Annotated in this window: 87 protein-coding genes (2 of these 87 running past the window's edge); 23 read left to right on the forward strand and 64 right to left on the reverse strand. The window is 36.9% G+C overall.

Annotated elements, in window-relative coordinates; genetic code table 11:
• The 3 genes in view from panB to APB85_RS11510 are tightly spaced (at most 50 nt apart) and all read left to right on the forward strand, a layout consistent with a single transcriptional unit that may run on beyond the window.
• On the forward strand, positions 1–768 hold the 3' portion of the coding sequence (gene panB / locus APB85_RS11500) for a 3-methyl-2-oxobutanoate hydroxymethyltransferase (RefSeq protein ID WP_057481578.1). It extends 51 nt beyond the left edge of the window; the window shows 768 of its 819 coding nt (coding positions 52–819); the start codon falls outside the window, past its left edge; its stop codon occupies positions 766–768.
• A 50-nt stretch (positions 769–818) separates the two neighbouring features.
• Positions 819–1,517, forward strand: a complete 699-nt coding sequence (locus tag APB85_RS11505; RefSeq protein ID WP_057481577.1) for an RluA family pseudouridine synthase — start codon at positions 819–821, stop codon at positions 1,515–1,517.
• Positions 1,518–1,535: 18 nt separating this feature from the next.
• Entirely contained in the window at positions 1,536–2,255 is a 720-nt protein-coding gene (locus APB85_RS11510; protein WP_083482193.1) for an energy transducer TonB, read from the forward strand.
• A 3-nt stretch (positions 2,256–2,258) separates the two neighbouring features.
• On the opposite strand, the gene APB85_RS11515 is transcribed toward APB85_RS11510, so the two are convergent.
• Entirely contained in the window at positions 2,259–3,803 is a 1,545-nt protein-coding gene (locus tag APB85_RS11515) for a hypothetical protein (protein WP_057481575.1), read from the reverse strand.
• 147 nt (positions 3,804–3,950) lie between these two features.
• Here APB85_RS11515 and APB85_RS11520 point away from each other — a divergent pair, with 147 nt between their 5' ends.
• The 4 genes from APB85_RS11520 to leuB all read left to right on the forward strand — a co-directional run bounded on the left by APB85_RS11520 (position 3,951) and on the right by leuB (position 8,496).
• A complete protein-coding gene (locus APB85_RS11520) occupies positions 3,951–5,123 on the forward strand; it encodes a 2-isopropylmalate synthase (RefSeq protein ID WP_057481574.1) in 1,173 nt (390 codons plus the stop codon).
• Positions 5,124–5,206: 83 nt separating this feature from the next.
• Complete coding sequence (gene leuC / locus APB85_RS11525; protein WP_057481573.1) at positions 5,207–6,589, forward strand: 3-isopropylmalate dehydratase large subunit; 1,383 nt, start codon at positions 5,207–5,209, stop codon at positions 6,587–6,589.
• Entirely contained in the window at positions 6,590–7,204 is a 615-nt protein-coding gene (leuD, locus tag APB85_RS11530; RefSeq protein ID WP_057481572.1) for a 3-isopropylmalate dehydratase small subunit, read from the forward strand.
• 176 nt (positions 7,205–7,380) lie between these two features.
• The gene (gene leuB / locus APB85_RS11535; protein ID WP_057481571.1) at positions 7,381–8,496 is read left to right on the forward strand and encodes a 3-isopropylmalate dehydrogenase; all 1,116 of its coding nucleotides are present in this window, start codon (positions 7,381–7,383) and stop codon (positions 8,494–8,496) included.
• A gap of 176 nt (positions 8,497–8,672) precedes the next feature.
• On the opposite strand, the gene argH is transcribed toward leuB, so the two are convergent.
• The 34 genes from argH to APB85_RS11705 all read right to left on the reverse strand — a co-directional run bounded on the left by argH (position 8,673) and on the right by APB85_RS11705 (position 50,214).
• Positions 8,673–9,950: an argininosuccinate lyase gene (argH, locus tag APB85_RS11540; protein WP_057481570.1), complete on the reverse strand. Its 1,278-nt coding sequence runs from the start codon at positions 9,948–9,950 to the stop codon at positions 8,673–8,675.
• Between the two features lie 156 nt (positions 9,951–10,106).
• Complete coding sequence (locus tag APB85_RS11545) at positions 10,107–11,177, reverse strand: M20 family metallo-hydrolase (protein ID WP_057481569.1); 1,071 nt, start codon at positions 11,175–11,177, stop codon at positions 10,107–10,109.
• Positions 11,177–11,956, reverse strand: coding sequence for an acetylglutamate kinase (gene argB, locus APB85_RS11550; protein ID WP_057481568.1), 780 nt, complete (start codon positions 11,954–11,956; stop codon positions 11,177–11,179). Before argB ends, APB85_RS11545 begins: the two co-directional genes overlap by 1 nt.
• A 46-nt stretch (positions 11,957–12,002) precedes the next feature.
• Positions 12,003–12,977: an N-acetylornithine carbamoyltransferase gene (locus APB85_RS11555; RefSeq protein WP_057481567.1), complete on the reverse strand. Its 975-nt coding sequence runs from the start codon at positions 12,975–12,977 to the stop codon at positions 12,003–12,005.
• Positions 12,978–13,067: 90 nt separating this feature from the next.
• Positions 13,068–14,195, reverse strand: a complete 1,128-nt coding sequence (locus APB85_RS11560) for an aspartate aminotransferase family protein (protein WP_057481566.1) — start codon at positions 14,193–14,195, stop codon at positions 13,068–13,070.
• A 2-nt stretch (positions 14,196–14,197) separates the two neighbouring features.
• Positions 14,198–14,992, reverse strand: a complete 795-nt coding sequence (proC, locus tag APB85_RS11565) for a pyrroline-5-carboxylate reductase (protein WP_057481565.1) — start codon at positions 14,990–14,992, stop codon at positions 14,198–14,200.
• Between the two features lie 167 nt (positions 14,993–15,159).
• Positions 15,160–16,122, reverse strand: a complete 963-nt coding sequence (gene argC, locus APB85_RS11570) for an N-acetyl-gamma-glutamyl-phosphate reductase (RefSeq protein ID WP_057481564.1) — start codon at positions 16,120–16,122, stop codon at positions 15,160–15,162.
• Positions 16,119–17,306: an argininosuccinate synthase gene (locus tag APB85_RS11575; protein ID WP_057481563.1), complete on the reverse strand. Its 1,188-nt coding sequence runs from the start codon at positions 17,304–17,306 to the stop codon at positions 16,119–16,121. Before APB85_RS11575 ends, argC begins: the two co-directional genes overlap by 4 nt.
• A gap of 136 nt (positions 17,307–17,442) precedes the next feature.
• Complete coding sequence (locus tag APB85_RS11580; protein ID WP_057481562.1) at positions 17,443–18,078, reverse strand: GNAT family N-acetyltransferase; 636 nt, start codon at positions 18,076–18,078, stop codon at positions 17,443–17,445.
• 339 nt (positions 18,079–18,417) lie between these two features.
• Positions 18,418–19,692 carry a threonine ammonia-lyase IlvA gene (gene ilvA / locus APB85_RS11585; RefSeq protein ID WP_057481561.1) on the reverse strand — a complete coding sequence of 425 codons (1,275 nt, stop codon included), beginning with the start codon at positions 19,690–19,692 and terminating at the stop codon, positions 18,418–18,420.
• A 1-nt stretch (position 19,693) separates the two neighbouring features.
• Positions 19,694–21,169, reverse strand: a complete 1,476-nt coding sequence (gene ilvC / locus APB85_RS11590; RefSeq protein ID WP_057481560.1) for a ketol-acid reductoisomerase — start codon at positions 21,167–21,169, stop codon at positions 19,694–19,696.
• Between the two features lie 9 nt (positions 21,170–21,178).
• A complete protein-coding gene (ilvN, locus tag APB85_RS11595) occupies positions 21,179–21,709 on the reverse strand; it encodes an acetolactate synthase small subunit (RefSeq protein WP_057481559.1) in 531 nt (176 codons plus the stop codon).
• A complete protein-coding gene (gene ilvB / locus APB85_RS11600) occupies positions 21,709–23,442 on the reverse strand; it encodes a biosynthetic-type acetolactate synthase large subunit (RefSeq protein WP_057481558.1) in 1,734 nt (577 codons plus the stop codon). Before ilvB ends, ilvN begins: the two co-directional genes overlap by 1 nt.
• A gap of 11 nt (positions 23,443–23,453) precedes the next feature.
• A complete protein-coding gene (gene ilvD / locus APB85_RS11605; RefSeq protein ID WP_057481557.1) occupies positions 23,454–25,127 on the reverse strand; it encodes a dihydroxy-acid dehydratase in 1,674 nt (557 codons plus the stop codon).
• A 381-nt stretch (positions 25,128–25,508) separates the two neighbouring features.
• On the reverse strand, positions 25,509–27,032 hold the full coding sequence (locus APB85_RS11610) for a bifunctional GNAT family N-acetyltransferase/carbon-nitrogen hydrolase family protein (RefSeq protein WP_057481556.1): 1,524 nt from the start codon (positions 27,030–27,032) through the stop codon (positions 25,509–25,511).
• A 544-nt stretch (positions 27,033–27,576) separates the two neighbouring features.
• Positions 27,577–28,209 (reverse strand): response regulator transcription factor, encoded by a 633-nt coding sequence (locus tag APB85_RS11615; protein WP_057481555.1) that lies wholly within the window; start codon positions 28,207–28,209, stop codon positions 27,577–27,579.
• Positions 28,202–28,990 carry a sensor histidine kinase gene (locus tag APB85_RS11620; RefSeq protein WP_057481554.1) on the reverse strand — a complete coding sequence of 263 codons (789 nt, stop codon included), beginning with the start codon at positions 28,988–28,990 and terminating at the stop codon, positions 28,202–28,204. Before APB85_RS11620 ends, APB85_RS11615 begins: the two co-directional genes overlap by 8 nt.
• Positions 28,980–29,696 carry a hypothetical protein gene (locus APB85_RS11625; protein WP_057481553.1) on the reverse strand — a complete coding sequence of 239 codons (717 nt, stop codon included), beginning with the start codon at positions 29,694–29,696 and terminating at the stop codon, positions 28,980–28,982. Before APB85_RS11625 ends, APB85_RS11620 begins: the two co-directional genes overlap by 11 nt.
• The gene (locus APB85_RS11630) at positions 29,696–30,082 is read right to left on the reverse strand and encodes a hypothetical protein (RefSeq protein WP_057481552.1); all 387 of its coding nucleotides are present in this window, start codon (positions 30,080–30,082) and stop codon (positions 29,696–29,698) included. Before APB85_RS11630 ends, APB85_RS11625 begins: the two co-directional genes overlap by 1 nt.
• Positions 30,083–30,940: 858 nt before the next feature.
• Complete coding sequence (locus APB85_RS11635; protein ID WP_057481550.1) at positions 30,941–31,825, reverse strand: 5-oxoprolinase subunit C family protein; 885 nt, start codon at positions 31,823–31,825, stop codon at positions 30,941–30,943.
• A complete protein-coding gene (gene pxpB, locus APB85_RS11640) occupies positions 31,815–32,546 on the reverse strand; it encodes a 5-oxoprolinase subunit PxpB (protein ID WP_057481549.1) in 732 nt (243 codons plus the stop codon). Before pxpB ends, APB85_RS11635 begins: the two co-directional genes overlap by 11 nt.
• Entirely contained in the window at positions 32,543–33,283 is a 741-nt protein-coding gene (pxpA, locus tag APB85_RS11645) for a 5-oxoprolinase subunit PxpA (RefSeq protein WP_057481548.1), read from the reverse strand. The genes pxpB and pxpA overlap by 4 nt, the downstream gene beginning before the upstream one ends.
• Positions 33,284–33,619: 336 nt before the next feature.
• Positions 33,620–34,840 carry an Nramp family divalent metal transporter gene (locus tag APB85_RS11650; protein ID WP_057481547.1) on the reverse strand — a complete coding sequence of 407 codons (1,221 nt, stop codon included), beginning with the start codon at positions 34,838–34,840 and terminating at the stop codon, positions 33,620–33,622.
• The gene (locus tag APB85_RS11655; RefSeq protein WP_083482192.1) at positions 34,840–35,994 is read right to left on the reverse strand and encodes a DUF2891 domain-containing protein; all 1,155 of its coding nucleotides are present in this window, start codon (positions 35,992–35,994) and stop codon (positions 34,840–34,842) included. Before APB85_RS11655 ends, APB85_RS11650 begins: the two co-directional genes overlap by 1 nt.
• A gap of 250 nt (positions 35,995–36,244) precedes the next feature.
• Entirely contained in the window at positions 36,245–37,783 is a 1,539-nt protein-coding gene (locus APB85_RS11660; protein ID WP_057481546.1) for a YifB family Mg chelatase-like AAA ATPase, read from the reverse strand.
• A 48-nt stretch (positions 37,784–37,831) separates the two neighbouring features.
• Positions 37,832–38,692, reverse strand: a complete 861-nt coding sequence (locus APB85_RS11665; protein ID WP_057481545.1) for an N-acetylglucosamine kinase — start codon at positions 38,690–38,692, stop codon at positions 37,832–37,834.
• A gap of 96 nt (positions 38,693–38,788) precedes the next feature.
• Positions 38,789–39,787 carry a type I glyceraldehyde-3-phosphate dehydrogenase gene (gap, locus tag APB85_RS11670; RefSeq protein ID WP_057481544.1) on the reverse strand — a complete coding sequence of 333 codons (999 nt, stop codon included), beginning with the start codon at positions 39,785–39,787 and terminating at the stop codon, positions 38,789–38,791.
• 19 nt (positions 39,788–39,806) lie between these two features.
• The gene (gene pfkA / locus APB85_RS11675; protein WP_057481543.1) at positions 39,807–40,793 is read right to left on the reverse strand and encodes a 6-phosphofructokinase; all 987 of its coding nucleotides are present in this window, start codon (positions 40,791–40,793) and stop codon (positions 39,807–39,809) included.
• Positions 40,794–40,917: 124 nt separating this feature from the next.
• Positions 40,918–42,357: an alpha-amylase family glycosyl hydrolase gene (locus APB85_RS11680; RefSeq protein WP_057481542.1), complete on the reverse strand. Its 1,440-nt coding sequence runs from the start codon at positions 42,355–42,357 to the stop codon at positions 40,918–40,920.
• Between the two features lie 132 nt (positions 42,358–42,489).
• Entirely contained in the window at positions 42,490–44,346 is a 1,857-nt protein-coding gene (locus APB85_RS11685; protein WP_057481541.1) for a glycoside hydrolase family 13 protein, read from the reverse strand.
• 60 nt (positions 44,347–44,406) lie between these two features.
• On the reverse strand, positions 44,407–46,713 hold the full coding sequence (locus APB85_RS11690) for a glycoside hydrolase family 65 protein (protein ID WP_057481540.1): 2,307 nt from the start codon (positions 46,711–46,713) through the stop codon (positions 44,407–44,409).
• A gap of 78 nt (positions 46,714–46,791) precedes the next feature.
• Positions 46,792–47,451: a beta-phosphoglucomutase gene (gene pgmB, locus APB85_RS11695; RefSeq protein WP_057481539.1), complete on the reverse strand. Its 660-nt coding sequence runs from the start codon at positions 47,449–47,451 to the stop codon at positions 46,792–46,794.
• A 167-nt stretch (positions 47,452–47,618) separates the two neighbouring features.
• On the reverse strand, positions 47,619–48,965 hold the full coding sequence (locus APB85_RS11700; RefSeq protein ID WP_057481849.1) for an MFS transporter: 1,347 nt from the start codon (positions 48,963–48,965) through the stop codon (positions 47,619–47,621).
• Between the two features lie 226 nt (positions 48,966–49,191).
• Positions 49,192–50,214: a LacI family DNA-binding transcriptional regulator gene (locus tag APB85_RS11705; protein WP_057481538.1), complete on the reverse strand. Its 1,023-nt coding sequence runs from the start codon at positions 50,212–50,214 to the stop codon at positions 49,192–49,194.
• A gap of 225 nt (positions 50,215–50,439) precedes the next feature.
• Here APB85_RS11705 and APB85_RS11710 point away from each other — a divergent pair, with 225 nt between their 5' ends.
• The 5 genes from APB85_RS11710 to APB85_RS11730 all read left to right on the forward strand — a co-directional run bounded on the left by APB85_RS11710 (position 50,440) and on the right by APB85_RS11730 (position 60,744).
• Positions 50,440–53,358 (forward strand): SusC/RagA family TonB-linked outer membrane protein, encoded by a 2,919-nt coding sequence (locus APB85_RS11710; RefSeq protein ID WP_057481537.1) that lies wholly within the window; start codon positions 50,440–50,442, stop codon positions 53,356–53,358.
• Between the two features lie 24 nt (positions 53,359–53,382).
• Positions 53,383–54,969, forward strand: a complete 1,587-nt coding sequence (locus APB85_RS11715; protein WP_057481536.1) for a RagB/SusD family nutrient uptake outer membrane protein — start codon at positions 53,383–53,385, stop codon at positions 54,967–54,969.
• A gap of 17 nt (positions 54,970–54,986) precedes the next feature.
• A complete protein-coding gene (locus tag APB85_RS11720) occupies positions 54,987–56,126 on the forward strand; it encodes a SusF/SusE family outer membrane protein (protein WP_057481535.1) in 1,140 nt (379 codons plus the stop codon).
• Between the two features lie 162 nt (positions 56,127–56,288).
• Positions 56,289–57,746 carry an alpha-amylase gene (locus APB85_RS11725; protein ID WP_057481534.1) on the forward strand — a complete coding sequence of 486 codons (1,458 nt, stop codon included), beginning with the start codon at positions 56,289–56,291 and terminating at the stop codon, positions 57,744–57,746.
• Positions 57,747–58,188: 442 nt separating this feature from the next.
• Positions 58,189–60,744 (forward strand): adenosylcobalamin-dependent ribonucleoside-diphosphate reductase, encoded by a 2,556-nt coding sequence (locus tag APB85_RS11730; protein WP_057481848.1) that lies wholly within the window; start codon positions 58,189–58,191, stop codon positions 60,742–60,744.
• Between the two features lie 207 nt (positions 60,745–60,951).
• Here the strand turns inward: APB85_RS11730 and APB85_RS11735 are convergent, their stop codons facing one another.
• The 10 genes from APB85_RS11735 to pabB all read right to left on the reverse strand — a co-directional run bounded on the left by APB85_RS11735 (position 60,952) and on the right by pabB (position 76,595).
• Positions 60,952–63,522 carry a glycoside hydrolase family 5 protein gene (locus APB85_RS11735; protein WP_057481533.1) on the reverse strand — a complete coding sequence of 857 codons (2,571 nt, stop codon included), beginning with the start codon at positions 63,520–63,522 and terminating at the stop codon, positions 60,952–60,954.
• A 9-nt stretch (positions 63,523–63,531) separates the two neighbouring features.
• Positions 63,532–64,428, reverse strand: coding sequence for a hydroxypyruvate isomerase family protein (locus APB85_RS11740; RefSeq protein ID WP_057481532.1), 897 nt, complete (start codon positions 64,426–64,428; stop codon positions 63,532–63,534).
• A gap of 213 nt (positions 64,429–64,641) precedes the next feature.
• On the reverse strand, positions 64,642–65,346 hold the full coding sequence (locus APB85_RS11745) for an NUDIX hydrolase (RefSeq protein WP_057481531.1): 705 nt from the start codon (positions 65,344–65,346) through the stop codon (positions 64,642–64,644).
• A gap of 34 nt (positions 65,347–65,380) precedes the next feature.
• Complete coding sequence (locus tag APB85_RS11750; protein WP_057481530.1) at positions 65,381–66,970, reverse strand: solute:sodium symporter family transporter; 1,590 nt, start codon at positions 66,968–66,970, stop codon at positions 65,381–65,383.
• 71 nt (positions 66,971–67,041) lie between these two features.
• Positions 67,042–68,040 carry an aldose epimerase family protein gene (locus APB85_RS11755; RefSeq protein WP_057481529.1) on the reverse strand — a complete coding sequence of 333 codons (999 nt, stop codon included), beginning with the start codon at positions 68,038–68,040 and terminating at the stop codon, positions 67,042–67,044.
• 11 nt (positions 68,041–68,051) lie between these two features.
• A complete protein-coding gene (locus APB85_RS11760; RefSeq protein ID WP_057481528.1) occupies positions 68,052–69,875 on the reverse strand; it encodes a DUF885 domain-containing protein in 1,824 nt (607 codons plus the stop codon).
• Between the two features lie 3 nt (positions 69,876–69,878).
• A complete protein-coding gene (locus APB85_RS11765) occupies positions 69,879–71,726 on the reverse strand; it encodes a CocE/NonD family hydrolase (RefSeq protein WP_057481527.1) in 1,848 nt (615 codons plus the stop codon).
• Between the two features lie 106 nt (positions 71,727–71,832).
• The gene (locus tag APB85_RS11770; RefSeq protein ID WP_057481526.1) at positions 71,833–73,848 is read right to left on the reverse strand and encodes a protein-disulfide reductase DsbD family protein; all 2,016 of its coding nucleotides are present in this window, start codon (positions 73,846–73,848) and stop codon (positions 71,833–71,835) included.
• Positions 73,845–75,155: a tRNA lysidine(34) synthetase TilS gene (gene tilS / locus APB85_RS11775; protein WP_057481525.1), complete on the reverse strand. Its 1,311-nt coding sequence runs from the start codon at positions 75,153–75,155 to the stop codon at positions 73,845–73,847. Before tilS ends, APB85_RS11770 begins: the two co-directional genes overlap by 4 nt.
• A gap of 99 nt (positions 75,156–75,254) precedes the next feature.
• Positions 75,255–76,595, reverse strand: coding sequence for an aminodeoxychorismate synthase component I (pabB, locus tag APB85_RS11780; protein WP_057481524.1), 1,341 nt, complete (start codon positions 76,593–76,595; stop codon positions 75,255–75,257).
• Between the two features lie 213 nt (positions 76,596–76,808).
• Between pabB and APB85_RS11785 the strand changes: the two genes are divergently transcribed.
• On the forward strand, positions 76,809–77,765 hold the full coding sequence (locus APB85_RS11785; protein ID WP_057481523.1) for a sterol desaturase family protein: 957 nt from the start codon (positions 76,809–76,811) through the stop codon (positions 77,763–77,765).
• Here the strand turns inward: APB85_RS11785 and APB85_RS11790 are convergent.
• Positions 77,762–78,310: an NADPH-dependent FMN reductase gene (locus APB85_RS11790; protein ID WP_057481522.1), complete on the reverse strand. Its 549-nt coding sequence runs from the start codon at positions 78,308–78,310 to the stop codon at positions 77,762–77,764. The genes APB85_RS11785 and APB85_RS11790 overlap by 4 nt on opposite strands.
• Before the next feature lie 85 nt (positions 78,311–78,395).
• Complete coding sequence (locus tag APB85_RS11795) at positions 78,396–78,602, reverse strand: PLD nuclease N-terminal domain-containing protein (protein WP_057481521.1); 207 nt, start codon at positions 78,600–78,602, stop codon at positions 78,396–78,398.
• Positions 78,603–78,830: 228 nt separating this feature from the next.
• Between APB85_RS11795 and APB85_RS11800 the strand changes: the two genes are divergently transcribed.
• The 4 genes from APB85_RS11800 (at position 78,831) to APB85_RS11815 (ending at position 83,649) form a co-directional block, all read left to right on the forward strand.
• Positions 78,831–80,180, forward strand: coding sequence for a DEAD/DEAH box helicase (locus APB85_RS11800; RefSeq protein WP_057481520.1), 1,350 nt, complete (start codon positions 78,831–78,833; stop codon positions 80,178–80,180).
• A gap of 8 nt (positions 80,181–80,188) precedes the next feature.
• Positions 80,189–81,061 (forward strand): aldose 1-epimerase family protein, encoded by an 873-nt coding sequence (locus tag APB85_RS11805; RefSeq protein WP_057481519.1) that lies wholly within the window; start codon positions 80,189–80,191, stop codon positions 81,059–81,061.
• A 377-nt stretch (positions 81,062–81,438) separates the two neighbouring features.
• Complete coding sequence (locus APB85_RS11810; RefSeq protein WP_057481518.1) at positions 81,439–81,963, forward strand: DUF4494 domain-containing protein; 525 nt, start codon at positions 81,439–81,441, stop codon at positions 81,961–81,963.
• Between the two features lie 291 nt (positions 81,964–82,254).
• Positions 82,255–83,649 carry a glycosyltransferase gene (locus APB85_RS11815; RefSeq protein WP_057481517.1) on the forward strand — a complete coding sequence of 465 codons (1,395 nt, stop codon included), beginning with the start codon at positions 82,255–82,257 and terminating at the stop codon, positions 83,647–83,649.
• A 140-nt stretch (positions 83,650–83,789) separates the two neighbouring features.
• Here APB85_RS11815 and APB85_RS11820 read toward each other — a convergent pair whose 3' ends face one another.
• The gene (locus APB85_RS11820) at positions 83,790–83,969 is read right to left on the reverse strand and encodes a Lacal_2735 family protein (protein WP_057481847.1); all 180 of its coding nucleotides are present in this window, start codon (positions 83,967–83,969) and stop codon (positions 83,790–83,792) included.
• A 338-nt stretch (positions 83,970–84,307) separates the two neighbouring features.
• Here APB85_RS11820 and APB85_RS11825 point away from each other — a divergent pair, with 338 nt between their 5' ends.
• Positions 84,308–88,804, forward strand: coding sequence for an excinuclease ABC subunit UvrA (locus APB85_RS11825; RefSeq protein WP_057481516.1), 4,497 nt, complete (start codon positions 84,308–84,310; stop codon positions 88,802–88,804).
• Positions 88,805–88,826: 22 nt separating this feature from the next.
• On the opposite strand, the gene APB85_RS17350 is transcribed toward APB85_RS11825, so the two are convergent.
• From APB85_RS17350 to APB85_RS11845, 6 genes are all read right to left on the reverse strand, one after another.
• Complete coding sequence (locus tag APB85_RS17350; protein WP_160319243.1) at positions 88,827–88,982, reverse strand: hypothetical protein; 156 nt, start codon at positions 88,980–88,982, stop codon at positions 88,827–88,829.
• Positions 88,983–89,221: 239 nt separating this feature from the next.
• Entirely contained in the window at positions 89,222–89,377 is a 156-nt protein-coding gene (locus APB85_RS17355; RefSeq protein ID WP_160319242.1) for a hypothetical protein, read from the reverse strand.
• 28 nt (positions 89,378–89,405) lie between these two features.
• A complete protein-coding gene (locus tag APB85_RS11830; RefSeq protein WP_057481515.1) occupies positions 89,406–89,816 on the reverse strand; it encodes a hypothetical protein in 411 nt (136 codons plus the stop codon).
• Between the two features lie 17 nt (positions 89,817–89,833).
• Positions 89,834–90,934 carry a redoxin domain-containing protein gene (locus APB85_RS11835; protein ID WP_057481514.1) on the reverse strand — a complete coding sequence of 367 codons (1,101 nt, stop codon included), beginning with the start codon at positions 90,932–90,934 and terminating at the stop codon, positions 89,834–89,836.
• 210 nt (positions 90,935–91,144) lie between these two features.
• Positions 91,145–92,812, reverse strand: coding sequence for a MutS-related protein (locus tag APB85_RS11840; RefSeq protein ID WP_057481513.1), 1,668 nt, complete (start codon positions 92,810–92,812; stop codon positions 91,145–91,147).
• A 111-nt stretch (positions 92,813–92,923) separates the two neighbouring features.
• Positions 92,924–93,376: a DUF4440 domain-containing protein gene (locus tag APB85_RS11845; protein ID WP_057481512.1), complete on the reverse strand. Its 453-nt coding sequence runs from the start codon at positions 93,374–93,376 to the stop codon at positions 92,924–92,926.
• Positions 93,377–93,540: 164 nt separating this feature from the next.
• Between APB85_RS11845 and APB85_RS11850 the strand changes: the two genes are divergently transcribed.
• From APB85_RS11850 to APB85_RS11865, 3 genes are all read left to right on the forward strand, one after another.
• Positions 93,541–93,933 carry a hypothetical protein gene (locus APB85_RS11850; protein ID WP_057481511.1) on the forward strand — a complete coding sequence of 131 codons (393 nt, stop codon included), beginning with the start codon at positions 93,541–93,543 and terminating at the stop codon, positions 93,931–93,933.
• A complete protein-coding gene (locus tag APB85_RS11855; protein ID WP_057481510.1) occupies positions 93,930–94,127 on the forward strand; it encodes a helix-turn-helix transcriptional regulator in 198 nt (65 codons plus the stop codon). Before APB85_RS11850 ends, APB85_RS11855 begins: the two co-directional genes overlap by 4 nt.
• A gap of 1,068 nt (positions 94,128–95,195) precedes the next feature.
• On the forward strand, positions 95,196–98,477 hold the full coding sequence (locus APB85_RS11865) for a hypothetical protein (protein WP_057481508.1): 3,282 nt from the start codon (positions 95,196–95,198) through the stop codon (positions 98,475–98,477).
• A 136-nt stretch (positions 98,478–98,613) separates the two neighbouring features.
• Here APB85_RS11865 and APB85_RS11870 read toward each other — a convergent pair whose 3' ends face one another.
• From APB85_RS11870 to APB85_RS11885, 4 genes are all read right to left on the reverse strand, one after another.
• Complete coding sequence (locus APB85_RS11870) at positions 98,614–99,825, reverse strand: McrC family protein (protein WP_057481507.1); 1,212 nt, start codon at positions 99,823–99,825, stop codon at positions 98,614–98,616.
• Positions 99,809–102,532 carry an McrB family protein gene (locus APB85_RS11875; protein WP_057481506.1) on the reverse strand — a complete coding sequence of 908 codons (2,724 nt, stop codon included), beginning with the start codon at positions 102,530–102,532 and terminating at the stop codon, positions 99,809–99,811. The genes APB85_RS11870 and APB85_RS11875 overlap by 17 nt, the downstream gene beginning before the upstream one ends.
• A 138-nt stretch (positions 102,533–102,670) precedes the next feature.
• A complete protein-coding gene (locus APB85_RS11880; protein WP_146035380.1) occupies positions 102,671–103,543 on the reverse strand; it encodes a hypothetical protein in 873 nt (290 codons plus the stop codon).
• Between the two features lie 149 nt (positions 103,544–103,692).
• A complete protein-coding gene (locus APB85_RS11885) occupies positions 103,693–105,327 on the reverse strand; it encodes an AAA family ATPase (protein ID WP_057481504.1) in 1,635 nt (544 codons plus the stop codon).
• A gap of 179 nt (positions 105,328–105,506) precedes the next feature.
• Here APB85_RS11885 and APB85_RS11890 point away from each other — a divergent pair.
• Positions 105,507–106,639, forward strand: a protein-coding gene (locus tag APB85_RS11890; RefSeq protein ID WP_103294459.1) for an IS3 family transposase whose coding sequence is annotated in 2 segments (ribosomal slippage) — positions 105,507–105,768 and positions 105,768–106,639 — 1,134 coding nt in all. Because the reading frame shifts where the segments join, the coding sequence is not laid out codon by codon here.
• 165 nt (positions 106,640–106,804) lie between these two features.
• On the opposite strand, the gene APB85_RS11895 is transcribed toward APB85_RS11890, so the two are convergent.
• The 5 genes from APB85_RS11895 to APB85_RS11915 are packed head-to-tail and all read right to left on the reverse strand — an operon-like array spanning position 106,805 to position 114,315.
• Positions 106,805–107,440, reverse strand: coding sequence for a GIY-YIG nuclease family protein (locus tag APB85_RS11895; protein ID WP_057481502.1), 636 nt, complete (start codon positions 107,438–107,440; stop codon positions 106,805–106,807).
• Between the two features lie 3 nt (positions 107,441–107,443).
• On the reverse strand, positions 107,444–108,991 hold the full coding sequence (locus tag APB85_RS11900) for a restriction endonuclease subunit S (protein WP_057481501.1): 1,548 nt from the start codon (positions 108,989–108,991) through the stop codon (positions 107,444–107,446).
• The gene (locus tag APB85_RS11905; RefSeq protein ID WP_057481500.1) at positions 108,991–110,451 is read right to left on the reverse strand and encodes a class I SAM-dependent DNA methyltransferase; all 1,461 of its coding nucleotides are present in this window, start codon (positions 110,449–110,451) and stop codon (positions 108,991–108,993) included. The genes APB85_RS11900 and APB85_RS11905 overlap by 1 nt, the downstream gene beginning before the upstream one ends.
• A 20-nt stretch (positions 110,452–110,471) precedes the next feature.
• The gene (gene hsdR / locus APB85_RS11910; protein WP_057481499.1) at positions 110,472–113,693 is read right to left on the reverse strand and encodes a type I restriction-modification system endonuclease; all 3,222 of its coding nucleotides are present in this window, start codon (positions 113,691–113,693) and stop codon (positions 110,472–110,474) included.
• 4 nt (positions 113,694–113,697) lie between these two features.
• Positions 113,698–114,315, reverse strand: a complete 618-nt coding sequence (locus APB85_RS11915) for a hypothetical protein (protein WP_057481498.1) — start codon at positions 114,313–114,315, stop codon at positions 113,698–113,700.
• A gap of 187 nt (positions 114,316–114,502) precedes the next feature.
• On the opposite strand from APB85_RS11915, the gene APB85_RS11920 reads away from it, so the two are divergent.
• The gene (locus APB85_RS11920) at positions 114,503–115,123 is read left to right on the forward strand and encodes an SOS response-associated peptidase (RefSeq protein ID WP_057481497.1); all 621 of its coding nucleotides are present in this window, start codon (positions 114,503–114,505) and stop codon (positions 115,121–115,123) included.
• 12 nt (positions 115,124–115,135) lie between these two features.
• Here the strand turns inward: APB85_RS11920 and APB85_RS11925 are convergent, their stop codons facing one another.
• A protein-coding gene (locus tag APB85_RS11925; RefSeq protein ID WP_037320628.1) for a hypothetical protein crosses the window boundary here: on the reverse strand, positions 115,136–115,343 show its final stretch. 281 nt of this gene lie beyond the right edge of the window; the window shows 208 of its 489 coding nt (coding positions 282–489); its start codon lies off the right edge, out of view; the stop codon is at positions 115,136–115,138.

Consider the following 115,343-nt stretch of genomic DNA (forward strand, 5'->3'; position numbering starts at 1 on the left):
GATATGAAGAAAAATGGTGAGAAGATTGCGATGCTGACTTCTTACGACTATTCAATGGCAAAAATTGTTGATGGCGCCGGGATAGACGTAATTCTTGTGGGAGATTCTGCCAGTAATGTGATGGCGGGACACGAAACCACCCTTCCTATTACTTTAGACCAAATGATCTATCACGCAACCAGCGTGGTAAGAGCTATAAATCGTTCGCTTGTTGTAGTAGATCTTCCTTTTGGGAGTTACCAAAGTGATCCTAAAGAAGCTTTGAGATCGGCTATTAGGATTATGAAAGAAAGCGGCGGACACGCTGTAAAACTTGAAGGTGGAAAAGAGATTAAAGAATCCCTGAAACGTATTCTTAACGCCGGAATTCCGGTGATGGGACATTTAGGTTTAACTCCCCAGTCAATTTATAAGTTTGGCACCTATACCGTTAGAGCAAAAGAAGAAGCTGAAGCTGAAAAGTTGAAATCTGATGCGCTGTTGTTAGAACGTCTTGGTTGTTTTGCTATAGTTTTAGAAAAAGTGCCAGCCAAACTGGCAAAAGAAGTGGCCGAAAGTGTAAATATCCCTGTTATAGGAATAGGCGCCGGTAATGGTGTAGATGGTCAGGTTTTGGTTGTTCATGATATGCTGGGAATGACCCACGAATTTAACCCGAGATTCTTAAGAAGATACGCCGATCTGCATACCGAAATGACTAAAGCTTTTGAAGGTTATAGGGACGATGTAAAAAGCAAAAAGTTCCCATCTGATGACGAACAATATTAGTTCAGTAAGCAGTAAAAAATTGCAGTTTACAAGCAAATAAAATATCCAGTTTGGAAAAAACAATTTCAGATAAAAATAACCTACAGGTACTTTTTGAAGATAATCACATCATCGTGGTAAGTAAGCGACCCGGTGATATTGTGCAGGGAGACAAAACCGGAGACAAACCGCTTAGCGAAGTCGTAAAATCTTATTTAAAAGAAAAATATAATAAACCCGGAAATGTTTATTTGGGGGTAGTTCATCGTCTCGATAGACCAACCAGCGGAATTGTACTTTTTGCAAAAACCTCCAAAGCTCTTCCCAGACTCAACAAACTTTTTCAGGAAAAAAAAGCGCAAAAAACCTACTGGGCTATTGTAAAGAATGCGCCACCAAAAAAGTCGGATACTTTAATTCATTTTTTAAAGAGAAATCCGAAACAAAACAAATCTTACGCACATATTAAAGAAGTTCCTGAAAGTAAAAAAGCTATTCTAGAATATCGACTTTTAAAAAAACTGGATAACTATTTTCTATTGGAAGTAGATTTGCATACCGGGCGGCATCATCAAATTAGGAGTCAACTTTCAGCAATTGGCAGCCCGATTAAAGGCGATCTAAAATACGGATTTGACCGAAGTAACAAAGATGCCAGTATTCACCTACACGCAAGGGAACTTAAATTTATTCATCCTGTAAAAAAAGAAGAAATTCACATTATTGCGCCTCCTCCAGATGAAGTACTTTGGAATAACTGCATAGACTAAAAATTACCTAAATCACCTATGAATAACTTTTACCTAAGCTTAATTTTTACCGCAATTTCATTTTCCTCATTTGCCCAGGACACCATTTATATGGATAGTAAGTACCAGGAATTGGATACGAAAGAAGGTGCTAAATATTTTAAAATTATCACTCCTACTCCAGATAAAGACTATGAATTTTTAAGAACCACGTATTTTACGGATGGCACAAAAAAAGCTGAGCAATCTTATGACCTTAAAGATGAAAAGAAAGTTTATGAAGGGTTACATAAACATTTTTATGAATCTGGAGAGTTATTCCATTCGGTAGAATTTAAGAAAGGAAAAATGCACGGTGAATTAGTCGCATACTGGAAAAATGGAATCAAAAGGAGACACGATTATTTTAAGCGAAACAAGCTAAAAAAAGGGAAGGTTTGGAATGAGTCTGGAGAAGAAATTGAATACTTTCATTTTCAGATTCCCCCGGAATTTCCTGGAGGGCAAAAGGCTTTAAAAAAGTATCTAGTAGAAAATATTAAAATACCTACTTATCATGATTCCATGCAGAGGGTAGTAGTAAGGTTTACTATCGATACTGATGGAAACACAACTAATATAAAAATAGAAGAGAAAGCCCCGGCAGAATATATGGTAGAAGCATACCGGGTTGTAGATGAAATGCCAAAATGGAAACCAGGGAAGCGATTTGGAGAGGAGGTAAATGTAAGTTATGGTCTTCCTCTTGTGTTTCAATAATCACTATCTACTCACCAAAGCCGCTTTTTCAGCGATCACATCAGCCACAGGGCGGTTTTGTATTTTACTTTCTAGCCAGGAAATTATATCAAGATATAGAAAGGCCCTACGTTCATAAGGATGATCTTCAAATTCCTTTAGTTTACTATGCAGTTTTTTGAATTCATCTTTTATTTCAAGCGGCGATACTTCTGGTAAATTTCTAAGAAAACGAATCATTTCTTTTTGCACCTCGTGCAAATCGTTCATTTTAATCAAAAACTTATAGGTAGATTTTACCAGGCGATCCAAATGATAATCCAGGCCTGCTTCATAATGCGCCACCAAACTTAAAATTCGGGCAAAACACATTAAGTCTTCCCGCATTTCCAGGGATTTATTATTAATGATCTTATTGAGATATTCAATACACTTTTTATTATTTCCGTCCCCAAAATAAAGACTGGCAATTTTATAGTAAAAAACCATAATGTGATGTTCGTCAATACGGTCTTTATATTTTTTTATTCGCTTCTGAATTTTTTCTACCAGTTCATCTCCATTTGCAAAATTCCCCTGCATAAAACGTAAATTCAATTTATTGGAATATAAATAAAGAAAAGCAAGGGCTTTTATATTGTCATCATCTGGAATTTTAGACTCCTTCAGCATACCTTCAAGGTTCTTCAGCGTCTTTTCAAATAAATTGGTATGATTTAGATAAAATAAAGACTCTAGTAAATAGTGATTACCTTTTAAATACGAAACAGGGTGAATAGACACCAAATGCTTATGCTCGTTAAAAAGGTCTATCCATTTCATAGAATAGCGATAGCATGCCAAAAAATCCTGTGTGATAAAACTAAACCAAAGATGAGCCTTGTAAAGCCATAGTTTTTCCCTAAAACCTATGTCTTTGATCTTATATTCCGGCAGGCTCTGGTAAAAATAATTCCTGATACTATCTGCTTCCTCCTGTGTCCTGGCGTAACCCATTTTTAAGAAGATAGCGTATAATTGTAAAGATAAGTTTGAAAGCTTGCTGGATATTAAATTGAGCTCGCTCAAATCTTCTGTTTGCTGAATAAGACTTTCGGCCCTGTTTTCTATACTTCGGGTAATATATTGCGACTCTATTATCTTTTCCAGCTCCAGGATCTCGTAGGCCAGGTTTTTCTCTTCGTATTCCAGCGCCTGTCCTTTTATTTTATCGAGTAATTTCAGACTCTGTTTGTAAAGCCCTTTTCTATAAAGAATATAAGCAAAGTCAAATTGCTCCCTAATTTGCACCGGAATGCTCTGATGTGCAGGATTCAACCTTAAACTTATAAGAATTTGTTTATATAAATGCGCCTTGACATTCGATAACTGCTGCTTACTGATTTTGGTTTTCTGAAGAATCTCCTTCTCATTATACTTCTTCAGCTTAGTCATTACCCTAAATAGATTTAGAAATTTACTATCGGTATTCACGCCAATTCTTCCTACGTACAACGAAAACTGTCGCTTTTCTGAAGGCGAAAGCGACTTAATTAAAGAAAATAAGTTATCGGTTAAATCATTAGTCATTGTAACACAATCGTTTATAAAACACTGATTTACAGTGATATTACATTTTTATTTTTAGTTTAATTATCGTAATGACCTAATCCGCGAAGGTCTGGAGTGTATAGATAAGCAATACTTTAGTTAAAGATAAAGTAAAATAAATCTCTTATGAGCACAGAAAAGGTAGAAATTTTTGACACGACGTTACGAGACGGAGAGCAGGTTCCAGGTTGTAAATTAAACACAGCCCAAAAACTAAAAATAGCTGCTCGCCTTGATGAGCTGGGAGTAGATGTTATTGAAGCAGGTTTTCCTGTTTCCAGTCCCGGCGATTTTCAATCGGTTTACGAAATCTCTAAATTGGCTAAGAACGCCGCCGTTTGTGGACTCACCCGTGCTGTAAAAAAAGATATCGAAGTTGCTGCTGAAGCCCTAAAATATGCCAAAAAGCCTCGTATTCATACTGGGATTGGCACTTCAGATTCTCATATTAAATATAAATTCAATTCCACAAGAGAAGAAATTATTGTGCGTGGTGTTGCCGCGGTAAAGCACGCCAAAAATTTTGTAGATGATGTTGAATTTTATGCCGAAGATGCCGGTAGAACAGATAACGAATTTTTAGCTCGTGTCTGTACCGAGATGATTAAGGCAGGTGCCACGGTATTAAATATTCCTGACACTACAGGATATTGCCTTCCTGAAGAATATGGAAGAAAAATAAAGTACTTAAAAGATAATGTAAAAGATATTGACAAGGTTAGAATTTCCTGTCACTGCCATAACGATTTAGGTCTTGCTACGGCAAATGCCATTGCGGGAGTGATGAATGGTGCCCGCCAGATAGAATGTACCATTAATGGTATTGGCGAGCGTGCAGGAAACACCGCTTTAGAAGAAGTCGTTATGATCTTGAGACAACACCCTAATTTGAATTTAAATACTTTAATAGATCCTAAATTTCTTTTTGATACCAGTTGTATGGTTTCCAAAGAAATGGGAATGTTCGTGCAGCCAAATAAAGCCATTGTAGGCGCTAACGCCTTTGCACATAGCTCAGGAATTCACCAGGATGGAGTGATCAAAAATCGTGAAACATACGAAATTATTGATCCTGCAGAAGTTGGAGTTACCGAATCGGCTATTGTTTTAACTGCAAGAAGCGGAAGAGCAGCTTTAGCACATAAAGCCAAAAAAATGGGCTATAATTTAACGAAACTTCAATTAGATGAAGTCTATGCAGAATTTTTGAATTATGCCGATGCGCGAAGATGTGTTGAGGACCATGATATCCACGAAATTATGCAAATTTCCGAAAGAAGAATAAGAGCAATCGCCTAAGATGCGGAACGCAAAAATGGCAGCACAGGAAAGAATTATAAACCTGTGATGAATTCCCTGCTTGGGATAGAATTTATAAACAAATGAAGAAAACTTTATTCGATAAAATTTGGGACGCTCACGTGGTAGAATCTATACCAGATGGGCCCGATATTTTATATATCGATAAACACCTAATACACGAAGTCACGAGTCCGCAAGCTTTTAATGAGCTAAAGGAACGTGACATTTCGGTGTTTCGACCAGACCAGATTGTTGCTACGGCCGATCATAATACACCCACTGAAAATCAACATTTACCGGTTAAAGATTTATTGTCCAGAAAGCAACTTAAAGAGTTAACCCAAAATTGCGAAGAAAATAATATTACGCTTTATGGTCTTGGCCATCCTTACAACGGGATTGTTCACGTAATGGCTCCCGAACTTGGGATTACTCAACCAGGAATGACAATGGTTTGCGGTGACAGCCACACCTCTACTCACGGCGCTTTTGGCACTATTGCTTTTGGAATTGGCACCAGCCAGGTTTCCCAGGTTTTCGCCAGCCAATGTGTTTTGGTCCAAAAACCAAAGAAATTGCGGGTAAACGTAAATGGAAAACTTAAAAAAGGGGTTTTACCAAAAGACGTGATTCTTTATATCATAAGCAAACTGGGAACTAATTCTGGTACAGGATACTTCTGCGAGTATGCAGGAAATGTGTTTGAAGAAATGTCTATGGAAGGCCGTATGACGGTTTGTAATATGAGTATTGAAATGGGCGCCCGAGGTGGTTTAATCGCTCCCGATCAAACTACTTTTGAATATGTAAAAGGCAAAGAATTCGCACCAAAAGGTGAAGAATTTGAATCAGCAAAAGCTTACTGGGAAACTCTAAAAACCGATGAAGACGCTGAGTTCGATCAGGAATATTCATTTGATGCCGAAGATATTGAACCGATGATCACCTACGGAACAAATCCGGGGATGGGAATTAAAATTACCGGTGCAATCCCGATGGAAGGTGGAAAAAGCGACGCCAAAGCTTTGGCCTATATGGGCTTTAAACCCGGAGAATCTTTACTGGAAAAACCTATAAATTGGATTTTCATCGGAAGTTGTACCAACTCAAGAATCGAAGATTTTAGACAGGCAGCAGCTTATATAAAAGGTAAACAAAAAGCGAAAAATGTAAATGCCTTAATTGTACCGGGTTCACGCCAGGTGGCCGCACAAATTGAAGCAGAAGGCCTTCGCGAAGTATTCGAAAATGCCGGTTTTACATTACGACAACCCGGTTGTTCTGCTTGCTTAGCAATGAATGACGATAAGATTCCCGCCGGTGAATATTGCGTTTCTACCAGTAACAGAAATTTTGAAGGAAGACAGGGACAGGGTTCCAGAACCATATTAGCAAGTCCGTTAACGGCAGCTGCAACCGCAGTTTCAGGAAAATTAACCGACTTTACAAAACACTTAAATTAAATGGAAAAGTTTATCACATTAACCGATACAGCGGTTCCTTTAGAAATAGAAAACGTAGATACCGACCAGATAATTCCTGCAAGGTTTCTAAAAGCAACAGATAAAGCGGGATTTGGAGAAAATCTGTTTCGGGATTGGCGTTTTGATAACAACGACGAGCCAAATCCTGAATTTGTTTTAAACAAGCCTGAATTTAAAGGATCTATTTTAGTAGCAGGAGATAATTTTGGTTGCGGCTCCAGCCGGGAGCACGCGGCCTGGGCAATTAAAGCATACGGATTCAAAGTAGTTGTTTCCAGTTATTTTGCTGATATCTTCAAAGGAAATGCTCTTAATAACGGATTGCTTCCGGTTCAGGTAAGTCCTAAGTTTTTAGACCAGCTTTTTGTTGAAATCACCAAAGATCCTTCCGTAGAAATTAATGTAGATCTGGAAGCACAGAAAATTAGTATTCCGAAGGGAAATATTTCAGAAAGCTTTGAGATAGATCCGTATAAAAAAACCTGTATGCTCAATGGTTTTGACGATATAGACTTTCTGGTAAGCAAACTGGATGCAATAAAAGAATATGAACAGAAAAGATCACAAAAACTAGAAGGGACCACAGCCTTGTAGATTTGAATATGAGTAGATATCTGGAATAAACGTCATCCTGAACTTGTTTTAAGAACTAAGTTGATTAAACACGTTGGAAGCTTAAACAATCCCGAAGTTTCGGGACAGCTTGACGAGAGTTATAAGTCTAAGACGGTTTCGGATTAAAAAATAACCACACATAAAGAAGAAGAAAAATGAAATTAAAAATAGCAGTCTTGCCCGGAGACGGGATAGGTCCTGAAATCACACAGCAATCAGTTAAAGTTTTGAAAGCTGTAGCAGATCGTTTTGATCACCACTTTCAATTTGAAGACGCCTTGGTAGGTGCGGCAGCAATAGATTTGCTGAACAATCCGTTACCTGAAGCTACGCTGGAATTGTGCAAGAAATCTGATGCTGTGTTATTTGGGGCTATAGGACACCCAAAGTATGACAATAATCCCGATGCAAAAGTTAGACCTGAACAGGGACTCCTACAGCTAAGAAAAGGCCTGGGACTTTTTGCCAATATTAGACCCGTAAAAGCCTATGATAAACTTATAGAACAATCGCCATTAAAAGCCGATCGTATTACCGGTGCAGATATGGTGATTTACCGGGAACTTACCGGCGGAATTTATTTTGGCGATAAATTTACGGCTGAAGATGGTCAAAGCGCTACCGATGTTTGCACCTATTCTGTGGAAGAGATTTCCAGGATGGCACACCTGGCTTTTAAAGCTGCACAACAAAGATCTAAAAAATTAACGCTGGTAGATAAAGCCAATGTTCTGGAAACTTCCAGGTTATGGCGAAAAACAGTAACCAAAATTGGCGAAGAATATCCAGATGTGGCGCTAGACTTCCTTTTTGTTGACAACGCGGCCATGCAAATGATTCTTAACCCAACTCAATTTGATGTAATTCTTACCGAAAATATGTTTGGCGATATTCTTTCAGATGAAGCCAGTGTAATTGGTGGCAGCATCGGGTTATTAGCATCGGCATCTGTAGGAAAAGAAAACGCAATGTTTGAACCTATTCACGGTTCCTATCCGCAGGCAACCGGTAAAGGCATCGCAAACCCTGTAGCTTCCATTTTATCGGCTGCAATGCTTTTAGAGCATTTCGGTTTGGTAGAAGAAGCCGAGGCAGTAAAAAAGGCGGTGGAACTTAGTATTAAACTAAATGTTTGCACCATAGACATTAACAAAGATAACCATTATACCACCGAAAAAGTGGGTGATTTCCTTGAGGGACTTATCAGTGAAGTTGATAATATTAGTATCAACAATGAGAACCTGAACCTTGGGCAAATGACTATTATTTAAGATTATTTTTTCTTCATTTATGTTTTGAACCCTTCGCATTTCGTGTGGTTTTGCGGGGGGTTTTTTAGTGATACCCACTTTGCAGGAGCTTGAAAAGCTTCCGCAAAGTGTTGGTAGAACTATCCCGACTTCAGCCGGGATCCTATTATTCTATACTCAGATAAAAATTCAAAAACCTAAACCTCATCCTTTTTTCTCTTAATTTCTTCCAAAGCAAGATTATCCTTACTTCCTAAATGCGAATGCTTTTTACCTTCTGCAGCTTCATAAGTTCCTTCCTGCACCTGGCCACCGATTATTTGATAAGCCTCTCTAAAAGATTTTCCCTGCATCACCAAATCATTGATACTATCTACCGTAAAAAGATATTTATATTTTTCATCCTGTAAATTGATATCCTTCACCTTAATTAAAGCGATGGAGTGAATAAAAACATCCAAGATCTCTTTAATATTTTCTACCGCATAAATGCTGTTTTCTTTGATCAGTTGGTAGTCTCTATGATAACCGCTCGGTAAATTATTGGTAATTAAAATCATCTCGTTAGCGATGCTCTGTAACTTGTTGCATTTACCACGAATCAATTCAAAAACATCAGGATTTTTCTTGTGTGGCATAATGCTGGAGCCTGTGGTAAGTTCATCGGGAAAAGTGATAAAGTCAAAATTCTGACTCATATATAAACAAATATCCATAGCAAAACGAGCTAAAGTATTTGCTACTGATGAAATATTAGAAGTCACTGTTCGCTCACACTTTCCACGACCCAGTTGTGCGGCTACCACATTATATTTTAAAGTAGAAAACCCTAACTCTTTGGTGGTGAATTCCCGATCTATAGGAAAAGAAGAGCCATAACCTGCCGCAGATCCCAACGGATTTTGATCTACAACTTTCAAACCGGCTTCCAGTAAATAAAGATCATCGATAAGTAATTCTGCATAGGCTGAAAACCATAAACCAAAACTTGAAGGCATCGCTACCTGCAAATGTGTATACCCGGGAAGAAGTTTCTCCTGATGTTTATCTGCGAGGCCCACAAGAACATCTATCAATTGCTTTGTTTTACTAGAAATCTCTCTCAAATTTTCTTTGAAATATAATTGCATCGCCACCAAAACCTGGTCATTCCTGGATCGAGCAGTATGGATTTTTTTTCCTGTATCTCCCAGGACTTTGGTTAATTCAAATTCAATTTTTGAATGTACATCTTCAAATTGCTCTTCTATCTCAAAAGTTCCTTTTTCAAGCTGCTGCTGAAGTTTAGCTAATTCTACTTCTATACTTTTCACTTCTTCTGAAGTCAGAATATCAACTTTCCCTAACATTCTAGCGTGAGCTTTTGAAGCTTTTAGATCGTATTCCGCGATATGCATATCTAACTCCCGGTCGTTTCCAACCGTAAAATTTTCGATCTTTTTATCTATAGCTAATCCTTTATCCCAGAGTTTCATAGTTTTTATTTTAAGCTAAAAATTAATTATAAACGTCATTCTGAATTTATTTCAGAATCTAAGTTGTTATATACCCAGAACACATTAGAAGCTGAAACAATCCCGAAGTTTCGGGACAACTTGACGCAAATTTTTCTACCAGTCTACTTATAGTCTTTATACTTTTAAAGTTTTTTCCAGCAATTTAATATACTTCTCAATCCCTTCTTCCACTTCTTTTACATAAATAAATTCATCTGCGGAATGAGATCTTGTGGAATCTCCCGGACCTAATTTTAAAGAAGGACAGCTTAACATTGCCTGGTCTGAAAGTGTAGGCGAACCATAAGTTTCCATTCCTAAAGAAATTCCAGCCTTTACTAACTCGTGATTCCTGGGAATTGAAGAAGAATTCAACCGAAGGGAACGTGCAGTTATTTCATCTACAGGAGCTTTTTTCTTTAAAATTTGCTCAATTTCAGCGTTGGAATACGCATCATTCACCCGAACATCTATCACCAGATCTACGTGGCCCGGCACTACATTATGCTGGCTGCCGGCATTGATCTGGGTTACCGTAAGTTTTACTTTCCCCAGAGTTTCAGATTCCTTCGGAAAATCAAATTCCTGAAACCATTTTAAAGCATTAGCAGTCTTGTATATCGAGTTATTATCATTGGGATGAGCGGCGTGTGAAGGAGTTCCCTTTACTTTAGCATCAAAAACTACCAGACCTTTTTCGGCAATTGCCAGTTGCATTAAAGTCGGTTCACCAACTATAGCAACATCAACTTTTGGCATTTTAGGTAACATACAGGCTATTCCATTTTTCCCGTTAATTTCCTCCTCAGCAGTTCCTGCAAAAATCAGATTATATTCCAGGTTTTTCGCTTCATAAAACCATGTGAAAGTTGCAAGTAAAGAAACAAGACAACCACCGGCATCGTTACTACCTAATCCGTATAATTTTCCATCTTCAATTTCAGCTTCAAATGGATTCCGGGTGTATGCTGAATTTGGTTTTACCGTATCGTGATGTGAATTAAGCAGCAAGCTTGGTTTAGCCGGATCAAAATATTTATTGGTAGCCCAAACATTGTTCAAATGCCGATAAAAGGTCATCTCTTTAGTTCGGAACCAATCTTCCAGCAACCCGGCCGTTTTATCTTCTTCCTTTGAGAATGATCGAATCTCAACAAGATTCTTTAGTAAATCCAGGGCCTCCTTTTGTAATTCTTCGAGCTTCATTAATCCGTGATTTTAGTATAAACAGATTCTTTATTTAATAACCTGAAATCCCCCAGAAATATATTTTTCACACCGCTTTCCAAAGCCTGGAAACTGTTGTGCAACTTAGGGAGCATCCCATCGCTTATTATTTTTTCTTCAAGCAATTCCTGGTATTTTTCACTGGTAATTTCTTGAATCACCGAATCATCGTTTTCGGCATTGGCCAGCACACCTTTTTTCTCAAAGCAGAAATAAAGTTCAGTCTCATATATATCGCTCATCGCTTTGGCGATTTCCGCAGCAACAGAATCGCCATTTGTGTTTAAAAGTACACCCTCTTCTGTACAGGAAATAGCCGAAAAAACAGGCATAATATTTTGTTCTAAAAGTGAATTTATAAATTCTGAATTAATCTTTTCCACGTCTCCAACAAAACCAAAGTCGACTTCCTTCACAGGACGTTTCTTGGAAACAATGCTCATTCCATCGGCACCGCATAAACCAATTGCATTTTCATTCAAAATTTGAAGCTTAGCTACAATATTTTTATTAATGAGTCCGCCGTAGACCATAGTGATCACTTTAATTGAATCGGCATCGGTGATTCTTCGCCCTTCAAACATTTGGGTTTTATAACCGAGTTTCCCTGCAATTTCGGTAGCCAGGTTTCCCCCACCATGAACCAGGATCTTCGGGCCTCGCAAAGCCACAAAATCATTCAGGAATTCAGCGAATTTGGATTCATCTTCAATAAGCTTCCCTCCTATTTTTACAACTTTTAAAACCTTGTTTTTCATATTTCCTTAATTCCGTCCATTAGAGTACGATGAAACTGAATACTGTTTAAGCATTCTTCCCTAAATCTTTTGCTTGCACTTTTTCTTCTAAAATTCTTTTTAAAACCGCCTGCGCAGCAAAAGTTCTGTTTCCCGCCTGTTGAATCACCACCGAGTTTTCTGAATCCAATACCTCATCGGCAATCACCATATTTCTTCTTACCGGCAAACAATGCATCACTTTTGCATTATTGGTTAATTTTAATTTTTTTGCAGAAAAAGTCCAGTTTCGATCTTCACTTAGTTTTTGACCGTAATTTTCATAGCTACTCCAATTTTTAACATACACGAAATCGGCATCTTTTAAAGCCTCAGCCTGATCGTGAATAACCGAAACATTTTTAGTGATTTTTGGATTTAGATCATAACCTTCCGGATTGGTGATCACAAAATCCACATCAAGATTTTGCATAATTTCAGCAAAAGAATTAGGTACACTTTGCGGTAAAGTCTTTGGGTGCGGCGCCCAGCTAAGCACAACTTTCGGCTTATCTTTTTTATTTAATTCGGAAATAGTCATGGCATCGGTAAGTGCCTGCAGGGGATGGCCCGTAGCACTTTCCAAATTTACAACAGGTACAGACGCAAATTTTTTAAAGCTATTTAATACCGTCTCAGCCTCATCTTTTTCTTTGTCTTTTAAGTCGGGAAACGCTCGTACCGCGATGATATCGCAATACTGCGAAAGCACCGCAGCCGCTTCTTTAATATGTTCAGCTTTATCGGAATCCATTACCGCCCCATCTTCAAACTCCAACTTCCAGCTATCGCTACCGGCATTCATCACCATTACTTCCATTCCCAACAATTTCGCGGCTTTTTCAGAACTTAAACGCGTACGTAAACTGGGGTTAAAAAATAGCATTCCCAGGGTTTTTCCTTTTCCTATTTCTAAAGTGGATGTGCTTTTTTTCAACTCTAGCGCTTCCGTAATTAATTGCTGTAAATCTTTTATATCTGATAATTCTGTGTAATTTTTCATATTTAGCGTTTTATCCTTCAAGGTCTACAAGACCTTGAAGGTTTTAATTTCCCTAATACCTACAGGGTTTATAAAACTTTTCAGAAATGTTTAATTAAGAACAATCTTTAAAGCTTTAAATAACTCATCAAAATGTTTCTTTTTTATGTTTAATGGCGGTAAAATTCTTAGCAGTTTTTTATTGGCCGAGGCTCCGGTAAAAATTTGATGCTTATACAACAGTTCTTTTCTTAACTGCGCGATCTCAAAATCGAATTCTAAACCAATCATCAATCCGCGACCTTTGATCTTTTTGATCTGCGGAATTTCCGCCGCTTTCTCTTTTACATATCCAAAAAGTTCACTGGCATTTTTCAGAAGATTTTCTTTTTCTATAACCTCCAAAACCGAAATCCCCGCGGCACAGGCCAGGTGATTCCCACCAAAAGTCGTACCCAGCATTCCGGGTTTTGCTTCAATAGCTTTATCGATTAACACCCCGCCAATTGGAAACCCATTGCCCATTCCTTTCGCTATGGAAATAATATCAGGTCGAATATTATGTTTCTGAAAAGCAAAAAAATCTCCTGTCCTCCCATAACCCGACTGTACCTCATCTGCAATTAAAACTGAACTATATTTTTTACACAATTCAGCGGTTTTTTGATAAAATTCAGTAGAAGCTTCATCGAGTCCTCCAACACCTTGGATCACTTCAAAAATAACCGCAGCCACGTCGCCTTTTTTCAACTCTTTTTCAAGCGTATCCGTATCTTCAAAAGCAATTTTCGTCGCTTGATGATGTTGATTGAATGGAGCTTTAATATTTTCATTGTCGGTCACCGCAACCACTCCTGAAGTTCTTCCGTGGAAAGCATTTTCAAAATAGATCACGCGATCTTTCCCAGTATGAAAAGAAGCAACTTTAAGCGCATTTTCATTGGCCTCAGCCCCCGAATTACATAAAAACAGACTATAATCTTCTATTCCTGAAAGTTTTTTCAACTTTTCGGCAAGATTGTTTTGCAAAGGATTTTTGACCGAATTGGAGTAAAAACCCAGTTCCGCAACCTGTTTAGAAATAGAATTCACATAAGCGGGATGGGAATGTCCAATAGAAATTACCGCATGGCCGCCATAAAGATCCAGGTATTTATTTCCTTCTTTATCAAAAACATAAGCGCCCTCGCCTTTTACCGGCGTGATATCGTAAAGCGGATAAACATCAAATAATTCCATAGTTAGTCGATTGTAATGGTGTTTATTTTCTTGAAGGAAGCCTGGATTCCTTTTATCAATGATGAACTGAGTCCGTTGTGCTCCATTTCATTTAATCCCTCAATGGTGCAACCACGTGGGGTAGTCACCTTATCGATTTCCTCTTCGGGGTGCTTACCAGATTCTATAAGCAAGCTGGAAGCACCCAAACAGGTTTGCATAGCCAACTGCTGGGCGTCTTTAGCATCAAAACCAAGTTGGACAGCGCCCTGGGTGGTAGCGCGAATCAGTCGCATCCAAAAAGCGACTCCACTGGCGCAAATTACCGTAGCCGCCTGCATCTTGTTTTCCGGAATAATAATACTTGTACCCAATCGATTAAAAATAGCCTCAGCAATAGCGATGCGTTTTTCTCCTTTTTCGTTGCTACAAAGACAGGTCATTGATTTACCTACTGCAATGGCCGTGTTAGGCATAGAACGCACAATAAACTGATCCTGGCCAACAATCGCTTCCATAGCAGCGATCTTAAAGCCAGTTACGGTAGAAATAAGCACATGCTTCTCGGTAAGCTGATCTTTTATCTCTTCCAGAATTCGCTCCATTTGCGTAGGTTGAACTGCGAAAACAAGGATATCTGAATTTTGAACAGCTTCCCGGTTATCTTTAGTTACTGTTACATTTGAATATTCTTCGTAATTCTGAAGCTCCTCGATCTTTCGTTTTGTGAGGTAAAGCGTGGTAAACGCATTGTTCACAATAAGGCCTTTGGCTATGGAAAGCCCAAGGTTTCCGGCTCCTATGATTGCTATTTTCATTTGTTTGGTTTTAGTTGGTTAATTTTTGCCAGGAATTCACGAATATTTATGAAACCTTACAGGTTATAATTCCGGTTCCACAGGGATTTAGATCCTGAAACAAGTTCAGGATGACGCCCTTAATTTTTATTCGATCAATTATATTCGTGTATTAGTGGCATATCTCATTAAAAATAATTCGCTTTTAATTTTAATCCGGTGGTTTCTTCAAAACCAAACATCAAGTTCATATTTTGAACTGCCTGCCCCGAAGCCCCTTTTAGTAAATTATCAATTACACTGGTGATTAAAATTTTATTCCTAAATTTCTGTAATTTCAGCAGGCATTTATTGGTGTTTACTACTTGTTTTAAATGCAGCTCTTCCTCTACTACAAACGTAAAAATCGAATCTTTATAGGCTTCAGAATAAATCGCCTTGGCTTCTTCCAGACTTCCTTCAAACTTTGTGTACGCCGTGGCGTGAATTCCTCTGGAAAAATTGCCTCTATTCGGAATAAAATTAATTTCCGGGAGCTTGTTATTCTGAAGTAGTTTTAAACTCTGGCCTATTTCATTTAAATGCTGATGTTCAAATGCTTTATAACTGGAGAAATTATTATCTCGCCAGGTAAAATGCGTAGTAGCCGAAAGTGAAGTCCCAGCTCCGGTTGCTCCGGTTACCGCATTGATATGCACTTCATTCTGCAACAATCCGGCTTTCGCAAGTGGTAAAATTGCTAAACTAATAGCCGTGGCAAAACATCCGGGATTTGCAATAAAATCAGCTTTTTTTATCTTTTCTTTATTGAATTCAGGTAAACCGTACACAAACGCATGTTCGCCATTCATTCGATAATCGGTACTTAGATCTACAATTTTTGTTTTTCCTGAAAACTGATTTTCAGCAAGGAATTTTATGGAATTTCCGTGTCCCAAACATAGAAAAACCACATCTGCATTTTTATTGATCTCTCCGCTAAATTGCAAATCGATCTCACCCAGTAAATCCTGGTGTACTCCTGCAACAGGTTTTCCCGGTTGAGAGGTGCTGTAAATAAAGTCCAGCTCAACTTCTGGATGGTTTATCAAAATCCTGATGAGCTCTCCTGCCGTATAACCGGCGCCACCTATTATTCCTGCTTTTATCATTTTTCTGTATTAACGTGTTGGTAGATCTTGCCCGCATTCGAAAGAATTTTTATAAATCCTTTAGCATCCTGGGAAGTCCAGGCTTTATTTTCTTCGCCATAATTTCCGAAACTGGAATTCATTAAATCATTTTCAGACTTAATTCCGTCTAAAGTGAATCTATAAGGATGCAAAGTGATAAAAACTTCTCCGCTAACCTGCTTTTGTGAACTTTCTAAAAATGCCTCCAAATCTCGCATTACAGGTTCTAAATACTGGCCTTCGTGTAAATGCGTACCATACCAATTAGCCAAATAATCTTTATGCTGTAACTGCCATTTACTTAGCGTATGTTTTTCCAGTAAATGGTGAGCTTTAATAGTAATTAAGGCCGCCGCAGCTTCAAAACCAACTCTACCTTTAATTCCAATAATCGTATCGCCTACGTGGATGTCTCGCCCAATCGCATACTTGGAAGCGATATTTTCCAGGATCTCAATATTCTTCTCAGGAGAATTTTCTTTTCCATTTACTGCGGAAAGTTCACCCTTGAAAAATGTCAAACTGATTTGTTTCGGTTCCTTTTCCTGAATCTGGGAAGGGTAAGCCGATTCGGGTAAAGGTTTTTCTGAGGTCAAAGTTTCTGCTCCACCAACACTGGTTCCCCAAAGGCCCTTGTTCACCGAATATTTTGACTTTTCCCAATTCATTTCCACTCCATTCTGCTTCAGGTATTCAATTTCTTCCTGTCTACTGAGTTGCTTATCCCTAATTGGGGTGATGATCTCAATTTCCGGTGCGATAATTTGAAAGATCATATCAAATCGTACCTGGTCGTTTCCGGCGCCGGTACTGCCGTGAGCAATATATTTAGCATCAATACTTTTTGCGTAATTCACAATCTCTATGGCCTGTACAATTCGTTCAGCACTCACCGAAAGCGGATAGGTATTGTTCTTCAAAACATTTCCGAAGATTAAGTATTTTACCACTTTTTGATAAAATGAGGAAACTGCATCAATATTCTTATAGGTCTTTGCCCCTATTTTTTGCGCGTTTTCTCCAATTTTCTTCACTTCTTCTTCTGAAAATCCTCCGGTATTCACACTCACCGCGTGAACTTCAAAATTTTCTTCTTTAGATAAATATTTTGCGCAATAAGAAGTATCTAAACCTCCACTATATGCTATAACTACTTTTTTCATTTTTTTAATTTAAAACGTGGGGTTCGCCACGAATTCAATAATATTTTATATTTCTCCTCCCAGAAAGGCTTGCGGGATGGTTTATCCTTCCTTCAGGCTTTCGCCTACCACCTTCCCTTGAAATGGAAGGAACAATTCAGTTTCCGTTTTTCTCTTTTTTGTAAAACAAGGTTTGTTTAATATTCTTCAGCCTTTTAAAAGCTTTATCATTTAAACTTTCCTTTTTCTGCGTTTTTTTGACATCTTTTTTTCTTTCGGGATCGTACATCATCCCGGTGCAAAGGCACATATTACGTTCTGTCCTGGTGAGGATATCGTAATTCTTGCAGGTTTGGCAACCTTTCCAAAAGGCGTCATCATCGGTTAATTCAGAAAAAGGGACGGGTTGATAGCCCAGCTCATAATTTATTTTCATCACAGCCAAACCGGTAGTAATTCCGAAGATCTTTGCATTGGGGTACATTTTTCTGGAATGCTTAAAAACCACTTCTTTGATCTCTTTAGCTAAACCCTGATTTCTGAAATCGGGGTGTACTATGAGACCTGAGTTTGCCACATACCTATCGTGGCTCCAGGTTTCGATATAGCAGAAGCCGGCAAATTTTTCGCCGTCTAAAGCAATAACCGCATTCCCTTTTTCCATTTTACCAATAATATATTCGGGAGTTCTGCGGGCAATACCCGTGCCTCGAACCTTTGCAGATTCTTCTATAGTTGTACAAATAATCTCAGCGTAAGGAGCGTGAGATTTATTAGCAATGATAATCTTCATTTGCTAAGAAATTAGTGAGAAAATAAAATTTGATTTGGTCTTTTTTGAAAGGGGAACCGGACTCACCTAAGTTCCATATAAATTATACACGCACAAACGTGCGACGCGGGAAGCGGCGGCGAATAGGTGTTATTTCAGAAGTAATTCTGAAATTTAAATTGGACGGTATGTTTTGTGAATCTTTCAAATTATAATTAAAATCAAATAATATTAAAAAAAGGAAATAGAGGTGTTTTTCTTACCTGCGGCGGCGCGGGAAGAAGCGAAAAACGGGAAATACTATTTGTCTCATTGAAAGCATGTTGTAAATGTACATAATTATTTTAACCAACAAAATATTTATACTAAATACTGAAACAAATTAGGCTTATCGTTAAGATATTCCCCGTAAAAATTATTCGCTTTCATCCGGTCAACCAATGGCTCAAAATCTGCCGGGTCGTTTATTTCTATCCCTACAACCGCGGGAGCGTTTTCCCTGTGATGTTTTTTAGAATATTCAAAATGGGTAATATCGTCTTTTGGTCCCAAAACTTTTTCCAGGAAATCTTTTAAAGCACCTGCTCTTTGCGGAAAGCTTATCACAAAATAATGTTTTAGGCCTGCATATAATAAAGCACGTTCTTTAATTTCAGCTGTTCGGGTGATATCATTATTACTTCCACTTACAATGCAAACCACATTTTTCCCTTTAATTTCTTCAGCAAAAAAATCGAGCGCACTTATAGCCATTGCCCCTGCAGGTTCTACCACAATTGCATCCTGGTTATAAAGATCAAGGATGGTTTGGCAAATCTTGCCTTCGGGAACCGTGATCATTTTATCTAGATTCTCCTTACAAATCTCAAAATTGCGGCTACCTACTTTTTGAACCGCAGCGCCATCTACAAACCTTTCTATAGATTTTAGTTCTACCAATTTCCCTTCTTTCAAAGAGGAAGTCATGGAAGCCGCACCTTCCGGCTCTACTCCAATGATTTTAGTATTGGGAGAAAGCTCTTTAAACATAGAAGATATTCCGGCTAACAGTCCGCCACCACCAAGAGGCGCAAAAACATAATCTATGGGTTCGTTTGCCTGTTCCAGGATTTCTAAGCCAATAGTAGCCTGACCCTCAATCACTTTTTCATCGTCAAAAGGATGAATAAAAACCAATCCGAATTTATCGGCGTGTTTCATCGAGCTTTTAAAAGAATCATCAAAAGTGTCACCTTTTAAAACCACCTCCACCCATTCGCCGCCAAACATTTTTGTTTGTTCCACTTTTTGCCTGGGAGTGGTAATTGGCATATAGATCACGCCTTTTGCCCGCAGTTTATTACAGGCAAAAGCTACACCTTGCGCGTGATTTCCGGCGCTGGCACAAATAACCCCTTTATTAAGTTGTTCTTTTGGTAGGCTTGAGATCTTATTATAAGCCCCACGAATTTTATAAGAACGAACCTGTTGCAAATCTTCCCTTTTCAACATCACATTAGCCGAAAATTTGTTAGTATAAGTAAAAGATTGCATAAGCGGTGTTTTTACCACCACTTTAGAAATTCGCTCAGCCGCTTCTTTTACAGCTTCAACTTGAGGTTTGTATATTTTTTTATCTGCCAGCAAAGTATCCATTTTATTCCTGTATTTTTTTCATTGCGGTCATCGCTTTTCGTAACCTTCCGCCTACTTTTTCTACCGGATGTTGTCTAATTTCATCATTCACGGCAATTAACTGCTGATTGTCTACGCCGGTATAATCGGTTCCAAAAGAATGACCAATAACCTCTTTTGGTAAGCCGTTCACATAATCTTTAATAAGTGGTTTGGCCGAATGATCAAATAAATAACAACCGTATTCTGCCGTATCAGAAATAATCCTGTTCATCTCGAACAATTTCTTCCTGGCTATGGTATTGGCAATTAAAGGAGTTTCGTGCAGCGATTCGTAATAAGCCGAATCTGCCACAATGCCTGCTTCTACCATAGTTTCAAAAGCCAGTTCTACACCAGATTTCACAAAGGCTACTAACAATACACCTTTATCAAAATATTCCTGTTCTTTTATTTCTTTAGAAGTGGCTTCAGATTTTTCAAAAGCGGTTTCTCCGGTTGCGGCACGCCATTCCAGCAATTCTTTGTCATTATTTTCCCAATCGCGCATCATTCGGCTACTAAATTCTCCTGAAATAATATCATCCATATGCTTTTGAAAAAGCGGACGTAATATTTCTTTTAATTCTTCGGAAATCGCATCGGCTTTTATCTTGGCAGGATTTGATAGCCTATCCATCATATTGGTGATTCCGCCGTGCTTTAAAGCTTCGGTGATGGTTTCCCAACCATACTGGATCAATTTTGAAGCATAAGCAGGTTCTACCCCTTCAGCTACCATTTTATCGAAACTCAAAATAGATCCGGTTTGCAGCACTCCACATAATATGGTTTGCTCACCCATAAGATCTGATTTCACTTCAGCCACAAAAGAAGATTCCAAAACTCCGGCGCGGTCACCACCAGTGGCAACAGCATAAGCTTTAGCCCATTCAAACCCAATTCCCTGTGGATCGTTTTCTGGATGTACGGCAATTAGAGTCGGCACTCCAAAACCTCTTTTATATTCTTCTCTAACTTCACTACCGGGGCATTTTGGCGCCACCATAATTACGGTAATATCTTCCCTAATTTTCATTCCTTCTTCCACGATATTGAATCCGTGGGAATAAGAAAGCACCGCGTCTTTTTTAATATGCGGTTGAATGGCTTTTATCACCGAAGTATGTTGTTTGTCTGGTGTTAAGTTAATTACCAGATCGGCTGTAGGAATCAATTCTTCATAAGTTCCTACTTTAAAATTATTTTCTGAAGCGTTTTTATAAGACTGTCGCTTATCCTTAATAGCTCCATCCCGAAGCGCATAAGAAATATCCAGGCCGCTGTCTCGCATATTCAAACCCTGGTTAAGGCCCTGAGCACCACAGCCCACAATCACTATCTTTTTTCCTTTTAAAGCAGCCACTCCGTCGCTAAATTCATCACTGCCCATAAATCTACAGGTTCCTAATTGGGCTAATTGTTCACGTAAAGAAAGACTGTTAAAATAATTCGTCATCACTTTTATTTAATTGGTTGTATCAAATTGTTCTAAAATGTTCGAGATTGGCATTTCGTTCTTGGTCACGGCAATAGTGCCTGAACGTACAAACTGCATCAATCCATAAGGTTTTAATTTTTCGTAAAGGCTATCGGTTTCGTGACGTTTTCCGGTTTTTTCAATCACAAAAAACTTTGGCGTAACCGTCACAATACGTGCATTAGATTCTTTTATAAAATCCTGGATATTAAGATCTTCAACAAAATCTGAAGAATTTATCTTGTAAAGTGCAGTTTCCTGGTAGATCATTTCATCATCGGTATGATAAAAAGCTTTAATGACTTCAATTTGCTTTTCTATTTGCCCGGCGATCTTTTTAACCTGCTCTTCTGTAACCTGTACTACAATTGTAAAGCGCATTACTTCGTTTACCTCACTTCTTGAAGCGGTAATACTCTCTATATTGATATGCCTTTTTTGGAAAATAGCCGCAATTCGGCTTAAAAGGCCTATGTTATTTTCGGTATACACCGAAACGGTGAAATTTTTCTTTTCCATTACTCTAATCTTATATCAGAAACTGAAGCCCCGGTAGGAACCATTGGGAAAACATTTTCTTCCTGTTCAACTTTTACTTCAAGGAAATAGGCCTCTTTAGATTGCATCATTTCAGTAACCGCTTCTTTTAAATCTTCCCGCTTACTAACCTGTTTAGCTTTAATATGATAGCCTTTGGCGATGGTTATAAAATCTGGATTTATCATTTCTGTAGAAGCATAGCGCTTTTCAAAAAACAATTGCTGCCATTGCCTCACCATACCAAGGAAATCGTTGTTTAGAACCACAATTTTCACTGGAACTTTTGTTTGAAAAATAGTTCCTAATTCCTGTATGGTCATTTGGTAACCGCCATCGCCAATTACTGCAACCACATCGCGCTCTGGTGCACCCATTTTAGCACCAATAGCCGCCGGAAGTGCAAACCCCATAGTTCCAAGTCCACCGGAGGTGACATTACTTCTGGTTTGATTGAATTTTGAATAACGACAGGCCACCATTTGATGCTGACCAACATCTGAAACAATTACAGCGTTTCCTTTAGAACATTTATTGATCTCGTCAATAACTTCAGCCATTCCAATTTTACCGCGCTCAGCATTCAAATCATTCTTAATGATCTTATCAAACTCTATTTGATGATGATCTTTAAATTTTTGATGCCAGGCTTCGTGCTTATTTGGTTTTAAAAGTTCTAATAAAACTTGAAGCGTTTCTTTTACATTTCCAAGAACCGGAATATCAGCATAAACGTTTTTATTAATTTCAGCCGGATCTATTTCAAAATGGATCACTTTTGCTTGTTTGGCATATTTCTCCAAATTTCCGGTTACCCGGTCGTCAAAACGCATCCCAATCGCAATTAATACATCGCATTCATTGGTTAAGACATTAGGACCGTAATTGCCATGCATTCCTACCATTCCTACATTTAAAGGATGATCGGTAGGCATTGCTGAAAGTCCTAAAATAGTCCAGGCAGCTGGTACGCCCGATTTTTCTACAACCTGTTTAAAAAGCTCTTCGGCGCCACCTAAAATTACTCCCTGCCCAAAAACGATCATAGGTTTTTTAGCATTGTTGATCGCTTCGGCCGCCTTTTCTACCTGGTTTAAGTCAACTTTTGGGGTGGGCTTATAACTTCTAATGCCAGAGCATTTTTTATAATTGAATTCCAATGAAGCAAACTGCGCATCTTTGGTAATATCTATTAAAACCGGTCCCGGTCTACCGGAGCGGGCGATAAAAAAAGCTTTTGCTAAGATTTCCGGAATTTCTTCAGCCCTGGTAATTTGGTAATTCCACTTAGTAATAGGCGTTGAAATACCAATAATATCGGTTTCCTGAAAAGCATCACTTCCCAGTAAATGCGAACCTACCTGCCCGGTGATACACACCATGGGCGTAGAATCTATTTGTGCATCGGCAATCCCTGTTACCAAATTCGTGGCTCCAGGACCCGATGTTGCCATCGCTACCCCTACTTTTCCACTAACTCTAGCATAACCCTGTGCGGCGTGGGTTGCACCCTGTTCGTGACGGGTGAGGACGTGGTGAATTTGTTTCTGATATTTATACAATTCATCATAAACGGGCATAATTGCTCCGCCGGGATAGCCGTAAAGCGTATCCACTCCTTCCTCAAGCAAACATTTTATCACTGCTTCAGCTCCTGAAACCGTGGTTGCTTTTGGGGAAGCCGTTTTTTCGAAACTAGCTGTTTTAACTTCCATAATTCACCTTATTAAAATTCGTCGGTAACACAACCTTGTGAGGCCGAAGAAACCGTTCTTGCATATTTGTAAAGCACACCCTTATTAAATTTTAAAGCGGGGGCTTTCCAGTTTTCTTTTCTTTTCTTTATTTCTTCTGCTGAAAGCGCAACTTCAATTTTATTGGTTTCAGCGTTTATGGTAATCTGATCTCCATCTTTTAGGAATGCCAGCAAACCACCTTCCTGGGCTTCCGGGGTAATATGCCCGACGACAAAACCGTGTGTTCCTCCAGAAAACCTCCCGTCAGTAATTAAAGCCACATCTTTACCGAGCTTTGCTCCCATTATTGCTGAAGTAGGCTTCAACATTTCCGGCATTCCGGGACCGCCTTTTGGCCCTTCATACCGAATGACGACGACGTCACCCTTTTTTACTTTTCCTTCTGAAATCCCGTCATTAGCATCATATTCGCTATTAAAAACTTTAGCTGTTCCGGTGAATTCTAAACCTTCCTTCCCGGTTATTTTCGCTACCGATCCGCCTTCAGCTAGATTTCCGTAAAGAATTCTAATATGACCTGTTTTCTTGATCGGGTTATCTAAAGGCCTAAATACATCCTGGCCTTCTTCCATATCGGGAACATCTGCCAGATTCTCGGCCAAGGTCTTTCCGGTTACTGTAAGGCAATCACCATGGAGCATATCGTTTTTCAACATATATTTTAGAACCGCTGGAATTCCGCCAATTCTATGTACATCTTCCATCGCATATTTTCCGCTTGGTTTTAGATCTGCTAAAAAAGGCGTACTGTCACATATTTTTTCAAAATCTGTTAAGCTAAAATCAACCTCAGCCGATTTCGCTATGGCCAAAAAGTGCAATACGGCATTGGTAGAACCACCGAGAACCGTAAGTAATCGAATCGCATTTTCTAGCGATTTACGATTCACAATATCACGAGGCTTTATATCTTTTTCAATTAGCAAGCGCACTGCTTTTCCGGCTTCCTCACTTTCAGTTTTCTTTTCCTCACCTACCGCAGGGTTTGAAGAATTATAAGGCAAAGCCATCCCCAAAGCTTCAATTGCAGAAGCCATAGTGTTCGCGGTATACATCCCGCCGCAGGCACCTGCACCAGGACAGGCTTTTTCAATAATACTATCGTATTCCTCTTTGTCAATATCTCCGGCAGTTTTTGCACCCCAGGCTTCAAAAGCCGAAACCACATCCAGTTTTTTACCCTTATGACATCCGGAAGCAATTGTGCCTCCATAAACCAGAATTGCCGGACGGTTAATTCTTAGCATTGCCATAAGCGCACCGGGCATATTTTTATCGCATCCTACTACGGTGATCAACGCATCATAAGACATCGCGTGAATTACCGTTTCCATAGAATCGGCAATAATATCACGGGATGGCAGCGAATAACGCATTCCAGGAGTTCCCATAGAAATACCATCGCTAACGCCAATGGTATTAAAAATTAAACCGACAAGTTCATTCTCGTTAGCGCCTTTTTTAACCAATTTTGCCAAATCGTTAAGGTGCATATTACAAGGATTGCCCTCGTAACCTGTACTGGCAATACCCACAAATGGTTTTTTAAAATCTTCTTTGGTTAAACCTATGGCGTGCAACATTGCCTGTGATGCCGGTTGCGAATCGCTTTGTGTTAAAACTTTACTGAATTTATTATGCATTACTTATTCTTCTTCGTGTGATTTAAAGATTAAAAGTAAGCCGATAAGAATTCAACAGGTAAGTTCCTGTATAGAAAGCACTACTTTCGGAACAAAAACTATTAACTTAAATGACTGTTCTACAGTATTTTAAATGTGTTTTGATTACGATACCTGAAAAGGCATTTTGAAGAAGAAAAATTATAGCAAGAAAAAGCCCGAAATTGGTGGAATTTCGGGCTTTTGAAAAATTCTTAATTTCTTGAGGTAATTTTTGTTTTTTGACTGTTTTAAGCTGAGTTTCTAATAATTTGATAATTATACAGGATTCATGAAATATTGCACATTTTAGAAAAGATTGCCACGGCCTGCAGCCTCGCAATGACACTTAATTACTGAAACCTACTTTTTCTTCTTCAAAGAATACAAATCTTTCCTTCTATCTTTCATATTTCTTACACTTCCAAAGGCGTGAAGTTCTTTTAAGAGGTCTAAATCAACATCTACCAATAAGGTACTCTCCGTATTAGGAGTAGCTTCAGCCTTTATTCCGTTTACGGGAAACGCGAAGTCTGATGGCGTTAATACCGCGCTTTGGGCATACTGGATATCCATATTATTCACTTTAGGTAAATTCCCTACAGATCCTGCAATAGCCACATAACATTCATTTTCTACCGCCCTGGCCTGTGCGCATATTTTAACGCGAGAATAGCCATTTTGGGTATCAGTCATAAACGGAACAAACAAAATATTCATTCCTTCTTCGGCAAGAATTCGGCTTACTTCAGGGAATTCTACATCATAACAAACAAGCACTCCTATTTTTCCGCAGTCGGTATCAAAGGTTTCGAGTTTGCTACCGCCCTTCATTCCCCAGGCCGATTCTTCAGCCGGAGTGATATGTAATTTTTCGTAGCGTTCGTAACTTCCGTCACGTCTACATAAAAAGCCCACATTATACATATGTTCGCCGATAACCATAGGCATACTTCCGGTGATGATATTTATATTATAATTCACTGCGAATTGTTGGAAGGTTTCCAGTAAACGTTCGGTATAGGTAGAAAGTCCGCGGATGGCTTCAGGTTCCGTAAGCTCATTGAATTCGGCCATTAGTGGCGCGTTGAACAATTCAGGAAAAAGGATAAAATCACTCTGGTAATCACTTACCGCATCTACAAAGAATTCAATTTGTGAAACAAGCGCATCATAATCTTTAAAAAGTCGCATTTGCCATTGCACTAAACCAAGTCGAACCACGGTTTTAGGCGTATCGATCAATTTGGTGGTTTTAGTGTAGTAAATATTATTCCACTCCATTAAAACCGCGTATTCCTTGCTTTCAGCATCGCCGGGCAAATAGCCTTTAATCACTTTTTTTACGTGAAAATCGTTAGAAAGCTGAAAAGACAAAACAGGATCATGAATTTCCTGAAGTTTTACTTTTTCAATATATTTTTTAGGCGTGAGTTCTTTAGAATATGTCGCGTAATTAGGAATACGTCCACCAAAAACAATAGATTTTAGATTAAGCTGCTCACAAACCTCTTTTCGGGCTTCGTATAAACGTCTTCCCAGGCGCATTCCGCGATAATCTGGATGAATAAAAACATCTATTCCGTATAGAATATCGCCGTTCTTAGTGTGGGTAGAAAAGTTTTCACCACCAATTATTTCATCATAAGTATGATCTTCATCAAACTTTTTAGAATCGATGATAATGGAAAGCGCACAACCCGCAATTTTATTATCTATAATAATGCAGAACTGCCCTTCGGGAAATTTATTGACCAGGTTCCTAATTTCATCTTTACTCCAGTAATCCTCTGGCATTTTCTGGTAGCTCTTTATCATAGAAACCTTAAGTTCCTGATAATCCTTTAGCTTTAAATTTCGAAGTTCAATTTTTGGAGTTTCGTTCACGACATTATTTTTTTGAGATTGCGAAGATACTGTAGAAAATGTTGGTTTGAAAGTCCCTAATATTCAAAGCAGAATTTAATGAAATTTAACTGCAGCTAGAATAGCTTTTATTTTTTAAACTTTTAGTCACGCAAATGTTTGATTTGACCTGCCCTTCATTTCTTTTGCTCGTCCAAAAGAAACGAAGCAAAGAAAAAGACGCCTTTTTCAAGGAATTTTTTGGCGAAAGGCCAAAAACCGTGACCAAAACCCCGCGGATAACCGATTGAAATAATCGCTCATCCTGAATCTCGGGGTTTTGTCCACATATTCTGCGAAAAAGGAGAAGAAAATAGTTGAATTAACAAACCGATTTTTACTTGCGTCAAACTGAATTTATTTCAGAATCAGCTCCAAAATTTATTCGGAGGTCCAGGTTGTTTCTATAACCTAGGTTCCCGAAGAAAATTCTGGATAAAGTCTGAAACAATCCCGAAGCGTCGGGACAGCATGACGTAGTACTATAATAAAGTTTTTACGAATTTACTTCGAAAGGCTGGGGGCCTTACAACAACAAAATCCTATGCTTAATCGCATACAACACCAAACCGGTTCGGCTTCTTACGTTTAGTTTCTGAAACAAACTCTCTCGGTAACCGTCTATAGTTTTTGGGCTAAGGTTCATTTCGTTTGCCACTTCTTTATAGGTCATTTCAGAACAGGCCAGGCTAAGAAATTCCAGTTCACGTTTGGTAAGGTTAACGAGTTTATTTTCGTTATTCTTATTTTTAATGGCTTCAGAAACCGCATCGCTATAGAAAAAGCCTTCCTTAATCACCTCATCCATGGCAAACTTAAACTCATCTGGATCTATGTCTTTTAGCAAATAACCGCGACAACCTAATTTCACCATAAAGGTTACAGTTTCCTCATCGTCTTCCATAGTAAGAGCCAAAACTTTTTGGTCGGGAAAATTCTCTTTAAGCCAGGCCATCGTTTCAGGGCCATCCATTATTGGCATTCTAATATCCAACAACACCAAGTCGGGTTTAGGCTGGTTGGCTCTAAATTGAGTCACCAGTTCCTGCCCGTTTTTATGCACGCCATTAACCTCGTAATTCTCAAAAGAATTCACCAGGTTTTTTAAAGATTGTGAAAATAAAGTGTGATCGTCTACAATTGCTACGGTATTACTCATCTTGATGCCCCATTAAAGAATAACGTAAAGATAAGGAAGTTCCCGCGCCTATAGAAGTTTCCAGCTCAAACTTTGCCCGTATCAGCGCTGCCCTGCTTTCCATATTGAATAATCCTGAATTCTTCTTCACCGCTTCCATATCAAATCCCTGCCCGTTATCTTTTGCAGTAATAATTATTTCTTCGGAAGTAAAACTAATATGAACACTTAATGCTGAAGCCTTTGCGTGCTTGATCACGTTAGAAAAGAATTCCTGAAGTATCCTGAATAAAATTATACTGTGCTGCTGCGGAATTTCCTGTTTTTCACCGGTTACTTTCAATTCCGTTTCAATAACGCCCATACGCTGAAACCTTTCCAGTTCATTTTCTACAGAAACCACCAAACCGGCGTAACCAATTACCTGGTTGTTTAAGGACTTTGAGAGCGAACGCACTTCCTGAAGTGAATTCGCCACGGTTTCTTTAATTTCTAAAGCTGAGTTTTTTTCGGCTTCAGGTAGGTTTCTTGAAAAAATATTCAACTGCATATTAGCAACAGAAAGTAACTGACCAATATTATCGTGCAATTCCCAACCCACATTCCTTAAGGTTTGTTCCTGCATTTCTAAACGCGATTGGGAAATCTCCCGCTCAAAACGCTGTTTAGCTTCAAATTGCTCTTGCAGCATTTTATTTTTACGCCGTTGGTAGACCACAAAAAAAACGATCACAAAAGCCGTTAGCAGCAGAATGACTACCACAAAATAGATAATGAGTAAAATTTCTTCTTTAGAAAGCATTTTTTATATTCTTAGAAGTTGGTTTTCTTTTGTTCGCGAGCCATAAAAAGGCAATACTGTAGGAGCTGTACATAAATATATTCATACCTATTAGCACCCAAGAACTCAATTCAACAAACTCAGGACTTTTAGTAGTAAAATATTTAAAGTAAATAAAAATAGGTGTAGTGGTAAGAAAGTATAAAAGTGATATAAATGAAATATAAAAACTGATCTCATTTTTGATATTTAAAATTTTATCACTTAGTAAAATTTCAAAATAATAATAGAAAATTACTCCTAAAAGAAACAGACTTCCCGACAAATAAGTAACTACTGAATTATTCTGGAAAAAAACATCTGAAAATATTAAATTGGTAATACACACTATCACATATAACAGTAAAGCTTTATCAATAAATTTTCTTGTTTTTTTACTTGAAATATTCCATTTAAAATAAAGTATATAAACCACAAAATTGATAATCAGATAAGGGTTGAATAGCCAGAAATTACTATACCAAAAACTATCTTTAAGGAAATGTAGGGACTCATTCCAATAAATCATTGCAGGGATCATCCCAATAGATTCAACAAAATAAGTAAATAATAAAAACCCGGAAAAAAACCCAACTTTTTTATTTGTTGGGTTCTTTTTATAATAATACAAACCGCATATTGCTGCAAGCCCCTCAAGTAAAATTACGAGAAATCTAAGATCTTGCATTAATAATTAGTTGGAGGCCAACCTGAGGCAATAGTATTAAAAGGTTCTATTTCATAATTATTAGGGTCAGAATCTTCCCCGGCAGTTGCTGTATCTCCCGAAGCTTCTTTGGTGGGCGAGAGAAACATGGTAGTATAGCTTTTTTTCTCCTTAGTTTTAGGATAAGCCCCTAAATAAAACCGAATTCCCGGTTTCTCTACCCCCTGCTCCTTAGATTTCTCGCGAACATAATCCAGGTATTCCTGTAATTCATCCACACTATACCAGAATTCGCGGGTATCTTCATAACCCTGCCCCCGCTGAATTTCCTTTCCTCGAGTATTCACCCATTCGTCCTGTTCCTTGCGCGCTTCTTCAATGCTAATGCACTTTTTTGGTTTTTCCATTTTAAGTTGGTTGGTTGATTAAAACTTAATTTTTTGTTAAGGTAAATTTAGGAGAATTTTTTATTATGGCAAATCTTTGGTTGTCAGTTGTTTTTCGGTTTTGGGTTGTTATAGTTGTCAGTTCGAGTGGCTTTATTTAAGCGAGAGCGCAAATAAGGCTGTATCGAGAACTCTTCTAGGTTCTAACTACATTGCACTTCTCGATACTTTCCGACTAGCGTCGGAACACTCGAATTGACGGGGAACTCGCAATGACGCTAATGAAGATCCCGACTGAAGTCGGGATAATTTGATCAGCATTTTAATACATCTACAGCTTTTAAAAATGCGATCTCATTAGAAAGGGGATTTTTCCCCTTGTAACGAGCGTACTTATCTTCTACATTTGACATAGTCATTTTAGTTAGCTAAAGTGTTTTGGGGCAAAAAAGTGTCGTCAACGGTGAGGAGTTTGATTGGTAGGGTAATCAGGCTTCTCGTAACCAAGGCGGCACTTTTTTATTTTAGTGAGCCTATGTTTTAAAAAGGCCTTCGGCCGCATTTAAAATACTAGAGCGAACTAATCCCGATTTTACATCGGGATCTTCTCCAACCTAATGTTGTTCCAGTCGTTACATCGAATTCATTTCAGAGCCTATCCAGGTTTATAATCGGGTATCCAATTTTTAGAGATTTCAAACCTAAAAAAAGTTTAGCTTGCCACGAATACACTAATATTTTTTTATCAAGTTCATTATCAGGACTGCGATAACGGGATGTGGCAATCTCTTGTGGATTAGTTTTCGGTTTCAAACCACTTAGATGCTGAAATAAATTCAAGCATGACGTAAGTATAAAGAAAAATATAACAAAACTTTTTTAGGATAATGCTTCTCCCCCTTTGGGGGTCGGGGGGCTTTTAAATCTAATCTTATCCCCTGCCTTTTTCTGCGCCATCATATTAATTCCTTTCTCGCTTAATTGTAAAACCCTTGGATAACCACCCGTGGTTTGACAATCACGCATAAGAACGATCAATTTTCCGCCGGGAGTAAGTTGAATGGTTCCGGGAAGCACCGGGCCGGTAATAATTGGCTCCAGTTCGTTCTCTAAGATCTCACTAAGCTGGATCGCCATTCTATTATTATTTTTATCAATACTGAACTTACTTTGTCTTAAGTGACTTTTTAAAGTTTCAGGCAGTTTTTCATATTCAGGGCCGGGAAAAACTTCTATTTCTTGAGAATTCAGATATTCCTCATCAAACTTTATCGCGGCGTGAGTCTCATATTTTTCCTCCTCAGAAGCTTCATATTGGAGTTTCATTCCTTTTTCGAGCTTTTCGTGGCTGGTAATATCTTCGTACCAACTACGGCTTCCCAGAACCTTTTCGGTTTTAAATCCGTCAAGGATCGCTAAATAGGAACGCATTCCGTATTCCGGTCTTCCAAAAGATAAAATATCACCTTCGTGAATTTTCACCACTTCATTATTGTCAATTTCAGTATCGTTTAGTTTTGGAGAAAGATTTGCTCCACTAATGGCGATTTTTGTCGCTGCCGAAAATTTAAGTTTTGGTCCCATTTGGGTAATTTCCATCACTGCGGCATCGGCTTGATTTTGCAAAATAAGGTTGGCAGTTTTTAGAGCAATTCTATCCATCACTCCACTCAAAGGAACTCCATATTTTTGAAATCCGCGACGCCCAAAATCCTGGATAGTGGAAAATAATCCCGGATGTAAAATCTCAATTTCAGCCTTCATAATTTTCTTTTTTTAGTTGAAAAGTTCCTTCGGAAATTTGCTCAGAAATTTCTTCAAATTCTTTTTTAGAAACCGAATAAAATTTCACTTTATCACCCGCCGAAATCTCACAGGGTGGATCGTTATTTTTATCAAAAAATTGAACCGGACAATTGCCTAAAATCTGCCATCCGCCGGGACTGGATTTCGGGTAAATTCCGGTCTGGTTTTCGCCTATTCCAACAGCCCCTTTTTCTATCTTCATTCGGGGTTGATTTCTACGCGAAATTTGAAGCTTTTTATCAAGGCCCCCCAGGTATAAAAATCCGGGTAAAAACCCTGTAAAAAATACGGTATAAAACGGTTTGGTATGCAGCTGGATTATTTCTTCTTTTGAGAGGTTTTTTTCATTGGAAATGTATTCCAGATCCCAACCGAATTCCACTTCATAGCAAACCGGTAAATGGAAAATTTGCTGGTTATTTATTTTCCCTATCTTAGCCTCACCAAACAGCTCTTTAATCGCTGAAACCTCATTATAGACGTTTTCTATACTGAACATGTAACTAATTAATAACGAGTTATATGTGTTGATTACTTCAATATTTACTTCATCATAAAACTCTTCCAGTTTATCTTTGTAAAAAAGGAGCTTTCTGAGAAGTTTTTCACTAATTTCAGGCTCAAATTCTATTAGAATTCCCCGCTCCCCCATCGGTGTTATTTTAGGAAAATCATTCATTTTGCATTCTTAATTTTAATATTATGCTCAGCAAATTTCTGCTGTAAAAAGTTCATAATTTCAACTGAATTTGGCGTGTCACTATGCAGGCAAAAAGTAGTTGCGCTGCAACTAATTTTAGTACCATTTTCACAGGTAATTTTTCCTTCAGAAAACATAGAAAAAAGATGTTGAAAAACGGCTTCTTTTTCGCTTATTAAAGCATTAGGTTTTGAACGCGAAACCAGGCTGTAATCGGGGTTATAATTTCGGTCGGCAAAAGCTTCAAAAACGATTGGAATTTTCCCTTTCGCAAGTTTAGACATCACAGAATTTAACGGACAAAAAAGCGCTAAATTTTGATCGAATTCCAGTAAAGAATCTATGATAATTTGAGCTGTTTTTTCGTCTTTTGCAGCTTCATTATAAAGTGCTCCATGAGTTTTTACATGGGTGAGTTTTACCCCTTCTGCTTCGGTCAATTGTTTTAAACTTAAAATTTGCGCAACAATAGAACGCTGCAATTCTTCCGTAGAAATCTTCATAGTTTTTCTTCCAAAATTCTCCTTGTCGGGATAAGAAGGATGCGCTCCTATTTCTACTCCATGTTCCACAGCAAGTTTAATAGTTCCCTGCATGGTTTCCAGGTTTCCGGCGTGACCTCCGCAAGCAATATTGCAAGCAGAAATATGCGGCATTAGATCTGCGTCAAAATCGCCGCCTTCACCTAAATCGCAGTTTATATGGATTTTTTTCATTTCAAAATTTTTCTAACCATTAATGTTATTCATTTTTTCCATCGATGAAAAAACGAACCAAAAAAATCTAGGCTTACGAATATTTATCTAAATTTATCGTTCTTCACCTAAATTTTAGGAACTCGCCATCATCCTCTTATTAAAGATGAAAATTTATTTTGCTCAAACAGCCTAAAATTTTACGGTGCTTTCACTTCAAATTTATACGATAAATTTTCGGTAGGCCAAAAAACAAGGAAAAACCTATAGCAATAGATTAAAATCAAGCATAAACCTTTTAATATAAGATTTTAGAAAACTTACAGGAAGATAAATTAATTAATCCCACACAAATTATTAAAAGCTTTGCAAAACGCTTAGAATCGCTTTAATCCCTAAAAATACGGAAAGCGCAATAACAAGTAACCCCAGTACATTTTGCAGCTTAGAATTACGTTGTTTCCCCAAAACCGAGGCTTTATTGACTACCCAAAATAAGAAAATAGCAATTACGGGCAATAGGATTCCATTGGCAATTTGGGCAAAACGTATAATCTCAATAGGATTAATTTGCAGGGAAGAGAAGAACACACCCAAAATAAGAACCACGGCCCATACAGTTTTAAATTTAGCTGACTTCATCCCTCCTTTCCAGCCAAAGCAGCCTTTTACTACATAAGCGGCAGCTAAAGGAGCGGTAATAGAAGAAGTGATCCCGGCAGCTAAAAGCCCCAAAGACATAAACCAGGTAGCAAATTTTCCGAAAAGCGGCTCGAGACTTACCGCCATATCAGCTGCAGAATTCACATTAGTTAGGCCAGAAGAAGCAGCACTAATGATAATTGCCATTGAAACCGTACCACCAAGGATTATAGAAACTATGAGTTCTTTACGGGCGATTGGCAAATAAGAAGATTCTTTCCATTTTTCACTAACGAGAGAAGCGTGTAAAAACAGGTTGTAAGGAACTACAGTAGTACCTACAATAGCCATCACTGTAAGCAATCCGGCAGCATTGCCTGTTGGAATAAGTCCGCTTAAAATTTCTACAATATCAGGTTTGGTTAGAATAGCAGTAAGCACAAAGCTTATACTCATTAACAATACAAGGCCAATAAAGATCTTTTCGAGGGTTTTGTAGCTTCCGGTAAATAAAAGTATAAACGCGACTGCGCCAATAAAAATACTCCATAAATTAAGCTTAAAATCGTCAATTTGCAGATTTTGAATTCCGAAGATAGCTTCGGCTCCAAGAACAGCACCGGTAATATTACCTGCTTCGTAAGCAGCATTCCCAATAACTATAGCTGAAAAAATAAGGATAATCGCTAAAACCCTGAAGATCGGTTTTTTGATCTCTTCCCGAATAACATCACTTAAACCCTTTTGTGAGACCACGCCAAGCCTGGCTGCCATTTCCTGTAAAATTATACATGAAAATATAGATAGCAATAGAGCCCAGAGCAGGCTGTAACCAAATTCAACCCCGGCCAGCGTACAAACCGTAACCGTTCCCGGCCCAATAAATGCCGCCGAGACCAGGATTCCCGGCCCAAGGTTTTTCAAGAAATTTCGCACTACATATCTTTAGATTCCTGCAAAGCGTAAATAGCAAATGTGCCTAACCAATGGCCTCCTTCGTAACTATCTCCTACCAAATTAGGAAAAGAGTGAGCCACGTGCCTATCGGCAATTTCCTTTAAATGTGAGAATTTCTCCGGATATTGATTTATAAGTCCGTAGAAAACCCAGGCACGACTAAAGTTAAGTCCGTCGAGATGCACCAGTTTTCCATCAGTTCTATCTGACACCTCTCCTACTTCCACATCAAAATCTTCAGATTTCAGCTGAGGAAGAAAGTCTTCCAACCACATTTCGAAGGCGTTTTTTGGTAAAACACGGCTCATAATACTTACCTCCTCTAAACACGGGGATAGGAAATCGAATCCGCCGGGTTCCCAGGTTAATGGACAATTATTATCACTTAGATAGAAATCCTTCGCTCTCTCTGAAATGAGCTCTTTTAATTTAGTATGCTCCACAGCATTTGCATAATCGTAAGCAAAACTAAGTCCGAAAGCTGTATTACTGTGTTCTCCAACTCTAATTGGGTAATTTAATTTTGGTAGGAATTCTATATATTTCTTAACGATAAGATCGGTTAAAGGGGCTAAATTCTTACCAAGTTCATCGGCCAGAGGATCATTCCAGGTTTCAATTTCTTCAGCAAGTTTCAGCAACCAGGCCCAACCGTAAGTACGTTCAAAAGAATCGCTTTGTTCCCTTTTAAAGTAATCGATCTCACCCTGGATATTTTCCGCAGAAAGAGATTCCTTTAATTTTTCTCTAATAGTTTCAGCTTTTTTAAGATCAGGAAATTGTTTTAATAAACTTACCATAGACCAGTGTGCGTGTACCGAAGAGTGCCAGTCAAAACAGCCATAAAATGCGGGGTGCAATTCTTGAGGCTCACCTATAGCCTCTTTGTTTTCCAGCGTTTGACCAAGTTTGTTAGGATATTGAGTATTAATACAGTTTAGCGGAAGCTCAGCCAGGTTATTCGCTTCTTTAACAGTAAATTCTACCCGATCTTCCCCAAGCAAATCCCCGCTTAATATACTTTTCTCTTTAATACTGTCGCTTTCTATTTCTGAAGCTTCTTTAACTTCAGGATCGCCCTTACAAGAAATTATTAGAACTAACATTAGTAAGGATAAACTTCTTTTTATCATAGTTTGGTCTTATTAAACTCAGCCCGAAAACAAATTAGATTTATGATCTATTTAATTCTATTATTTCCAAGTGAATAAACAACTTCGTAGCAAACTCGCGAAGCATTTATATTGATGAAAATAATTTGATTTCGAGGCAAGGCCTGGAGAATTTAATCTCGATTATCGAGTAAATATAAATTTAAAAGTTGACATATTTAAACCTCTAAGGCTTTCAAAAATATCAAAATTAACTTAAAATGGAATAAAATTACCCCAACCAGCCATCTCGATCCAGGCTTCTGTATTGAATAGCTTCGCTTATATGGTTTCCTTTAATGTTTTCTGAATTCTCCAGATCGGCGATAGTTCGGGAGACTTTCAAAATTCTGTCATAAGCGCGGGCAGAAAGATTTAAACGTTCCATGGCGGTTTTAAGCAGGGCTTTTGAAGCATCATCCAGTGCACAAAATTTACGAATTTGCCTTACACTCATTTGCGCATTATAATGTACAGAATCAGACTCTTTAAAGCGTTCGGTCTGAAATTGGCGTGCCTTTGTAACTCTTTTTCTAATTTCAACGCTGCTTTCTCCCCGGCGTTCTTCACTCAATTTTTCAAATGGTACAGGAGTGACTTCAATATGAATATCTATCCTATCTAATAATGGGCCACTAATCTTACTTAAATAGCGTTGCATTTCTGCCGGGGACGAAGTTGCTGGCGCATCGGGATCGTTAAAGTATCCGCTAGGACTGGGGTTCATACTAGCCACCAGCATAAAACTCGACGGATAGGTTACCGTAAATTTAGCTCTGGAAATCGTCACTTCCCGATCTTCTAAAGGTTGACGCATTACTTCTAAAACGCCACGCTTAAATTCGGGGAGTTCATCCAGAAATAAAACCCCGTTATGCGAAAGAGAAATCTCTCCCGGTTGCGGATATGCCCCGCCGCCAACGAGAGCTACGTCTGAAATTGTATGATGTGGACTCCTAAAAGGTCTTTGAGACATTAAACCTACATGTTCTTTAACACGGCCAACCACACTGTGTATTTTTGTAGTTTCCAAAGCCTCGTGTAAAGTCATTGGCGGTAAAATGCTGGGTAAGCGTTTTGCAAGCATCGTTTTACCGGCTCCCGGCGGACCAATAAGAATAATATTATGACCGCCCGCTGCGGCAATTTCCATACAGCGTTTTATAGATTCCTGGCCTTTAACATCGGCAAAATCATGTTCAGGGTGATCCAGGTTTTTGTAGAATTCTTCGCGAGTATTGATTATAGTTCTCTCTAAAGCTTCATCTTTATCAAAAAAGTTGATTACTTCTGTAATGTTTTCAACGCCGTAAACTTCAATTTCGCTTACAATAGCGGCTTCTTTAGCGTTTTGCTTCGGAAGGATAAATCCTTTAAAACCTTCCTCCTTGGCTTTTATAGCAATGGGCAGGGCTCCCTTTATGGGTTGCAAGCTTCCGTCTAGCGAAAGCTCACCCATAATAAGATATTCTGATATATTTTCTGCTTTAATTTGGCCTGAAGCGGCCAGAATCCCGAGACTTAAACTAAGATCGTAAGCCGAACCTTCTTTTCTAAGATCGGCCGGCGCCATATTGACGATAATCTTTTTACCCGGAAATTTATAAGCGTTATTCTGAAGGGCAGCTGCAATTCTAAAACTGCTTTCCCTCACCGCGTTATCGGGCAGACCTACCAGATGGTAACCTATGCCGGTTGCTACATTTACCTCTATAGTAATTGTAGTAGCCTCTACCCCAAATACGGCACTTCCATAAACTTTTGTTAACATTTAAGCCTTGAATTTCTTAAATGTACTAAAATTTATGAAAAAAGATAATTAATTATCGATAAGCACTTCTTTTCTATAGTATTCTATAAGGGCATCAATTGGTCTACGCACAATATTTCCAATTTCTATCCCGTAAGGTTGTGCTACAGCTCGAATAATATCTTCACTAAAATAAGCGATGGTTCCTATAAAATGCACCGGTGTATTTTGTGCTTGTTTATAGCACATTACACGAGAATGCATAAAATCGGTAATTCCCTCGTGTACTAATTTGTAGAAATAACCATTACGTTCGTTAGAAAAAATAAATTCGGCAAAAGAAGCGAGGTAAGTATTTGGATTCTCTTTTCGATAAAGATTTTTCTTTATCTCATCAGACTCCATATTATATATTTTACCAAATTCTTCGGAAAGCTCCGGAGGCATTCGTTTGTAGTAATAATCTCTTATTAGTCTTTTTCCGAAGTAATTTCCGCTGGCTTCATCCATTAGGATATATCCTAAGGAATTAACTGCCTGATGGATCTCTTTACCATCAAAATAACAGCTGTTGGAACCGGTGCCAAGAATACAAACGATTCCTGGTTCTGTGGTAGCAGCATAAACAGCGGCAACCATATCTTCCAAAATAATGACTTCCTCTACATTGGTAAAGAAATTAGTAAAAATCCCTTCCAGTAGTTTTTTTGGAGTTTCGGTACCACAGCCGGCACCATAAAAATGCACTCGTTCTACCTTATCTTTTATCTCTCTTAAATCGGCATTCTCTTCAACGCGTTGCTCCAGTACTACTTCTGGAAATACTGCTGGATTCAATCCTTTAGTGCGGGTTCTTAATAATTCTTCCCCTGTTGCACTAAGTAAGATCCAGTCACATTTTGTTGATCCACCGTCCGCTATTAATATCATGTGTGTGAATATGGTTTAAATTAAAAAGCCTGAGGAAAGCGCTAAAAGATTAAAAATAACCTAAGCGTAGCTTTCTTCAGGCTCTAAAATAAAATATTAAATTGAATTAACGTGTGCTGCCAATTCTAAAAGCTTAGCAGAATAACCATATTCGTTATCATACCACGCAATTAATTTGAAAAAGTTATCGTTAAGTGCAATTCCGGCATCGGCATCAAAGTTACAAGTATGTGCATCTGATACGAAATCCTGAGAAACCACTGCATCATCTGTATAAGAAATTACTCCTTTGTAAGATCCTTCAGAAGCTTTTTTGAATGCAGCTTTTACATCATCATAACTCACAGACTTTTCTGTCTTAACCGTAAGGTCTACTACAGAAACATCAGCAGTTGGTACTCTAAAAGCCATTCCGGTAAGTTTACCATCTAATTTAGGAATCACTTTACCTACAGCAACAGCTGCCCCGGTTGAAGAAGGGATAATATTCATAAGAGCACTTCTACCTCCTCTAAAATCTTTTGCTGATGGACCATCTACTGTAAGCTGAGTAGCCGTAGTTGCGTGAACCGTGGTCATTAAACCTTCCACAAGTCCGAACTCATCATCTATCACTTTTGCAAGTGGTGCAAGACAGTTAGTAGTACAAGAAGCATTAGAAACTATAGAATCTTCTGGTTTTACATCCTGGTGATTCACACCCATTACAAACATAGGTGCGGTTTTAGAAGGTGCAGAAATTACAACTTTCTTGGCTCCGGCTTTAAGGTGTGCGCTAGCGCTATCTTTTTCTTTGAAAATTCCAGTACAATCTACCACAACGTCTACTCCAACATCTCCCCATTTAAGGTCTTCTGGATTTTTCTCTGCTGTGATACGAATGTTTTTCCCATTCACCACAAGATTTCCGTCTTTAACAGAAACATCTCCTTTAAATTTACCGTGAACAGAATCATACTTCAGCAAATAAGCCAAATGATCAACATCCAATAAATCGTTTATTGCTACAACTTCTACGTCACTCTTTTCAGCCGCGATTCTAAACGCGATACGTCCAATTCGGCCAAAACCATTAATTCCAATTTTTGTACTCATAATTTAAATTTTAAAAATTTTACACGGAAGTGATGTTTGCCACCCTTCTCAATTCTTGATCAAATTCCCTGTCTTCTTTTAAAGCAGTTTCCAAAGGTACGTGTACCACTTTTTGGTGGTGTACCCCTACCATGATGTTGGTTTTACCATCGGTTAATGCTTCAACCGCACCAACACCAAGTTTACTGGCCAGAACACGATCAAAACAACTTGGAGAACCTCCTCTTTGAATATGACCCAGCACAGAGACTCTAATATCATATTCTTTGTGGCTTTGCGAGATAAATTCAGCTAACTGAAAAATATTCTTCCCGCTCTTTTCACCTTCAGCCACCACAATAATACTGGAGGTTTTTCCGGATTTCTTACTTTTTTCCAAAGAATCCATCATACGCTGAATTCCCTGGTCTTCTTCCGGAAGTAATATTTCTTCGGCTCCTGCACCAATACCACTATTTAAAGCAATATCACCTGCATCCCGCCCCATAACCTCAATTAAAAACAAGCGGTTATGAGAACTTGCGGTATCGCGAATCTTATCTATAGCTTCTACCACCGTATTTAAAGCAGTGTCGTAACCCAGAGTATAATCGGTACCGTTAATATCGTTATCTATAGTTGCGGGAATCCCCACAATAGGAAAATCAAATTCTTTATTGAAGTAAAGGCCTCCGGTAAAAGTTCCATCTCCACCAATCACCACCAAAGCATCTACACCGGCATCGGTAAGTTTTTTATGAGCTTTTGCCCGTCCTTCTTCGGTTTTAAATTCTTCAGATCGGGAAGATTTTAGGAAAGTTCCACCTTTATTAATTATATTTCTAACAGATCTTGCAGTAAGATCTTCAAAATCTCCTTCTATAAGCCCCTGGTAGCCGCGGTAAACACCAACACACTCCAGATTATAATATGAACAGGATCTAACAACCGCACGAATAGCGGCGTTCATTCCGGGAGCATCACCACCGGATGTTAAGACTGCAATTTTATTAATTTTCTTCGCCATTAAGCCAAAGCTATTTTAATTCTACAATATAACCTAATTTACTAATAAACTAAAACGTTTTCGGTTAATAACTAACAAAAACAGCCCTCTGGAGAGGGCTGTTTTTAGTATTTTAGTAAATTTATTACTTATTTATTAAGATAAAGAACTGCCAGGGTTCTAAATCCATATTTTTATCTTCAGAAATTTCTATCGTCTCTCCCGATAGGTAATCCTCAAAATTTCCACTTAATTCTATGCTGAAATTTGTATTCTCGTCGCTCATATTAGCGATATAAATTAATTGAGCCCCATCTTTTTCTCTTCTAAAGGCAAGAACTTTCTCCTCGTCTGAAGTTTCGATTTCCTGATACGAAGCTGCATTTTTTGCTCCGTGTAAAGCCTTATTTTCGTTTTTCAGGCTTCCTAATTTTTCCATTAAAGGCCATACTTTTCCCTTTGTTTTCGGAATAGTATCTTTCTCGAAAAACAGAAGTCTTTTATCCATATCATATTCCTGCCCACTGTAAATAAGTGGTACACCGGGTAATGTATAAGTAAGCGCCAACATCGTTTCTGAAGCATCACCCATTCTTTCCTTTACGGTTCCATTCCAGGAATTTTCATCGTGATTAGTTACAAAATTCATTAAATAGTCATCTTCTTCATAAGTAGAATCTATTTTTTGCATATAAGCATCCCAATCTTTCGCAGTCTTTTTGCCCTGCGCTATTTCATTCATAATATGGTGACCTTCCCAGTTATAACCCATATCAAAAGCATTATGAAAAAGGTCTTTGTCTTCTGACTCGGCTAACATAAAAACCGGTTTTATTTCTTTTAATTGCGGAACAATACTTTCCCAGAATTCGGTTGGGACTTCCCCGGCTACATCGGCTCTAAAACCGTCTATATTATATTCTTCTACCCAAAACTTCATCTCATTGCTCATTGCCGTCCAGAGTTCCTTATTATCGTAATTAAGGTCAGCAACATCTGTCCAGCCCCAGCTTTCACCGGTATCAGGATTTAGCGGATCTACCACTTCTCCCTGCTCGTTTTGAGTGTAATAATCGGGGTTTTCTTCTATCCATTTATGATCCCAACCGGTATGGTTAGCTACCCAATCCAGGATCACGTACATATCGTTATCGTGAGCGGTTTCTACCAGTTTTTCAAAATCTTCAAAAGTTCCAAATTCAGGGTTTACATCGGTATAATCTGAAATCGCATAATAGCTCCCAAGATATTTCTCTCTTTCTTCAGGATCTTCAATATCTTCTACCGAAAGATCACCGGTTGCCTTTCTATTTTTCATAGAAATAGGATAAACAGGCATTAACCAAATCACTTTCACACCAAGTTCCTTTAACTGCGGAATATCTTGAGTAAAGGCGTTAAAAGTTCCTTCCGGAGAATACTGGCGAATATTTGCCTCGTAAATCACCGCCGACTCTAAAGCGTCGTTAGAAACCGGTGCGATTGCCTGTTCTTTTTCTTTTTGTTCTGGCTGCTCTTTTTGTTCGTTTTCCTTACAGGAAAACAAGGCCGTAAAAGCCAACAGCATTATTAATGTTTTTTTCATTTTTATTTATTTGATATTTGATTGGTATTCTTTTTTTAACGTCATCCTGAATTTATTTCAGGATCTAACATTTTCGAATATAATATCATACTAGAAACTGAAACAAGTTCAGGATGACCTATCAAGATTTATTTATTCCATTTTAGTTGTAAAAAAGTAAACACCTTCTTCTGTTAATTCCAATGAGTCTTCCCACTGAAATGTTTCTTCGGAAATCAAATTTTTAAAGGTTTCTCCTTTTAAATTTAATTCGCTGAAACGCTCCAGCTCTAAAGTAACCGCTTCTTCATTTTTATTTAGAATAAGTACCACAACCTCATCTCCTGCTTTTCTGGTAATTAGATACGTACCATCTTCCGGAGCAAAATGCTTGGTTTCCCCTGAATGAATGGCCTCGCTATTTTTACGATAATTCATCACTTTTTTTACGAATTCCTGCATCTCAGCTTTTTCTTCTGAAAGTCCTTCACCGGTAAAAGCATTTACTTCGTTATCGTCCCAACCACCTGGAAATTCGGTTCTAATTAAACCGTGATCGCCAGGGTTTTCGGTATCATCCATTAAAATTTCTGTGCCGTAGTACATTTGGAAAATTCTTGGCAAAATGGCCATATAAGCTACGGTCATTTTGGTTTTAGCTACGTCTTCTCCAAGTTGGGTATAGATTCGGCTTTTATCGTGATTATCAGGGAAAATCATAATATTTTCAGGATCGGCATACGCGAAATCGTTAGCCAAGCCCTCGTAAATTTCTACAAGACCGGTACCCCAGGATTCTTCGGCTTTTAAACCGGTTACAATTTTATTCTGCATCGCAAAATCCATCGTAGATTTCAGGTTAGAATCATAACCATTATCTACACCATCCTGCCAGTAACGAATAAGTAACGGATTTAAGCTCCACTCCTCACCTACAATATTGAAATTTGGATATTCAGCCATAATTGCGCCCGCCCAATCACTCATAAATGCTTTATCGGGATATGGATAGGTATCCTGCCGAATTCCTCCTAAACCAAGAGTTTCAATCCACCAGATACTATTTTGAATAAGATATTTGGCCATAAAAGGATTTTCCTGGTTTAGATCTGGCATGGTTTCTACAAACCAGCCTTCAGTCATTCCGTTTTTATCGGTTTCTGAAGCGTATAAGTCCTGATTGGTGGTTCTACGGTGATTGGAATATACCAGATCTTCTCCATTTTCAAATTTCTCCTGGAAGTTGATCCAATTGTCAAAAGGCAAATCGTCCATCCACCAATGCTCTACGCCGGCGTGATTCGCCACCTGGTCCATAACCAGTTTTATTCCACGACCGGCAGCTTTATCTGCTAATTCTCTATATTCTTCTAAAGTTCCAAACCGGGGATCTACTTTATAAAAATCGGTCATCGCGTACCCGTGATAAGAACCCGATTTCATGTCGTTAATCACTAACGGCGAAGGCCAAATCGCGGTAAAACCCATTTCATCTATATAATCTAAATGATTGATGATCCCTCGGATATCTCCCCCGTGACGGCCATAATCATCTTCACGATCCTTCGTTTTTTCGTTTAGAAAATCGAAGCTATCATTAGATTTATCTCCATTTGCAAATCGGTCTGGTGTGATTAAATAAATCGCATCGGTATTATCAAAACCTACATATTCTGATGCAGGTTTTTCCCGACTTTTCAATTCATATTCATACACTTCTTCGGAACCGTTATCGAGTTCAAAAGTAATATCGAAGATTCCAGCTTTGGCATTTCCAATTTCCAAATCGATAAACAGGTAATTTGGGCTATCGGCTTTTTCAACATTTTCTATGCTAACATCCGGATGATCGATATTCGGGGTAGCATTTCCAATATTTTCACCGTAAACCATTAACTGGAGTTCGGTTTCTTCAAAACCCGTCCACCAGTTTGGCGGCTCTACGCGTTCTATTTGCGCAAACCCGGTTAAACCGGCGAGGAGAATTAAAGTGATTAGTATTTTTTTCATAATCTTTTGTTTTTGCTTTTTACTTAAACCTACAAGGTTTTGAAAATCTTGCAGGAATCTCTAAATCGCCAATTCCTGATTAGGCTGTACTTCAACTGATTTTCCGTTTACATTAATTTCAATAGCATTGTCGCCTTCCAGTAAGAAAACCGTTTTATCGGCAGAAACTTTTACTTTTAAGATTTGGTCTCTAAAATTCACTTTAAAGGAATAGGTTTTCCAGTCTTCGGGAATTGTAGGATTAAAAGAAAGTTGATCTTCTTTCACCCTCATTCCGCCAAAACCTTCTACAATACTCATCCAGGTCCCGGCCATACTGGTAATATGGCAGCCCTGCTCTACTTCCTTGTTATAATCATCTAAATCCAGTCTTGAAGTTCTTAAATAGAATTCGTAAGCCTGCTTTGTTCTTCCCAGAAGTGCAGCTTGAATACTATGCACACAAGGAGAAAGCGAAGACTCGTGAACGGTAATAGGTTCGTAATAGTCAAAATGTTTCTCTAGCTCTTTTTTGCTAAAATGATCTTCAAAAAAGTAGAAGCCCTGTAAAACATCAGCTTGTTTAATATAGCAGGAACGTAAAATTCTATCCCAACTCCATTTTTGGTTAATTGGCCGCTGAGATTTATCCAATTCGGCGATTGGAACGATCTCTTTATCTAAAAATCCGTCTTGCTGAAGGAAAACCTCGTGCTTTTCAGAATACGGGAAATACATATTTTCAGCAACTTCTCTCCACCTGGCCATTTCGCCTTCATTAAGCCTGGTTTTACCCATTACACGCTTATAATCTTCGGCATAAGCATCCTTAACTTTTTCAATGGTTTCCAGGCAATATTCAATACACCATTTCGCTAAATAATTAGTGTACCAATTATTGTGCACGTTATTTTCGTACTCGTTTGGCCCGGTTACACCCAGCATTACATATTTATTCTTCTGTTCGCTAAAATTCACTCTTTGCTGCCAGAATCTTGCAATTGCGATCATTACTTCCAGGCCTTTTTCAGGAATATAATCGAAATCGCCCGTGTAGCGTACATAATTATAAATGGCATAAACCATCGCGCCATTTCTATGAATTTCCTCGAAAGTAATTTCCCATTCGTTATGGCTTTCTTCTCCATTCATCGTTACCATTGGATAAAGTGCCGCGCCATTGGTAAATCCAAGTTTTTCGGCATTCTCTATGGCTTTGTCTAAATGATTATAACGATAAGTCAATAAATTCCTGGCTACCTGCTGGTCTTTGGTTGCCATATAGAATGGAATACAATAAGCCTCGGTATCCCAATATGTACTTCCGCCATATTTCTCGCCGGTAAAGCCTTTCGGGCCAATATTTAATCGCTCGTCTTTTCCTAAATACGTTTGATTTAGCTGAAAAATATTAAAGCGAATTCCCTGTTGGGCTTTTACATCCCCTTCAATAGTAATATCGGCCATTTCCCAAATTTTCTCCCAGGCTTCTTTTTGCTCCTGAAGCAATTTGGAAAACCCTGCTTTAGTGGCGTAATCTAATATTTTACTAGCCGCATCTACCAAATCTGCACGTTTATGGTTCATATCGGTTACGTAACCGGCGTATTTTCTAAGGCTTACTTTTTGTCCTTTTTCAGCTTTAATTGAATAGGAAAAAGTAAGTTTATCTTCGGTTTTCGTTTCAGTAAAATCTACATCTTGTTTTTGTCCATTTAGCAAAACTTCAGATTGCATATAGGTATTCACATGAAATTCGGTTTTTAGGGTTTTAGAAAGTACAAAACCTTTGTCATCTTCAGATTTCACTTCTAAAGTCTTCCAAAAACGTTCTTCCCAGTTGGCATCGGTATTCGTGATTCCGCCATCTAAATAAGGCTCAAAACGAATCTCAGCATCGCTGTTCAAAACTTCAATTTCAAAATCTATTGCGCCAAGTTCATCTTCAATTATAGAAAGAAAGCGCGTAGCTTTTACCGAAATTTCGATATCGTTTGGAAGCGTAGCTACAAAACTGCGGCGGTGAAAACCTTCTTTCATATTAAGCTCACGCTTAAAATCTTCAACTTTTTTACAGGTAAAAAGATCTAAGGCTTCATCGTTTACAAAAACGTTTATCCCAATCCAGTTGGGTGCGTTAAGCACTTTTGCGAAATATTCTGGATAGCCGTTTTTCCACCAGCCAACTTTAGTCTTATCGGGATAATAAACCCCGCCAATATAGCTTCCCTGGAAACTTGGCCCGGAATAGTTCTCTTCAAAATTGGCTCGCTGGCCCATAACGCCGTTACCTATACTAAAAAGGCTTTCAGACGATTTTACGCGTTCTACATCAAATCCTTCTTCTAGAATGGACCACTCGTTAGGTTGTATATAATCTTGGTTCATTGCTTTATTTCTGTCTCGTTTCTAATTAAATAACACCGGCACTAGGCCGTAAGGTGCAAATTCTAATATTTAAAAATCTTACTTAGTGAGTAATTTCTTTATAAATTCTATATCAATTTCGGTGAAATCGGTAAACACATAATCGGCTTCGCCCAGTGTTTTTTGTTCTCCAATTCCTATACTTATCATCTTTGCATTATTTGCGGCCTGCACTCCTGCAACCGAATCTTCAAATACAATACTGTTTTCGGGTTTTATATTTAATTTATTAGCAGCGATAAGAAAAACCTCTGGATCGGGTTTTGCTTTACTTACATCTGTCCCATCCACTATCGCATCAAACTTATCCAGTAAGTTGACTTTTTTTAGAATATTTCGCGCATTTTTACTTGCCGATCCTAAAGCGAAAGGAACATTATTTTCAACTAAATAATCAATTACTTTTTGAACACCGGGTAAAATTTCGTCTTCGTCCATTTTAGCAACATAAGAGAGGTAATTTTCATTTTTTAGCGCCATTTGGCGTTTAAACTCTGTTTTAGAAAGTTCAAGTTCTCCCCAGTCTAATATTTTCTTTAATGAGTCTTCGCGACTTACACCTTTAAGCTGCTCGTTTTGCTCTTCGGTAAAATCGAAGCCCAAGTCATTGGCCAGTTTTCGCCAGGCCAAAAAATGGAACTTTGCGGTATCTACAATTACCCCGTCTAAATCGAATATTACTCCTTTATTTGTCTCCATCATTTCAAATTATCTCTCTATCTGTTTAATATGTAGTATTATTATTTGCCAATAGAACTTTCATCCTATTTTATACTGTCACTTCGAGTGATTCCGACTATTACCGAGAAGTTCTCGATATATTTTGTTTTCACTGTTTTTCATTAAGTCTCCTCGAACTACCATTGTTATGCTTTAACGGGTTCGTCTACATCGTCTATTCTAAAAGTAAGTATAGCGGCGATTAGAAAAGCAATTCCGCTGGTAACTAAAGCGTAGATTGGGTTTCCATCGTAAAGATATTTTACCATTAACCCGCCAACAAGTGCATTTACAATTTGCGGAATCACAATAAAAAAGTTGAAGATCCCCATATAAACTCCCATTTTTTTCGGGGGAATTGATCCTGCTAGAATTGCGTAGGGCATTGCCAGGATACTGGCCCAACCAATACCAATAGCGAACATGGAAAGTAGTAGCCAATATTCATTCGGCATTATATAAATGGAAAGCATTCCCAGCGCGCCAATAAAAAGCGACAAAATATGTGTGCTTTTTCTTCCAATTCTTAAGGCAATAGCCGGAAGAAAAAAGGCAAAAACCGCTGAAACAGCATTGTAAACCCCGAAAAGTACACCAACCCAGTCGCCGGCATCCTGATAGGTTTCACTGCTACTATCTGAAAGTGGTAATCCATAAATATGATGGGCAATTGCGGGAGTTGAGAATACCCACATTCCAAAAAGCCCGAACCAGGAAAAGAATTGTACCCAGCTAAGCTGCCGCATAGTATGAGGCATTTTAGCAAAATCTGAAAAGATATCCAGCAAACTGGATTTTTCCTTTTCATCGACCGGTTCTTCAACATGGTCGTCCATCTTTTCCAGTTCTTCGGGAGAATATTCTTTGGTTGTAATTACCGTTACTAAAATACTCCCCACCAAAATAACTGCTCCAATTACAAATGAAAGTAGCAAGTTTAATGGAACTTCCCCTACTACCGCTCTGTTGCTAATATCAAACCAATTGGTCAACACATAAGGCAACCAAGAACCAATTACGGCTCCAATTCCTATTAAAACAGTTTGTACACTAAAGCCAAGGGTTCTTTGATCTGAAGGTAATTTATCTGCTACCAGGGCACGAAAAGGTTCCATAGCCACATTAAAGGAAGCATCCATTATAAAGAGCATCCCGGCACCCACCCAAAGGGAAGGCAAAATAGCAATGAACCAATCGGCATTAGGCATTAAAACTAAGCCTATAGCCGCTAAAATTGCTCCAGTTAGAAAGAATGGTCGCCTACGGCCAAGGCTGGTCCAGGTTCTATCGCTGTAATAGCCAATAATAGGCTGAACGATTAAACCGGTAACCGGCGCCACTAACCAAAACCACGAAAGTTCGTGAATATCGGCACCAAAAATTTGTAAAATTCTACTTGCGTTGGCATTTTGGAGTGCAAACCCCATCTGAATTCCAAGAAAACCAAAACTCATGTTCCAGATCTCCCAGAAACTTAATCTACGTTTTTGCATATCGTACAATTAACGTTTACGATAAGCGTAAGGCTTATCAAAACTTATTTTAGATAGGAAGTAAAAATATAAGTTCTGATAAAATAATTAAGCTGGGGGTAAATATATGCAAAATTTTAAAGCTGAGACTTCAAAATTACTCGATAATCGAGATTTAAATACTAAAAGAATTGTTTCAACAAGCTAAAACATCACTTATTAGCCCGTAAGTTGGATTCCAGCTCAATTATAATTTGGTGGAATTTCTTTCTATTAAACTCGTTTCTACAATTACGGTCTTATAAGATTCCTCCTCTTCCGGTTTTCTTTCCAATTTATCAATTAATAAGCGAGCAGCTTCGGCTCCCATTCGCTCTCCATGCTGACTCACCGTGGTAAGACTCGGGATAAAACGTTTAGAAAGCTCTCCGTCTGTAAAGCCAATTACCGAAACATCGTCAGGCACTTTTAATCCTTTTTCCTGAACGGCCTTTATGGCGTGAATGGCAAAATGTTCGTTTACGGCAAACACCGCATCCAAGTCATTTTTATTAATAAAATCTTTTATTTCGGCCTCGCTGTGGTCCATATCCTCTATTTTAAGAATAAGATTTTCATCAATTTCAACGTTATTTTCTCTTAAAATCTCAAGATACCCACGGGTTCTTAGCTTTCCTACACTAACATAATCTACGGTAGAAACCAGACCTATTTTTTTTGCTCCTTTATCTATTAGGTATTGCACCGCTTTTTTAGCACCAATTACATCGTCTATAATTACTTTATCGCAATGAACCTCATCTATCACACGATCAAATAAAACCAGCGGCATTCCCTGGTTAGTCACTTCGGTAAGGTGATGGTAATCTTCTTTTTGAAGGGTCTCTTTAGCCATAGACATAATAAACCCATCTGTACTACCATTGGCCAGCAGCTCCATATTAAGCACTTCTTTATCGAAAGAGTTATTAGAGAGACATACAATTACATTATAACCTTTTTCGTTGGCCACTTGCTCAACTCCGCTAATCACTGTAGTAAAGAAATAATGAACTATCTCAGGAATAATTATTCCAATAGTTTTTGTCTTTCGGTTTTTGAGACTTAAAGCAATATTATTAGGCCTATAGTTATAAAGTTTCGCAAAAGCTTTGATTTTTTTCTTGGTCTCCTCTCCAATTTCAGAGCTATCCCTTAATGCTTTCGAAACCGTAGAAATTGAAACATCTAATTCTCTTGCAATTTGCTTTAAAGTTAATTTTGGCCTCATATAAAACTATTATTTAGAAATAACCGAAGTATTATTTTTAAGATGTCGTAAAAATACCATAAAAATTACGCGAAACCCTTAAAATACAAAAGTTTTCAACACTCAAACGTTTTCGCAAAATAGTGTTAACGAAGATCCTATTTCATCACATTCTATTTACATACATTTAACCTCAGGAAGTAAAAATATAAGCTTAATTTTTAGTAAAAATCAATAGAAAAATTTATGAAAACACTATTTAAAAGCACGTTGATGTTGCTCTTTATGCTGCCAATGAGCTTTTTTGCACAGGAAACCGTGAGCGGTGTTGTTAGCGAAAGCGCAACCGGTCTTCCGATTCCGGGCGCAAACGTTATTGTTAAAGGAACAACTAATGGTGCCGTTACAGATTTTGATGGTAATTATACCATTACTAATGTAAGCGAAGACGACATTCTTGTCTTTTCGTTCCTGGGTTTTGCTACAGAGGAAATTCCATTTGCAGGACAGGAAACTTTAGATGTTCAACTAGACGAAGATCAGGCTACTTTAGAAGAAGTAGTGCTTATTGGTTATGGTAGTACCTCAGAACAGGATGCTACTGGATCTGTAGAAAAGATTTCTTCGGAAAGCTTTAACCAGGGAGCAGTAGTTTCACCAGAACAATTAATTGCAGGTAAATCGGCCGGGGTTAGAATTACTCCCGGAAGCGGTGAACCAGGTAGTGGATCTGAAATTAGAATTCGTGGAGGTTCTTCTCTTTCAGGGAATAACTCGCCGCTTATTGTAGTAGACGGGATTCCATTAGACCAAAGAGGAGTTCAGGGTGTAAGAAACCAGTTGAATTCTATTAACCCTAATGAAATTGAAGATTTTATAGTTTTAAAAGATGCCGCAGCAACTTCTATTTACGGTTCAAGGGCTTCTAACGGGGTTATTTTAATTACCACTAAGAAAGGTAAAAAGGATAGTCCTCTTTCTTTAACTTATGATCTTAAAGTTTCTGCCGGAAGAATTATCGATAAAGTGGATGTTCTTAACGCAGAGCAATTCAGAACCTTAATTGAAAACACTCCGGGTACAGATCCTTCTTTATTAGGAGATACCAGCACCGACTGGCAGGACCAAATTTACCAAACTTCTGTAGGAGCAATTCATAACTTTACAGCAACACAAGGTTTCGAGAATTTCTCTTACCGTGTTAATTTTAACCACACTTCTCAAACAGGGGTTTTAAAAACCGATGTTTACGAAAGAAATGCGTTAAACATAGCTCTTAATCAGGATTTGTTTGATAATCACTTAAAATTGACCTTGTCTTCTAAAGGGATCGTAGATGAAAACCGTTTTGCTGATCAAGGTGCTATTGGCTCTGCTGTAGCTTTTGATCCTACGCAGCCGGTTTACCAGGAGGGAAGTTATTTTGATGGATATTATGAATTCACTACCTCTCCACAACAACAGCAAATACAGGCTACACGTAATCCATTAGCGCTTTTAGAGCAATTAGATGGACGTGGTACTACTAAGAGAAATATCACAAACTTAAATGCTGAATATAAATTTCATTTTCTTCCGGAATTGAAATTTAATGTAAATGCTGGTTTTGATTATTCAGAAAATGATGGTTACAATAGAAGACCTTTAACTTCTGCAGCAAATAACCAGGATATTGCTTATTTTGAAGACTATGGTGGATTCAACAGAAATACACTGCTTGATTTCTATTTCAACTATAAAAATGATATAGATTTTCTAAACACCGAACTTGATCTTACTGCAGGTCATTCTTACCAGGAATTCTATATTACCAGTAAAAGAATTGAAACGATCTCTAACGATATCCAGGATTTCCCTAGAGAAACCAATCGTAATGCTTTAGAATCTTATTTTGCAAGAGCCAGTTTTGATATTGCCGACAAATATTTGGTTTCAGGTAGTGTGAGACGTGATGGTTCTTCAAGATTTGGAGGAGACAATAAATGGAGTATTTTCCCTGCAGTTTCTGTAGGTTGGAAATTACAGAATGAAAATTTCCTTTCGACTTCTAATGTAATAAACCAGTTGAAACTTCGTGCAGGTTACGGGGTTACAGGGAACCAGGAAATTGGACCTAACTATGGTTACTTCGGGGTTTACAATCCTAGTGTAGGTGGAGTGCGTTACCAGTTTGGTAATCAATTCTATAATACTTTACGTCCTGAAGCTTTTGACTCTGACTTGAAATGGGAAGAATTAAAAACTTATAACGTTGGTATTGACTATGGTTTATTCAACAATAGGATTTCAGGTACGGTAGAAGCTTATTACCGTGAAACCGAAGATCTTTTAGCAACAGTACCGGTACCGGCAGGTGCTAACCTTACTGACCTTTTGGTTACTAACGTTGGTAGTACAGTAAGTAAAGGTTTAGAGTTTGCAATTAACGGTGCTATTATTCAGCAGGAAGATTTTAACTGGGATGTAAATTATAACATCACTTTCCAGGACCTGGAGATCACCAACCTTACTTTAGGTGAGAACCCAGATTTTGAAATTCCACAAGGTGGAATAAGCGGAGGTGTTGGTAACAACATTCAGCTTTGGAAAGAAGGTTACGATCCTACAACTTTTAATGTGTTCCGCCAGGTTTACAATGAAGATGGGCAGCCAATTGAAGGGGCATATGTAGATGTAAATGGTGATAACGAAATTACTGAAGAAGATCGTGTTCCTTACAAAAAGGCCACCCCAGATTACTTTATGGGTCTAACCAATACTGTAAACTATAAAAACTTTGATTTCAGCTTTACCTTCAGAGGTAACTTTGGGAATTACATGTATAACAACACGCAGTCTGGAAACGGTTTTGTTGGAGCAGGTACGGTAACACCGCAACCTTACTATTCTAATTTTAACAGTAATGTTTTAGAAAGTAACTTCAACAACAACCAGTTCTTTTCAGATTATTACATCCAGAGTGCAGATTTCGTGAAACTAGACAACATCTCTGTAGGATATTTATTCCCGGGAGAAGATTTAGATGTTAGAACTTCACTAACCGCTACCAATGTATGGACCATAACCAACTACGAAGGTTTAGATCCTGAAATTGCTAACGGTATTGACAATAATTTTTATCCAAGATCAACTACAGTAGTACTTGGCTTAAATCTTTCATTTTAAGAAATAATATTTAATAAATTAGTTATGTTAAAAACACTAAAACCATTCTTTATCCTTTTTATAAGCGCAGGTTTCTTCTGGGCTTGTGAAGACGATTTAGATTTGCAGCCTGAAGATAACAGGCTCACGGCAGAAACTACTTTTGAAGATCCAGAATCTTACAAGCAGTTTTTAGCTAAACTTTATGCCGGTCTTGCGGTTAGTGGCCAGGAAGGCCCCGCCGGAGATCCAGACCTTATAGGTCTTGACGAAGGTTTCTCCCAGTATTTAAGATTATACTGGTCTATGCAGGAACTTACTACAGATGAAGCTGTAATTGGCTGGAACGATGGAACTATTCAGGATCTACACGGTCAAAACTGGACTGCAGGAAACGAGTTTATTAGAACTATGTATTCTAGAATTATGTACCAGGTGGCTTTAACCAACGAATTCTTAAGGCAGAGTACACCAGAGCTTTTAGAATCCAGAGGCCTTGCTGCTGAAGAAAGAGAGAATATTGCTCGTTACAGAGCAGAAGCTAGATTCTTAAGAGCTTTACATTATTACCACGCTTTAGATCTATTTGGTAACGTACCATTTGTAACCGAAGAGGATCCTGTTGGAGCTTTTCTTCCGCAGCAAATTCAAAGACCCGAGTTATTTGATTATGTAGAAAGCGAACTTCTAGCCATAGAAAGTGAAATTGTTAGCGCAAATTCTAATGAATATGGTCGTGCAGACCAGGCTGCAGTTTGGATGTTACTTTCTAAACTTTATCTAAATGCTGAAGTTTATACCGGTGAAGGTCACTATACTGAAGCTTTAGATTATTCTGAAAGAGTAATTAATGCTAATTATTCTTTAGCTGATGATTACCAGAAACTGTTCCTTGCAGATAATAACTCTAATGGAGCACAATCTGAAGTGATTTTCCCTATCACTTTTGATGGGCAACAAACTCAGTCTTATGGTGGAATGGCATTTATTATTCACGCCTCGATTGGTGGAGATATGGATCCTGAAGCTTTTGGTGTAAGCAGCGGTTGGGCCGGACTTAGAACTACTTCTGCATTAGTAGATAAATTCCCTGATGGAGCAGATTCTGAAGATAACAGAGCATTATTTTTTACTGAAGGACAAACAAAAGAAATCGAGGATATTTCCAGCTTTAACGACGGATATGCAATTACCAAATTTAAAAACGTAACTGTAGATGGAGAGCAGGGATCTGACGATACCGGAGAATTTCCAGATACCGATTTCCCAATGTTTAGACTTGCAGATGCCTACTTAATGTATGCTGAAGCACACTTAAGAGGAGGCGGTGGTAGCCAGGCGGCTGCATTAGGATATGTAAACGAATTAAGAGAGCGAGCTGATGCTGGTCAAATTGGTAGTTCAGACTTAAACCTGGACTTAATTTTAAGTGAGCGCGCCCGTGAGTTATATTGGGAAGCACATAGAAGAACAGATCTTATTAGGTTTAACCAATTTACAGAAAATGGAGTTTGGCCTTGGAAAGGTAATGTTCCACAGGGAACCACAACCCAAAGTTATAGAAACCTAATGCCTATTCCGGCTTCAGATTTAGGAGTAAACACCAACTTAGAACAAAATCCAGGATATTAATTTTTAAAAGAATTAAAATGAAGAAATTTTCAATTTTATTATTAGCATTTGTCGCGCTACTAAGTTTTAACGCGTGTACACAAGACGACGATATTGTATTCGTTGCACAACCAGACCCGGAAGGAATTCAGTTTAGCAATTCTTTGCAAAACACCTATGTGTTACCATCCGGAAATCCAGATAATCTTGCCGAAAGATTTGTTTGGAATGAAGTAGACTTTGAAGCTCCTACTACGATCTCTTACGAACTTCAGGGATCGGCCACTGAAGCTTTTGATAGTTATATGGTAATAGGAAACACTGGTAGCAATAACCTTGGTGTAACTATTGGCCAAATGCTGGATCTTGCAGAAGAAGCTGGTTTAGATAATGATCCTGAAACCGAAATGCCAAATACAGGTACCGTTTACTTTAAGGTACGTGCTTTTGCCGGTGAAGGTGAAGGAAATGCTCTAGAGGAATTTTCAGAGATCCTAAGTGTGAATGTAGAACTTCCTGAAGCTGAAGAAGAAGGTGAAGCGCCTAAAATGGAACTTTATCTTGTAGGAGATGCCACCGCAGCGGGTTGGGATCCTGCTAACAACAACACTCCTTTATTTAGAGATGGTGAAAACGAAAACATCTACTACTTCCAGGGCCGTTTTGCCGGAGGTGCAGACGTAGAAGGTTTCAAATTTTTACAAACTACAGAGTGGCAACCACAATGGGGATTATCTAATGGTGAACTTACTAATAGTGACATCTTAGGTGAAGATCCTAGTGCATTCCCGGTTGAAGATGATGCTTATTATTCATTAATGGTGAATGTTGATGAAATGACCTATACTTGGGAAGCAATAGATGAAAGCGCAGCAGATGTGCAAACAAATATTGGAATAATTGGAGATTCAACTCCTGACGGATGGGATGCTGACACCAATATGACACAATCTGAATTCAATCCTCATATCTGGTATATCCAGGGAATTGAACTAGTTGATGGTTTCGCTAAGTTTAGAGCTAATGATGCCTGGGACATAAACTGGGGGTCAGAAACTCCGGTAAGCGGACAAACCACATCTGGTGGACCAGATATTCCGGTAACCGCAGGAACTTACGATGTTTGGTTTAACACTCTTGATGGTCGTTATACTTTTATCCCACAGGTAGAAGAATAAAGACTGCATAACTTCAGGGCTGCCTGGAAGGTTCAATTACCGTCAAGCTGAACTGGTTTCAGCTTCTAACTTGTTTTGATAATCAAAAACTTAGATTCTGAAATAAATTCAGAATGACGTTCTAAAAACCTTTCAGACAGCCCTTCTTAATTCTTATTTATTATGAAAAAAACTAAAATTTTATTTCCTTTTCTTTTTAGCCTGCTATTAGTAATATCAGGTTGCTCTAAAGATGATGACGAAGTTGTTGATGGAACCGATGATATTACCGGTGGAGAAGAACCGGAAGTACCTACCCCACAAGATCCTGAAGCCTTAGACCTTTCCCAATATTCCAGCGGGCAAAAAGTAATGATGCAAACTTTCTACTGGGATGTAGAACCTCGCTTTGAATGGTGGAATAACCTTTCAGATAAAGTTGAAGGCTGGGCAGATGCCGGGATAGATAGAATATGGCTTCCCGTCGCTACCAAAGGTCAGTCTGGCGGTTACTCCATGGGTTACGACCCTTCAGATTATTTCGATTTTGGAGAATACGATCAGCATGGGACTGTTCCTACACGTTTTGGAACTCGCGAAGAGTTGGAAAATCTTATTGCTAAATCTCACGATCTGGGCTTAGAGGTTATAGCAGATATCGTATTAAACCATAATTCGGGCGGCGGCCTGGAATACAATCCTTATCGCGAAAAGGATACCTATACCCTATTCAACGAAGAAAATGGAAACGCCTCAGGGATGTTCAATAGAAACTACGAGCATTTTCATCCAAATGATGTGAGCCAAAGCGATGAGGGCGATCTTTTCTTTTCTGAACAGGATGTGGATCACGATGTTCCTTATGTGCAGGGCTGGCTGTGGAAGAATGAGAATTCTGTCGCGAAATATTACAAAAATGAAATGGGCTTTGACGGCTGGCGATTTGATTACGTAAAAGGTTTTGGAACCTGGGTAATTGAAGACTGGATGAACGAAGTTGGCGGATTTGCCGTTGGAGAAAATTTTGATGGAAATGCAGATGTTCTTGTAGATTGGGTTGATGCCACCGGAGTTTCAGCTTTCGATTTTGCCGCTTTCTATAAAATGGAAGAAGCTTTTGATCGCTTTGACGACCTAAATTATTTAGACGGAAATACACTTCGTAAGATTAATCCCGACAAAGCAGTGACTTTTGTAGCGAATCATGACACCGAAAAAGACGAAAATGAAGACAATCGCATTGCAACAGAAAATAAAATGAAGGCTTATGCATATATTTTAACACACGATGGATATCCCACAATTTTCTACTCAGATTACGAAAATGAAGCTTTCAACGAAGAAATCAAACAGTTAATCGAGATTCATAACAGTCTGGCTGTGGGTGATGTACAAGTACTTCATGTAGATAATGACGAATATTTAATGAAAAGAGAAGGGAATGCTGAAAACCCCGGATTAATTCTATATATTAGCACCGGAAGTACTACCAAGCGTAGAAACGTTCAAACTAATTGGAATAACGTTACCCTGTTAGATTACAGTGGCAACTCAACATACACCCCTACCTCCGATGAAAACGGAATGGTAACAATTGAAGCTCCGGCGAATGGATATTCAATATATTCCATCACGAAATAGGTTTTATTTTGAATTTTCATAGGTGTTAATTCAAAGACTGGCTGGTTGTTAATTCAACCAGCCTCTTTTTTTTATACTAATTCGACTTTTACTCTTCAAAATAAGTTCGATTAACTCCAATTTTTCACTGCTTTCAGACTTAGATATCTTCTACAATTTTTGCGAATTCAATCGAAAAATATTCGAGAATTACCGGTGTTATCTATAGAAAATAGTCTTCTCTACTTCAGCTTCAGCAATTTACTCCTGCACAAACTTTAATTCTATTTTTTTACAAATTTGTCAACTTTTGAATGTTGATAAATTCTTATTTATCTGATATTAAGCTTATTAACAATTTTTGTTTGATAACTTTTTTTAACAAGATTTTATATTCTTGTACTTCTTTGTCTATATTTACATTCCGCTTGAAACAGTTACTAATCCAAAATCTAAAATTAATATGGGTGTGAACACTACTACCGCCGCTCCTAAGACGTATAGCCAGGATGAGGCTTTTAAAGCTTCCCTGGAGTATTTTAAAGGAGATGATTTAGCCGCACGGGTGTGGGTAAATAAGTATGCGCTTAAAGATTCCCAGGGGAATATTTATGAGCTTACGCCAAACGATATGCATCGTAGAATTGCAAAAGAAATTTCCCGTGTAGAGCAACGCTACCCAAACCCCATGAGTGAAGATGAGGTTTTTGACCTTATTAAAGACTTTAAATATATTGTCCCTCAAGGTAGCCCAATGGCCGGTATAGGTAACCCTTACCAAATTGCCTCTCTTTCTAACTGTTTTGTAATTGGTAACGATGGCGATTCAGATTCTTATGGAGGGATCATGAAAATAGACCAGGAACAGGTACAGCTTATGAAACGCCGTGGTGGTGTTGGGCATGACCTTTCCCACATTCGCCCAAAAGGTTCTGCAGTAAAGAACTCTGCCCTTACCTCTACCGGTATTGTTCCTTTTATGGAACGTTACTCCAACTCAACTCGCGAAGTTGCGCAGGATGGGCGTCGTGGAGCGCTTATGCTCTCAGTTTCTATCAATCACCCAGATTCTGAAGATTTTATAGATGCAAAAATGGAGCAGGGAAAAGTAACCGGTGCCAATGTATCAGTAAGAATTGATGACGAATTTATGCGTTCGGTTAAAGAAGACCGGAATTACGTTCAGAAATATCCTATTTTTAGCGAAAACCCAAAGAAAACCAGAGAAATTGAAGCTAATAAGCTTTGGAAAAAAATAGTACATAACGCCTGGAAATCGGCTGAGCCGGGAATTCTTTTCTGGGATACCGTAATTAACGAGTCGGTGCCAGATTGTTATGCAGATCTTGGTTACAAAACGGTTTCTACCAACCCTTGTGGTGAGATTCCGCTTTGTCCTTACGATTCATGTAGGCTGTTAGCTATTAACTTATTTTCTTACGTAGAAAATCCGTTTACTAAAGAAGCTTCTTTCAATTTCGAACTTTTCAAAAAACATATTGCCGCTGCACAGCGCATTATGGACGATATCATTGACCTTGAATTAGAAAAAATTGATGCAATTCTTGCTAAAATTGAAGCAGATCCTGAAGGAGATGAAATTAAAGGTGTAGAATATAATCTTTGGAAGAACATTCAAACTAAAGCAAAAGAAGGTAGAAGAACCGGAATTGGTATCACTGCTGAAGGCGACATGCTTGCCGCTTTAGGTATTAAATACGGAAGTGATGAAGGTGTAGATTTTTCAGTAAAAATCCATAAGCACATCGCTATTGAAGCTTACAGAGCTTCAGTTTATGCAGCAAAAGAAAGAGGAGCTTTCGCAATTTTTGATTCAGAAAGAGAAAAAGAAAATCCTTTTATCCTTCGACTTAAAGAGGCCGATGAAAAATTGTATTACGATATGCTGGAATATGGCCGCCGTAATATTGCTCTACTTACCATTGCCCCAACAGGAACTACCAGTTTAATGACGCAAACCAGTTCTGGAATTGAACCGGTATTTATGCCTGTTTACAAGCGAAGAAGAAAAGTAAATCCTAACGATAAAGATTCTCGTGTAGATTTTGTAGATGAAGTTGGCGATTCCTGGGAAGAATACGTGGTTTTCCACCACCGATTTAAAGAATGGATGAAGGTTAACGGCCACGAAATTACCGATGATTATACACAAGCCGAATTAGACAAGCTTGTAAAAGCTTCTCCTTATTACAAAGCCACTTCTAACGATGTAGATTGGTTGAGTAAAGTAAGAATGCAGGGAGCGGTACAAAAATGGGTAGATCACTCTATTAGTGTGACCATTAATTTACCAAATGACGCTACCGAAGAATTGGTTGGTCAACTATATTTAGAAGCCTGGCAAGCGGGTTGTAAAGGTGTTACCGTGTATCGCGATGGTTCTCGATCTGGAGTTCTAATTTCTAACGATGAGAAAAAAGAGGAAGCTGAAGAAGAAAACAATACACCATTCCCAACTACGCGTCCGCAAAGCTTAACCGCAGATGTGGTTCGTTTCCAGAATAACAAAGACAAATGGATCGCTTTTATTGGTTTAATAGACGATAGACCTTACGAGATCTTTACCGGTTTTGCAGATGATGAAGAAGGAATTCTACTTCCACGCTGGGTGACTGAAGGGACAATTATTAAAGCCAGAAATGAAGATGGAACTTCTCGTTACGATTTCCAATATGAAAACAAACGAGGTTACAAAACAACCATAGAAGGCTTATCCCATAAATTCAACCCTGAGTATTGGAACTATGCAAAATTGATCTCAACAACGCTTAGACACGGGATGCCAATTGAAAAGGTAGTAGATTTAATAAGCAGTCTACAGTTAGACAGTGAATCTATAAACACCTGGAAAAACGGAGTTGCCAGAGCGCTAAAACGCTTTATCGCCGATGGTACCGTTGCCAAGAAACAAAAATGTACCAATTGTAACTCATCTAATCTTATCTATCAGGAAGGCTGCCTTACCTGTCAGGATTGCGGCTCTTCCAAATGTGGATAGTCTCTTGTTTAGATTAGATAAAAAATGCCTTTTGAAAATTTCAAAAGGCATTTTTGTTTTTAGGAAGGAAATATTTTAACTCGTCATTCTGAATTCATTTCAGAATCTATGATGCTAGCAATTAAAAACAAGTTAGAAGTTGAAACATCCCGAAGCTTCGGGACAGCTTGACAAATGAAGTTTTTTCAAACCGCCTTTTTTATTTTATTATTCCAAACTCACCGAATTAATGCCCACTCCGTGCGGATTTTCCAGCTCACTATCTTGGATTCCCGGGCCGATTGAAAATTGCAAGGCTTCAACATTTTCTAATTCAAAATTTCCGGCGTAAGAATGTTCGAAATAATAGGGTAAAAATGAAGGATAAGGTCTTGGTAAACTCACCGTTTTAACCGGTTTTAAAGCAGAAATATCAATTTTATATGTGTTGGTTTCCTGGTCAAGATCTAATGTAGTTCCAAAGGCCGCTCCGTTTTTCATCACCAAAGCAATTTGAAGTTTATCTGTGCTTTCAGTTAATGCTCTGGCTTTGATTACAAGACTATCTTTAGATTCCAATTCAGCTTTTCTACCTGCAATTTTTCTATTGAAATTATACCTAAAAGAGTAATCGTAAATTGGCTCTGCCGCAGGGTTTTCAACATCTTTCTCAAAGAGTTTTTCCACTTTTACCCGGTATTCTGCTTCACCCGTATTATCAGTTGGCACTAGGTTATTTCCAGGGTTCCACTCACCTACTACATAATCTTCGTCTTCTGAAGCGATAAAAATAAAAAGCGGCTTGGTCTCTTTTACAATCCGGGTAGTAAATACCTTTTCTGAATGAAAATCCCAATCTTCAGGGCTGCCTGAAACTTCTCCGGGAAAAGTTACTTTTTCTTTATTAGTAGTTACAATAATTCGATATTCTAAAAAGCCATTTTTCAACATACTTTCCGGAATTTCTGCCGAATAATTATAAGCGTTCTTATTCTTAAGCTCAATAGCTTTATAAGTATTCCCGTTTTGCAGCCAGGCTTCTACTTTTTCTATTTCTTTATCTGAAACGACCTCCGCAGTAATTTCTGCTGAAGAATTCTCGGTAAGTTCTTTGATAGGTTCGTGCAACACATAAGTTTGCGCTACGGTACTTTTCGGAGCGGTAAACTCTTCCAACTCGAACCTTAAATTTATATCTGAACTTTTATCAAATTCGGCTCCTTTATTTTTTAGCAAATAAGTTCCAGGACGAATTTTAAAGGATTTCCCTTTAACTTTAGGTGTAAACTCATTGTCTTTATTTAAAGCTTCCAGGCTGAAGTTTTCATTTAAACCAGGAAGATCTAAACTCATTTCCCATTCGTTCCATTTGATCACCGCCACGGTTTTTTCAAGGCTGTTACTTCCAAAAGGATTATCTATCAAAATAGCATCAGGCATTACTTCCAATCGCCAAACTTCGTCTTCTAATTTATCGAGAAAATAGGCGCCTTTTCCTTCATATTTTATCACTTCAGAATTGCCAAAACCAGCAACTTGCCTGAGGTTTTTTAAGGATTTTGGCTGAATTTTATTCGTATTGGTATAAATAAATTTTTCTTCAGAATTCAATACCGCGAGATCCTTTTCATAATCGATTTTAAAATCCTGAAATTCCAGGTTTTTTGGATAAACACCGAAATCACTATTTACAGGAACCTGATGAAAAACTTCTCCGGCGATCATTAAGGCCAGGGCCTTTTGGGGAGTGTAGGCCAGGTTCATATAATGCGTATTGTATTCGGTATTTCCGAATGCCAGATAAGTGGGATCGTAAGCGAAGTGAGTTCCTATCTGGATTCCGGCTTCCCGAAAACTTCTAGCCATTGCCGGATAGATATAAGATTTCATAACATCGGCAGCATCAAATTCGTAAACCAATTTCGCCGCGTTATTTTCTTCAATTACATTATTAAACGGAATCTGATAATCGTTTACATTAGGCAAAAGATTGCCTTCCAGTTCCTTTTGAAATCCTAATCCTGTTGGGTACCACTGGAAAGTTCCGCCGTCTATTCCAGCATCAAAATAAGATTCGGCTAGGTGAATACTATGGCTTACATTATAGAAAATTGGTTTCTTAGAACCGGTGCTTTTCATAGCCGAAACCATTTTTTCTATAAATTCCTGCACTTCTTCAGGCTCTCCTTTATGGTGCGGTTCGTTGCTAATTTCAAAAGCAATAAGGTTTGGCTCATTTTTATAAGCCACCCCCGTATAAGGATTCACATGATTTAGAAATTGTGCCAGATAATTTTCCTGAGCTTTAATAGCGCCAGGGTCAGTTAAGCTTCCTGCTTTTCCGTATTTATTGGAAAATCCGGGAGTATCCTCATCGGGCTCCGGCCAGCCATTTCCCCAATAAGCAATGGGCGTGATCACGAAATTTATATCACGTTCCTTTAGTTTCTTCAGTAAATAATCAAATAGTTCAAGATGTTCATTTTCCAGAAGATTACCTTCTTCATCACTAATTTCAGTATCCCAAACGTGAATTCGGTAAAGATCAAAGCCTAATCTTGAAAAATGATAAACATCTTTATCTATAGCTTCTTTTAGATCTACATTCAATTTCTGCCCGCTGCGATAAGCATGTGCAAAAGGCACCGAATAATTGACTCCAAAACCTTTGACTTCTTCGTTGTTCTGACCCCAGCGCATAAAGCCCTTATCATCTACGTAAACATTTTCTTTTTCCTGGGCCTGTCCGAAAAAAGTTACGAGACTAATTAACAGGCTTAAATAAAAAATCTTCTTCATAAATAATTTTTATACATCGCAAATTTTAATCGCTTTTTGAAGCGAATCAATCTCGTCTGGATTGGTAGGAATAAACTCTTGTGCAACAAAACCTTCAAAACCCGTCTCCACAATAGCTTTCATAATTGCAGGATAGAAAAGTTCCTGGGAATCATCAATCTCATTTCTCCCCGGAACTCCGGCGGTATGGTAATGATTAATATGCTTATGGTGTTTTTTAATCGTGGCAATTATATCCCCTTCCATCACCTGCATATGGTATATATCATATAGTAATTTAAAGTTATCGGCTCCCATTTCTTCAGCCAGGGCCACACCCCATTCGGTATGGTCTGCCATATAATCTGGATGATCAACTTTGCTGTTCAGTAACTCCATTACAAGAGTTACATTTTTCTTTTTTGCGTATTTAAGTAAGGATTTTAAACCTTTCGAGCAATTTTTAATTCCGGTCTGCTCGTCCATTCCGCGGCGATTTCCGGAGAAAACAATTACGTTTTTTATATTATGCTTTGAAGCTTTATCAATTAAACCTCTGTATTTTTCCTGAAGAACTTTATGATTTTTAGGTTCATTAAAACCATTTTGGATATCGGCGAAAACATCTGTAGCCATTGAACAAACCAACCCATATTTTTCAACGGTCTCCCATTCTGAAGGTTTTAGAAGATCTATCGCATGAATTCCCATATTCGCGCAGGTTCTGGCAAATTGGTCTAAAGGAATATCCTGAAAGCACCAACGACAGACCGAATGCTTAATATTATTCTTTTGGCTTGCCGGCAGGGAATTTTCATCTATATAATTCATAGCGGCAAAAGAAGATGCCACGCCACCAATACTCAAAATTCCTGAACCTATGGCAATACTCTTTAAAGCATCCCTTCTTGAAAACTTCTTATTCATAATTGTTGATTTTTAGGTTGGTCAAAATTTTTAGGAAGTAACTAGATACAGTGGAATCTCCACTGCTGGGTGTCTAACTTATTCCTATCGCTTTACGATAAGTTAAGCGATTTCGATAAACGTAAATTTTACAATTATTATTTAGAAAAAAAACTTTTCGGCTATAATTTTTTAGTTTTTTCTTAACATTAGTTCCGAAATGGAAAACTATTATTAAGCGATTTCAAAATTATATCCTGACTCCAGAAGTTTTTGGTAGTTTTTATAATCAAATTTATAGAGGAAGGCCCCCCGGCGGGAAGTAGACTTATCTTTTTCATCTAATTTCACCAGAACTTTTAAAGACAGCACTTTTTTACGAAAGTTTCTTGCGTCCAGTTCCTTTTGATAAATAGCTTCGTAAAATTGTTGTAGTTGTGGTAATGTAAATTTCTCCGGCAGTAATTCAAAACCAATAGGTTTATACCTTGCTTCGCGTTTTATGCGCCCCAAGGCATCATTTACCATCTGGTTATGATCTAAAACTAAATTTGGCAATGCATCAATCTCATACCAGTGCGCCCCGTGCTTTTCTACCAGTTCTTTGTTGTATGCTTCTAACCTGATAAGTGCATATTGAGCAATAGAAATTGTACGATATCCCGGATCTCTTTCAGCTTTTCCATAGCTTTTTAGTTCTTCCATAAATACGCGCTCCAAACCGGTAATCTCGCTTAGAACACGTTTTGCCGCCTGATCTACATCTTCATCTAAGTTTACAAAACTTCCTATTAAGGACCAGGAATCTTTAAGAGGTTCAACCCGTCTTTTAAAGATTAATAGCTTGAGTTTTCCTTCATCAAAACCAAAGATAATACAGTCGGTAGCGACATACATCTTGTCGTTCTTACTGTAATAATCTAAAGCATGTTCAGGCATAAAAATAGAAAATCGAAATAAAATTAATCAGAACTTACTGGGCAAAATAAGCATAGATAAAAACTACCAACACAACGATTCCAAGGCCAACCGGTTTTACAAGTTTCCAGGGTTGAATATCAACCTGCCTGGTATAATCTAAAATAAAAGGTTCCATTCTCGGTTTCCATTTGCCAATCACCAACATAATGATCACATTCAACACAAATAAAATAGCCATTACGTGAAGATAGTGTGGCAAAGCATCTTCTCCCACAACAAAGTATTTAAGGCCTAGATAAATGAGATAGAAACCAACACCACTAAAAATTGCAACTTTAGCAGCGATTGCCGGAATTCTTTTAGTAAGGTAACCTACAATAACGATTGTAAGAATAGGAATACTATAACTACCATTTACTTCCTGCAAATAGCCAAAAAGACCTTGTGGTGCATTAGCAATAAAAGGGGCAATAAGCATAGCTCCAATGGCCAGGAAAATACCAAAGCGTTTTCCTTGTTTTACCACTTTAGCCTCACTGGCTTCGGGATTAAAATATTGTTTATAAATATCTATTCCGAAAAGGGTAACAGAGCTGTTTAAAGCCGAATTAAAAGAACTTAAGATCGCGCCAAAAAGAACGGCAGCGAAGAATCCTGTTAGCACCGGTGGAAGCACTGCATTTACAAGTGCCGGATAGGCCTGATCGGCATTTTCCAGGTCTCCCTGAAACATATGCCAGGCAATAATCCCCGGTAAAACCACGATTATTGGTCCCAAAATCTTTATAAAAGCTGCCAGCATTAAGCCTTTCTGTCCTTCCCGAAGGTTTTTAGCAGCTAATGCCCGCTGAATAATCGCCTGGTTGGTTCCCCAATAAAACAACTGTACCAGCATCATCCCTGTAAATATTGTGGAAAAAGGTACTGAAGCATCTGGGCCACCTATAGAATTAAATTTTTCAGGATTAGCATCTACTAAAGTTTCCAGGCCATTTATAATTCCTCCATCTCCAATAGCCATAAGTCCGAATACTGGAATTAGTAAACCTCCTATCAACAGACCAATCGCGTTAATCGTATCTGATACCGCAACTGCTTTTAAACCGCCAAAAATAGCATAAATAGACCCGATAATCCCAATTCCCCACACGGTTAACCATAAGGCTGTGCTTGAACTTACATTCAACATTTCAGGAATACCGAACATGGTGCTAATCGCCAATGCTCCAGAATATAGCACGATAGGCAGAAAAATAATCATATATCCAGATAGGAATAGCGCCGAAACCAGGGTTTTAGTTCCTTTATCGAATCGCTTTTCCAGGAATTGCGGTACAGTGGTTAAACCTCCCTTTAAATAGCGTGGTAATAAGAATAGTGCGGTAATGACTATGGCAATGGCAGCAAGGGTTTCCCAGGCCATTACTAAAATACCTTCACTAAAAGCCTGGCCGTTTAATCCTACAATTTGTTCAGTAGATAAATTGGTTAACAAAACCGAACCTGCAATAACTCCTGCAGTTAAGCTTCTTCCCCCTAAAAAATATCCATCACTAGTACTTTCATCAGTTTTTCGGGTTGCCATATAGGCAATTACAGCTACCAAAAGCGTGAAACCAACGAATGATAAAATTCCAACCATAGCTTAATATAAAATTTTGTTAAATATAAAATTTTAATCGGGAGTTACTGCCTCATTAGCCCTTAATCTTCTTATTTGCCACCAACCGAAAAATTATATGAAATTCTATTATAATATTTTTCACCCGGCTTTAATACAGCCTCGGGGAAATTCCTGAAATTAGGTGCATCAGGAAAATTTTGAGCCTCTAAACAGATAGAAGGATATTCTTCAGCAATTTCGGTATGGTAGTTTAGGTCATCTGGAAGACTTTCTGGAGCGTAGGCTACCAATGCTTTTTGATTTGTTTTCACTTCCATTTTTATGCCCGTTAATGGAGCAAAAAGTCTCGCTGCAACTTCATCTTCCTCAGACTTTAGTACAAAGGTATCATCGAGGTTTCGATTACCAATCAATTTACTTTCACTAAAGTTTTTAGGATGCTTCTTCAGCTTTGTTAAATTTCCGGTAGGTAATAATTTTTCATCAACCTCCAGAATTTTTTCGGCTACAATTTTCAAAAAATGGTCGCTAATACTGCCACCACCATTTAGATTAAAATAAGTATGATTGGTAAGATTAATCACCGTTTTTTTATCGGTTTGTGCTGAATATTCTATTTGTATTTCATCATCCTCGGTAAGGGTATACTTTACTTCAACCTCAAGGTTTCCCGGATAATATTCTTCGTTATCTTTACTCAGGTAAGCTAGTGTTACAGATGGGTTGGGCCCGGTAGTCTCTTCTTTAATTTCCCATATTTTATACTGAAATCCTTCTTTTCCACCGTGCAAGTGCACATCATCTTTTTCAAAGAGCTTGTAGGTGGTTTCATCCAATTTAAATTCTCCTTTAGAAATCCTGCCTGCGTAACGGCCTACGGAGGCCCCAAAACCTTTGTTATGTTCCTTATATACCGAGGTTATAAAATCTTCTGCCCACGGGCTAACCACCACATTTACCGGATTTTCTCTTTTATCTTTAATCTTAAAGCTTAGCAAAGCCGCCCCGTAATTAAGAACCTCGAGTTCGCTACCTTTTTTATTTACAAGGCTTATGGTTTTTAGATCTTCTTTTTTTATAATATTCAAGTTCTCTCTTTTTAAATGTTTTCTTCTGAAACCCAGTTATCAACTTTTTCTTCCAGAATATTCAAAGGTACGGCTCCATCAAGAAGAATCACATCATGGAATTCCCTAATATCAAAATCCCCCCCCAATTCTTCCTTCGCGTTTTCTCTTAATTCCAGGATTTTATTCATTCCTATTTTGTAAGCCGTCGCCTGGCCGGGCATTACTATATGCCGTTCTACCATTTTTATACAATCACTTTCAGCGTTTGGAGTATTTTCCTTATAATAAGCAATTCCTTCCTCACGAGTCCATTTTTTAGCGTGAATTCCTGTATCTACCACCAGCCTGCAGGAACGCCAAAGTTCCATGGCTAGCCTTCCAAAATCTGAATATGGATCCTTATAATATCCTATTTCTTTTGGTAACAATTCGCTGTAAAGTCCCCAACCTTCTACGTAGGCGGTATAAAAACTAAATTTCCTAAACTGCGGAATTCCCTCTAATTCCTGGGCGATAGCAATTTGCATATGATGCCCCGGAATTCCTTCGTGGTATGCCAAGGCTTCCATTTGGTAAGTTGGCATTGCAGACATATCATATAAATTGGCGTAATACGTTCCGGGTCTTGAACCATCTTTTGCCGGCTGCTGATAAAATGCTTTCCCTGCATTTTTTTCTCTAAAAGGCTCTACCGCTTTTACTACTAATTCTGCCTCTGGTTTTGTTAGAAAAAGTTTATCCAGATCATCTTTCATTGTATTGATGATACTCCTGGCTTCTGTAAGGTATTTACTTCTCCCGGTAGAATCATTAGCATAATAGAACTGCTTGTCTTTGCGCATAAATTCGAAGAAATCCTGAAGGGTTCCTTTAAAACCAACCTTCTTTTTGATCTTTTCCATCTCAGCATGAATACGCGCAACTTCACTTAAACCAATCTCGTGAATTTGATTCGCCGAAAGATTAGTAGTGGTAGCTCTTTTTAAAGCATTCGCATAAAACTCTTCCCCTTTAGGAAACTTCCATGCCCCGGCATCGCTATTCGCACGTTTTTGCTGAGTTTCGAGAAACACAATTAAATTTTGATAGGCCGGCTTAACTTCTTCTGTAAGAGCAGTTTCGGCTTTTGAGATAAGTTCCTTCTTCTTTTTCTGAGAAATTTCTAAATCGTCTATTTTCGATTTAAAATCTTCCAGCAAGGCACTATTCTCTACAGATTTTCCAAAGGGTTTTCCCTTAATTACATTTCTGCTCGATTCCAGAACTCTATCAAACACAAATATTGGAGGCATAATGCCATTTTGTTCCCTTATTTTTAAATTCCCAATCACATCTTCCATCACCTTAGGTATTCCTTTTAACCTCGAAATATAGGCTTCTGCATCACTTATTGAATCTATGCGGTGCATGTTGATTAAAAAGGCTGGCAACTCGGCATGATAGCCAAACATTTGGTTTACCGGGTAATTGTAAAACCTAAAATCATAATCTTCTAATATATTTTCCTGCTTTTGGAGGTACAGATCATAACTTAATCGAGTTTCTTCATCCAGAGAGGAAGGATCTATTTTTTTTAGATCTCCCAGGCGTCTCTTGGCTTTATTGCGATCTTCAGCATACTTTAAATGAGAAAAATTGTCCCATTTGCCATAATTGGTTTTTTGCCCAAGACGGGTTTGCATCATAGGCGATTCTTCCACATCCTTTTGAAATTCTTCTTCAAAATACTCGTTCACTTCAGCCGAATGCTCCTTGATTTCTTCTTCGGAATAACTTTCACTTTGTTGATTACAGGAAAAAATAAATACCAGAAGACCTAAATAAAAGATTTTATGAATAAATCTGATGCGCATAAACTATTCTTTAATTACTGAAAATTCTATCGCAGAATCTCCAAAAACAGTGTGGGTTTGTTGCTGAAAATCTTCTTCCTCAGCTTTAAAAATATTAGGAACATAGGTTTGTGGATTCCTATCTATAAGTGGAAACCAGGTGCTTTGAACCTGAATTTGCAATTTATGACCTTTTTTAAAAGTATGGTTAATATCCTGAAGGGTAATATTTACCGAGGTTTTTTTATTAGGTTCAAATGGCTCGGGATTTTCGAAACTGTTTCTAAATCGGCCTCGCATCACTTCGCTACGCACCATCATATGGTAATTATCCATATCTAAATGCTCCATGGTTTCTTCATAATCTTCGGCATCTGGAGGGTAAACATCTATTACTTTTACTACCCAATCTGCAGCTGTTCCCGTAGTTGCTACATTTAAACGAGCTTCAATTTCTCCGGCTAGCTTCATATCTTCTTCCAAAACTTCCGTTTCAAAAACCAATACATCTGGTCTCCTGGCAGCAAAACGTTGGTCACCCGTCATATATTCCCTCGGAGTGAAAACTGCTTTAATTTCATTATTATACGAAACTGGTTTGGCAGGATCACTTACAAAGCTTTCCTCATTATCGGTAGCCTCATCGGTTAATTCCTGCTCATCTCCCAGGTAAAAAACCTTAGGCTCTGCTTCTTTTGGAGGCCAGGCTTCGTAAGAATTCCATTTTCTTGCACCGGTATCATAAACATAAGCTTCGGCAAGATCTAAATCACCTTCTCCGCCTTTCTTTAGAAAGTGATTAAAGAAAGTAGTTTCAACATTTCTCTGGTAATCTTCAGAAATATTATCTCCAAAATATACATTCCCTACGGCTTGTCTTTCGGTTTGTCTGGCCCAGTCACCGTGACTCCATGGTCCAAAAACCATTATATTATGGTTATCGCTGGTTTCTTCAATTTTTTTGTAGGTATTAAAAGGACCATAAAGATCTTCCGCATCAAACAATCCGCCCACCACCATTACGGCCGGTTTAATATCATCCAAATGCTGAATAATACCTCGAGACTGCCAAAATTCATCGTAATTAGGATGTTCTTTTAGCTGTTGCCAGAATATATTGTCTTCGCCATAATATTCATCCAGATTACTAAGAGGTCCCACATCTAAAAAGAATTGATATTGATCTTGTGTTCCAAGATCGGGTAAATCGTACCAGCTTTCTGTAGTGGGTCCGGTTTTGTCATATCCAAAAAGTGCTGTAGCTCTCCAGTAACTTAATAAATAAGCACCGTTGTGATGAAAATCGTCAAAAAAGAAATCGCCGATACCTGCTTGTGGTGAAGCAGCTTTTAAGGCCGGATGTGCATCTACCAGGGAAGCAACTGCATAATGACCTGGATAAGAAATACCCCAGGTTCCTACCCTACCATTATTGTTTTCTACATTATTAATAAGCCATTCAATGGTATCGTAGGTATCGCTCGACTCGTCGAATTCATCGTCTTTTTTATTAGGGATTATCGCCCGCATATTGTCATATTTCCCTTCACTCATCCAACGCCCACGAACATCCTGGTATACAACAATATTACCTTCTTTCATTAAATATTCGTTAGGTCCTATAAGCGAACGAAACTGATCTTCACCATAAGGCCTGGAGCTATATGGAGTTCGTTGCATAAGAATTGGATATTCTTTAGAAGTATCTTTTGGGGAATAAATAGTAGTGTGCAGCTTAGTGCCGTCGCGCATTGGGATATCTACTTCTGTTTTATCATAATGTTCTTTAACATCATATTCTTCCTGCGCAATAATTTGAACAGGTAAAAAACTCAAAAACAGAAAGATAACACTAAAACGGAATAATTTCATAGTTTAGGGAGATTTTAAGCCCCCTAAGATAGAAATTACACCGATAAACCTAAAAGAATTTTACTTGATAATCGAGTTTTAAATATCTCACGAATACTGACGTAATTTATTTCTCTGTTTCCTGAAACTTCGTAAGCCCCTCTTTTAACCAGTCCAGGTACTCTGAAGCCTTTGGGGTGTAACCCACCGGCTCATTAAGTAAATTCACCTGATTATCTAAAAGCACATAGAAAGGCTGTGAATTATTCTTAAAATTTAGGGTTTGGAAAGTAGCCCATTTATCCCCAATGGTTTTAATAGGTTTTATTCCGCCTTTTGGTTTCATATAATTGAATTGCGCTTCCTCCGGCAGTTCTTTCCTATCATCTACATAGAGGGAAATAAGTATATACTCTTCATTTAGCATCTCGAAAACCTCAGGTTCACTCCACACCTGTTCTTCCATTTTTCGACAATTAACACAAGCCCAACCTGTAAAATCGAGGATTATGGGTTTATTTTGTTCTCTTGCTGCTTCCAGACCTTTATCCCAGTCTTTATAAGCTTCAAGGCCTAATGGAGCTTCGGTGCCTTTCTCATAGATACTGTAAAATAATGGTGGTGGAAATCCACTAAGCAACTTAAGATTCGCCGCCGAAGTATTAGTTAAACCGGGAATTAAATAAAGTACAAAGAAGAAAGTAATAACGCCTGCGCCAAATCTGGCTTTACTAATTCTTTGTTTAGGACCATCGTGCGGAAAACGAATTTGACCAAATAAATAAGCCATAAGACCTAAACCAACCAGAATCCAAATTCCGAGGAAAATTTCACGTTTTAAAAGTCCCCAATGCTCCACAAGATCTGCGTTTGAAAGGAATTTAAAGGCCAGTCCTAATTCTATAAAACCTAAAGTGACTTTAACCGTATTTAGCCAACCTCCGCTTTTCGGTAAAGAATTAAGCCAGTTAGGAAATAAAGCGAAAAGCGCAAAAGGCAGTGCCAGAGCAAGACCAAAACCTCCCATTCCCATAGAAAGTTGCATCGCACCGCCATCGCTAGTAAGCGATCCACCAAGCAGTGATCCTAAAATAGGGCCGGTACAGGAAAAAGAAACTAGAGCCAAAGTAAGCGCCATAAAAAAGATACCTACAATACCACCTACACTTGAAGCTTTATCGTCCATCTTATTACTCCAGGAACTTGGCAAAGTGATCTCGTAATATCCAAAAAAGGAGAAAGCAAAAATGATAAAGATGACAAAGAAAATAATGTTCAGCGTTACATTGGTTGAAATATTATTGAGAATTTCAGGATTTACGCTGTCAAGCAGGTGAAAAGGTAAACTAAGTAAAAGATAAATAGCAAATATAAAAACACCATAAAGTATAGCATTCACCAGGCCTTTTTGCCGATTTTTAGCTCCTTTAGTAAAAAAGGAAACCGTTAGCGGAATCATTGGAAATACACAGGGAGTTAAGAGTGCGATTAAACCACCCACAAAACCTAGTAAGAAAATACTCAGGAAGTTATTGCCTTCTTTCTCTTCAGGCTCAAATTTTTCCATTCCTGAAACATTAATATTTAATGCTTCGGTAAGTTCTTTATCTTTTTCTGAAATTTCCAGGTCGGTAAAACCTTCGGTTATTTCATTGTCTTGAAGAGAAATATTAAAACGTTCGGTTTCCGGAGGCAAACATTTTTCATCATCACACACAGAGAAATAGATCTCAGCAATAATTCCAGGCTTACTTCCGGGTTGTACTTTAATTTGCTGGGTAAAAACTGCTTCGTCCTCAAAATAGGTAATATCGGCTTCAAAAACCTGATCATAGATAGGTTCTATATCTGGCTCTGTAGTTTCACCGATGAGCTCAAAATTTTCTTCAGCATTATTATAGGAGAAAGTCGTAGCGATAGGCGCAATATCAATATCTGCTTCTTTCTGCGAATATAAATGCCAGCCTTCTTCCAGGGTCGCCGTAAAAACCAGGTTAAATATGCTGTCGTTTTCCTTTTCTACAGAAGCTTCCCAGGTAATGGGGTCATCCATTTGGGAATCTTCGCTCCCGTCGTTAAAATATTGTGCCTGTAACTGGATAAATGGAATAAAAAATAAGAGCAGACTCGCCAGATATTTCATAAACTGAAAGTAATTTTTATTATTTTTTGATCAGATGAAGTTATCGAAAAACGCCTATCGGCCCGCTGATTGATCACCCAAACAATTTTTTCGCCAGAGCACAGCAACCAGCTGTTTTCTTTCTCGGGCAAAGATAATTTTTTGTCTTTAAAGAAGTCGCTTAACTTCTTTTTTCCTTTCATTCCAAAAGGATAAAAGATATCGCCTTGCTGCCATTTTCTAACTGTTAGTGGAAATTCCAGTTTTTCTGGGTTTATATAAATGCAGTTTGATCTTTTATCGTTTATTTCCTTTACTTCTGAAAATGAAAAAGTTCCCATAGGAAGCATCGCAAAATCTTCATTTTTGGCGATTTTATAGACTTTGTCTTCGGTTTTATCAATTTCTGTAAGCAATAAATAATCCCGATCTTTTATTAACCTGTGTGAGGTTGAAAAAACCATTTTCCCCGGTTGGGCATCTAATAAATGGTACACATCGTTCCATTCTGTAAAACCAAAAGACTTCAGCAATTGGTATAAAATTGCAGAACTATTGGGCACCTTTTTAAGGTAATTAATATCCAGGCTATAGCCGTACTCTGTTTTACCAATTATTTTTGGATAGAGTAAACTCAAATAATCCTCTATTAATTCTTCGTTTTCTTTTAAATGCGATTGGGTTTTTAGAAAAGTCTCTAAAAACTGCGGGTTTATTTCTTCTAAAACAGGCACGAGTTCGTGTCTTATTTTGTTCCGAAGATATTTTGTGGATGCATTGGTGCTATCTTCTCTCCACGAAATCTTATTTTCTTCGGCGTAAGCCAAAATTTCTTTTCGTGAAAAATTCAATAAAGGTCTTACAATGTAATTACTATCGGCATTTATCCCACTTAAGCCTTCCAAACCGGTGCCTCGTATGAGATTAATAAAAAAAGTCTCCAGGCTATCATTGGCGTGGTGCGCGGTTAAGATAAAATCAAATTGATGTTTTAGCCTTAGCTCTTCAAACCATTCATACCTAAGATCGCGTGCTGCCATTTGAATAGACATACTATTATCTTTAGCGTATTGCTCGGTATCAAAATTTTCTATAAAAAGCTCAACATTTAGTTTTTTTGCAAGGGCGGCAACAAAATCCTCATCGGCGTCACTTTCTTCATCCCTAAGGTTAAAATTACAGTGCGCCAAAGTAAAATCCAGTTTAGCTATTTTGCATAAATGTGCCAGCACTACACTGTCTACACCACCACTTACCGCAAGTAAAATTTTACTGTTAGAGAGGTAAGGAAACTGCGATTTGATCTCGTTTTTGAAAGCTTTTTCCATAGAAAACCAAAGATACGAAAAGCCTCTCCTAAATCATCCCCTAAAGGGAGGACTTTAAAACACCTTTTTGGCTAAGACTATTTGAAGCTCTTGAAAAATTTATTCTCTTTCGTTAAGGAAAGGGCTGGATGAGCTATTTTTTAAAGCCTGTCGCATTGCGGCTGCCTTTAGCAGGCATTCTTCATATTCTTTCTCTGGTTTCGAAGCGGCAGTAATCGCCCCACCTACCGAAAAAGACACATATTTTTTAACCGAATTATATAAAATACTGCGTATAACCACGTTAAAATCGAAATCGCCGTTTGGAGTAAAATAACCCACGGCGCCACTGTAGAGTCCGCGTTTTGTTTCTTCCAGTTCTTCGATAATTTTCATTGCTGAAATCTTTGGCGCACCCGTCATACTTCCCATAGGAAATGTGGCTCGCAATGCTTCTACCGGTGGAATGCCGTCATCAAGTTCAGCAGAAACGGTAGAAATCATTTGATGTACTTGTTTAAAGGAATAAACCTTGCAGAGTTCATCTACATTTACACTCGCTTTTTTCGCAATTTTAGAAAGATCGTTTCGCACCAGGTCTACGATCATCACGTTTTCCGATTGTTCTTTTGGATCATTAGATAGCTCCTCTGCAATTTCGATATCTTCTTCCGGATTTTGTGACCGTCTTGCAGTTCCCTTTATAGGCTGGGAAATTAATTTTGATCCTGATTTCTTTAAATAACGCTCTGGGGAAGCCGAAAGCAAATAATGTTCTTCCAGTTTGAGAAAAGTTGCAAATGGCGGGCCGGAGAGTTCGTTAAGATCCTGAAAAACTTTAAAAGGCTCAATCTCTCTATTTTCAGCAAAAAATTCCAGACAGAAATTTGCTTCATAAATATCGCCGCGCTGAATATAAGCGAGCATCTTTTCAACTTTTTGAAGATACTCCTCTTTAGATATTCGGGCTTGTATTTTTGATTCTGAGTTTTCAGTTTCCGGTTGCCTGATCTCAACTTTGTTTATTGGCAGATTTGAAATCTCGGTAAAATCTTCTTCAATTTCATCATCCAGCATTCTTAGATATCGCACTTCCAACTGGTCCCCTTTCAGTAGAAATAATTTTTGAGGCTGAAAAAAATAGAGATCCGGGAAATCCAATCCGTCGTATTTTTTAGAAGAAAGTCTTTCTACATCATTTTTAAGATCGTAAGACAGGTAACCGAAAATCCAGTCTTTGGTAGTTTGCTGATATTCCTGAAGCTTTGCAAAAGCCTGGTGAGAATCTGTTTTTATCGCGGTAAATGCACCCGCGGCAAGCAAAGCATCAAATTCGCCGTAATCCTGATGATAATTATTACTGTCTAGCCAGGCAATTTCTTCAAATTGCTTACTCCATTGCAAGAGTTGCTGTTTGAATTTTAATGGCTCTTTTAAAGTATACGTAGTTTTTGTGCGCACCTCGCTTATAATTTGGAGCCCAAAGGTAAAAACAATTTGACGTAGCGCCTATTTTAATTCTTCCACAATTTATCTCGAAAACTCTTTAAATCGGGATTTGCGAAATTTGGAAAAATTAGGTTGAAATCGTTCTTGTATTTCTGAGAAAAAAATCTTAATTATACAACATGCGCTTTTCTGCGCCATTTTATGATTAAGATCCAAATATTACCAATGTTTACAGATACTGAAAAACTTACTTTAGCCGATATAGAAAACCTTGATTTCACTACTGTTATCTGGGTAGTGGCCCCGCTTATGTTCTTTTTTGTTTTACTTGAATTTCTAATTGGAAGAAAAAAGTATAAAAATCTTTATTCGGGAAAAGATTTCCTGGCCTCTACAGCTATCGGGATTGGTAATTTAATCCTGAACGGGTTCATGAAAATAGGAGTATTTATGGTGTTCCTTTTCTTTTTTAATCTGGCGCCGTTTAAAATCCCACATACCTGGTGGTCTTATGTTTTATGTTTAATTTTATTGGATTTTAGCAGGTATTGGGCACATAGGTTTGCTCACGAACAACGTTTCTGGTGGTCAACACACGTGGTCCATCACTCCTCTGAACATTATAATTTATCAACTTCTTTTAGATTGTCCTGGACGCAGAATTTGAAGATCATCTTCTTTTTACCGGTAGTATTGTTGGGCTTTCACCCTTTGGTGTTCTTTATTGTGCATCAACTTGAGGTACTTTATCAATTCTGGATTCATACCGAATTGATAAAAAAATTACCAAAACCAATCGAATATATCTTTACTACGCCCTCGCATCACCGGGTACACCATTCGGTAAATGAAAGATATCTGGATAAAAATTATGGTTCTACGTTTATATTCTGGGATCGTATTTTTGGAACCTTCCAGGAAGAAGACGAAAAACCCCGTTATGGAATTACCAAACCGGTGAACTCTTACAATCCTTTTTTCCTTGTTTTCCACGAATGGATTGAAGTAGGCAAGGATATCTGGAAAGCTAAATCCTTGAAAGAAGCCTGGCTTATTTTATTCGGAAGCCCCGTAGATAAGCATAAAGCAGATATGGGAATTACTGGAAAAACCGAAACCGAATTAAGCAATTTAGGGAAGGCCAACGAAGAGTTTAGCCCTAAAGTAAAAAAAGCAAATTAATTTGATTGGCCGGATTCCAGTTGATGAGAAAAAGTAGTTAATACATCTTCTATCCCCATATCCAGTACTTCGTTTAGCACTTTCCCGTCCCTAAAATTATCATTAAAAGAAGGCAAACTGAAGCTTTCTATGATCGCGCCGCCAAATCTTGGTAAAATTCCCTTGGTATATTCTAAAGCTGATGCGGCACCACGCTTGCCGGGAGAAGTACTGATCAATAAAATCTTTTTCCCCTCAAGGAAATTACGGTCTAATCGCGAAAGCCAGTCGATTATATTTTTAAAGTAAGCTGAAACATTGCCATTATGCTCATTTACCGCAATTATTAAGGCCTCGTGTTCGTGGATGACCTTGTTAATTATTTTAGCGCTTACAGGAATACCCCTTTCCTTTTCCCTATCGACGCTATAAATAGGCAACTCATACTGGGTAAAATCCTGAACTTTCACTTCGTGCCCCTGTATGCGACTGGCCACGTGCGTTAATAGCTGAAAATTAATGGAAGTACTACTGTTGGAGCCAGCAAAGGCAAGGATTTTTTTCATCTAAACGATTTTTATCAAAAATACCGAAATAAATGAAATGATGTTGGAATGAAAGGTTTATTGAACAAAGTGTTTTCTATTTGTTTTACACTTTCTGTTTTCTACCTATTAAAAAATAAAGAATAGGTCCTAAAAGAGGCACTATTATTATACTGACAAACCAAATCAGCTTATTATTCTTTTCAAATTTGTTTCTAAGAATATCTACTAAAGATATAAGAAAGAGAACCGTATGCAACAGGATTATTGTTTGCCAAACCACAATGCTACTTTCTATTGCCGTTATTTCCATATTAATACTTATTTAAACTCAAATATAGCAAAAAAGAAATAGCACTTTTGAATTTCTAGTTATCAATAATATATAATACATATTTAATTTTATAAACGCTCATAAAATTTTAAACACCTACAATCCAATAATTTAGCTTAATTAATCCAACTAATTAATTTAAAATTGCCAGGAGCAATTTTAAATTAGAGTTTCACTAACTTTGCCAGTTCATAAAAACTTCATTTAGTGACTTTTCAGGATTTAAATATTACCACTCCCCTGCGCAATGCGCTGGAAGATATTGGCATTAACACGCCCACGCCCATTCAAGAAGAATCGTTTTCTACAATTATGTCTGGGAAAGATATGGTGGGAATCGCGCAAACCGGTACTGGGAAAACCTTTGCCTATATGCTTCCAATATTAAGAATGCTTAAATATTCGGAACAGAAAAATCCACGAGTATTGGTTTTGGTACCTACACGGGAACTTGTGGTACAGGTAGTTGAAGAAATTAAAAAATTAACCGCTTATATGAATGTTCGTATCGCCGGTATTTATGGAGGCGTAAATATGAACACGCAGCATCAATCTCTTTTACAGGGCCAGGATATTGTGGTAGCAACTCCGGGAAGATTGTACGATCTCGTGCTTAGGCGAGCGCTTCAATTAAAATCTATTCAGAAATTAGTAATAGATGAAGTAGATGTGATGTTAGACCTGGGCTTTAAATTTCAGATCAATAATATCTTTGAACTGCTTCCGCAGAACCGACAGAACATCATGTTTTCTGCTACAATCACTGAAAATGTTGAAAATCTAATAGAGGCTAATTTCAAAAGTCCGCAAACTATTTCTGTAGCTGCTAGCGGAACGCCACTTGATAATATTAAACAAACCGGTTATAAAATCCCAAACTTCTATACCAAAGTAAATTTGCTAAGGCATATTTTAGCCGATAAAGAAACCTACTCCAAGGTGTTGATCTTTGTGGCTTATAAAAGAATGGCCGACCGACTTTACACAGAATTAGAACAGTATTTCCAGGATGAATGCACAGTGATTCACTCCAATAAAACTCAAAATTATCGTTTGCGCAGTATCAAACAATTTGGCAGCGGATTTTGCCGAATATTAGTTGCAACCGATGTTATGGCGCGAGGTCTTGATATTGAATCGGTAAGCCACGTGATTAATTTTGATACGCCAAAATATCCTGAAAATTATATGCACCGAATTGGCCGTACCGGAAGGGCCGAAAAAGAAGGGAATTCAATATTAATGACTACGGAAGCTGAAATGGAATCGCTGGAGAAAATTGAAGCTTTGATGAAAATGCAAGTTCCACAGGAAGAATTACCTGCTGAGATAGAAATTTCTTCAGAATTGATTCCGGAAGAACAACCTAAGGTTTTTGAAATCAATAATCCTGGAAAGAATAAAGAAGAAAACGCTCCCGGCCCTGCTTTTCACGAGAAAAAAGAAAAAAACAGGAAAGAGAATCTTGGCGGATCTTACCGAAGAGAAATAGCCAAAAAGTATAAAAAGCCAAAAACTCGCGGGGATAAAAATGCGAACAGAAGAAAGAAAAAATAATTATTGAAATGCACGAATTACAGAACGAATCCTTAAGTATAAAAGTAAATCCCGTTGGCGCAGAATTATCCAGCCTTAAAAATCTGGAAACCGGAATTGAACATTTATGGCAGGGAAACCCAGAATTTTGGGCAAGCCAGGCGCCTAATTTGTTTCCGGTAATTGGTGTTTTGAAAGAGGGAAAGTTCATTTTTGAAAATAAAGAATACCAAATGCCTAAACACGGTTTTGTTAGGCATAACGAGAATATTCGATTAAAAGAGAAAACAGTTAATAAATTAGTTTTTCAACTGGATTATTCAGCTGAAACCCTGGAAATCTATCCTTTTAAATTCCGCTTTGAAATTTCTTTTCAGCTAAATAAAAAATCGCTCACTGTACATCATCACATTTTTAATTTAGATGATAAGCCTTTATATTTCTCCTTAGGTGGGCATCCAGCCTTTAATGCTCCTATAAGTGAAAATGAAGTTTACGAGGATTATCACCTTGAGTTTGATAGAAAGATGGATCTAAGAACTTACATTTTAAATGAAAACGGACTGGTTAGCGATACTACTGAAGGTATATTAGACAACGAAGATAAAATCAGACTACATAAAGAGCTTTTCGCCAAAGACGCATTAATTTTCAAGAATATTCCGTCTAAAAAAGTGGTACTAAAAAGTAGAAACTCAGGTAGCATTTTAAGCGTGGAATATAAAGATTTTAAAAACCTGGGAATTTGGGCCAAGCCGGGAGCGCCTTACGTATGTATTGAACCCTGGCTGGGAATTGCCGATGTTGAAGGCACCGATCAAAACCTAAAAACCAAAGAAGGAATTGAAACACTGGCAGCAGGAAAAGATTTTCAGGCGGCCTATTCAATTGATATCTCGTAAAAAGAGAAAATCCCGCTAATTAGCGGGATTTTTATTTAAAACATTTATTAAGTTCTGTTCTTTTTCTTAGCGGCTTTCGCAGCGCGCTTTTCTTTTAAGCTCAAAACTGGCTCTTTTCTAGCCGAGTTTTTTGAGGGTGATTTTTCTTTTGCCATAATCTCTGATTATTTAAAATTAACCTGATAAAGATAGTAAAAGAAAGCATTCAAAATTCATTTTTCATAGCTACAGATTATACTTTTTTATTGAATAAAAATCCTGTCTTTGAAACTAATTACCTGGTTAAGTAGCAAGTAAAAAATTGTGAATATCTATCTCTTGTTTTGTCCTCGAGACTCGTTTTAAATCCTATTTTTGACTCCCTAAAAAATAAAGATATGAGCGTAACTTGGTTTGAATGTAAGGTGAAATACAAAAAAACACACGAAACAGGCGAGCAGAAAATGACTACAGATACCTACCTACTTGATGCAGTATCTTTCACAGAGGCCGAAGCAAGAATTACTGAGGAAATGACGGCTTATACCAGTGAAGACTTTAGAATTATGAATATAAAAGTTGCGAATTTCTCTGAAGTTCATCCTTTTGAGAATTCCGATCGTTGGTTTAAATCAAAAGTTTCTCTGGTGGCTATGGATCAAGAAAGCGGAAAGGAGAAAAAGACAAATATCTACTTGCTTGTTCAGGCCAACGACGTAAAAGAGGCTTTTGAAAATACTACCACGGCAATGGAAGAAACTATGGGAGATTATAATATTCCCTCTATTACTGAATCTCCAATTTTGGATGTTTTCCCTTATTTTACCGGTGAGGAAGAACAATTAGAAAAATTTAATGTTCTTGATTCAGATGAAACTCAAAAGGAAGAAGTTTCAGAAGAAACAGAAGTCCAGGAAGTTTAAGAACTTAAAATTATTTCATTTTAATACCATAGAAGGGTTTGACTTTAACGTTGAACCCTTTTTTGTTTGCCATAAATAACTCCAAAAGCAATACGGTTTTATGCTTAAAGACCGGGAATAGGGCAGAATTGAAAAACTTAATGTAGAAAAAATCCCCAGTTTTTTTTCTGAAGCTTCTAATATAAGTCTCTTTACAAGCATTTTAATTAGTTGGTACGTGGATTGTTAAGCAACTCACAGGTCTTAAAAGAATAACCTGCTTTTGAGATCAAATTAAAAATAGACTTAAAAATGAAAAATAATATAGCTTCAAATCAATCAGTTTCTTCTGCTGAAAAATCTTCTATTAACAATCAAAAGAATAAGTCCAGGGATTTAAGGGGAATCATGGTACGTGCCAGTAGCCTGGCTTTACTTTTTGGTGCTGCATATCTCGTATATGTTTTGCAGGGTGATTTTAACCGCTATAATCTTAATGACATGGATTCAACCTGGGAATTAGCATTTTTAGCAGTTACTGGTTCTTTACTTCTATTCAGAGCCGGATTCTTCTTCTATAACCTTTACCTCTACCTTAGATATAAGCCAATTAATTCGGTAAGCAATGAAGAACTACCAACCTGTACGGTAATAGTTCCAGCTTACAATGAAGGAAAACAGGTTTGGGCAACCCTTAAAAGCCTGGCTAAAAGTGATTATCCCAGTCATAAAATACAACTTCTGGCCATAGATGATGGAAGTAAAGATGACACCTGGGATTGGATGCTAAAGGCTAAAAAGGAGCTTGGCGATCAATTGAGCATCTACCAGCAACCAGAAAACAAAGGAAAAAGACATGCGCTTTACCGCGGATTCAATTTGAGTACCGGAGAAGTTCTTGTGACCGTAGATAGTGATTCTGAGGTTACTAAAGACACCCTGCGTAACCTTGTAAGTCCTTTTGTAGTTAACGAAAAATGCGGTGCCGTAGCAGGAAATATTCGTGTACTAAACAATGAGAAAAAGGCTATGCTACCTAAGATGCTGGATGTTAGCTTTGTACTTAGTTTCGAATTTATTCGTTCTGCAGAAAGTAGCCTGGAATCGGTACTTTGTACCCCTGGTGCGCTTGCAGCTTACAGGAAAAAAGCTGTCTTTGGCTGCCTGGAAGAATGGATTAACCAAACCTTTATGGGCAAGGCTTCCGATATCGGAGAAGATCGTGCAATGACTAATATGATCCTTAAACAGGGTTATCACGTACTCTTTCAAAGAAATGCCTTCGCTTATACTAACGTACCCGAAAAATACACCGGACTCTATAAAATGTTTATTAGGTGGGGAAGAAGTAACGTTCGTGAGAATATTGCGATGGCCAAATACGTTTTCACAGATTTCAGGGAAAGCTCTAAAGCCGGATCTCGACTTCTGTTCATCAATCAGGTATTAAAATTAGTGATGAGTTATCCAACAATCTTGATGATGCTTTTCTTCATCTCTATGGATCCAATTTTATTCTTAAGTTCAACCTTATTCAGTATTCTGATATGGTCCAGTTTTCCGGTACTTTTCTATGCGAAGCGATATAATTTATCGGAATCTTTTTGGGCGTATTCCTATAGTATCCTTTATACCTTTGGGTTATTTTGGATCACTCCATACGCCATTGCCACTGCAAGCAAAAGAGGATGGCTTACCCGTGGATAATCATAGAAGATTTATATTAAAATAGAAAAAGGGAAGTTTTTAGCTTCCCTTTTTTATTGTATGTAAAAAGATAAATTCCGAAAAACGAATACTGAATTTCTATTTTCCAGGAAATATCTTAAAATCTCAAACATGATTTTTTATGCTTCTTCCGATTTTTTAATCTGATCAATTTGCTTTAAAACCTCATTTGCTTCATACATTTTTTCATCACTTTTACTACGATTAGTAGTGGAGAGTTGATGAGCTTCTTCCAGAAGTTTTTTGTATTTCAATTCCAGTTTTTCAACTTCTGACTTTTTCTTGAATAATCCGAACATTTTCTTTTTCATATAAATATATGACAAACATAGCTTTACATCGATAAACTATCGTTAATTAACCATTGTTCTATTTATCTGGACACTAGAAAAATTTTAAAATTATATGATATTTTTTCGCACTGCGAAGATGAAGGTTTCCTAATAAATTTAGCTTTATTTTTGATTATCACTTTAGCAGAATTCCCCTAACAGCTAACTCTTGTTAGTTTTGTTTAATGCTGAAAAATTTGAACTCATAAAAGATAAATTTTATGTTTTGTTTTTCTTAAAACTTCTTTTAGGCCTTAATATCTTTCTATATTTATTTTTTTAAAAAAGAGAAACAATAAGCCTTTATGCAGATAATTAATGCCCATCAAAATAATCTCAAAAATATTGATTTAAGTATTCCTGAAAATCAATTGATTGTAGTAACGGGTCTATCGGGCTCTGGGAAATCATCCCTGGCAATGGGTGTTATCGCCAATGAAGGTTACCGTTATTTTTTAGAGAGTCTCCCTGCTTACAACCAACAAAACAGTCAGTTAATCCCTACTGCTGAAGTAGATGATATAAAAAACCTTCCGCCGGTAATTAAGGTGGAACAATCTAAACGCTTCCAGTCTATTAATACTACTTTTGGAACGCTCTCTGAGCTTGCTTCTGTATTCAGAATTTTATTTGCCCGCTATTCGGCTGCTGAAACTATGAGCAAGTCGCTGTTTTCTTTTAATCACCCTAGAGGAGCCTGCGAGGTATGTCGTGGAATTGGAGAAGCGGAATATATTGACCTTGACAAATTAGTGGGAGATGAAAATAAGACGCTTAGAGAAGGTGCCATTACCACTACCCTGCCCAATGGCTATATCGTCTATTCCCAGATAACCGTAGAGGAATTAAATAAAGTGTGTGAGGCGCACGGTTTTAATGTAGATATACCCTGGAAGGAACTCACAGCAGAGCAACGAGACGTGGTTTTAAACGGAAGTAATCGCCTCAAAGTATTTTTTGGAAAGCACGGTCTGGAGTCCAGGCTTAGATGGAAAGGAATTAAAGCCAAGCCTCGTGAAGAAGGATACTATAAAGGAATGCTTCCTATTATGCAGGATATTTTAAGGCGAGATAGAAATCCCAATATCTTAAAATTTGCCAGTTCCAAAATTTGCCCAAGCTGTAAAGGTGCGCGTATTAAAGCAGAACATTTAAAATATAAATGGAAAGGACTCAATTTTCAAGACTGGATGGAGCTTTCCTTAAGCGAATTATATGCAAAACTGAAGTCTCAGCAATTCACAGCCGGGGAACAAGTTTTGGTAGATAAGATCTGCACTCAATTATATGACCTGATTAGGCTTGGTATGGAAGAATACCGGCTAAGCACGCCCAGTATGGATATTTCCTCTGGCGATGGGCAAAGAATCAAACTGATTAACCAGGTAAATAGTAAGCTGCAAGGTATTTTATATGTATTCGATGAACCTTCCATCGGTTTGTCTAAAGATTATCAAAAATATTTGCTCCATATTCTAAACCGACTCATTCGCCGGGGAAATACGGTTATGGTGGTGGAGCACGACTTGGATTTTATAAAGTCGGCAGATTGGATAGTAGAATTAGGCCCGGAAGCAGGGATACACGGAGGCGAAGTGGTTTTTAACGGCCCCATCAATAATTTTCTAAAGTCAAAAGACTTACGCAGTCCAACTTTAGCGGCATTAAAGGAAGCAGGGTATAACAAAACACCTAAAAACCAACCTAAAAAGGTTTCGGCTGATTCTTTTCAACCCGGCAAAATGAAGCTGACAGCGGTGAGCCGCAAAACTCCTCGAATTATTGAAAGCATCAGCCAGTTTTGCAAAAAAGAAGATCTAAATCTTCTTACCGTAAACGATCAACCTATAGGTAAAACACCCCGAAGCAATCCGGCTACTTATACAGGCTTAGCAGATAAAATAAGGGATCTACTCGCAAAAACTCCTGAAGCGAAAACTTTGAATTTATCTAAAGGAGCCTTTTCATTTAATAACAAAACCGGTAGATGTGAAGCCTGTGAAGGGGCCGGCGTGATCACCCTCTCCATGAGTGCACTTGGCAGTATCAACCAGGTTTGTCCTACCTGTAATGGCAAACGTTTTAAGCCGGAAGTACTCCGTGTTCATTGGAATGAAAAGAATATTGCAGATCTCTATAATCTAAGTATTGAAGAAGCGTATGATTTCTTTTCCGAAGAAAAGAAAATCAAAGAAATTCTGTCTTTAATGCTGCAATTAGGACTAGGCTATATCAAACTGGGACAGCCTTCCAACACCTTATCGGGTGGAGAAGCGCAGCGTATTAAACTCACTAAACATTTCGCCAAAAAATCAAAAAAAACGCTCTTACTACTTGAAGAACCCAGTATAGGATTGCATCAACAAAATGTGAGTCAGTTGCTGGATGCATTGCACCAACTCAAGCAACAAACCGCGGGCATTATCTGTTTTGAAAACCATTCACTTTTTCAATCTCAATGTGATGCCATAGTGGACAATGCGCTAGAAGTTCAACCTATTGAAGTAAAAGAAGAGCCCGTACAGCAAAGAGATAAAATTTCCATTCAGGGTGCGCGTACGCATTCTCTAAAAGATCTCAACTTAGACCTGCCCAAGCATCAATTGACGGTAGTCACTGGAATTTCCGGCTCCGGGAAATCTTCATTGGTAATTGATACATTGCACGGTTTCGGGCTACAGGAAATGACCAAACAGTTTTCAAGTTATCAGCAATCTAGAGTAGGTGTAAATTTTCAGTTCGATGTTAATCATATTGAAGGGCTTACCCCTACTATTTGCATTACCCGAAAGCAAAAGAACTATTCTCAGCGTTCAGATATTGCAAAACAAACGGGAATTGATAAAATTTTGCGCTTTGCTTTTTCCAGAAAGGCGCAGTACGAAGGACAGGAATTATCGGCCAGTCATTTTTCAAACAATCACGAATTAGGAAAATGTGCGGTTTGTGAAGGCCTTGGTCAGGAACTACTTCCAGATCTCAACAAACTTGTATTAGATGAAAATAAAAGCATTGCTAACGGACTTTTTGCACATAATAAAGTAATAGGATATTACGGCGACCCGGCAGGAAAGCATATGGCGATCTTAAAAAAAGTTGGTGAAGAACATGGATTCACTTTGGAAACCCCTTTTAAAGAGCTGAACAATTCTCAAAAAGAAATTTTGCTGAACGGAGCAGGTGAAAAAGTATGGAAAACCAATTGGCTTTATAAAACTAAGACGAGGGAAGGTACCCAAGCCTTAAGTATGAAGTGGGAAGGGATTTACCACTATTTACAAGACGAATATTTCAAGACCCGGAAAAATAAAAATATAAGTCAGCTAACGGCGCTTTTTTCTCATAGAGAATGTAGCCATTGTAAGGGAAGTGGATTGAAGCCGGAACGATTGGTTTTTAAAATAGCGGAAAAATCTATTCACGAAATTAAATCAATGGATTTTAAAGCGCTTGAGCAGTGGCTAACAAAAAAAGCTACCAAGAAAGATGTAGATGGAAAACTACTTGCAAAGCTTGAACCCCATTTAATTAATACTATTCTTAGAGCGAAGCAACTACACATTGATTACCTGCAACTAAATCGAAAATCGCCAACACTTTCAGGTGGAGAAAATCAAAGGGTAGAGCTTATCAAACAATTAAACAGCCCGCTTAAAGGCATCACCTATTTGCTAGATGAACCTTCAGCTGGCTTATCAAATGATAATATTCCGGACTTGATTCAAATCCTTAAAGAGCTTATTGAAAAAGGAAATACTGTTGCGGTCATTGAACACAACAAGGCCATTATACATGAGGCTGACCATATAGTACAGATTGGTCCCAAGGCCGGAAACTTGGGCGGTTATATCACCTACGAAGGCAGCACTGAAGGTTTATTGCAACAAACCGATTGCCATCCATTTTTGAAAGCTCCTACCCAAGCGGTAAAACTTAAAGAAGGTAAACAACACATTACAATTAGTAAGCTAGCCAGGCATACTTTGGTAAGAGATTCATTATCCCTGCCTATTGGCGGCATTACTGCACTAACAGGAAAATCTGGTATTGGGAAAACCACTCTTGTGAAAGACATACTCATTCCCAGCATTGAGACCGGACAGCCGGTGAATTGTAAGAGTATAAATTTTCCAAAAAATTATGCAGGCGTGCATTATTTTGAGCCGAAAAAACTAAATACTCACGCGGCTACTCTATTGATTTCCTATCTGGATATTTTAAAGGACGTTAGCAAAATATTTGCTACTGAAACCGGTTTAAAAGCTAAAGACTTCTCCTATAAAACTAAGAGCAGTCAGTGCCAAAACTGTAAAGGAAAAGGCTATGTGGAGACCAGTCTTGATGTTGCAGCGAATGCCATTGAAAAATGTGAAGTATGTAAAGGGCAGCGCTATAAGGCGCATATTTTGGCTCATTCGGTTGAAAAGAAAAATATAGCAGAAGTACTTGCCCTAAATATTATAGAATTAAAAGAATGGCTGAATAGGCTTACTGTAAATCCTAAAACCCAGGAATTCCTGGATCGGTTAGAGGAAATCGGGTTGGCGCATCTTAGATTAGACCAGCCGGTGCAATCTCTTTCTTCGGGGGAGAAACAACGACTATTGTTGTTAAATTGGCTGAAAGACAAAGCTAAAGATGTGCTTTATATTTTAGATGAACCCAGCACAGGACTTCATTATGCCGATATAGATCTTTTATATGCTATACTCAAAAAACTGGGCAAAGCCAATGATATTCTCATTATTGATCATAACCCATATTTGCTGGATAAGGTTGGAGTTGGCGTAGTTTTGGAATAAATTTTTTAATTAAGAAAGATTTTCATGCTGGTCTTTTAATTCTTCCAATTATGGCCAGCATTGCTCCTACTCCACCTGAAGCACCATACCAGAAATCGTACGCGTCGGTTTTCAAATAATATCTAGATACAAAGGTAAAAATTAGCATCGCGATTCCTATTATTCTAATTTTATTCATCGAATTTAAAGTTTGGTTTTGATTTAGTTAATTTTCGGTTTCATTTCTGACCGATTATCGTAAGAATCATAGCTACAATAATTAAGATATTTGAAATAATATTCATTATCGAAACTTTCTCGGGTTTATTAAAATTCAGATGAAAAATATTCCATATTAAGAGGCCTATGCCAGCAAACAAAACAATATAAGCTAAAACCTTTATTACCATACTTCTACCTTAATTTCTATTTTGCTTCTTATTTACTGATTTTCAAACCACCGGTTAATAGCAAACCAATTCCAAGTCCTACCAGTGTAGCTGCAGCCATCCTTACTATCTCCCATTCCATAAAAAGGAATACAATAATTCCAATTACGAATATTACTAAACCAATGATCCTTACTTTATTCATAGTTTCTTTTCTGATAAAAATTTATCTGCTATATCTGATTGAGCTTTAGATAATGGTTTCGGCCGAAGCTTATTGGGAAAAGTATATATATTAATACACATGTTGAAAATGTGATCATTATAACATCAGGGATCTCAAAATAGGTGGATAAAATAAGTAGACTTATTTGGATTATAATTAAAAACGGCAGAATCCACTTATTTTTACTAAAACCAGTTAATTCAATTTTTGTATTCTCATTCTCTTTAATTTCAAAATCATTCACCTGGCTCCCGCACCAGTCAATTTTGGCTTTAAGTTTATAATTGCCCGGTTTCAGGTCAAATTCCTTCGATTCGCCATTTTTTATTGCACCGATTTTCTTCCCATCAAGATATAATCCGATGGCTCTTGCTCGATTAGCCCATTCAGACCTTCTATTTACTATTAATTTGCTCATGGATAATTTTAAGTACTTTAATTTAATAAAGTTTCTAATTTTTCTTTTAAGTCAATAAAAGTTTTACCTTCTTTAGAAGCCGAGGCAAATCGCCCAATAATTTTCCCATTTGGATCTATTAAAATATATGCCGGTATGGGTTTAATGTCAAATTGATATCCTATTGATTCCTTAGAATCGATGTTATTGAAACCTACGAATGTGTGATCCCAATTATTTAGATCATACTTTTTTACACCTTTTTTCCAGTCATCTTCAGTTTCATCAAAAGATACAAATAGTACTTCCAGGCCCTTATCAGAATATTCATTAATGAGTAACTTTACTTCTGGAAATTTCGCAATACAGGGTTTACACCAGTCTGCCCAGAAATCAATAAGTAAGTATTTGCCCTTAAAAGAATCAAGTGATAATTTATTTCCTGAAATATCAACTACATTAAAATCTGGAGCAGCATCATCTACCTTTACAATCATCTTTTTCAAAAAACTATGAATTTTTTTACCATCAAGTGATTGTTTATTATTAGCTGAAAACGAGCTGAAAATATTCTGTACAGAATCTATAGGAATACTTCTTTGATAGAAATTAAGAAAATATGGACTTAAGCTGGATTCCGGGTTTTCTATGGCGTAATTCAATTCTATCTTTTGAATTTTTTCATTCCCTGCAATGAGTAAATCATTTGAGTTTGCTGATTTATTATTAGAAACACTATCGAGTTTCAGGCGTATCGGTTTCGTTTTACTTTTAACTTTCTCGAATTCTTTTTGCGAGTTTGATCCTACTATTTTAATTTCTTTAAAATTATCTTCTTCTACCTGTACCTCTATATTTCCCGGTTCAATAAAGAAATACCCAAGATTAGGATCCTCCATTCCTCCAGATTGTATATTGCCAGTTAGAAGAACTTTCTGTACTCCTTCTAAATTCCCACTAGCTTGAAATTTATTATTTTCTATTTCCAAAGTGTCACTTATATGTTTCCCATCAATATCAATATATCTTAAAACAAGTTCGTCAGTGTTTTGACCTGAAAATTCGCCATTTAGCTTGAAATTTTGAGAAAAACTGATTATTGGAATAAGAAGAAATAGAATTAAATTGGATGCTTTCATAAGATTTGGATTTTGTAGGTTTTAAAAAGACTTTACAATTTACATCACCTATAACTTGGGATGAAGCCCGATATGAAATGAATTTAATAAAAAAAGCTTATAAAACTTAAAATCACAGGTCAAAAAATTATTTATATTAAGCGATTAACGTTAAAAAAATTGATAAACAACAACAACGACTTTTAGGTTTAGGCTTTTCAATCCCGTTTCCTAAAATTCATTTTCCTCGTTACCTAAAGCTATTTTATCTAAACTTCTTGCATTCTCCATAATTTCTAAAGGATAATCGTATAACTCTAAGATCTTTATAGCATTTCCGCTCTTTGGTTTTCCAGGTTTTATTTTATGATCAAAAAATAAGCGTTCATTTTCTATAGTTTCAGAAAAATGATAGAGATCGAAATTTCTATTTCTTAGCAGATCTGTAAGTTCAAGATCGTGGGTAGAAACCATCACTATATTTTTTTTCTTATTTAAATAGGAAAGGATAGATTTTCCGGCGGCAATTCTTTGAACCGTATTTGTGCCTTTAAAAAGTTCATCTAAAATAAAAAGACAATTATCTTCTTTTCTAGAGATATCGATCAATTCTTTAATGCGAACAACTTCCTCTAAATAATAACTTGTATTAGTTAGTAAATCATCTGAAAATCTAATAGAAGAAAAAATTTTGAAAAAAGGAGCTTCAAATTTTGATGCAAAAGAGATATTTAAAGTCTGGCCAACTAATGCATTAATACTAAAAGTCCTAATAAATGTAGTTTTGCCAGACATATTAGAGCCGGTTAGAAGTAAACTGCTATTATCTAACATTAAATCGTTGGGAACGCATTGCTCTATCAGTGGATGATAAATCCCTTTTGCGTTAACTCGCTTTTCGTCTAAAAATTTAGGTTTACAGGAAATAATATCATCTGCTCGCAACGATGCACAGGATATAGCCGAATCAATTTCACCAATAAAGATGAAAAGTTTTTTAATTTCAGCTCTATTATTTTTTAAGCTTTTCTGAAAATTATAAAAAAGAATAGGTTCTAAATTGAAAGTTATTTTAATCATTTCTGATATAAACCAGAAGAAAAGCGTGTACTCATTATCCAACTTTTTCTCCCATTCAATAAATCTGATCTTTGATAAAATAGGCTTTGCACTCTTTAAAAAATCCAGGTCTGGAAAAAATGAACTGATTTCTTTTGATGTACTTAGGTTTTTGGCCACAATATAACTAGCAGCCAACTGCGAAACTCCATTTAAGTAATACTGAACAGAGGATTTATTTTTATAATGAAATACAAGATTGATAAAGAAGATTGGGACCAGAGCTAAAAACCAGGTGGGATCAAAAAAGCCTAATATAATAGACATTAGTGCACCGGTTGATAGAAAATAGAATAGCCAGATATTCCCCGGTTTTTCTGACTCTGTAGAGCGAAAAATTTCCTCTAAAAAATATCCTTTATCAGATGCAATTTTCGAAAGTTCAAGCTGGGTTTGAATTCTAAGTTTCATATTCGAACTAAAAATTCCAGTCAGTTCTTCAAATTGCTTTAATTCAGAAATTGGTTTTATTGTTCTTAATTTGTAGTAAAGATATTGCTGGCCAATTTTAGAGGTTGTTCTATCAATAAATTTAAAAACCTCATTTAGGTCTAAATCATTCCAGGTGTTGTCAGATATTTTCTGATGAACTTTCTCAGAAGATCCATGATTTTCAAAAAACCTATTAATCAACTCAAAATTGAAATAAGATTCTGTCTTAGGTTTTCCCCAATTTTCTTTTAAAGTTTGTCTTGTGATTTTAGTTTTTCGCTTTTTAATTTGAATATCAACAAGATAAACTACAATTAAAACTAAGACCAGACCTAAAATCCAATTCATATAAGTTTCTTATTCTTCATTATTGATTTAGGGTAACTTGTTATACAATCCATTCAATACTTTTTCAGAATTAGGATGAGTTAGCCTAGACTAAGTTAAATTTAGCTAATTTTATTCTTCAGCGATGGTAGAGTGAAGTAGTTGCAACTTCCATCCTTCTTCCGTGAGAATTGCGGTAGCGCTTTCCAGCCAATTTAGTTCCCTCACCACTTTTTCTCCCGATTTAAATTCGGCTTTGTTATGATAAGCCACCCAGGCCATTTTTCCTTCAATTTTTATTTCTATAAAATCAAAAGAATTAAATCTTATTACTTCTGATTTTTGCTTACTGGCACGATCTAAATAATTTCTCATCTTATCCATATCCCAAACCTCCCCGGTTTCCAGTAGGAGAAAATCCTGGGTGCAATAAGTGTCTAATGCCTGCGGATCCAAATCAGAAAATATCTTTTGAAAAGAGTTGGAAATAAGTTCTTTGATCTGATCTTCTTTCTTCATTTCTGAATTCTGGCTCATAGCCGTTATTCCTATAAACATTATTAAAAGCTGAAATATTCTCTTCATAACTATAGTTTAAATTAAGAACCGTGCTTTCAAATTTATGAAACTAGAATAGTTATTTACTTCTCCTTCATCAATTTAATTTGTAAACAAAACTTTACATTTCAATTATTTGGCTATATTTGTAAAGTAAACATTACATAAAGTAAAACTTTAATTACATTAAAATGAAAAAAGAACGAAAAAAGAATCTTTACACTCTTGCCGTATGGACCTGGAGTTGGGTGGCTACAATGGCACTTGCCACCTTCGGGCCGAAATATATTTGGGACGATCACACCGTTTTAACGGTTTTGGCAATTTCAGTGAATTTTGTTCACGGTATCCTTATGATTTTTGCCAACAGGAAATTCTTTAATAATCTAGATGAGTTGCAACGTAAAATTCATTTAGAATCCCTGGCTTTAACCCTGGGTTTGGCAATTGTGGTGGGACTATCGTATTCTCTTCTAGATGTTACCAACCTTATTAATTTCGATGCAGATATAAGCAATCTTGTGATATTTATAGGATTAACTTATTTAGTTTTAGTCACCATAAATTCCAGAAGGTACACATGAAAAATAAGTTAAAAGTGCTTCGGGCTGAGCATAGCTATACACAGGAAGATTTAGCAGAATTTATTGGAGTTTCGCGCCAAACTATTAATGCCATAGAGAAAGGAAAATTTGATCCTAGTTTACCCACAGCATTTCGGATTTCCAGGATCTTTAAGCTACCGATTGAAGCTATCTTTACGTTTGAAGAAACTTAAATTGGTAGGTGTAAACTAATTTTATAAGTCTGCCTATTCAGTTTTAGTTATTACTTTCCAATACAGAAATCGTCTTTTCAGGAATTACCTACACTTCCTGTATTTTGAGGTACAATCTAGGTACACACCTATTTCTAACATGTCAAAAAAAGTTAAAAAATGTTAGCAAATAATTAGTCTTTTTTAATTTAACTGATAATTACGTAATTTAATTTCACAGTAATTTAGTTAAAAAATAGCTTTAGAGTTAATTTATCGGTTATTTCACCAGTGAGCTGCTACAATACTTTTACCTAGAAGTTGAGCTCTATAGTTTTTGCCAGTTAGCTTCAGTAGGGATTTCTTCCAATCAGGATGCCCCGTGGGCATTAGCCGGAGTGGTGCAGATTTTATTGGGGTGGCCTTACCTATTTCCATAAGGTCAAATAACGAGGCCTTTGAAGCAGCAGAAAGAATTAACCAGGTTAATTCCTCTCCGCCGAATCCATTACATGTTACCTTTAATTTCATAGTAAACTAAAATGGGGCTGCCTGGCTTTATCTTTTTAAAATTTCTTGATTTGGTTCTTTACTTAATGGATAAGTTTGGACGTATATTATTTTAAATAGCTATTGGTATTTATTACTTCATACTTTGGGCTTCTTTTTTACCCCATTTCAAAAAATTTAGTATTTGTTGCTCTCATAAGAATAAAGACAGGGTCATCTTGTTCTAATCGGATCTGGTTCGCTTGCCTCAGTTATATCTTTACTTTTTTAATCTGCAAAGTAATTTGTATTCCAAGGATATCTGATTTTTAAAAAGATTCCAGGGTAGGATTAGCCTGGCCTGTCTCGATCTTAGCATATTGCTTCCGATATCAACCAACTCTTCTAATTGTTTCTGGATAATCCTCATATTATCGAGGCGTTTAAAACATTAGGTAGAAACCCCTAAATAATGAAAATCAGTTATTAACAACGATAGATTTAATGAATAACCTTAAAAAAATCCAGAATTTTATCTATTTTTAATTTCTTAACTCCAAATCACTTTATTGATCTTGACTTTTTCTAATTGATAAAGGTTTGATAAAGAAATTCACGAAAGAGGAATCTTTAATAATTGATTATACCAAGAAAGGTGAGTTAATTGATTTCGAATTAGATTTCAAAAATAATCCAAAGATTGTAATTGACTCAAAGTTTTTAATCAATTTAATACTAGGTTTCCCTTTACCTAACAAACACGACGATTATAATTCAACCACCATTTATCCTCTAACAAGGAAAGGCCTTAATTTATCTGGAGTTCGGATCAAAGGAGTTTTAAATTTATCTGTAAGTTTAGGAACGTCTCCACTCCCGCCATTAACTTTTAGAAATTGTATTTTCGAAGGTGATTCTTTGGACTACTATAAAAAAGCAAGTCTAAGACCTAAGCCTTCATTCTCATCTACACATTGCCATTTTTCAAATCTCAAAATAGAAAATTGCAAAATTGGTTTTTGTGATTTTAAAAATTCAAAATTTCAGAGTGACCTTATTATCACTGAATTAAAACCCTTAGTAAAAAATGGTATATGTATGATCGACCTTAGTCGAATTGATGTAAAAGGGATGGTTAGTATCAGTCGTACAATTCTAAATCTTGCAGACAGAAGTACGGACCTTAATATTCCATATCGACGTAGCGGTATACCTTCAAATTACGCATTAACTCTTGCCGATTCTAGAATAAATAACAGCTTATTTCTAAGACCTTATTTTAGAGTGAAAAATGGTGGGGTAAATCTATGTAACACGATAGTCTGTTCAGATTTTTGGTGTGATGGTTCTCAAATAAAAGCTAAGAAGAATAATTGGGCACTTTTTTGCCAATCTTTAAAAGTATATGGTACAGTTGGATTTACCGGGCTTCATTTTCAAAATGAGAAGAAAAATAAAGATTCAGACTTAAATATAATATCTAAGGAAAAAGTTTGTCAGATATGCAAAATTGAAGGAAAAGTTTCCTTCTTGTCTGCTAAACTTGGTGAAGCATTATTTTCAGGTTGCCAAATTAAAAAACTAAATGAAGATGACCAATTCATTTTTTCAGGTTCAACACTAAACCGTTTAACCATTAATCAATGGGTTTTTCTAAATCCTACAACAAAAAAAGAGGAATATCATCGATTTGAATCTGAAATGCCATTTATTTTTTCAGAATCAGCTATCAATGGTTCTGTTAAAATTTTAAATGCAAATCTTCCAGAATCTCTATTTTCAAACAACGTTAAAATTGAAGGAGACCTAAATATTGAAGATATTAAAACCCCTACCATTTCGTTTGCGAACTCAGAAGTACAAGGTTCAGTAAGTTTGAATGGTACTATTGAGACTTTTGGAGATTTTAGTGGCTTGACTGTCAACGGAGACTTTTCTCTAAGCTCAATATCACAACAACTAGTATTGAAAAAATTGAGTAATAAATCGATTAAGATAAATTTAGAGGACACCATAATCCGTGGAAACTTAAAGATCTATCAAATAAAGGTATCAGAATATTCCCCTCCAGAATGGACAAAAAAGAATTATTTTTTTCGTAAACGTGAATTAACGTGTTTCCAAAACATCACCTTAATAGAAGGAGTTTTCTATGAAAACAAAAATTCGAAAGAAATTTATACTGTCTCATTTCTTGAAAAGAATGCCAAATACATTTATTTGAAAGGAAAAGTACTGGATTTTATTTCAAAAGATTTCTCTAAAAGCCTTCTTTTAAAAACCGACCAACAAATTAAAGATTACTTAAAGTTTTTTACTGCATTTGTTTGGGGTGAAGAGGGTTCATTTAGAATTATAGAATCTAGAGAAGAACTTGCTCAGTGGGTAAGTTTAAATGAATCCTCCACCGAAGAGGAAAAAATGATAAATCAAATAGAGCCTATTGAAAAGTTACAACAAGACAAAGATTATTTTTATGCTAAAGCAAATGTGCTATATAAAGATACTTTATATGATACTTCTTTTAAAATAAACACCAAAAATGGAAAGATTGAAATGCAGAATGACAAACCTAAATTTCGTTTTCAATCTACTAAAGTCTTTTTTGAGGATATATATCGGAAAATTAGACCTGTAGAATTTTTAGATTTTACCCATGTGCCACCTCCATTAGGAAAGGCTACCGAATGGAAAATGATTACAGAAACAACTTCAAATTATCATTCTGATATTTTAGAAAAGAACTTCACATCTAAAGTGCAAAAACCAATCATTAATTTGCAGGGAACAAAAGCTACTTGGCTTGAAGATAATCAAGGTAAGACTTGGGATGATGTTATTTTAAACTTGAACGGATTCAGCTATGAGCATTTCGGTGAATTACCAGAATATTCAAATAAAAGTATCTACCGATCAGAAAATAAAGTAAAAAAACCGAATCTTAGAATATTATGGAGGATCATAATTGTGGCAGCCCTTCTATACTTATTTTATATATCATACCTATGGATTTTAATAATTATAATTTTAATAATCACATTATCTATAAAAATCTACAAAAAAAGAAAGAATTTTAATTTTAAAAAATCCTTAGAAGATTTCATTAAATGGATTTTTTATAAACCAAAAGAGAAATTACCAAAACTTAAACCCTTAAAATGGGGAAAATCATATAACCATTACAAATTGCGAAAATTTTGGCTTTTAAAGCAATTTAGTACCTGGCCGCCCAAAAAGGAAGATTATAAGCCACAACCATTTGAACAGGCTGCTAAAGTATTTAAGCAAAATGGACAGTACAAAGAATCAATTTATATTCTTATTAGTAAACTTCGAATAGAAAGAGGTTTATTTTATCCTTGGTTTCAAGTACCTTTAATGTGGATTTGGGATCATTTCTTTGGTTTTGGCATCAAAACTTGGATAGTATTAAGAACTTTCGTTTTGTTTTTTTTAATTGGATGGGCTAGTGTAAGTTTAGCTAATTCAGGAAAATTATCTTTTAGTTGGAAAAACTATAATTATAATCTATTGGCTATCGCTGAGCCAGTTTTAATAGTTGATGTCAATTCTGTAACTTCTTACGCGACATCATATGAAGAAAATTTTATAAAAGTTAGAGAAACTGCTATTCCAACTTTAGAGGGAAATTTTGCAAGGGTTATACCTTGTGGAAATAATGTTGAACCTTCACTATATGCGTTAGATGTGTTTGTACCTCTCTTAGATTTAAAACAAGACACAGAATGTAAAATTTCTGGTGAGCCAACTGCCTTACCTTGGAGAATAGCCAAAGCTTTATATGCACTATTAGGATGGATAATAACTTCTGTTCTTATACTTACCTTAAGCGGATATTTAAAACGTGAAGTCGAAAAATAAAAATTTTGAAAATAAAATTAAACTCGAATCTTAGAGGGAAGGCCCACCCTTCGATTTATTGACAATATTGAAAGAAATCTCATTGCATTTGGACTTATACAGCTCTCAATAAGTTTTTGTCTTTTATTCACCCAAACTATGAATACCACTCCAAAATCTCCTTCCCAATCTCTGCATTTAATTTGCCATTTTCAATTATGTTTAACCGTCCCACAGCACATTGGTGATCCCTTGCTTTAAAATTCTTAAAATCGGGGACAATGGTTTTAGTGGCAGGATAGAGTAACATCGATTGTACAGACTCCCAGTAATCATTGTAAACGTACATCTGACGGAGATCCTGGGTAGAAGGTTTGAAATTTTGAATGTTTTTCCATTTCGTATCGATCACATAAAACTGGTCTTTCTTTTTAACGACGATATCCGGACGGATAGTTATTCCCTGCCAGAACTCTTTAGAGCTTTGTCCATACACTTCTGTATCCTCCAACTTCAAAGCTTCTTTCTTCATCTTCACCAACACATATTCTTCCCAAAGGCTATTCATATCAAAAAGCAATGCGAGCATTTTTTCATCTCCGGAAGATATGTTTGGTGCGTAATGTAAAATAATAAATCTGGCAATTTCTAGAGCAGTTTTATAAGGCTGTGATTTCCTATCAAGTTTTAATTTCTTAAAAGTATCTGCATCAATTTTAGAGGATGAAACCTCTGGAAAATTTAATTGTATTGATTTACATTTCGAATACAGATAAGAACCTTTTGAAAAATGTTCTATAATGTCAAGAGCATAGGAAAGAATTTGATGGATCTGATGATCATAATCGTATACCTGATGTGTGCTATAAAAGCGCTCTTTATGGATTAGATTTTTCTGAAGGTGGGCTGCAAATTCTAATTTGCCTTTAAGTGCTTTTACATTTCCTGTTTTTCGGCGATATTGCTTTATCAAACCCTGTCTTACCAGAAGATCAACCTCAGTTAGATACCACTCAAAATAAATCTCTAGTAAATGAATTTTCTGTTTGGAAACATTAGCTTCACCAACTTTTTGAACTTTGAGATTTTTGGTAGCTTTCAACATATCCATTAAAACATCCCGCCATAATTTTGGGTTATCATTGTTTGTTGAATCTATCTTCGGAAGAATTTCCACCGTCAATCCATCTACTTCAATAACACCTACATAGTTTTTAAATTTGATGCCGTTATAGCGCAAGTCAAAGTAGCAATCATCATGTAGAGCATTTAGTTTTGAAAAAGCTTTTAAATGTTTTTGTTTAAATGCTCCGCCAACTTTTTTGAACTCATGCTCATAAACTTGTATTATGTTATTTGCTTTCTTCACTTTTCTTATTTAAAAGTATATGTACAGCATTCTCAATATCATTAACGTTTTTTAGTTTATAAGATTCTACAATCTCAGGTGCCTCTATACCTGGGTAAGCAAATGTAATATCTGATTTCTTTTTCTCAACAAAACCTTCTCCTAATACCAAAGCTATTTTCTCGTAGTCGTTATAAAAATATTCCTGTAACAAGGGTATTACCTTATTTTCAAAAGCATGCTTTAAGGCTTCTGCAACTCCTGATTCAATATTGATAAAATAGGAATGACCAATAGTGTGGTCCCGATCCACCAGCGCCTCAATTCTTTCATTAATAGTTGTTAGAACTTCCTTTAGATTAAAACCGTTAAAAATGATATCTTTTAAAAGTTCAGGTTTAGGAATCATCTCTTCAAATGCGAATCTTCGGCGTAAAGCTGTATCCAACGCCTCTACGCTTCGATCTGCTGTATTCATTGTTCCAATTATATAAACATTGGGTGGTACCGTAAATTGCTCTTTAGAATACGGCAATTCAACACTGATTTCTTCTTCTCTACTCATCCGTTTGTCGGGTTCCAGAAGTGTAATTAACTCCCCAAAAATACCTGAAACATTTCCTCTGTTTATTTCGTCTATCACCAAAACATAGTTTCTGAGATTTTCCCGATTGGAGGGAGTATTTTCATCTGGAAATTCAGAATGATAGGATTTTAATTTATTTAAAATCCCTGGATAATAGATTCCGACTCCTGTAGATCTAATTTCTTTACGGTTATAATATGCGTCACGCAGTGTAGAAATACTTAAACTATGACCTGTACCACCACTAGCTTTCTCAAATTGAATAGAGCTCTCAGTAAAACCTATAATTTTATAATCTTTACCCTGAGTTTTTAGCGGGAAGCTTATATTTTCATTTTCTTCCCATTCCTCTTTTAACTTTGCAAAAGCTTCATCGAAAGATAACCCATTGGCCTGCCCTTTATTAAATTCAAGCCAGTTGTTTTTGGCTTTTTCGCACAACTTTTTAAAAACACCGGGTGCAACATCATATATTACTTTTTTATCTTCCGTAGTATTAGGCTTTATACCTTCCACAAAATCTTCATATCCGAATGATTGATGAAAAGTTGTAAACACTATTTGCCCATTTTCAAACAGTCGATCATATTCTAAAACTATCGATTTTCTTTTTTCCATTTCATTAGAACCACTCGCTGAAAAGTCTGGATTTACAATGTAGACAGCTAAAGATTTGGTTTTGTAAGTCTTTCCAGTTCCCGGAGGGCCGTATAATATCTGGTTTAATGGATAATTAAATTTATTTTCTGTAAAATCAATGACTCTATTCTCTGAGACTTCTCCATTTCGAGTAAACTCCACATCGTAATAAGGCTTGAATAGCGTTTTATTCGCTTCCGATAAATCAGTTATCTCTACAAACGTCGTATTACCACTTGGCATCCAGGAACGCGTATCCTCTTTTAAATCCCTAGTATGATTTTGTAGCGGTGATTTAACCTTTTCTAGTTGTCTTGCTATATAACCTTCCTCATCAATTAACTTCTCGAGGGGTTCATCTAATTTTTCATAGCCAGATTTAATCTGATACAAGCCATCAAGCTTATCTTTACCATAGGTTACATATACGTAATCACCAACCTCTGCTTCTTTTTTAAAACGATCTCCCTGGCTAAGGCCTGTCTGTTCATGCATTACGCCAATAGAACGAAATAGAATCTCATTTACGATTTTTTTGTCCCTAAATTTTTTACTCTTGTAAAAAGTTCCCATTGATAATTTATATAATTTATGGGAATTAAGATTAATCTGCTTTATATCCTTAAACCAATTTTCAATAATTTCATCTTTATAAATGACCTCTTTTAAAGCGTTATTTGTGGTAGAGGCCTCCTGGTTCCAATTTTTGAATTTTGTTGTTGAGGAATATTCGTATTCAGCCTTCGTACAGGCAATAAAATCATCTAAAAAATCAGGAGTGAGATTTCTAAAAGTGTTAAGATATAAACGAACTAGCGCATGTTTCTTGTTATTAGCTTCGGCAAAATTAGAGACTTTAAAAACTGGTAAACTTGATTCGTTTTTTTGAAAATATTCTTCGCTAAGAATAAAACCCCATGTAGTTTTACCTTCCTGATTTTTAAAAGTAAATATTGGTTTCATTCCAATTAATAACATTGCCTCATTTTCACGGGTTATTGCAGCTCTAAATTTTTCGTGGTCGATGTTTAAGTCACGAATAACAATACTCGCAAATAATAACCAGTCCTGAAAACTATGTTTGTCTTCTAAATCATTATAGAATTGTTTTAACTTTTTTTTCTCTTCCTGGGTATATCTCATATTTGATAATGTCTTTGAAAACTTTTCGTCTAAAAATTTAAAGTAATTTTTCCGCCCTAAAATTGCTCTGGGAATTCCATTGCTATTTTGCTTATCATATCTATAAAACTCACGGTTTCTAAGCCTTCCCTCTTTATGTGTAATATTATTTATAATAAAAGACTTTAGCTTCTCCACTTCTACTTTAGAAACCTGAAAAAGTTCCCGAGATGGGAAAAAAGCATCTATTTCTTCTAACTTGGATATGACTGAATCCTTATTATCTCCCAAATAATTTTTATAAGAATTAGGGGCCTTATGAATTAACCAATTAGCGAATTGAGTTTTAATGTTTTTTACTAGATTAGTAGATTCTTCCATTGTTGCTAATTATTAATAAGATGTTTTTATTTTTAAAATACTAAAAAAGGTAATAGATAAACCTGTTAAAAACTTTCCGTTTTATTTTGAGTAGTCTACATATCCACATAACAAAAACCAGTCTTTTTTTTAACTTTCCTATTTTATATTTAATAACTCCTTAATTATATCATGCTTAAATTTACTTAAAGGTCTTTTATGATAGTTATCTCGTTCGGTTTCGATGCCAAATATCAATCTATATTTCTCCGCCTCTGACATTACTAAATTTCCTTTTTTGAATGTTTTATTAAAAAGTATATCTAGATAATTTTGGGAATACTTATATCTTAAATCTATTAAATCCTGTAGTTCCCTTGATGCATGTCCTTTGTACAAAAGTTCGGTTTGCAATTCATCAGCAGTCCTTTTTATTTTGGGGTTGAAGGGAGATTGTTTTATTTGTATTATGTTTTCTCGAAGAGATTTTTTGAAGAAGCTGAATTGAAAAAGATCTGATATTTCTTCATCCACATACGGATGAAAATGATCTTTTAAATTAAGTGGATTCTCTCCTTTTATAGATGACCCATTGCAAATTGAACAAGATGGAATTAAATTATAGAAAGATAACGCCAATAGTGGATAAGTCCCTTTTGGAAACCAATGACCAAATTGCGGAACCATTCCACTATTTTCACCATTCTTCTTTAAGGTGAAAATATATTGTCGATTACAGTATGTACACGTATCCCTGCTAAGCTTAGTAGCAAGGGTATAATTCTGTTTAGTTTTTAAAAACCATTTAGTATAACCTGATTCAACAAATAAGGACTTTGCTTCATCATTAAATTTTTTTAGTTTCTCAAAGTATTTCTGGGTATTCTTTTCTATTCCTTTTGTATAATCTTTCACTAAAGAGCAATTGATATCAAAAATTTTCTTAGGATCTCCTTGTATTAAACCAGCAACTATTGAATCATTATTAAGTAATTCCCTAAAGTTTTCATCCAATCCTCCTTTCTTCTGCATTTTAGAATTGCAAAATTCACATTCTGAATTCAAACATTTGTGCCCATTAGGATTCCTTTTGGTTCTCCGACCTTTAACTTTTATCTTTAGCCAGCATATTACTTTAGGACTGTACTCCTCTAATGATTTTTTTTGGCTACCTAGATATATCATTCTACTTCAAAATTAATTTCCAAACCCATTTGTTCTGCCATTTTTTTAAGTCTATTCTTTTTATCCTGTTCATTCAGTTCTTTCTCAAAAATACTAAAGAACATATCCTCTAGTTTTTGGCGCAAAAGAGGTTCATCAATTAAAGAAATGATCTTCTTATGTTTTTCTTTTTTTTCTACGTCTCGATCCTTATCATTTAACCAGCCTATAGTTTCTTCAATTTTATTTTTTGCAAAATCACCCATTAAACCGTCTTCAATAAAAAATGAGTCGGATAAAAGATCTGTTATGTTAGCTCCAAAGGACCTAGTTAGGTTACTATTTTGACTAGGCGTGTAAAGTTCTGACGGACCGTTATTAGATTTTTTTAAATAAATTATATTCTCCTTGGCTAAGTCAGTCAAAGTCAAAGGATCGTGTGTGCTAAATATTATCTGGATTTCATTTTGTTTAAATTCTTGCCTTTCTGTTTTGGGAAGATTAGCTTTAAATATTTCGGGAAGTAATTTTCTAATCGCATTAACAAACTTCTTTTGCCACAAAGGGTGAAAACCTATAGTAGCTTCATCCAAAAGTATTATCTGATATCTATTTTCCTGAAACGCATCTAAATCATGAAAGTAGGCCAACAAATCAAGTAAAATTTCTTCCCCTTGCGACAAGGAATAGTTTGGTTGAATAGTAAAAATTTCTATATACTTAAAGCCTTTAAAATCGGAGGTCCAAGATCTATAGTTCTTCTCTAAATTCACCTTTAAATTAAAAAAATCTTTCTTTAATAAGTTATCTAATGATTCCTTATTAATAATGTTATTCTCTGGAAGCATTGAAAGCAGCTTTAAACCATCTTGAATAAATGCCGTTGCAGTAGTTTCCTTCTTCTTTGTTTTCCTTAATATTTCTTCTCTGAGTTTCGTAATTAGAAAAGTAATGCTAGAAAAATCTTTTATTTTAATTTTAGAAAGTAACTCTTCCTCTATCTGATATGAATGGCCATTTTCCTCGATTATTGAAATGATCCGAGACATTATGTAAATTTTTTCTCCAACTAAACAACGAAAGTCATCTTTATAAAGATTATCATATTCAGATAAGAAATTGATTCTTTCTTTATACTTTCCATTCTTAATCTTTTCTTGTAGATCTACTTCTTCAATTTTCTGCGTTTTTTCATTTAATATAAAGGTGTTATATAAGAATAATTCTGCTTGAAATAAATCATAATCAGTAATTAAGTTTGATGAAATCATTAAAGTTTGGTAAAATGGTAAATCGGGGTAAACTAATTTCAAATTTTTTACAATTTCACCATTTGACATTAACCTTAAACCACGTTCCAACTTGGAAATATAATAATTACTTATCCTGTCATCTTTATATTCTTGATGATTTAGAAAAGGATTAAAAAAACTCGTAGGATTATAATAGGTGAAAATTGGACCTTTAAGATTATTCCATATATTATAACCATAGTGATTACTAGTTTCTAATTTCCCTTTCTTAATACTGGCTATTTCTTTTTCAAATTTTAATTTGTGCCAAGTATTTTGAGGCTTAGAGAGGGACCTATTTAAAGTAATTATGACCTCATCATTGTTTTCGTAAATCAAAATGATATTAGGATTAGACATTAATTCATGAAAAATTGAAGTCTTTCCAACTCCATTCGCACCAACAATTGCAGTAATTAAACCTATTTTATCTCCATAGAAGTCATCAATATAGTTTCTATTAATTGTCCTTTTGTAAGCTACCCTTAAAAACGAACTGTTTAAAAGTATAATATATTTTATAACTTTAAACAGTAATTATGAAGAAGAGTAGATATTCACCACAGCAAATCGCAAAGATTTTAAAGGAATTCGATAACGGAAAAACAGCTGCAGAGATCAGCCGTGAATATGGCATTAGTACAGCGGCATTCTACAAATGGCGGGAACGTTATGGCGGGATGAACGGCAAAGAGCTTAAACGCCTGAAGGACCTTGAAGAAGAGAACCGAAGGCTGAAGCAGATGTATGCCAACCTATCCCTGGATCATCAAATGGCCAAAGAAATCATCGAAAAAAAGCTTTAAAGCCCTGCCGTAAAAGAACCATTGCCAAAGAGCTCTTGCATTACGGTATTAGCAGGGCGTGCCGTGTTTTAAATATGAGCAAAAGCGTTTTTTATTACCAGCCAATTCCTAAGGACGATACAGCTATCGAAGCGGCTTTACAAGAGAAAGCCAAAGAACATAGCGAAGAAGGCTTCTGGATGGCTTACGATCGATTAAGGAGTGAAGGCAAGCCCTGGAATCATAAGCGGGTGTACCGGGTCTATAAACAGCTTGGTTTAAGTTTGAGACGAAAGGTAAAAAAGCGGTTACCCGCCAGGGTTAAAGAACCCCTGGAGGCTCCCATAGCTCCTAATCGTAGCTGGAGTATTGATTTTGTAACGGATGTTTTAGAAAATAAAAAGCGCTTCCGTGGCTTAACGGTAATTGATGATTACAACCGAGAAGCATTGCATATAGAAATTGATTTTTCACTACCCAGCAAACGTGTCGTCTGGGTATTGAACCATTTGATTAATCGCAGAGGAAAACCTCAAAAAATAAGAATGGATAATGGTCCTGAATTTGTTGCTAAGATCGCTTCAGAATGGAGCCAGATGCAAGAGATCGACTTTCAGTATATCCAACCAGGGAAACCAACCCAGAATGCTTTTATAGAACGATTCAATGGAACCTATCGAAGAGGCGTTCTCAATAAATACCTCTTTGAAGATCTAAATCAGGTAAGGGAACAAACCGAGACCTGGATGGAAGATTACAACAATGTAAGACCACATAATGCACTGGGAAAAATGGCCCCCGTAGCATACGCAAAAACTCATTCTCCTGGCGGTACCGCCAGGAGAATGAAAAATGATATTTTTGGACAATCAAGCAGTTCTAATTAGGGGAAGCTTACACTTTCGACCTTATATTTTCCATTATTTTCATTGATTTCATAAAAATATTTACCCCCACAGTTCAAGGTGTTATCTGGAATTAATCGATGTTTTGGGATTTTAAATGCTGCAAGAATCATATTTAATCAGTTGATTTTTATTATTGAAAAACACCTATCTCTCCACGTCCACATTAAAAATTGGAAACAAATCAGCAACCATTTTATCTTCTATATAAAATCGGTTCACCGCATTATTAACTGCCTCACTATCCTCCAGTTCCAACCAGGAGATTGCAATGTGTTTTTTAATATATTGGAGAGAGTGATTTTGAAATATTCGTTCTAAACCTATTCTTAGCTGACTTACCGTATTAGGCTTTTTTTCAAAAGAAAAAGGTTCATTTGTGCGATGTTTACCGTTTACATCTGTCCAGATGTTTTCAGTCGTGTAACGTAAATGCCCGGAGATTCTTTGCTTTAAATTGGTAGTTTTTCCAACATACAAACAAATCCGCTCATTGCAGGTAGCAGCTTGTAACCAGGCTTCACAAATCTGAACAGGTATAAGATCTTTTCGGTTGGATGGCCCCTTTAATTTATAACGCTGTTCGTTAATTTCCTTTTTTAATACCGTAGTATCACCTACCCACCAAAAGGCGTAAACACCAGCTTTTTTAGCTAACTCCGCAAAATCCTTTTTACCATTTCTCTCTAAAAGTTCTTTTACAAAGATTGGCGAAACGCCCTCCAATTTCTCCACTGATTCGGTAATTACTTTTTTATCAAAAACGGCTGGACCTGAATGCATCAATTATTCTTTATAAGTTTCTTTCTCTTCTGCAACTTTTAGCTGATTTTCCTGATCTAAAGTATACTCTTTACCGAAATCCTTAATTGACTTTCTTCGCCCAGAAGCTTTTTTAAGTAAACTTTCTGCCTTCAATCCTTCAATTTCCCTCAACAACTCCCTGGCATCTCCATCACTCGCTAGTTGCGGCACCAATTCTCCTTTAAAAGCTTTATGCAAAATAGCCTGAGGTAATTGTTCAATTTTAGCTTTTAAAAGCTCATATTTCTCCTGGATTTTATCGGCTTTTTCAAAAAGGGTTTCTACACGATTAACAATTTCTTGTTGTTCTTCAATTTCAATATCTGGAATTTTCAGGTTTTTAATTTTTTTTGCATTCAAATTGGGCTGGGTAATTGCAGTAGAATTTAGCCCCATTTCTTTTTGAAGTTGGGGAGATATTAAAGAATAGTAAACGAAATCGGTTAAAGCATTTTCATTAAATCGAAATCTTATCAGGTAGGCACTAGGTATTATAATCTCCGATCCAAAATATCGGGCCATTTTTCCGATGCTTCCCGTTCTCGTGATAAGTAAATCCCCTGTTTTGACCCTATATAATTCTAACTTATTAGGATCAGTAATTTCTACTTTGGGTATATTCTCGCTTATAACTATTTGTCCAGAATCGGACATATCCGTAGTTCTTACGGTCCTATAACCAGTATTTGAGTATGCGGTTTTATTGAAACGAGGACCGTAAAAAGAACTCTCGCAATATTTAGATAACTCTGTGAAACCCCATTCAAAATTTCTCCCCTCTCTCCACCCCTCCGTCAACTTCCCAGTTACAGCTTGAGCTAGAACCTGCTGACGAAAGTTTTGTAAAAGCTGCGGGATTTTAGCTAAACTGGCTTTGATTTTATCTGATCTCGAAAATAAATTATCCAGCTTGGCAACTATCCGCTCCTGCTCGGCTAAAGGAGGAAGAGGAATTCTATATTTTCTAACATTATTAACATTCAGGTTTTTCAACCCTGAACCAATTGCTCCAGTATGGGCTTGAGTCCTACCATAGTAACTGTTTAAATAAGCAACTAAAAAATCCGAATTAATTAATTCATGTATTGGTTTAATTAAAGTAAGACTTACATAAATTGCAAAATCAAACTCAAAAGGCACTTTTGCCGCTTCACCACAATTTCCAACCCTTGTATAAAGTACGTCCTCCAGTTCAGGTTTACCTCCAACTGTCAATTTAGAAAACTGTTCTTTTGATATATATTTAATTTTATTCAAATTTGCTTTAAATGGTCTTGCGTTCTGAGCGGAAAGAAAAGGTATTCCCTCATCAACATACCTTGGTTTCTTCGCAACGCCACACGTGACCAACCAAGTCACGTCCATGATATTTACGTTAAGCCAATTTTCAGGCAAACTAAAATCGAAATCAAAGAACCAATCTGTATTCCTAAATTTTTCTCTTAACTTCTTTTTAGAATTTGATTTTTCTCTATTGATTGCTTCGATAAATTGTAGCTTTAGATCAGCATATGGTAATTCCTTAGTCATTATTTCAACTCCTTTATCATCGCGTTTAACTCTGCAGTAATGCTATTTAATTCAGCCAAAGCTTCTTCGGCAATCTCAATAGGTTCTCCTAAATCTTCTCCATTACTAATACTTTCATCTGCAATTAAGCCTAAATCCAGGCTATCATCCTTTTTGGCGATTTCTTCCCTGCTTATAAATTTCCAGCGCTCATCTTTAATTTGCTTTCTTTTTTCATCGCTAATATTGCCATCATAATCTGCTTCCACATTTTCTACAGAAATCCCACCTGTATAAGCTTTTACGAAATCTTCAAATGCTGTCTCGGTGAAAGGGGTGCGTTTTCCGTAATTGGGAACATTGGTTCGCATATCATAAAACCATACTCTTTTGGTATTTTCAATTTCCGTAGTGCTTCTGGTAAAAAACAACACATTGGTTTTTACACCTGCTGCATAAAAAATTCCGGTAGGTAAACGAAGAATGGTATGCAAGTCACATTTATCCATCAGGTCACGACGAATACGTTGGCCGTCTCCATCTTCAAATAAAACATTATCGGGCAATACCACCGCAGCACGGGCTTTCCCATCTCTCTTTAAACTACGATAAATATGCTGTAGAAAATTGAGTTGCTTGTTGCTGGTGGGAAAAGTAAAATCGTCCCGGGAAGGCCGCTCCCCACCTTTCTTAGTACCGAAAGGCGGGTTTGCCAATACGCCATCATAATTTTTTAAACCTTTACCAAATTCAGTTAAAGTATCCGCATAATAAATTTTGCTTTCCAAACCGTGCAACCTGGCGTTCATCAAAGCCAGACGGTGTGCATCACCAACCAGTTCAACTCCACTAAAAGCTTCTTCCTCCTGGAATTTCCGTTCCTTTTCTGAAAGCTTATAATAATTATCATTTTTATCTCTCAGATACTGGTTTGCAGAGATCATAAAACCAAACGTACCGGCCGCGGGATCGTTCCAACGTTCTCCCAGTTTCGGCACCAAAAGATCAACCATTACGTTGATGAGAGGCCTGGGCGTAAAGTACTGCCCGGCACCACTTTTCTTTTCACCGGCATTCTTTTCCAACAGGCTTTCGTAAATATCACCCATCGTATCCCGGTCATCTTCCTCATACCAGTCTATCTTATCAATAGCCTGCACAAGCGTATCAAAATTCACGGGTTTTTTTAAGCTGGTAGATGCATTGGTGTATATCTCTTTTATACTTTCACTTGTGGAGGAATTACTAATTTCCGCAAGAAATTTGCGGTAGCGGACAAAAGCTTCATTGTTATCATCTTCATCAACAAAACTGCGCCATCTGTATTTATCTGGGATATGCTCCTCAAATCCTTTTACTTCAGATAACTTCAGAAAAAGTATATAAGTTAATTCGTTTAGATATTGGTGATAGGTAACTCCGTCATCTCGTAAAACATTACAAAGTCCCCATAATTTTTGTGCTATTTGGTCTGCGCTCATTCGTCTATTCTCAATTTATTTTAAGATGCTGAATATAGATTTTCATTCAACATTTTCAGGATGTCATCCAGGTTATTTTCAAAAATTTTATCCAGGCGTTTATAGCCTCCATCCCTCTTAAAAGGATCTTCATTCAGGTCTTCTTTTGTTAAAACAGTTTCTTTGAGCAACTGTGCCTCAAAACGCTCAATCCATTTAAGTTGAATTTTATTCCAATCTTTTAAACTTCTTATTTTTTCGATGGCATTCCTAATCCGCTGTTCGTGGCTCACCAAATGTGTATCCAGAGCCATAGTCCGAATAAAAGAAATAATGTCGGCCGCTATTTCTTCATTTTTAGCAGATTTCCAGGCAGTGCTTAGGGTTTTTGCATTATAGCCTTCCTGATCCAAAGCAAGTTTTAATTCCTTAAGCGACTTCCTGTCCAACTCTGAAGGTTTGGTACAAATAATATCCAAAGCAGTGAGTTTATTACGGTTTTGCTGAATAAAACTTCTAAAGCTTTCTATATAATCCTCTGGCTTTTTGGCTCTACCGTAACCTCGTTCTACTCCAAGCACCTCATCAGGATGCTCCGAAACCAATTGTCTCCTCGGAATAAAAATTTTCTTATCCAGGAAGCTCCAGAGATTTTTATATTCACTGGCTACTCTTTTGGCTTGTGCGCCTTCTGTAGCTTTTAAAACTTTGATTAATTCTTCCGGATCTTTACCATCAGTCTGATACATAAATTCCTCTATCCGGTATTCTTCCAGATCTTTCTTTTTTCGTTGAATTTTAGCGATAATCTGCTGAAGTTGCTTTTCAGCACGTTCCGGTTTTTCAATAACTTCCAACTCTTCAACTAATTGCTGAAATGATGTAGCGGGATTAGACACTGTTTTCATTTGGGTATAATCCTCTAAAGCTTCATAAACTCTTACAGTATCATAGATTCTGAAAAACTGCTTATCGATTTCAGGGCAAAGCCTGGTGGCTCTTCCCAACATTTGCTCAAATAGAATCCGGGACCGTACCCTACGCATAAAAACGATATTAGTTATGTGCGGTACATCTATTCCCGTAGTTAATAGATCAACAGTTACTCCTATATTGGGATATTTCTCATTTTTAAAGCGCTTGGTGAGATCCTCAGGATCATAAGTATTGCCCGTAATCTTTTTTATAGATCCTTCCGGCACATCAACTCCAATCGCTTCAAATTCCTCAAAAAGCATTCTTACAATAGTATCGGCGTGAGAATCCCTCACGGCAAAAATCAAGGTTTTTTCATCTCCTTCGGGATCCAGTTCCTGAACCAATTGTTTAATTACCTCCCGGTTAAAAGATTCGGTGATCACCCCTTTATTAAACTGCTCAATTTCTACTTTCAGTTCATCTTCCAGTTCAGCCAGTTCTTCTATTTCATTGGTTTCAGGATTGTAAACTTTTGGCCGCTCTCCTTTTTTCCACAGAATTCCTTCCTCACTTAATCTTGTTTTAATAATAAAAGGTGGTTCGTGATCTACAAGATATCCATCAATGACAGCCTCCCTATAGGAATAACTATGAACGGGTTTTCCAAATATTTTTTTGGTATGAAGTGCAGGCGTAGCAGTAAGACCAATAATATGTGCATTAAAGTATTCAATTACACGTTTATACTGTCCTACGTAATCCTGCTCATTTTTAAAGTAAAAATCGTCTTCGTCTATTTCCTTGTCCAAATTATATCCGCGGTGTGCTTCATCTATAATTATGCAATCATAAGTATCTATAGGCAATGGATCATTTTCATTGTAGAATAATCGCTTCACCAAACTTTGAACGGTAGCAAAATGCAGCCTGGTAGTATCTTCAGGAATATTCTGGTTCAGATCTTCTACCTGATAAACTTCGGCAAAGGTATTTACGTTTTCAATTTTATTATCCTTGAAACCACCTAGAGCCTGGTTTGCCAGTAAACGCCTATCGGTTAAGAATAAAATTCGCTTAAACCGGTTTGATTTGATAAAGCGATAAGCCAGTCCCTGAATGGTTCGCGTCTTACCTGTTCCAGTAGCCATTACTAACAACGCCCTTTTATCATCAGGACTTTTGATAATCTTATTTTCAATAGCCTTGATGGCATCAATTTGATAATATCTTAATCCAAGACCATTCGGGTTTTTCAAATATTCATAATCACTCTTTTCCAGCTTTTGATTGGCCTTTTCTACATCCCGATCAAATAGTTCTTTTAACCCTTCAGGTGAAAACCAACCCAGTAAAGCATTTGAATGATTGCGGTGGTTACGAACATCTAAAAACCAAATACCACTTTTTGTTTTAAGTTGTTCTAAATATGGTCTCCCGTTGGTAGAAAAAAGAAACGGCACGTGATGTTCCTCCCATTTTCCAAGAAAATTACAGATTCCATTTGGCTCAATGCTTTTAGCGTATCGCTTTGACTGATATAAATCGGTAGAAATATCTGAAGCATATTTCTTAGCCTCTACAATTCCATACAAATCCTCTCCAATAAAAAGTGCATAATCTGCCCATTTTGAACCACAGGGCCATTCAGCAATTGCTATGTTTTTACCCTTTTCAGGTACGGTTTTATTCTTTTTATAATTGAAAGTTTCTGTATCACACTCCCATCCTGATTCTCGAAGTTTTTCGTCAATAAGGTCACGGGTTTCCGCTTCTGTTTTGGTCAGATTGTTAGCTACTACTTTAGACCTTTCCTTTCGTTCTTCTACTACATTCTCTGAAGCATTTAAAGAGGCTATCTTTTCTTCATAATTGACAACCTTTTTTGAAAGTAGTTTTAATTCTTCCTCTAGTTTTTCAACAGATTTTTGTTCTTCGTTAGAAGGTAATTTATATTCCTCTGTTTCCAGATAATCATTTTCATATGTTTCATAGAACCACCTTGCTAATTGGTAAGATTTTTTTAAAACGAAAAATGCCTCCCGGTTTGACCTTTCTCCTTGATGGCTCGCTTTGTTTCCAGATATTCGTATAGTATGCAGAATATCTTTTATAATCTCAGGAATTATATTAGAACAGAATAACTGTTTTATTCTTTCCATCTGGTTTCCCTCAAAACCATCCAGCCCTTCAAATTCCCAAACAAGTTTTGAAATTTTTTCTGAAAATAATCGAGCTTTCGCTAAAGAAGAACTTGGGTCAATATGTATTAGCTTCTCAGCAAGTTCAGCAACTTTATAAAGTTCAGGATACGTAGGTTCGAGGAAAGAAAATTTAGAGTTATTCATAAGTCTATACTCCTTCAAAAAATTGTACTGCGAATTGACAGAAATCTATAATAACCTCCTTATCAAGATCAAACTCCTTTCTACTACCTAAATAATTTTTGGTTTTTGGAGTAATTTCTTTTCCCGCTATTAATTCTTCAACTGTAATACATTTTATATGTTTCTTTGAGACAAGAATTATAAATGCATTTTGATATGGATAATTCTCTGGTAGGTTTTTAAGCTTAAATTCACCGCTTGCTCTAAATTTTACTTCTATAAAATATACCGCTTTCTTGTTTGGATTTTGGATAACGAAATCAGGCATCCTTCTAATATCATCTGCCACATCAGTTCTTACCCCTTTTAAAAGGTCCATAATTCCGGGAATAGTATTCTCCATTCCGTATCTAAAAACATTATAATTTAAGCTTAGAAAAAGTTCCTGAATTAAGGTTTCCGCTATTCTTCCTTTAATCATGTTATAGCGGTAATTTCGGTCTTTATCGGAAAGCCCGGTTTTAGTCTCTCGGGGTTCTTCTTCTAAAACTGCTACTTCATTGCTATCATCGCTCTTATAACAACCATAACATAGACCTCCATTAAATTTAGTGTAGGATCCACATTGAATACATTCTGCCATTAAAAAATTGGTAATTTGGGTTAATTAGCTAACTGCGGTAGGGCGCAAATGAATTGAACGTAAATATAGAAAAATCTTAGAGAAACGTTAAGGAAAGGATGTTCCATTTTTTTGCTCCCAAAAACTGCCATTTTCTATCTCTTCTAAAATTAAAGAGATTTCAGTAAATTGTTACAAATACAAAACCATGTGCTACCGTACCAAATTAAACTCTAAACTCAGCGAAATAGAGCGTAGCCTTGAAGCTCGATTTATTGACCCAGATGAATATAAGCCACAACTGGAAATTAATGCTTTTACTTTTTCAAAAACGTCGGTAATTTCCGATGAAAATCAAGGTGAAATCCAAATGTTTAATTGGGGTTTAATTCCGTTTTGGGCCAAGGATGACAAGATTAAGAAGATGACCCTAAACGCTAAGATTGAAACCATAGCTGAAAAACCTTCTTTTCGGAATTCAGTAAAAAAACGTTGTCTAATTATAGCTGATGGTTACTATGAATGGCAATGGAAAGATCCTAAAGCAAAAGAAAAACAGAAATATTTAATTACTCCTACAGATCAGGAGATTTTTGCCTTCGCAGGTATTTACTCTACCTGGATAAATCCGGAAACCGATGAAACCTTAAACACTTATTCTATCGTAACCACCGAAGCAAATGAATTAATGGCTGAAATTCATAACAACAAAAAAAGAATGCCGGTAGTATTAAAAAAACAGGATCATCAATCTTGGCTCAATGGCACCGATCATTCAAACTTCGCATTTCCTTATGAAGTACCTTTAATTGCAACTGCGGTTGAGTAAATAATTGGTTATTCAACTCTCTTCAGATAATAAATTATTTAAACAGCGTGTTATTGCTATTCGAATATCATCCGCTTCTGTCTCCCCACGACCTTCAGCAGTACAGGATGAAATTAAGACATTAGAATCCGATGAAATAAATTGAATTGTAACCTCTATTGTGTAGCTACCTAGGCCTGTATTCCTTCTACCACTTTCACCATAGTTAACTATTAAAGTT

This window comes from Salegentibacter mishustinae (genome assembly GCF_002900095.1).
Taxonomy (GTDB): Bacteria; Bacteroidota; Bacteroidia; order Flavobacteriales; family Flavobacteriaceae; genus Salegentibacter; species Salegentibacter mishustinae.

Coding starts and splice junctions, on each gene's coding strand:
- APB85_RS11510 (WP_083482193.1), top strand. CDS start 1,536: ATGAATAACTTTTACCTAAGCTTAATTTTTACCGCAATTTCATTTTCC.
- APB85_RS11515 (WP_057481575.1), bottom strand. CDS start 3,803: ATGACTAATGATTTAACCGATAACTTATTTTCTTTAATTAAGTCGCTT.
- APB85_RS11520 (WP_057481574.1), top strand. CDS start 3,951: ATGAGCACAGAAAAGGTAGAAATTTTTGACACGACGTTACGAGACGGA.
- leuC (WP_057481573.1), top strand. CDS start 5,207: ATGAAGAAAACTTTATTCGATAAAATTTGGGACGCTCACGTGGTAGAA.
- leuD (WP_057481572.1), top strand. CDS start 6,590: ATGGAAAAGTTTATCACATTAACCGATACAGCGGTTCCTTTAGAAATA.
- leuB (WP_057481571.1), top strand. CDS start 7,381: ATGAAATTAAAAATAGCAGTCTTGCCCGGAGACGGGATAGGTCCTGAA.
- argH (WP_057481570.1), bottom strand. CDS start 9,950: ATGAAACTCTGGGATAAAGGATTAGCTATAGATAAAAAGATCGAAAAT.
- APB85_RS11545 (WP_057481569.1), bottom strand. CDS start 11,177: ATGAAGCTCGAAGAATTACAAAAGGAGGCCCTGGATTTACTAAAGAAT.
- argB (WP_057481568.1), bottom strand. CDS start 11,956: ATGAAAAACAAGGTTTTAAAAGTTGTAAAAATAGGAGGGAAGCTTATT.
- APB85_RS11555 (WP_057481567.1), bottom strand. CDS start 12,977: ATGAAAAATTACACAGAATTATCAGATATAAAAGATTTACAGCAATTA.
- APB85_RS11560 (WP_057481566.1), bottom strand. CDS start 14,195: ATGGAATTATTTGATGTTTATCCGCTTTACGATATCACGCCGGTAAAA.
- proC (WP_057481565.1), bottom strand. CDS start 14,992: ATGAAAATAGCAATCATAGGAGCCGGAAACCTTGGGCTTTCCATAGCC.
- argC (WP_057481564.1), bottom strand. CDS start 16,122: ATGATAAAAGCAGGAATAATAGGTGGCGCCGGTTATACGGCAGGAGAG.
- APB85_RS11575 (WP_057481563.1), bottom strand. CDS start 17,306: ATGAAAAAAGTAGTTATAGCATATAGTGGAGGTTTAGATACTTCTTAT.
- APB85_RS11580 (WP_057481562.1), bottom strand. CDS start 18,078: ATGAAGATTATCATTGCTAATAAATCTCACGCTCCTTACGCTGAGATT.
- ilvA (WP_057481561.1), bottom strand. CDS start 19,692: ATGGATACTTTGCTGGCAGATAAAAAAATATACAAACCTCAAGTTGAA.
- ilvC (WP_057481560.1), bottom strand. CDS start 21,169: ATGACGAATTATTTTAACAGTCTTTCTTTACGTGAACAATTAGCCCAA.
- ilvN (WP_057481559.1), bottom strand. CDS start 21,709: ATGGAAAAGAAAAATTTCACCGTTTCGGTGTATACCGAAAATAACATA.
- ilvB (WP_057481558.1), bottom strand. CDS start 23,442: ATGGAAGTTAAAACAGCTAGTTTCGAAAAAACGGCTTCCCCAAAAGCA.
- ilvD (WP_057481557.1), bottom strand. CDS start 25,127: ATGCATAATAAATTCAGTAAAGTTTTAACACAAAGCGATTCGCAACCG.
- APB85_RS11615 (WP_057481555.1), bottom strand. CDS start 28,209: ATGAGTAATACCGTAGCAATTGTAGACGATCACACTTTATTTTCACAA.
- APB85_RS11620 (WP_057481554.1), bottom strand. CDS start 28,990: ATGCTTTCTAAAGAAGAAATTTTACTCATTATCTATTTTGTGGTAGTC.
- APB85_RS11625 (WP_057481553.1), bottom strand. CDS start 29,696: ATGCAAGATCTTAGATTTCTCGTAATTTTACTTGAGGGGCTTGCAGCA.
- APB85_RS11630 (WP_057481552.1), bottom strand. CDS start 30,082: ATGGAAAAACCAAAAAAGTGCATTAGCATTGAAGAAGCGCGCAAGGAA.
- APB85_RS11635 (WP_057481550.1), bottom strand. CDS start 31,825: ATGAAGGCTGAAATTGAGATTTTACATCCGGGATTATTTTCCACTATC.
- pxpB (WP_057481549.1), bottom strand. CDS start 32,546: ATGAATGATTTTCCTAAAATAACACCGATGGGGGAGCGGGGAATTCTA.
- pxpA (WP_057481548.1), bottom strand. CDS start 33,283: ATGAAAAAAATCCATATAAACTGCGATTTAGGTGAAGGCGGCGATTTT.
- APB85_RS11655 (WP_083482192.1), bottom strand. CDS start 35,994: ATGATAAAAAGAAGTTTATCCTTACTAATGTTAGTTCTAATAATTTCT.
- APB85_RS11660 (WP_057481546.1), bottom strand. CDS start 37,783: ATGTTAACAAAAGTTTATGGAAGTGCCGTATTTGGGGTAGAGGCTACT.
- APB85_RS11665 (WP_057481545.1), bottom strand. CDS start 38,692: ATGATATTAATAGCGGACGGTGGATCAACAAAATGTGACTGGATCTTA.
- gap (WP_057481544.1), bottom strand. CDS start 39,787: ATGAGTACAAAAATTGGAATTAATGGTTTTGGCCGAATTGGACGTATC.
- pfkA (WP_057481543.1), bottom strand. CDS start 40,793: ATGGCGAAGAAAATTAATAAAATTGCAGTCTTAACATCCGGTGGTGAT.
- APB85_RS11680 (WP_057481542.1), bottom strand. CDS start 42,357: ATGAAAAAAACATTAATAATGCTGTTGGCTTTTACGGCCTTGTTTTCC.
- APB85_RS11685 (WP_057481541.1), bottom strand. CDS start 44,346: ATGAAAAAAATACTAATCACTTTAATTCTCCTCGCCGGTTTAACCGGG.
- APB85_RS11690 (WP_057481540.1), bottom strand. CDS start 46,713: ATGAACCAAGATTATATACAACCTAACGAGTGGTCCATTCTAGAAGAA.
- pgmB (WP_057481539.1), bottom strand. CDS start 47,451: ATGGAGACAAATAAAGGAGTAATATTCGATTTAGACGGGGTAATTGTA.
- APB85_RS11700 (WP_057481849.1), bottom strand. CDS start 48,965: ATGCAAAAACGTAGATTAAGTTTCTGGGAGATCTGGAACATGAGTTTT.
- APB85_RS11705 (WP_057481538.1), bottom strand. CDS start 50,214: ATGAGGCCAAAATTAACTTTAAAGCAAATTGCAAGAGAATTAGATGTT.
- APB85_RS11710 (WP_057481537.1), top strand. CDS start 50,440: ATGAAAACACTATTTAAAAGCACGTTGATGTTGCTCTTTATGCTGCCA.
- APB85_RS11715 (WP_057481536.1), top strand. CDS start 53,383: ATGTTAAAAACACTAAAACCATTCTTTATCCTTTTTATAAGCGCAGGT.
- APB85_RS11720 (WP_057481535.1), top strand. CDS start 54,987: ATGAAGAAATTTTCAATTTTATTATTAGCATTTGTCGCGCTACTAAGT.
- APB85_RS11725 (WP_057481534.1), top strand. CDS start 56,289: ATGAAAAAAACTAAAATTTTATTTCCTTTTCTTTTTAGCCTGCTATTA.
- APB85_RS11730 (WP_057481848.1), top strand. CDS start 58,189: ATGGGTGTGAACACTACTACCGCCGCTCCTAAGACGTATAGCCAGGAT.
- APB85_RS11735 (WP_057481533.1), bottom strand. CDS start 63,522: ATGAAGAAGATTTTTTATTTAAGCCTGTTAATTAGTCTCGTAACTTTT.
- APB85_RS11740 (WP_057481532.1), bottom strand. CDS start 64,428: ATGAATAAGAAGTTTTCAAGAAGGGATGCTTTAAAGAGTATTGCCATA.
- APB85_RS11745 (WP_057481531.1), bottom strand. CDS start 65,346: ATGCCTGAACATGCTTTAGATTATTACAGTAAGAACGACAAGATGTAT.
- APB85_RS11750 (WP_057481530.1), bottom strand. CDS start 66,970: ATGGTTGGAATTTTATCATTCGTTGGTTTCACGCTTTTGGTAGCTGTA.
- APB85_RS11760 (WP_057481528.1), bottom strand. CDS start 69,875: ATGCGCATCAGATTTATTCATAAAATCTTTTATTTAGGTCTTCTGGTA.
- APB85_RS11765 (WP_057481527.1), bottom strand. CDS start 71,726: ATGAAATTATTCCGTTTTAGTGTTATCTTTCTGTTTTTGAGTTTTTTA.
- APB85_RS11770 (WP_057481526.1), bottom strand. CDS start 73,848: ATGAAATATCTGGCGAGTCTGCTCTTATTTTTTATTCCATTTATCCAG.
- tilS (WP_057481525.1), bottom strand. CDS start 75,155: ATGGAAAAAGCTTTCAAAAACGAGATCAAATCGCAGTTTCCTTACCTC.
- APB85_RS11785 (WP_057481523.1), top strand. CDS start 76,809: ATGTTTACAGATACTGAAAAACTTACTTTAGCCGATATAGAAAACCTT.
- APB85_RS11790 (WP_057481522.1), bottom strand. CDS start 78,310: ATGAAAAAAATCCTTGCCTTTGCTGGCTCCAACAGTAGTACTTCCATT.
- APB85_RS11795 (WP_057481521.1), bottom strand. CDS start 78,602: ATGGAAATAACGGCAATAGAAAGTAGCATTGTGGTTTGGCAAACAATA.
- APB85_RS11805 (WP_057481519.1), top strand. CDS start 80,189: ATGCACGAATTACAGAACGAATCCTTAAGTATAAAAGTAAATCCCGTT.
- APB85_RS11810 (WP_057481518.1), top strand. CDS start 81,439: ATGAGCGTAACTTGGTTTGAATGTAAGGTGAAATACAAAAAAACACAC.
- APB85_RS11815 (WP_057481517.1), top strand. CDS start 82,255: ATGAAAAATAATATAGCTTCAAATCAATCAGTTTCTTCTGCTGAAAAA.
- APB85_RS11820 (WP_057481847.1), bottom strand. CDS start 83,969: ATGTTCGGATTATTCAAGAAAAAGTCAGAAGTTGAAAAACTGGAATTG.
- APB85_RS11825 (WP_057481516.1), top strand. CDS start 84,308: ATGCAGATAATTAATGCCCATCAAAATAATCTCAAAAATATTGATTTA.
- APB85_RS17350 (WP_160319243.1), bottom strand. CDS start 88,982: ATGAATAAAATTAGAATAATAGGAATCGCGATGCTAATTTTTACCTTT.
- APB85_RS17355 (WP_160319242.1), bottom strand. CDS start 89,377: ATGAATAAAGTAAGGATCATTGGTTTAGTAATATTCGTAATTGGAATT.
- APB85_RS11830 (WP_057481515.1), bottom strand. CDS start 89,816: ATGAGCAAATTAATAGTAAATAGAAGGTCTGAATGGGCTAATCGAGCA.
- APB85_RS11835 (WP_057481514.1), bottom strand. CDS start 90,934: ATGAAAGCATCCAATTTAATTCTATTTCTTCTTATTCCAATAATCAGT.
- APB85_RS11840 (WP_057481513.1), bottom strand. CDS start 92,812: ATGAATTGGATTTTAGGTCTGGTCTTAGTTTTAATTGTAGTTTATCTT.
- APB85_RS11845 (WP_057481512.1), bottom strand. CDS start 93,376: ATGAAGAGAATATTTCAGCTTTTAATAATGTTTATAGGAATAACGGCT.
- APB85_RS11850 (WP_057481511.1), top strand. CDS start 93,541: ATGAAAAAAGAACGAAAAAAGAATCTTTACACTCTTGCCGTATGGACC.
- APB85_RS11855 (WP_057481510.1), top strand. CDS start 93,930: ATGAAAAATAAGTTAAAAGTGCTTCGGGCTGAGCATAGCTATACACAG.
- APB85_RS11875 (WP_057481506.1), bottom strand. CDS start 102,532: ATGGAAGAATCTACTAATCTAGTAAAAAACATTAAAACTCAATTCGCT.
- APB85_RS11880 (WP_146035380.1), bottom strand. CDS start 103,543: ATGCAGAAGAAAGGAGGATTGGATGAAAACTTTAGGGAATTACTTAAT.
- APB85_RS11885 (WP_057481504.1), bottom strand. CDS start 105,327: ATGTCTAATCCTAATATCATTTTGATTTACGAAAACAATGATGAGGTC.
- APB85_RS11895 (WP_057481502.1), bottom strand. CDS start 107,440: ATGCATTCAGGTCCAGCCGTTTTTGATAAAAAAGTAATTACCGAATCA.
- APB85_RS11900 (WP_057481501.1), bottom strand. CDS start 108,991: ATGACTAAGGAATTACCATATGCTGATCTAAAGCTACAATTTATCGAA.
- APB85_RS11905 (WP_057481500.1), bottom strand. CDS start 110,451: ATGAGCGCAGACCAAATAGCACAAAAATTATGGGGACTTTGTAATGTT.
- hsdR (WP_057481499.1), bottom strand. CDS start 113,693: ATGAATAACTCTAAATTTTCTTTCCTCGAACCTACGTATCCTGAACTT.
- APB85_RS11915 (WP_057481498.1), bottom strand. CDS start 114,315: ATGGCAGAATGTATTCAATGTGGATCCTACACTAAATTTAATGGAGGT.
- APB85_RS11920 (WP_057481497.1), top strand. CDS start 114,503: ATGTGCTACCGTACCAAATTAAACTCTAAACTCAGCGAAATAGAGCGT.